The following is a 115,343-nucleotide window of genomic DNA, read 5'->3' as shown; positions in this document are numbered from 1 at the left end:
GGATGGTTCGCGCTCGGTCAGCCGCGCTGATCCCGGTCGTGACGCCCTCGGCCGCATCGATGGTCACCGTGTAGGCGGTGCGCAACGGGTCGCGGTTGTCGGCCACCATGAGCGGGAGCCCGAGCCGATCGGCGGTCGCCGCCGTCACCGGTGCGCAGACGTAGCCGCTGGTGTGGCGGATCGTCCAGGCGAGCCACTCGTCCGTGAGGGTCTGCGCAGCGAGGATCACGTCGCCCTCGTTCTCGCGGTCCGCGCTGTCGGTGACCAGCACCGGGCGGCCGTCGCGCAGCGCTGCGAGGGCCTGCTCGACGGTGGCCAGGCCGATCATGCCGAGACCTCACTCAGCTCGGGCGCCGGGTCGCGCTCCTCGCGAGAGGCCTTGAGCCACACGAAGAACCCGTAGATCACCAGGGCGCCGTAGACGACATAGAGGATCGCGGACGGGTAGAACTTCGAGTGCCACAGCAGCGGGACACCCACCAGGTCGACCGCGATCCAGGCGAGCCAGAAGTCGTTCCAGCCGCGCGCCATGGCATAGGTCGCCACGATCGAGCCGATGAAGATCCAGGCGTCGCACCAGAAGTACCACCGCGGCGCCTGCCAGAACGGGCCGCTGCCGATCGAGGCGAACACCCATTGCATGACGACGACGCCGGCCACCCAGAAGCCCACGTACTGCAGGCGTTCGGCTGCCGTCGCCCACCGCGGGGTGATGGCCGGGGCGTCGTCACCGGCGTGCCGGCGGGCCCTCACCTGGTTCCAGCGCCACCAGCCGTACACGCTGGTGATGATGAAGAAGATCTGCCGGCCGGCCTGCCCGTACAGCGTCTCCTGCTGCGGGTTGCTGAACGCGACGCCGAAGAACACCGTGAAGAGCAGCACGTTGCCGACGATGCCGACCGGCCAGGCCCACACCCGCCGCCGCATGCCACCGATCGCGGACGCGAAACCGAAGGCGTTGCCGACGATCTCACGCCACAGGATGTGGCTGCTGCCGAGGGTGAGCTCGGCCGAGAAGAGCTGTTCGAGCCAGTTCATGCGATGGTCTCCTTGGTGGTGATCAGGCGTTCGACGTACTTCGCCAGGACATCGACTTCGAGGTTGACGGTGTCGCCAACTCCCTTGTGTCCCAACGTGGTGAGGGCAAGCGTGGTGGGGATCAGCGAGACGCTGAAGGTGGCGGGGGTGCCGTCGGTGGGCTCGGTGAGGGCCGACACCGTGAGGCTCACACCGTCGACGGTGATCGAGCCCTTCTCGACCACGTAGCGGGACAGCGACTCCGGGAGGGTGAACTGCACGACCTCCCACCGGTCTCCGGGAGTGCGGCTGAGGATCTCGGCGGTGCCGTCGACGTGGCCCTGGACGATGTGTCCGCCGAACCGGCTCGTGGCCGACATCGCGCGCTCCAGGTTGACCCGGTCGCCCACCGCGAGGCCGCCGAGGCTGCTGCGGTCGAGGGTCTCGGCCATGACGTCGACGGTGAACTGCCCGTCGCCGTGCTCGACGACCGTCAGACAGACGCCGTTGACCGAGATCGACGCGCCGTGGGTCGCGTCGGACGTCACGAGCGGGCCGGCGACGGTGAGCCGGGCCGACGCGGCGCCGGGTTCGAGCGCGACGACGTGGCCGAGCTCCTCCACGATTCCGGTGAACATCAGGCGATCTCCTTCAAGGCTGCGGTGATCCGCACGTCGTGGCCGATCAGCGTGATGTCGGTGGGACGCAGGCGCAGCGCGTGGTCGATGGTGGTGATGCCGAGGTCGCTCACCGACGGGCGACCGCGGCCCAGCAGGACCGGGGCGACGTAGGCGACGATCTCGTCGACGAGGCCGCCCGCCATGAGGGCCGCGGCGACGGTGGGCCCGCCCTCCAGCCAGACGTGGTGGACACCGGCCTCGGCCAGCGCCGTCAGGACCTGCTTGGGGTCGCGGGTCCGCAGGTGCCAGGTCGGTGCGGCGTCGTCGAGCACCCGTGCCGTGGCGGGCAGGTCGCGCTCCCCCATCACCACCCGGATCGGCTGGTGCGGGTAGAGCGAGCCGTCGGGCTTGCGGGCGGTCAGCTGGGGGTCGTCGAGCAGGGCCGTCCCGGTGCCGACGAGGACCGCCCCGCACCGCGAGCGCTGTTCGTGCACGTCGGCCCGCGCCTCGTCACCCGTGATCCACTGGCTGGTGCCGTCGGCTGCCGCGCTGCGGCCGTCCAGGGTCGTCGCCAGCTTCCAGGTGACCCACGGCCGGCCGGTGGTGACCAGGTGCGTCCAGGTGGGGTTGAGCGCCAGCGCCTCCTCGGCGAGCACACCCGACTCCACGGCCACGCCCTTGCGGCGCAGCCAGGCCGCCCCACCCGCTGCGACCGGGTTGGGATCGGCCTGGGCGTAGACCACGCGGCTGACGCCCGCGGCATACAAGGCCTTCGCACAGGAGGGCGTGCGCCCAACGTGGTTGCACGGTTCGAGCGTCACGTATGCCGTGCTGCCCGCCGCGCGCTCCCCGGCCGCCTCGAGCGCGTCGGCCTCCGCGTGCGGGGTGCCGGCGCCGTGGTGCCAGCCTGCGGCCACGACCTCACCCTCGGGGTCGACGAGCACGCAGCCGACCCTGGGGTTGGCGTCGGCGTTCGGACCGTGGGCAGCCAGCGCCACGGCACGGCTCATCATCGCCGTGTCGCTGGTGGGTTGCTCTGCCACTGTCCTGCCCTCGCTCGAGACCGATGGTCGAGCTCCGGGGGGTCGTGCAGGGCGGGCCTGCTGGGCGAGATCAGTGACGCGGGGAGGCTGGTGCCTCACCGCGGACCCACTGGTCCCGCTGTCGCGTGCTGCCTACCATCCGGACTTTAACCGTCGGTCTGGGAGTTCCACCCAGTCAACCGGCCGCTGGCTGCGGTCGGGTCGCGGACTGTCACCGCCGGTTCGGAATTGCACCGACCCCGGAGCACGTCAGCTCCCAGTATGCCGCAGTGTCAGCGGGTCGGCGCCGACCGGTCCGCGTGATGGTGCTCACGACCGGTCGCTGGACCCCGGGTCCTTGGGCACGAACCGGTCGACCATGCGGTCGACGTCCAGCGCTGCTGCCCGGGCCGCCGGGGTGAAGCCGAGGACGACGGCCAGGAAGCGGGTCGAGAGCAGCGCGCGCAACCGCACGTCGGTGCGGGCCACGACGGTCGCGGTCCTCGGGGAGTCGCGCAGCAGGGCGATCTCCCCGAAGCCCTCACCCGGCCCGAGGGTGGTGACGAGCGCCCCGTCGCCCATGACCTCGACCTCGCCGGCCTCGATGACGTAGTAGCGGTCGCCCACGTCGCCCTGGCTGAACACGACCTGCCCGGCCGGGACGGCCACCGGCTCCAGCCCGCGAGCCAGCTGCTCGATGGACGGCAGCGGCAGGGTGCGCAGCATCGGCACCCGCTGGAGGAGCGCGACATCGACGTCGTGACCGCCCACCGACCGGTCCAGCTGTCGCAGCCGCGACCATGAAGCCACGGCCAGCACCGGACACACGAGGCCGATGGCGATCAACGCCGGGCGCGGGCCGAACTCGTCGACCACCCATGACGCGACCAGCGCGCCCACGCCGATCGACACCGCGACGATGCTCTCCAAGACCCCGAAGACCCTGGCCAGCACCTCGTCGGGAGCCATCCGCGCCAACAGCGTGAACCCTGCTACGTCGATCAGCGCGTTGCCGACACCGACGAGGGCGATGAGGCCGAGCGCCGCGCCCTCGTGCGGCACGACCCCGATGAGCGCGATCGGCAGCCCCCACAGGGCGACCCCGACCGCGAACCAGACCCCCAGACCTCTGGTGCCCACGAGGAGCGAGGCAGCCAGTGAGCCGAGCAGCGCACCCACCCCGACCGCGGTCATCAGCGCACCGGCCCCGGGCTCCCCGGTGCCGAGCAGCTCGATGGCGACGACGACTGACAGCACGGTCAGCGCGCCGCGGGTGAAGGACTGGACGGCCGCCAGGCCGATGATCAGGGCCAGTCCCCCGTGGCGGGCAACCGTCGTGAGGCCGTCGACGGCCTCACGGACCAAGCGGGGGCGGGTCGCTGCCGACGGGCGAGGCGGTGCGTCGTACCGCAGGCGGAGCAGCAGGAGGGCCGCCCACCACGACGCCGCGGCGGCCACCCAGAACACCGCGGACACGTCGGCGACCTCCAGGAGCACCGCGGCGAGCAGCGGCCCGACCAAGGTCGCCGCGGAGTCGAGCAACCCGCGCACCACGTTGGCGCTGGCGAGCTCGCTGCCCGTGTGGCACAAGGACGGGAGCAGCGCGGAGTGCGCGGGCCTGAACAGGGTGGCCGCGATGGTCGAGACCACGGCCAGGGCGTAGACGACGACCGTCGGCCCGGCCCCCGCGGCGACCACTGCGGCCCCGGCCGTCGCGGCCCCTCGTACGGTGGAGACCGCGACGAGGACTCGCTCGCGACGGCCACGGTCGGCCAGTGGCGAGAGCAGTGGGGCGCACACCGCCGCGGGGACCATGCGGAGCAGGCCCACGAGCCCGACGGCGGTCGCCCCGCCATCGCGGTAGGCGACGATCCCGAGCGCCACGGTGAACGCCCACTCCGCGGTCCAGGCCCCCAGGAAGCTCAGCTGCGCCCGCCGCAGCTGGGGGTTGCGGGCGTTGCTGGTGAACGCGACCGCGGCGTTGGCCAGCCGGCTGCGACTGCCCGCCTCCGCCATGAGCAGACTCTAGGCCCGCACCACGACACGACTCCAGACCTGCGGCCAGGGGCGCGGCGGCGGTCCCTGCGCTCAGTGCTGGTGGTTGGCCGCGAGCTCGCGCAGCTCGTCGACCGCTGCGGCGGCGTCCTCGGCCCCGTAGACGGCAGACCCCGCGACGAACACGTCAGCCCCGGCTTCGGCGCACTGCTCGATGGTGCTGGCCGACACTCCCCCGTCGACCTGCACCCAGATCTCCCCACCGTGCCGCCGGACCGCCTCGCGGACCTGGGCCACCTTGGGCATCTGGTCGGCCATGAACGACTGGCCCCCGAACCCGGGCTCGACCGTCATGACCAGGACCATGTCGAGGTCGGGCAGCAGCTCCTCGTACGGAGCGAACGACGTCCCGGGCTTGATCGCCATACCGGCGCGGGCGCCGAGCGCACGCAGGTTCCGCGCCAAGGCGCGCGGGTCGTGAGCGGCCTCGATGTGGAACGTCACCGACGAACCGCCGGCCTCGGCATACCTCGGCGCCCAACGGTCGGGGTCCTCGATCATGAGGTGGCAGTCGAGGGGGATCGGGCTGACCCGGGCCAACGCCTCGACCACGGGCAGGCCCAGGGTGAGGTTCGGCACGAAGTGGCCGTCCATCACGTCCACGTGCGCCCAGTCGGCGTTGGCGATGCGGCGGAGCTCGGCCTCGAGGTTGGCGAAGTCCGCGGAAAGGATGCTGGGCGAGATCTGCACGCGGCCACAGTAGTAGGGGGCCGTCCTAGTCCCAACGGACGGCCTCGCGCCGGATCCGCACGAGCTCGATCCCCCACCCGCCAGACTCGGAGCGTGACCCCGCTGATCACCGCAGTGCTCGGCTTTGCCCTGCTGGGCCTCCTGGTCGTCGCCGTCGTGCACTGGCGCGCCCGGCGCACCATCACGGCGATGACGACGCTGTTGATGGGCGGCGAGCACGAGCGCGTGCTCGCCCACCGTGCCCCACCGAAGGCCTACCGCCCCCTGGCCGACCGGCTCCGCGCCACGAGCGCGCTGCTGACCGGCCGGAACGAGCTCGCCCTGCGTCTGCTCGACAAGAGTGGAGTGCCCGCCTCGGTGACCGACCGGGTCGGCGACCTCGACCTGCACCTGCGAGCCGGAGCCCTCGTCGCGATGGGTCGCTACGCCGCCGCCGTGGCCGTGCTCGGCGACGACCCGAGCGGCGCCATCGTCCGCCACCAACGTGCCCAGGTGGCCATCGAGACCGGCGACGACGCCACCGCCCTGCGGCTGCTCGAGGTCCCGGAGACCGACCCGGACGAGGAGGCCGGTCGGCTGCGCATCCTCGGCGACCTGCACATCCGCAGGGGGCGGCTGGCGGAGGGCGAGGCGCTGGTCCGACAGGCTCGCGCCGCCTACACCGTCTCCCGCATGGCCGCTCGCGAGGTCGACACGGGGTACTGCCACCACCACCTCGGCGAGGCCGCCCTGGGGCGGGGCGACACGGCCGGTGCCCTGGCCCAGTTCACGACCGCCCTGGCGCTGTTGTCGGTCCGGCCGGACAACGCCCCCGGACTGGCCGCCGTCCATGCCCGGCTCGCCGAGGCCTACGCCCGGTCAGGGGACCCGCGCCTCGCGCAGGAGCACCTGGACGAGGCCCTGCAGCGCGGCGAAATCGTGGGATCGCCCAGCCTGACGACGTCGCTCGAACGCAGCCAAGGGGTGGTCGCGCTCCACCTCGGGCGGCTCGACGACGCTCGACGCCACCTGGCCAACGCCCGCGCCGGTCACCTCGAGCTGGGAGAGCTGCCCGCGGCCGCGGAGGTCGCCGAGCTGCTCGCCGACCTCGACGGCAGCACCTGACGGCACCACCCGACGGCAGCACCTGACGCCGCCGACTGGCGACCCCAGGGCTCAGGCGGCCTGCCGCCCGAAGGCCTCGGCCAGCAGGGCCAGGGTCGCCTCCCGAGCCGGGGCCCGTTCTGCCGGCGTGCCGACCAGCGCTCCCGCGACCGGGTGCACCATCACCTCGTCGACGTCGTGCTCGGCCGCCAGCGCAGCCACCCGCTCGGCGACCGAGTCGGGGGTGCCGACCACCCAGCGGCTGCGCATCTCGTCGGCGAGCACCCGGTGCGCGTCGGCGATCCCGGCCTCCTCGGCCTGCTCCACGAGCAGCTGGGGTGCCAGCAGCCCGCCGGTGCGCAGCGCCACCATCGAGGCCAGGTTGGGCAGCACCAGTCGATCCGCCTCCGCCTGGGTGGGCGCCACGACCACGTTGAGGGTGAGGAAGGTCCGCGGAACCGGGTGGCTCGCGGTGGGCGTGTACCCCGAGCGGTAGAGCTCGAGGGCAGCCGCGGTGCCCCGGCCCGAGAAGTGGTGGGCGAAGACGTAGGGCAGCCCACGCTCGGCCGCGAGGCGCGCCGAGTAGTCGGACGACCCGAGCAGCCAGACCTCGGGCACGGACTCCGCCCGAGGAGTGGCGTTCAGCGGGTGGACCTCCCCACCGACCCGGATGCCGACGCCCTCGGCCGACATCAGGGAGATGACGTCGTCGACGTACTGCGGGAACCGCGCCACCGCGTCGGCCTCCACTCCCCCGGCACCGTGCCGCAGGGCGTAGCTCGTGACCGGGTCGGTGCCCGGCGCCCGGCCGATGCCGAGGTCGATCCGTCCGGGGTGCGCCGCCTCGAGCAGCGCGAACTGCTCAGCCACCACGAGGGGTGCGTGGTTCGGCAGCATCACGCCTCCGGAGCCGACCCGGATCCGCTCCGTGGCTGCCGCGACCATGGCGATCAGCACGGGCGGGTTCGTCGCCGCGACTGCTGGCATGTTGTGGTGCTCGGCCAGCCAGTAGCGCCGGTAGCCGTGCCGGTCGGCGACCCGCGCCAGCGACCGGGTCGCGGCCAACGCCTGACCGGTGCTCTGGTCCTGACGGACGGGGACGAGGTCGAGGACGGACAGCGCGGGGGTGTTCACCTGTGGGCCAACCTGCCACCGGTGGCGGCTATTCCGGTCGCCGGACCAGCCGAGGATGCGCGTGGACCGGCCGGCGACCGGCCACTCCGGGTCAGCCCTTCTTGCGCAAGAGCGCCAGGAACATCCCGTCGGTGCCGTGCACGTGCGGCCACAGCTGCACGGTCGGCCCCGTTCCCGGCACGACGACCTGCCCGCCGTCGGCCCCTCGCACGAACTCGCGGGCGTCGAGGAGCTCGACGTCGGTGCGTCGCTTGGTCACGTCACCCACGACGAACGACGTCTCGGCCAGGTGCGGGCTGCAGGTCGCGTAGGCGATGACCCCGCCGTCAGCAGTGGCGTCGATCGCGGAAGCGAGCAGCTCGCGCTGGAGCTTGCCCAGGTCGGCGAGGTCGGCCGGCGTGCGCCGCCACCTCGCCTCCGGGCGACGACGCAGGGCACCGAGCCCGGTGCAGGGGGCGTCGACCAGCACCCGGTCGTAGCGGCCGGGGTCGTCCTCCCCCACCACCCGTCCGTCGCCGGTGCGCACGGTGACCGACCGGCCCTCGGTGCGCGCCCTGGCGATGGCGGGGCGCAGCGTCTGCCGGACCAGGTCGGCACGGTGCTCGCTGACCTCGTTGGCGGTCAGGTCGGCGCCCGCCTCGATCGCCAGGCCGGCCAGCAGGCCGGCCTTGCCACCGGGACCGGCGCAGAGGTCGAGCCACTGCTCGGGGTTCGCGGAGCGCGCGCCCGTGCGCGCCACCGGCACGGCCGCCAGGGCCAGCGCGACCAGCTGCGAGCCCTCGTCCTGCACCGCGGCGCGTCCCTCACGCACCGCGGGTATGCCGCCCGGGTCGCCTCCCTCGAGCACCGCACCGACCGGTGAGAGCGGCGAGGCGGATGCCCCGGCGTCGACCAGCTCACTGACCGTGGCCAGCCCCGGTCGGGCGACCAGCGAGACCTTGGCGGGCGCGTTGTCCGAGGTCACCAGGGCAGTGAGCTCGGCGTCGACGGTCGCGGCGGTCGCGGCGCCGTGGCCGAGCAGCGCGGCGCGCAGGGCCTTGACGATCCATTCCGGGTGCGACTGCTCGACGGCCAGCTGGGCGCTGAGCTCGCCCGACGGGACGACCTCCGCCAGCCAGGCGTCGAGGTCGCGTTCGCTGACCCGTCGCATGACGGCGTTGACGAACCCGGCCGCCCCCGCACCGTTCACCTTGCGCGCAAGACCGACGGTCTCGTCGACCGCCGCGTGGGTCGGCACGCGCATGCCCAGGAGCTGGTGGGCACCGAGCCGGAGCGTGTCGAGGACGTTGGGGTCGATCTTGTCGAGGGTCCGGCCGGCCGCCACGGCGATGATCGGGTCGTAGAGCCCGTGCATCCGGACCGCGCCGTAGACGAGCTCGGTCGTGAAGGCCGCATCGCGCCCCTGGATGCCCCGGTCGCGCAGCACCTTGGGGAGCTCGAGGTTGGCGTAGGCGCCGTCGGCGACGGCCCGCAGGACGGTGTAGGCCGCGAGCCGCTGCGGGTCACCGCCACGGTTCCGCTCGCTCGGCCGCTGAGCGGAGCGTTCCCGGCCACCGTGCGCGCGCTCGGGCCGCTGCCGACCCTTGGCGTTGCGCCGACCGCCGTCGCCGTCCCGTCGGGGGCCGCGTGGTCCCTGCTCACTCATGGCTGAACCGCTCTCCCACGTCGATCCGGACGCCACGGGCCCAGTCGGCCGCGGCCATCTCCTTCTTGCCGTGCGGCTGCACCGCCGAGAGACGCACCACTCCACTGGCGGTGCCGACGTGCACCTCATGCTTCCCGGCGGCAAGCTCCCCCGGAGCGAGGGGCGACCCGGCATACCCGGGCTCGAGGAGCACGGGAGCGAGCTTGACGCGGGTGTCACGGAAGGTCGACCACGCGCCGGGTGCCGGGGTGCACCCGCGCACCTGGCGGTCGACGGCCGCCGCCGGACGGTCCCAGCGCACCTGCGCGTCGGCGACCTCGATCTTGGGGGCGAGCGACACCCCGTCAGCAGCCTGTGGGACCGGCGTCAGGGAGCCGTCGGCGAGCCCGTCCATCGTGGCGAGCAGCAGTCCCGCACCCCCTTCGGCGAGCCGGCCGAGCAGGTCGCCCGCCGTGTCGCGGGGGCGGATGCGCTCGGTCATCACACCGAACACCGGACCGGTGTCGAGACCGGCCTCGATGAGGAACGTCGAGGCCCCGGTCACCTCGTCGCCCGCCATCACGGCGTGCTGCACCGGCGCGGCGCCGCGCCAGGCGGGCAGCAGCGAGAAGTGCAGGTTGACCCAGCCGTGCCGGGGTATGTCCAGCGCGACCTGCGGGATCAGCGCGCCGTAGGCGACCACCGGGCACGCGTCGGGCGCGAGCTCGCGCAGCCGGTCGAGGAAGTCGGGGTCACGGGGCCGGTCTGGGGTCAGCACCTCGATGCCGAGCTCCTCGGCTCGCTGGCGCACCGGGGACGTCACGACTCCGCGGCCCCGCCCGGCCCGGGCGTCAGGACGGGTGACGACGGCGACCACCTCGTGGGGCGAGGCGACCAGGGCGTCGAGCGACGGCACTGCCGCCGCGGGGGTGCCGGCGAAGACCAGCCGCATCACATGCCCCGGCCGAAGGTGGCGTGCGGGCTCACCTTGACCACGGGGGTCGTGCCACCACCCCAGTCGGCCTCGCGGATCGCCCGCATGGCCACCTTGCGCTGCTCCCGGTCCATCCGGTCGATGAAGAGGATCCCGTCGAGGTGGTCGGTCTCGTGCTGGAGGCAGCGGGCCAGCAGCTCGGACCCCTCGACCACCACCGGCTCACCGAACTGGTTGAAGCCCTTGGCCACCGTGCGCAGGGCCCGGGGCGTCTCGAACCGCAGTCCGGGGAAGGACAGGCAGCCCTCCTCGCCCTCCTGGAGCTCGGTCGACAGGTCGAGGTCCGGGTTGACCAGGTGACCCAGCTCGCCGTCGACCCAGTAGGTGAACACCCGCAGCCCGACGCCGATCTGCGGAGCAGCCAACCCCGCCCCCGGCGCGTCCACCATCGTCTCCGTCAGGTCCTTCACGAGCTGGCGCAGCTCCCGGTCGAAGTCCACGACGGGCGCCGCGGGCGTGCGGAGGACGGGATCGCCGAAGAGGCGGATGTTCTGGATCGACACGCGCAGCAGTCTAGGCGGGGCGTGGTGTGGGTCATCCTCAGGTGGCCGGGTCGCGCGGGTCCATCCGCACCTGGACCGAGGCCTTCTCCTTGCGGGCACTGCGGATCGACCGCATCGCCGCCAACGACTCGGCCAGGGCCGCCCGCTGGTCCAGGGGGCACCGCAGGAGCATCCGAACCGCGTCGTCGGCCACCTGGAGGGGGCCGAGGCGGTCGACTCCCTCAGGGAGCTGGGCCAGCCGCAGAGCCGCCTCGACGGCCCGGCGCTCACCGGTGACCGCAGCCAGGGCCACGGTCGGAGGCAGCGCGAGCTCGCGACGGTCGGCGAGCTCGCGGCCCGCGAACCACGCGGGATCCCAGCGGACCAGGGCCTCGACGACCGGCAGGGTCGTGTGGCTGGGGGCACCGCACAGGACCACCTGCCCACCGTCGAGGGCGCCACGCGTGAGGGCGGCCGCGGCGGTCCAGCGGCGCAGGGCCTCCTCGCCCGCGTCCAGGGTGGGCCGGTCGAGACTGGCCCAGGCGTCGAGCAGCAGGCACGCGGCATACCCGCCCTCGGCGACCGGCTCGGCACCCGGGGTGGCGATGACGAGGGCAGGTGTCGCCGCCACCCGCTCGAGCACCGCGCCGGCACCGGAGGTGTGCACCGGCACCCCGGGGAAGGCCCGGCCCAGCTCCTCGGCGGTGCGCCGGGCGCCGACGACCGACGAACGCAGCTCGCGACCCCCGCAGTGCCGGCACTCGAACCGACCCACGCCGCGACCGCACCAGCGGCAGGCCGGCTCGGCCTGGCGGGAGCCCAGCGCGACCGGGCCGCCGCAGTGGCCGCAGCGCACGGCGGTGCGGCAGGTCTGGCAGGACAGGGAGGGCACGTAGCCGCGGCGCGGCACCTGGACGAGCACCGGGCCGGACTCCAGGGCGGCCTTGGCCGTGCGCCACGCGATCGACGGCAGGTGGGCCGAGGCGGCCGCGGCATCGCGCTCGACCTCGACTCCCTCGCCGGCGACCTGGACCCGCGGGACCACCCCGCGCACGGAGGCGCCGGCGATGACGCGCAGGTCGCCGGTCTCGACAAGGCGCTGCACGGCCGCGGTGCGGGTGAAGCCACCGGAGAGCACCGCGGCGCCCTCCACCCTCGCCCGGGTCAGCAGCACGTCACGGACGTGCGGATAGGGCGCGCGGGGCTCGTCGAGCAGGTCGTCGCCGTCGTCCCACCACGCGACCAGGCCCAGGTCGCGCACGGGTGCGAAGGCCGCTGCCCGGGTGCCGACCACGACCGACACGTGGCCGCGCAGCACCTTGAGCCAGGCGGTGTAGCGGGCCTGCGGACCTTGGTCGGCGGTGAGGCGGACGTGGCGGCCCGGACCGAGGGCGGCGGTGAGCGCAGCGTCCACCCGGGCGACGTCGCGGTGGTCGGGGACGACCAGCACGCTGCCCCGGCCGGCGGCCAGGGTGGCGGCGGCAGCGGCGGCCAGCGCAGCCGGCCAGTCCTGCTCAGGAGACACGGTCGGCAGCGCCAGCCACGAGGCAGCCGGGGACTCCCCCGCCGCGAGCCGGGCCAGGTAGGCCGGCCCCGCGGCATACCTGCTCCAGGCCGGGCTGGCGACGGCTGGCGCCGGGAGGGGGTCGGGGGTGGGCGCCTCGAGGGCGAGGGCCTTCTCGGCCGCCGCGTGCCGCGGCGGGACGGCCAGTCGGAGCACGTCACCGAGGGTGCCCGCGCACGCCGCGGCGACCTCGGTGGCCACCTGCAGCTGCGTCGGCGTCAGCACCGGCTCGGCCGACACCACCCGACGGATGGGCGCGAGCCGTCCCTCGTGCTCGGCCTGTGGCTGCCGGCCGACCACGAACCCGTCGAGGTCCTGCCCGGCGAACCGCACCTTGACCCGGACGCCCGGCACGGCCGTCTCGGCCAGCGCCTCGGGCACGAGGTACTCGAAGGGACGAGCGAGGTGGGCCAGCCCGGTGTCGACCACGACCGAGGCCACCGGGTCGGTGGACGCGGTGGCCTGGTCGGTAGTGCGGGGCGGGCGGGCGGGCTTGGCCAGGGCAGAGCGGATCAGCGCCAGCTGTTCGCCGGCCTGCTCACCCGGTCCGCCCTGTCCACTCACGGGAGCGAACCTAGCGAACGGGTCCGACTAGCCCTTGACTGCCTTCTGCAGGTCCTCGACGCGGTCGGTCCGCTCCCAGGTGAAGGGGTTGTCGACGCCGGCGGCCACGGTGCGACCGAAGTGGCCGTACGCAGCGGTCGGCTTGTAGATCGGGCGCAGCAGGTCGAGGTCGTGGACCAGGGCGCCGGGGCGCAGGTCGAAGACCGACGAGATGGCGGCCTGGATCTTGTCGACCGGCACCGACTCGGTGCCGAAGGTCTCGACGTAGAGACCGACCGGCTGCGCCTTGCCGATGGCGTAGGCGACCTGGACCTCGCAGCGGCGGGCGAGCCCGGCGGCGACGACGTTCTTGGCGACCCAGCGCATGGCGTAGGCGGCCGAGCGGTCGACCTTCGACGGGTCCTTGCCGGAGAAGGCGCCGCCACCATGGCGGGACATGCCGCCGTAGGTGTCGACGATGATCTTGCGACCGGTGAGGCCGGCGTCACCCATCGGGCCACCGATGACGAAGTTGCCGGTGGGGTTGATCAGGGTGCGGTAGCTCGACACGTCGAGGTCGGTGCCCTCGTCGGCGAGCTCGGCCAGCACCGGCTTGATCACGTGCTCGATGATGTCGGGGGCGAGCAGGCCCTCGAGCGAGATGTCCTCGGCGTGCTGCGTGGACAGCACGACGGTGTCGAGCCGGACCGCCTTGTCGCCGTCGTAGCCGATGGTGACCTGGGTCTTGCCGTCGGGGCGCAGGTAGGCGACGTCGCCGCTCTGGCGGACCGCGGTGAGGCGCTCGGCCAGGCGGTGCGCGAGGTGGATCGGCAGCGGCATGAGCTCTGCGGTGTCCTCGCAGGCGTAGCCGAACATCAGGCCCTGGTCGCCGGCGCCCTGCTTGTCGAGCGGGTCCACGCCACCAGTGCGGTTCTCGTAGGCGGTGTCGACACCCTGCGCGATGTCGGGGCTCTGCTGCCCGATCGACACCTCGACGCCGCACGAGGCCCCGTCGAAGCCCTTGGTGGACGAGTCGTAGCCGATGCCCAGCACGGTGTCGCGGACGATCTTGGGGATCTCCACGTAGGCCTCGGTGGTGACCTCACCCGCGACGTGCACGAGACCGGTGGTCACCATGGTCTCGACCGCGACCCGGCTGCCCGGGTCCTGGCTCAGCATGGCATCGAGGATCGAGTCGGAGATCTGGTCGCAGATCTTGTCCGGGTGACCCTCGGTGACGGACTCGGACGTGAAGAGGCGTGCAGACACTCAAATCTCCTTCGGGGCGGCAATCGCTGTCGATGCTGGCTGTGCTGTCGGTACAGACGGTGCTGACAAGGGGCCGCACGACGGGCACGGCTGCGCGACCCCGAGAGTGTACCTAGGTCAGAGGATCTCCTGTACGGCGTCCCACACAGCGGCGGCGACGACCTCCTTGGAGGCCGGGCCGGCGTCGACGACGTGGCTCGACCCCTGGCGCAGGATGTGCACCGTGTTGTCGTCGAGCCCGAACGTCTTGTCGACGCCCACCTCGTTGACCACGAGCAGGTCGCACCCCTTGCGGGCCAGCTTGGCGCGGCCGTGCTCCAGCACCCCGCCCTGCTCGTCGCCGGTCTCGGCGGCGAACCCCACGATGACCGGCGTGGCCTCCTCGCCGCGCGCCTCGACCAGCCCGGCGAGGACGTCGGGGTTGCGCACCAGCGTGATGGTCGGAGCGGCGTCGGGGTCGGCCGGGTCGTGCGTCTTCTTGATCTTGGCGTCGGTGTAGTGCGCCGGGCGGAAGTCGGCCACGGCAGCAGCCATCACGACGACGTCGGCGTCCTTGGCGGCGCGCTCCACGGCAGCCTGGAGCTCGAGGGCGGTCGACACCGGCACGACGGTGACCCCGGGAGGCGCGACGAGGGAGGTGTTCGCGGCGACCAGGGTCACCGAGGCACCCCGGCTCGCGGCCACGGCAGCGAGGGCGTACCCCTGCTTGCCCGAGCTGCGGTTGCCGAGGTAGCGCACCGGGTCGAGTGGCTCACGCGTCCCGCCGGCGGACACGACGACGCTGCGACCGGCGAGCTCCGACGTGGTGGCCTCAGTCCGTGCCGAAATGTCCGGAGATCCGGGTGTTTCGCTTCCAACACCGGTGTGGGGGGCGGGATGGGCGAGGATCCGCTCGCACACGGCATACAGGGCCTCGGGCTCGGGGAGCCGCCCCGGACCGGTGTCGGCGCCGGTGAGGCGCCCCGACGCCGGCGGGATGATGTGTATGCCGCGTTCGGCCAGCGTGGAGACGTTCGCCTGGGTGGCCGCGTGCTCCCACATCTCGGTGTGCATCGCCGGGGCCATCACCACCGGGCAGCGGGCCGTCAGCAGGACGTTGGTCAGCAGGTCGCCGGCCAGCCCGTGGGCGGCCTTGGCGAGCAGGTCGGCGGTGGCGGGGGCGACGACCACGAGGTCGGCGGTCTGGCCCAGCCGGACGTGCGGCACCTCGTGCACGGAGTCCCAGACCCCCGTGTGCACGGGCTTGCCCGACAGTGCCTCCCACGTGGGGGCGCCGACGAACTGCAGCGCCGAGGCGGTGGGCACGACCGTGACGTCGTGCCCGGCCTCGGTGAACAGGCGCAACAGGGAGCAGGCCTTGTAGGCGGCGATGCCACCACTGACCCCGAGGACGATGCGCGCCATGGGGGTGGGGCTCAGCCCTCGATCGGCTCGGAGGTGACCAGACCCTCGTTGATCTCACGCAGCGCGATGGACATCGGCTTCTCGTGGACCTGGCTGTCGACCAGCGGGCCGACGTGCTCGAGCAGGCCCTCCTGGAGCTGGGAGTAGTAGGCGTTGATCTGGCGGGCGCGCTTGGCTGAGTAGATGACCAGGGCGTACTTGGAGTCGGCCTTGGTCAGCAGGTCGTCGATCGGCGGGTTGGTGATGCCGATCGGGTTGGCGACGGTTCCAGACACAGGGGTGCTCAATTCTCTTGGGGGTGACTCAGCTTCTAGACGGTTCACTCGGCTTCTGACCTCGGAGGTCAGTGCGATCGCATCAATGATACGAGTTCTTCGGCCGCACGACGAACGTCGTCGTTGACGATGGTCACGTCGAACTCGTCCTCGGCGGCCATTTCGACCTTCGCGGTCTCCAGCCGACGGGTGCGTTCCGCCTCGTCCTCGGTGCCGCGACCGACCAGCCGACGGACCAGCTCGTCCCAGCTGGGAGGAGCGAGGAAGACGAACAGGGCCTCCGGCATGGTGGCCCGCACCTGGCGCGCGCCCTGCAGGTCGATCTCCAGCAGCGCCATCCGGTGGTCGCGCAGCGCCTGCTCGACGGGGGCCCGCGGCGTGCCGTAGTGGTTGAACCCGTGCACGACGGCCGACTCGAGCAGCTCGCCGTCCCGCTCCATCCGAGCGAACTCGTCGGTGTCGACGAAGTGGTAGTGGGTGCCCTCGACCTCGCCGGGGCGGGGACTGCGGGTCGTGGCGCTCACGGAGAGCCAGACCTCGGGGAAGTGGTCGCGCACGTAGGCGGACAGGGTGCCTTTGCCCACCGCGGTGGGACCAGCGAGCACGACGAGCCGCCTCGGGCGGTCCTCGCCTGGGGGAACCGGCTGGCTCACGCCTCGTCGAAGCGCGTGAGCAGAGCGGAGATCTGGTTGGCGCCGAGACCACGGACGCGGCGGCTCTCGGAGATGCCGACCTCCTCCATGATCTGGCGGGCGCGGACCCGGCCGACGCCGGGCATCGACTCCAGCAGCGCGGAGACCTTCATCTTCCCGACGACCTCGTTGGCCTTGCCGTCGGTGATGACCTCCTTGAGAGAGCCTTGGGCGTACTTCAGCCGGTTCTTGACGGCCGCACGCTCACGGCGGGCTACTGCAGCCTTCTCGAGGGCCGCGGCACGCTGCTCCGGGGTCAACGGGGGAAGGGCCACGGTGGTACTCCTTGCAGGCAGATCGGCACGTACTTCGTGTCCGAGGTGTATCTCGGTGGTGCCTTCCGACAATAGCAACCGACCAGCGGGGTTTCGCGTCGAGGTCGTCCCGGCGCGCCCTCCCGAGGGCCGTCAGCGCAGCAAGGCGGCCAGCGAGGCGCTGGTCTGCAGGGCGCGGTCACGCAGGGCGGCGACCTCCGGTCCGGCAGTCAGGACTTCACGGCTGCTGGCCGGCAGGACGTTCGGGAGCGCGTCGCCGAAGACCCGGCGCAGGTCGTCCGTAGTGCCTCCTTGGGCACCGACACCGGGTGACAGCAGGGGTCCGTTGACCGCGGCGAGGTCGAGCTGGAGCTCCTGGACCGCCGACCCGACGGTGGCGCCGACGACGAGGCCGACGCTCCCCAGCTCTCCGCGGGCCGCCGCCGCGGCGTTCTCGGCGGCTGCCGACGTGACCATGCTCTCAGCGACGCTCGTGTCGCGCAGTCGGGCGTGTTGCACCGAGCGCCCCTCCGGGTTGGACGTGAGCGCGAGCACGAAGACCCCGCGGTGGGTCTGCGCCGCCAGGTCCAGGGCCGGCCGCAGCGACTCGAAGCCCAGGTACGGGCTGACCGTCAGGGCGTCTCCGGGGGCGACGGCGTCCTTGCCGAGGTAGGCCTCGGCGTAGGCCGCCATGGTCGAGCCGATGTCGCCGCGCTTGGCATCGAGGATGACCAGGGTGCCGGCCTCGCGCAGGGCGGCGATGGCGGCCTCGAGGATGGCGACGCCTCGCGACCCGAAGACCTCGAAGAACGCGGACTGCGGCTTCACGACGCCCACGTGGCCGGCGAAGGCCTCGACACAGGCGTCGGTGAACCGGGCCAAGCCGTCGAGGTCGTAGCCGAGGCCCCAGGACTCGACCAGCGCGCGATGCGGGTCGATGCCCGCACAGAGCGGGCCATGGGTGTCGGTGGTGGCGCGCAGCCGCTGCCCGAAGGTCAGTCCGGTCATGGTCGTGTCCGTGGTCGTGCCTGTGCTTGCACTCATGCTCGTGCCACCCTCCCGTGGGCCACACCGACGGCGTCGGTGAACCGCTCGAATCCCTTGTCCTCCAGGAGCCCGGCCAGCTCCCGGCCCACGCGCACCGGGGCGCTGGGGTCGTTGAAGGTCGCCGTGCCCACCTGGACGGCACTGGCTCCGGCGGCGACCAGCTCGAGGGCGTCGCGACCGGTGCGCACTCCCCCGACGCCGATGATCGGCACCGTGGGCAGCCGGCCCTCGAGCATCGCTGCCCGGGTCTGCCAGATCGCGCGGACCGCGACCGGCCGGACCGCCGGCCCGGAGAGACCGCCGGTGACCCCGGCCACCTGCGGCCGGAGCCGGTCGGTGTCGATGACCATGCCGAGCAGGGTGTTGATCATGGTGAGCCCGTCGGCGCCGGCCTTCACGCAGGCCTGCGCGACGCTGACGATGTCGGTCACGTCGGGGGTCAGCTTGGCGAAGATCGGCACGTCGCGCGGCAGCTGCTCGCGGACCAGGGCGACCACCTTGGCGCTGGCCATCGGGTCACAGGCGAAGACCAGCCCGCGATTGGCGACGTTGGGGCAGGAGATGTTCACCTCGACCCCCACCACGGCGTCGAAGGCGTCGCTGGCCCGCAGGGTCGCCGCCACGTCGGCGAACTCGCCGCTGGTGTTGCCGGCGATGGACACGAGGGTGCGCGCCCCGGCCTGCTTCAGCCAGGCGAGGTCCTGGTCGACGAACGCCGAGATGCCCGGCCCCTGGAGCCCGATGGAGTTCAGCATCCCCGACGGCGTCTCGGCCATCCGCGGGGTGCCGCGCCCGGAGCGCGGGTCGGCCATCACGGACTTGGTCACGAAGGCGCCGAGCTCACGGATGTCGAAGAACCGGGCCAGCTCGCGCCCGTTCGCCGCACAGCCGGAGGCGGTCATCATCGGGCTCGGCAGGGTCGCGGCGCCGAGCGGCACCGACATGTCGACCGGCATCAGTGACCACCCGCCCGAGGAGCACCGACAGCGTCGGCGGGGACGCGGCACAACCCGTCCGAGAACGCGTCCCAGCGCACCCGGTCGCCGCGGAAGACCGGGCCCTCGACGCACGAGCGCACCATGCGGGTCATCCCGTCCTTCCCGGTCACCGGCATCACGCAGGTCATGCAGACGCCCACCCCGCACGCCATCGACTCCTCGACCGCGACCTGCGCGACGGCACCTTCGGCCGTCGCGATGTCGGTGATCGACCTGAGCATCCCCATCGGCCCGCAGCCGTACACCACGGCCGCACCGGTCCGCCGGATGACCGTCGGGAGCACGTCGGACACCCAGCCCTTGTTGCCGGCCGTGCCGTCGTCGGTGGTGACGGTCACGCCGTCGGCGACCCGGCGGGCCTCGACGACGCCGAACAGCTTCGACTCCGTGGCAGCGCCGAGCACCATCTCGACGTGGCAGCCACGGTCGCGCAGCGCCCCCGCGAGCCAGAAGAGCGGCGCGCTGCCGTAGCCACCGCCGACCAGCACGCACGCCACCGGCTCGCTGGGCAGCGGGAACGGGCGGCCGAGCGGCCCGACGATGTCGACCTCGTCGTGGGCGCGCAGGGTGCTGAGCCACTCGGTCCCGGCGCCGACCGCGGAGATCACCACGTCGACCGTGCCGCCGTAGGTGCCGGACGGGCTCACCTTGTGGATCGAGAAGCACCGTCGCAGGAGGTTCGCGCTGGTCTCGCCACCGACTGCCAGGGCCACGAACTGGCCGGGGCGGGCCAGCTCGGCCAGCCCGGGGGCCACGAAGGTGAGGTGGTGGTAGGCGCCGGCCCGGCGGGTGGCGATCAGCTCACCGGTCACCTGGACGACGCCGGAGCCCTCGACCCGGGTATGCCGCGTGCTCGCCTCGCTCACGCGGCACCTCCTGCCGTGGCGACGGGCTGCCGGGGCGGTGCACCCACTCCGGTGCCGACCCCGTAGAGGTCGAGGTCGCGGGCGTGCTCCTGGAGCGGCTTCACGGTGAACTCGCCCTGCATCTGGGCCTCGATGCCCTGCACGGCGGCGGCCAGCTCCTGCACCGTGGTGACGATGGGCTTGTCCATCGAGGTCGTGGCCGCCCGGATGGCGTAGCCGTCGGCGCGGGCGTTGGGGCCGCTCGGCGTGTTGACCACCATGGCTATCTGGCCGTCGAGGATCAGGTCGACGATGCTGGAGTCGCCGTCCAGGCGCTCACTGTGCTTGTGGACGACCTCGGACGGGATCCCGTTGCGCCGCAACACATCTGCGGTGCCCGTGGTCGCGACGATGGTGAAGCCGAGGTCGGCGAGCCGCTTGACCGGGAAGATCATCGCCCGCTTGTCGCGGTTGGCCACCGAGACGAAGATCTTGCCCTCGCGCGGCAGACCGGAGCCGGCCGCGAGCATGCCCTTGGCGAAGGCCGTGCCGAAGTCCTGGTCGATGCCCATGACCTCGCCGGTGGAACGCATCTCGGGCCCCAGCAGGCTGTCGACGACCTGGCCGTCCTTGGTGCGGAACCGCTTGAACGGCAGGACCGCCTCCTTGACCGCGACCGGGGCGTGGCTCGGCATCGAGCCGCCATCGCCGTGCGGTGGCAGCAGGCCCTCCTCGCGCAGCTCCTTGATGGTGGCGCCGAGCATCACGCGGGCCGCCGCCTTGGAGACCGGCACCCCAGTGGCCTTGGCGACGAACGGCACGGTCCGAGACGCCCGGGGGTTGGCCTCCAGGACGTAGAGGATGTCCTGCGCGAGGGCGAACTGGACGTTCATCAGCCCGCGCACGCCGATCCCCTGCGCGAGCTTGAGCGTGGCCTCGCGGACCCGCTCGAGCTCGGCGACCCCGAGGGTCACGGGCGGCAGGGTGCAGGCCGAGTCACCGGAGTGGATGCCGGCCTCCTCGATGTGCTCCATGATCCCGCCGAGGTACATGTCGGTGCCGTCGTAGATCGCGTCGACGTCGATCTCGATCGCGTCGTCGAGGAAGCGGTCGACCAGCACCGGGTGCTCCGGGCTCGCGACGGTGGCCCGGGTGACGTAGGTGGCCAGCGTCTCGTCGTCGTAGACGATCTCCATGCCGCGTCCACCCAGCACGTAGGAGGGCCGCACCAGCACGGGGTAGCCGATCTCCCGCGCCACGTCGACCGCCTCGGCGGCGCTGTAGGCCGTGCCGTGCTTGGGCGCCGGCAGCTGGGCCTCGGCGAGCACCCGCCCGAAGGCCCCACGGTCCTCGGCGAGGTCGATCGCCTCAGGGCTGGTGCCCACGATCGGCACACCGGCCTCCTTGAGCGCCTTGGCGAGCCCGAGCGGCGTCTGGCCACCGAGCTGCACGATGACCCCGGCCACCGGGCCGGCCTGCTGCTCGGCGTGCACGACCTCGAGGACGTCCTCGAGGGTCAGCGGCTCGAAGTAGAGGCGGCTGCTCGTGTCGTAGTCGGTGGAGACGGTCTCGGGGTTGCAGTTCACCATCACCGTGTCGTAGCCGGCGTCGCGGAGGGCGAAGCTGGCGTGCACACAGGAGTAGTCGAACTCGACGCCCTGGCCGATCCGGTTGGGGCCGCTGCCGAGGATGAGGACCGCGGGCTTCTCGCGCGGCGCGACCTCGGTCTCCTCGTCGTACGCGCTGTAGTGGTACGGCGTGGTCGCGGCGAACTCGGCCGCGCAGGTGTCGACGGTCTTGTAGACCGGGCGCACCCCGAGGGCGTGCCGCACGCCGCGGACGACCGCCTCCGGCATACCCCTCAGGGAGGCGAGCTGGGCGTCGCTGAAGCCGTGCCTCTTGGCCAGCCGCAGCAGGGCCGGCGTGAGCTCGGGCGCCGCCGCGACGCGGTCGGCGATCGCGTTGATGAGGGCCATCTGGTCGAGGAACCACGGGTCGATGCCGGTGGCCTCGTGGACCTCCTCGACCGAGAGCCCACCGCGCATCGCCTGCTGCACGGTGACGATCCGGCCGTCGGTCGGCGTCCGCGCCGTGTGCAGGAAGGTGCGGGCCTGCTCCTCGCTGGGAGTCGGTCCCTCCCAGTGGAACGTGCTGCCCTTGCGCTCCAAGGAGCGCAGCGCCTTCTGGAGCGCCTCGGTGAAGTTGCGGCCGATGGCCATCGCCTCGCCGACGGACTTCATCGTCGTCGTGAGGGTCGGGTCGGCGGCGGGGAACTTCTCGAAGGCGAACCGCGGCACCTTGACCACGACGTAGTCGAGGCTCGGCTCGAACGACGCGGGGGTCTCGCGGGTGATGTCGTTGGGCACCTCGTCGAGCGTGTAGCCGATGGCCATCTTCGCGGCGATCTTGGCGATCGGGAAGCCGGTCGCCTTGGACGCCAGCGCCGAGCTGCGCGAGACCCGCGGGTTCATCTCGATGACGATGATCCGGCCGTCGACCGGGTTGACCGCGAACTGGATGTTGCAGCCACCGGTGTCGACGCCGACCTCGCGGATGACCGCGATGCCGATGTCACGCAGCCGCTGGTACTCGCGGTCGGTCAGGGTGAGTGCCGGGGCCACGGTGATCGAGTCGCCGGTGTGCACGCCCATCGGGTCGAGGTTCTCGATGGAGCAGACCACCACGACGTTGTCGGCGTGGTCGCGCATCACCTCGAGCTCGTACTCCTTCCACCCGGTGATCGACTCCTCGAGGAGCACCTCGGTCACGGGCGAGTACTGCAGGCCGGCACCGGCGATGCGGCGCAGGTCGGTCTCGTCGTAGGCGAAGCCGGACCCGAGGCCACCCATCGTGAACGACGGGCGGACGACCACCGGGTAGCCGAGCTGCGTTGCGGCGCTGAGGCATTCGTCCATGGAGTGGCAGATGACCGACTTGGCCGACTCGGCACCACAGCGCTCGACGACCCCCTTGAACTTCTCGCGGTCCTCGCCGAGCTGGATCGCCTCGACGTTGGCCCCGATGAGCGGGCAGTCGTACTTCTCCAGGACCCCGGACTCGTGCAGCGAGATCGCACAGTTGAGGGCGGTCTGGCCACCGAGGGTCGCCAGGACCGCGTCGGGACGCTCGCGCGCGATGATCGCCTCGACCACCTCCGGGGTGATCGGCTCGACGTAGGTGGCGTCGGCGAACTCCGGATCGGTCATGATCGTCGCCGGGTTGGAGTTCACCAGGATGACGCGGATGCCCTCCTCGCGCAGCACCCGGCAGGCCTGCGTGCCGGAGTAGTCGAACTCGCAGGCCTGACCGATGACGATCGGCCCCGACCCGATGACGAGCACGCTCTTGATGTCTTCCCGCTTCGGCATCAGGCGCCGCTTCCCTTCTCGTTGTTGCTCATCAGCTCTACGAACCGGTCGAAGAGGTAGGCCGCGTCGTGCGGACCGGCGGCCGCCTCCGGGTGGTACTGGACCGAGTAGGCCGGCAGGTCGAGGCACTCCAGGCCCTCGACCACGTCGTCGTTGAGGCACACGTGCGACACCTTCACCCGCCCGTATGCCGTGCCGTCGGCATCGGCGGGCGCCGTCACCTCGCGGTCGGTCGGGGCGTCGACGGCGAACCCGTGGTTGTGGGCGGTCACCTCGACCTTGCCGGTGGTCCGGTCCAGGACCGGCTGGTTGATGCCGCGGTGGCCGTACTTCAGCTTGTAGGTGCCGAAGCCCAGCGCCCGGCCGAGCAGCTGGTTGCCGAAGCAGATGCCGAAGAACGGGATCCGCGCGTCGAGCACCTGGCGCAGCACCGCGACCTCCGCGTCGGCGGTGGCCGGGTCGCCCGGGCCGTTGGAGAAGAAGACGCCGTCCGGGCCGTGCTCCCCCACTCCCCTGATGTCGTCGATGGTGGCGGTGGCCGGCAGGACGTGCACCTCGATGCCGTGCTGGGCCATGAGAGTGGGCGTCATCGCCTTGATGCCGAGGTCGAGGGCGGCGACGGTGAACCGCCGCTCCCCCACGGCCGGCACGACGTAGGCCTCGTCGGTGCTGACCTCGGCGGCCAGGGCCGCACCCTTCATGAGCGGCGCCTCCTGGACCGTCGCGACCAGCTCGGCCGCGGACCGCTCCGACTGCTTGCCGGAGAAGATGCCCACGCGCATCGCGCCGCGCTCGCGCAGGTGGCGGGTCAGCGCCCGGGTGTCGATCCCGCTGATGCCGACCACGCCCTGCTCGACCAGCGCGTCCTCGAGTGAGCGCTGCGAGCGCCAGTTGGAGGGACGCAGGGCCGGGTCACGCACGACGTAGCCGGCGACCCAGATCCGGCCGGACTCGTCGTCCTCGTCGTTCATGCCGGTGTTGCCCACGTGCGGTGCGGTCATCACGACGACCTGGCGGTGGTAGCTCGGGTCGGTCAGCGTCTCCTGGTAGCCGCTCATCCCCGTGTTGAACACGGCCTCCCCGACGGTCTGCCCGGTCGCCCCGTAGGCGTCCCCGCGGAAGGTGCGGCCGTCCTCGAGGACGAGCACGGCGGGGGCCCGGTCCAGGCCGAGGTCGAACCCAGTGGCAACGGCGCTCATGATGTCGTCTTTCCGGTGGTGTCGGGCTGTTCGTCGTCGGTGGTGTCGGGCTGTTCGTCGTCGGTGGTGTCGGTGCTGTCGGTGGCGTCGCCGGTGTGCCACCACAGGGCCGACTCGACCCGTTCGACGTCGGCCTTGTAGCGGGGCAGGAAGCCGGTCTCGTAGAGGTCGCCGTTCTCGGCCCGCCACTGGAGCACGACGAGGCGGTTGCCGCCGACGAACTTGCCGACCATGCCCCGCTCGCGCCGGGCCGAGCGCAGGCGGGCCGCGGGGATGACCACCGTCGCCTCGCCCTGTCGGTCGATGCGTACCAGCTCGTCGGCGTCGCCCCGGCTCACGACGAGGGTGGCCTTGGCGCGGTTGCCGAGCCCCTCCACCGTGACCCGCTCCAACCGGTTCTCGGCCGTGGTGGTGCTGACGTAGGTGCCCTCCACGATGACCTGGGCGGGCTTCTCCTTCAGGGCAGGCGCCTCGAGGGAGTGGTCGCGGGTCGTCCGGCTGCGCTCCGCGGCGATCGCCGCGGACTCGTGCTGGTGGCGCTTGCGCACCCACGCGGCATACAGGAGGGCGTAGATCAGCCCGAGGGCCACGAGCATGACGCCGACGGCTTGCAGACGGGTCACGCGATGGCTCCCTTCTGGGCGGTCACGCGGCCGCCGAAGACCGTGGCGTGCACGGCGCCCTGGAGGGTGCGGCCGTGCCAGGGGTTGTTGCGGGACAGCGAGAGCGAGGCGCTGCGGTCGACCGTCACCGTGGCGGTCGGGTCGACCAGCGTCAGGTGGGCCGGCGACCCCGCGGCGAGGGCCTGTCCGTGGGAGGTCAGCCCGGCGATCCGGGCGGGTGCCTGCGACATCACCCGAGCCACGCCCGCCCAGTCGAGCAGGCCACTGCCGACCATCACGTCGCTCACCACGGACAGCGCCGTCTCGAGCCCGAGCATGCCGAACGCCGCGTCGACGAACGCGTGCTCCTTGTCGTGCCGGGCGTGCGGCGCGTGGTCGGTGGCCACCGCGTCGATGGTGCCGTCGGCGAGCGCGGCGCGCAGGGCGTCGACGTCCTCCTGCGGCCGCAGCGGCGGGTTCACCTTGTAGGTGGGGTCGTAGCCGGTGAGCAGGTCGGTGGTGAGGACGAGGTGGTGCGGGGTGACCTCGGCGGTGACGGCGATCCCCTGGGCCTTGGCCCACCGGATGACCTCGACCGTACCCGCGGTCGACACGTGCGCGACGTGGACCCGGGAGCCGGTGTGCCGCGCGAGCATGACGTCGCGGGCCACGATCGACTCCTCGGCGATGCCCGGCCAGCCCGGCAGCCCGAGCCGGCCGGAGAGCTCGCCCTCGTGGGCGCAGGCGTGCGGGCCCGCGAGGTGAGGGTCCTGCGCGTGCTGCGAGACGACGCCGCCGAAGGCTCGGACGTACTCCAGCGCCCGGCGCATGACCCGCGAGTCGTGCACGCAGTGGCCGTCGTCGGAGAAGACCGTCACGCGCGCCCGCGAGCGGTGCATCAGCCCGAGCTCGGCGAGCTCCTCGCCGGCCAGGCCCTTGGTGACCGCACCGACCGGCACGACGTCGACCAGTCCGGCGTCCCGGCCCAGGTCGAGGATCCGCTCGGCCGCCTCCGCGGTGTCGGTGACCGGGCTGGTGTTGGCCATGGCGAGGATCGCGGTGAAGCCACCGACCGCGGCAGCAGCAGAACCGGACGCGATCGTCTCCGCGTCCTCCCGGCCGGGCTCGCGCAGGTGGGTGTGCAGGTCGACCAGCCCGGGCAGCGCCACCAGGCCGTCGGCGTCGAGGACGTCGGCGCCCTTGGCCGAGCGGATCGTGCCGACCTCGACGATCCGGCCGTCCTCGACGAGCAGGTCCTGGGCCCCCGCTCCCGCGAGATCCGCTCCGGTGACCAGCAGCGTGCTCATGCGGTGCCTTCCTCTGCTGTGCTTGCGCCGGCACTTCTCGGCGCTGCGGGCCTTGCTCGTCCCTCGCTCGTGTCCGCCCACGCGGAGCGTGGGACCCGCCGCTGGTCGTCGTTGCCGGAGAGCAGGTGGTAGAGGACGCTCATCCGCACCGCGACCCCGGCGCTGACCTGGTCGAGGATGAGCGACTGCGCGGCGTCTGCGGCGTCCGCGCCGATCTCGAGGCCACGGTTCATCGGACCCGGGTGGCAGATGACGACGTCGGGGTTCGCGGCGACGAGGGTGTCGAGCCGGGGCCTGGTCAGGCCGTAGCCGACGGTGTACTCGCGGGCGGTCGGGAAGAAGCCCCCGCTCATCCGCTCGCGCTGGACCCGGAGCATCATCACCGCGTCGGCGCTGGGCAGGACGGCGTCGAAGTCGTGGGTGAGGTCAAACCCCTCGGCCCGGGCCCACGCCGTGATCCCGCTGGGCATCAGGGTCGGCGGCGCGACGAGCGTGATGCGGGCGCCGAGGGTCTTGAGCGTGATCAGGTTGGAGCGCACGACCCGCGAGTGGGTGAGGTCGCCGACGATGAGGACGTGCCGCCCCTCGAGGCTGCCGAGCCGGCGCTCCATCGTGTAGGCGTCGAGCAGGGCCTGGGTCGGGTGCTCGTGCATGCCGTCACCGGCGTTGATGACGTGGGCGTCGACCCACTGGCTGACCTGGTGGGCCGCGCCGCTGGCGTGGTGCCGGATGACCAGGGCGTCGACGCCCATCGCGGCGACGGTCAGGACGGTGTCGCGCAGGGACTCGCCCTTGGAGGTGGAGGAGCCCTTGCCGCTGATGTTGATGACGTCGGCCGACAGCCACTTGCCGGCGATCTCGAACGAGCTGCGGGTGCGGGTGGAGTCCTCGAAGAAGAGGTTGACCACCGTGCGGCCGCGCAGCGTCGGGAGCTTCTTCACCTCGCGTCGCTGCACGCCGTGCATCTCCGCGGCGGTGTCGAGGATGGCCCGCACCTGGTCGAGCGAGAGGTCCGCGGAGGACAACAGGTGGCGGCGACCGCGGGGACCGTCCGCCGCAGCGAGCGGCGTGGCGGTGGGGCTGGTCGTGGTGGGGGCGGCAGCACTGGTGGTGGCGGCAGCGCTGGTGGTGGCTGTGCTGGTGGTGGCTGTGCTGGTGGTCATCGGGTCTCCCCTCCGGCGATGGTGACCTGGTCCTCGACGTGGTCGGGCTCGCTCAGCCGCACTCGGACCTTCTCGCTGCTCGAGGTCGGGAGGTTCTTGCCGACGTGGTCAGCGCGGATCGGTAGCTCACGGTGTCCGCGGTCGACCAGCACGGCGAGGCGCACGATCCTGGGGCGGCCGAGGTCGGAGAGGGCGTCGAGTGCGGCCCGGACGGTGCGGCCGGAGTAGAGCACGTCGTCCACCAGCACCACGACCTTGTCGTCGATCCCGGTCGGCGGGATGTCGGTGTGCATCGGGCTGCGGGTCGGCTGGCGACGCAGGTCGTCGCGGTGCATGGTCACGTCGAGCGCACCGACCGCGACCGGGGTGCCCTCGACCTCCTCGATCAGCGCGGCGAGCCGGCGCGCCAGCGCGACCCCGCGGGTCGGGATGCCGAGGACCACCAGGTCGGCTGCGCCCTTGTTGTGCTCGAGGATCTCGTGGGCGATCCGCCGCAGCACGCGGGCGATGTCGGACTCGGTCATCACCGAGCGGGAGTCGTCGGCGGGGACGGTTTCGGGGGCGGGAGCCGTGGGCTCGACCGCCGAGGGTGCAGCAAAGTCAGGACGCATCGCGTCAGGACCTCCTTCCCTGCCTCACAGGACAGGTCGTTAAAGGATGTCGTTCGCGGGCGACTCTACCTCGTGTCGTGGGCCCGCGGCATACCGGTCCACCGAAGTGGGGACGCAGCGAACCCCGCGCCGCACGGACCTAGGTCACGCGAGGGTGGGCTTGACCTCGGCCAGCCGGGCGAGCAGGCCGTTGACGAACTTCGGCGAGTCGTCGGTGGACAGGCTCTTGGCCAGCTCGACCGCCTCGGCGATGGCGACGCTCTCCGGCACCTCGGTCGCATAGAGCACCTCGAACGCCCCGAGCCGCAGGATGGCGCGGTCGACGCTGGGCATCCGCTCGAGCGTCCAGCCCTGCGAGTAGGTCGAGAGCAGCTCGTTGATGTCGTTCCAGTGGGCGACGACCCCCTCGACGAGGTCGGAGGTGTACTGGTTCAGGGGCACCTCGGTGACCGGCTTGGCCAGCCGCTCGGCGAGCAGGTCACGCGCGTTCATGCCGCGGTTCTCGGCCTCGAAGAGGAGGTCGATGGCCCGCTTGCGGGACTTGGTCCGTGCGCCCACTCAGTTCACTCGGCCGAGGTAGGAGCCGTCGCGGGTGTCGACCTTGACCTTGGTGCCCTGCTCGAGGAACAACGGCACGTTGATGGTCGCACCGGTCTCGAGGGTGGCTGGCTTGGTGCCACCGGTGGAGCGGTCACCCTGCAGGCCGGGCTCGGTGTAGGTGATCTCGAGGACGACCGAGGTCGGCAGCTCGACGTAGAGCACGGTGCCGTCGTGGGTCGCGACCTGGGCCATCTGGTTCTCGAGGAGGTAGTTGGCCACGTCGCCGACGGTGGCCTCGGGGATGTGGATCTGGTCGTAGGTGTCGCCGTCCATGAAGACGTAGTCGGACCCGTCCTTGTACAGGTACTGCATGTCGCGACGGTCGACGTTCGCGGTCTCGACCTTGACGCCCGCGTTGAAGGTCTTGTCGACGACCTTGCCGGACAGGACGTTCTTGAGCTTGGTCCGCACGAAGGCCGGGCCCTTGCCGGGCTTGACGTGCTGGAACTCCACGACGGTCCACAGCTGACCCTCGAGGTTGAGGACCAGGCCGTTCTTGAGGTCGTTGGTCGATGCCACGTGACTGTCTCTCTCTGTTCAGGTGCGCAGGCCGGTCAAAGGCCATCGGTGTGCCGCGGGCGTGCGAGCGCGCGGCAGTCCCGGAAAGGTGCGGGGTGGGAGTCGGCCGACAGTCTAGCCGTGCGGTCCACGCTCCCCCGAATCGCTGCCGGTGCCGCCCGCATGCGTCAGCTGCCACCCTGCCTAGGGTGAGGGCATGACTGCCACGCCTCCCGCCCCGGACATGACCTACCGACCGCTGGGGTCGAGCGGCCTGATGGTCAGCGTCGCGGGCGTCGGCTGCAACGCGTTCGGGCGACGCGTCGACCAGGACGGCGTCGCCTCGATCCTGACTGCGGCTCGCGACAGCGGGGTCACGCTGCTCGACACCGCCGACATCTACGGCGGCCACCCGGGCCAGAGCGAGTCGATGCTGGGCGAGGCCCTCAAGGGCCAGCGCGACCAGTTCGTGCTCGCCACCAAGTTCGGCATGGACATGCAGGGCGCCAACGGGCCCGACTTCGGCGCGCTGGGGTCGCGTCGCTACGTCCGCCGGGCCGTGGAGGCCAGCCTGCGGCGGTTGCAGACCGACCACATCGACCTCTACCAGCTGCACCGCCCCGACCCGTTCACCCCGCTCGAGGAGACCCTGGAGGCGCTGACCGACCTCGTGCGCGAGGGGAAGGTCCTCTACCTGGGGTGCTCCAACTTCGACGGCTGGCAGGTCGCCGACGCCTCCTGGACCTCCTCGACGGCGGGGCTGGCGTCCTTCGTGTCGGTGCAGAACGAGTACTCCCTGCTCGACCGCACGGTCGAGGACGAGGTGACGCCGGCGTGCGAGCGGTTCGGGCTCGGCATACTCCCGTTCTTCCCGCTGGCCCGCGGGCTGCTGACCGGGAAGTACCAGCGGGACGCCGCGGCGCCGGAGGGCTCGCGAGCGGCGCTCGAGGCGGACCGCGCCGGGTGGCTCGCGGAGGCCGACTGGGACCGGGTCGAGGCGCTCCAGGGCTTCGCCGACGAGCGTGGCGTCGAGCTGATCGACGTCGCGATCGGCGGGCTCGCGGCCCAGCCCGCGGTGGCCTCGGTCATCAGCGGCGCGACGTCGGCGGCGCAGGTCACCCGCAACGCGCGAGCGGCCCGCTGGGAGCCGGATGCCGCGGACCTCGCCGCGCTGGACGAGCTCTAGCCCACGCCGCCGCTCAGACGCCGACCGTCAGGTTGGCGACGTAGCCGTCGCTGGCGTTCCCGGTGACCGTGGCGAGCTGGTAGATGCCGCCGTCGTTGCCGAACACGTTGTCCGACGTCAATGACGTCTGCGCCAGGTTGCGCACGCTGGCCTCGTAGCCGGCCGTCGCGTAGGCCTCGGCGCAGGCGGCCTCGGGCAGGGCGATCTGGGAGGTCTTGACGATCTGTCCGCTGCTCGTGGCCTGCGCCAGGGACTGGTACACCTCGAAGTGGATGTGCGGCCAGCGGCCCGAGTATGCCGCGGGGAAGATGCTCGTGAACGTCGCCGTGCCGGAGGAGCTGGTCGCCTGCACCCCGCGCAGGTAGTTCTCGTCGGTGACCCCCTGGGAGTAGAGCGAGTACTGGCCGTCGCGGTCGCAGTGCCACAGGTAGACGGCGGCACCGGACAGGGCGGAGTAGCCGTTGCCCGCGTCCGTGACGGTGAGGTTGATCGTGAGCGGGACGCCCTGGGCCGTGGTCGTCGACGAGCCGAAGCTGCTGGTGATGTCGGACCGCACGATGCCCGAGTCGTCGAGGACGTTGGGCCCGTTGGAGCCGTCACCCGGGTAGGGGCCGCCGGTCTCGTCGGGGACCTCGGCCTGGGGCGTGCTCCCCGAGGCAGCGCTCGAGGAGGAGGTTGAGGACGTCGCGGAGGTCGCCGAGCTGGTGGAGGAGGACGACGAGGTCGAGCTGGTCGAGCCCGCGGAGTCGCCGTTTGCACCGCACGCGGCGAGCGCCGCCGTGGCCCCCAGGCCGCCGAACAGCCCGAGCACGCGACGCCGGTCGAAGAGCGTGGCGAGGTCGAACTCGAGCCCGCGGTCGTGCCGGTCGTCGTGTGGGGCACCGAGGTGGTCCGTGCCGTGGTCCGCTGGGGTCTGGTGTGTGCTCATGGCTCCACCATGGTCGCTCTCACCCTCCGCGGCGTGTGCCCTGGCTGTGCGGTCCCTGTGAGCGGTGGCCCCGGCTTCACCCCGGAACGTTGTGCTTCACCCCGGAACCGTTCCGGGGTGAAGCACAACCTTGTCCCAAGACCCGATAAAGCTGGGGCTGGTGGGGTGAAGGGTGTGGAGGGGCTACTCGCGGGAGACCTCGGCGTAGGCGGCCTGGAGCAGCGCCGGGTCGGGGCCCTCGAGCCGGGTGGGCCGACCCACGTCGGACAGCACCACGAACCGCAGCAACGAGCCCCGCGACTTCTTGTCGCGCTTCATCGCGTCGAGCAGCTGCGGCCACCGGTCGCCCCGGTAGGACACCGGCAGGCCCAGCGAGGTGAGGATGGCCCGGTGCCGGTCGACCAGCGCGTCGTCGAGCTTGCCGGTGAGGCGGGCGAGCTCGGCGACGTAGACCATGCCGATCGAGACGGCCGCGCCGTGGCGGAACGCGTAGCGCTCGACCTGTTCGACGGCGTGGCCGAAGGTGTGGCCGTAGTTGAGGATCTCGCGCAGGTCGGCCTCCTTGAGGTCCTGCGCCACGACCTCGGCCTTCACCCGGATCGCCCGTTCGATGAGCTCACGGACGTGCGGCCCGTCGGCGCGGGTGGCGCCCTCGGGGTCGGACTCGACGAGGTCGAGGATGACCGGGTCGGCGATGAAGCCGCACTTGACGACCTCGGCCAGCCCGGCCACGAAGTCGTGCTTGGGCAGGGTCTCCAGGGTCGCGAGGTCGCAGAGCACCCCGGCCGGCGGGTGGAACGACCCGACCAGGTTCTTGCCCTCCGCCGTGTTGATGCCGGTCTTGCCCCCGACCGCGGCGTCCACCATCGCCAGCAGGGTGGTCGGCACGTGGACCACCCGGATGCCGCGCAGCCAGGTGGCCGCCACGAAGCCGGCCAGGTCGGTGGTCGCCCCTCCCCCGACGCTAACGATGGCATCGGTGCGGGTGAAGCCGGCCTGCCCGAGGACACCCCACAGGAAGGCGGCGACCTGCGCGGTCTTGGCCTCTTCGGCGTCGGGCACCTCCGCGGCATACGCCTCGAAACCCTTGGCCACCAACGCCTCTCGCACGCCTTCACCGGTCGCTGCGAGAGCGCGCGGGTGGACGACGAGGACGCGCTGGGTCGCCGCTCCGAGGAGCTCGGGCAGCTCTCCCAGCAGACCGGTGCCCACGACGACGTCGTAGTCGCCTCCGACGCTGATGCGGGTGGTGCTCATGCGGTGGGTCCGTTCATGTGCTGTCTCCGGTCGGTGCGCCGAGGAACGCCAGGATCTCCTCGACCACGGCGGCCGGCTTGCGGCCCGCCGTGTCGACGCGCACGGTGGCGAGCCGCTCGTAGGTCGGGCGTCGCTCGTTCATCATCTTGGTCCAGCTGGCGCGGGGGTTGACCATCAGCAACGGACGGCTGGCGTCGAAGCCGATGCGTCGCGCGGCATCGGCGATGCCGACGTCGAGGAAGACCACGGTGTGCCCGGCCAGGGCGGCCTGCACCTCGGGGTCCATCGGGGCACCCCCACCGAGTGACACCACCCCCACCTCCTCGGCCAGCGCGCGCAGCACCTCGGCGCGCTCCAGCTCGCGGAAGTGCGCCTCGCCGTGGTCGACGAACAGGTCGGGGATCGACTGGCCGGCAGCCACCTCGACGGCCCGGTCGGTGTCGTGGGCGGGCAGGTCGAGCGCGCGGGCCAGCCGTCGCCCGATCGTGCTCTTGCCCACCCCGGGCGGTCCGATGAGCACCAGCCGGGGAGTCGTCGTGCCAGTCACCACGTGCGCATCGCCTCGGGGATGGCCGCGAGGTATGCCGCGTGGTTGCGCGACGTCTCGGCGACCGAGTCGCCGCCGAACTTCTCCACACAGGCCTGCGCCAGCACGAGCGCGACCATCGCCTCGGCCACGACCCCGGCCGCGGGGACCGCACACACGTCGGAGCGCTGGTGGATCGCCTTGGCGGCCTCGGCCCCGGTCGTGTCGACCGTGTCGAGGGCGCGCGGCACGGTGGAGATCGGCTTCATGGCGGCCCGCACGCGGAGCACGTCCCCGGTGGACATCCCGCCCTCGGTGCCTCCGGCCCGACCGGTGCGCCGGTGGATCACCCCGGCCGCATCCCGCTCCATCTCGTCGTGCGCGGCCGAACCCCGTCGTGCCGCGGTGCGGAAGCCGTCGCCGACCTCGACGCCCTTGATGGCCTGGATGCCCATGAGTGCCGCGGCGAGCTGGGCGTCGAGCCGGCGGTCCCAGTGCACGTGCGAGCCGAGGCCCGGGGGCAGCCCGTAGGCCACCACCTCGACCACGCCACCCAGCGTGTCGCCGTCCTTCTTGGCCGCCTCGACCTCGGCGACCATGGCCGCCGAGCCGGCGGCGTCGAGGGTGCGCACCGGGTCGGCGTCGATCTGCTCGACCTGGTCGGGGGTGGGCAGCGGGGCGTCCTCGGCGACGCCGGCCGCACCGATCGCCACGGTGTGCGAGACCAGCCGGATGCCGTAGGCCTGCTCGAGGAAGCGGGCGGCCACCTCACCGAGGGCCACGCGGGCGGCGGTCTCGCGGGCCGAGGCGCGCTCGAGCACCGGTCGCGCGTCGTCGAAGCCGTACTTCTGCATGCCCACGAGGTCGGCGTGCCCCGGGCGCGGTCGGGTCAGCGGCCGGTTGCGGGCGACCTCCTTCTCGGCGTTGACGTCGTCGGCCGCGGCATACGCTTCGTCGGAGACCGGGTCGGGCGACATCACGGTCTCCCACTTGGGCCACTCGGTGTTGCCGATCCGGATCGCCACCGGCGAACCCATCGTCACGCCGTGGCGCACTCCCCCGAGGAACTCGACCTCGTCCTGCTCGAACTTCATCCGGGCACCCCGACCGAACCCGAGCCGGCGTCGGGCCAGGGCGGCGGCGACGTCCTTGGTCGTCACCTCGACCCCGGCCGGCAGACCCTCGATCGTCGCGAGGAGGGCCGGGCCGTGGGACTCACCTGCGGTCAACCAACGGAGCATGGACCGATCCTCCCATGCAGGTCACCGACGTCTTCCGCTAGGCCACCACGTGGTACTGCACCAGGACGCCGACGAAGGCGCCGACCAGCATCGACGGCCCGAAGGCGATGTGTGAGCGCATCCCCACCCGGCGGCCGACGAGCATGACGAGGGCGATCAGGCCGCCCGCGAGGAAGCCGGCCATCAGGGCCACGACCGCCTCGCTGACCCCGAGCCATCCGAGCAGCAGGCCGATCAGCCCGGAGAGCTTCACGTCGCCGAAGCCCAGTGAGCTCGGCGACAGGAGCATCATCACGAAGTAGACGGCGTACATGGCGGCCAGGCAGGCCAGCGCCCGCACGAGGGCCCACCAGTCCCCCAGCCCCGCGGTCGCCACCACCACCAGCACGAGCAGCGCCGGGTAGGACGGCAGCACCAGCCCGTCGGGCAGCCGGTGCACGTCGGCGTCGATCCAGACCAGGCCCACGGTCAGCCAGCCGAAGTAGAGGAACGCCGGCAGGGCGGCCCAGCCGGCGAAGTCGCCGATCCGCCAGCCCAGCACCGCCCAGAGGGCGGCCAGCACCACCGCCGGCCACCACCAGTGCCGCGGCACGGCACCGGCCTGGTCGGACTCGACGCGGTAGCCACCGGTCGCGAGGGCTCGTCCGGTCAGCCCGCCCACCACAGCTCCCGCGAGCGCGAGCAGGACCAGCGCCCAGGGTGCGGTCCCGGCGCCGTCGGCCAGCTCGATCACCGGGCTCGTCCCTTGGTCGACCCGGAGTCCTTCATCGGCCCAGCGCCTGTCTCCCGGCGGCATACATCGCCTGGACGGGTGGCTGCTGGCCGGTGAAGAGCCGGAACTGCTCCGCGGCCTGGTAGACGAGCATGTCCAGCCCGGACACCACGTGCATGCCGGTCGCAGCCGCAGCCGTGGCGAGCGGGGTCGGCCAGTCGGCGTAGACGACGTCCATCAGGGTCCCGCGGCGCTTGCGCGTGCCGAGCGCCCGGGCAGCGAGCTCGCCGGCCGCCGGCGGCAGGGTGCTGACCACGAGCCCACCGGGGTGGGCCGACCCCCACGACGCCAGGGGCACGAGGTCGACCGCGATCCCGGCATGCACGGCGAGCCGCAGCGTCTCCGGGCGGGCGTCGCCGCGCACGACGAGCCGGATCCGCTGCACCCCGAGCGACCCGAGCGCCAGCACCGCCGACCGAGCCGTCGCCCCGCCCCCGAGCAGCGTGGCGGTGCCGTCGTGCTCGGCCTCGGCGAGCGCCGCCTCGAGCCCTCGGACGTCGGTGTTGTGGGCGTCCCAGCCGCCGTCCCGGCGCCGCACCAGCGTGTTGACCGAGCCGGTGACCCTGGCCGTCTCGGTGACGGTGGTGGCCACCGAGAACGCGGCCTCCTTGAGCGGCATGGTCAGGCTCAGGCCCCGCCAGGTGGCGTCCAGGCCCGCGACCCACCCGGGGAGCTCGGCCTCGGTCAGCTCCTGCGCCACGTAGGACCAGCCGGTCAGCCCCAGCGTGCGGTAGCCCGCCCGGTGCAGCACCGGGGACAGCGAGTGCGCCACTGGTGACCCGAGGACCGCCGCCCGGCGCGGCTCAGCCACCGCCCTCGCACTTCGGCTTGTTCTCCTCGCACCACGCCTGGCGCTGGGCGTTGTTGCGGTCGTGCTCGGCCTGGGTGGTCGCGAACAACGTCTCGCCGGTGTCGTAGTTGACCGTCACGAAGTAGAACCACGGGCCGTCGGCCGGGTTGGCCGCAGCCTCGATCGCGGCCGCACCCGGGCTGCTGATCGGGCCGGGCGGGAGGCCCTTGTGGGTGTACGTGTCGTAGGGGTTCGACTTGGCCGAGTCGTACTCGGCCTTGGTGAGGTTGCCCCGCTTCTTCAGCACGAAGTTCACCGTGGAGTCCATCTGGAGCAGCCCGACGGTCGGACCCGACGGGTTCTCCAGCCGGTTGTCGATCACCCGGGCGACCTTGCCCCGGTCGGCCACGCCGGCCTCGCCCTCGACGATCGAGGCCACGATGAGCGTCTTCTGGTAGTCGGCCTCCTCCACGCCGGCCTTCTGCAGCTCGTCGACGGCCTTGGCCACCATGATCTTGAGCTGCTGGGTCGCGGTCGACTTGGCGGGGAACTCGTAGGTCGCCGGGAAGAGGTAGCCCTCGACGTTGCCCTTCGCGACGGATGGCAGGCCGATCGCAGCCGGGTCCTTGATCGCCGCGGTGTACTCGGCGACGGGCACGCCGGTGCCCTTGGACAGCGCGGCGAAGACCTCCTTCTTCCACAGGCCCTCCCGCACCGTCACGCGGGGCACGGTGCGGTTCTTCGGGTCGAGCAAGATGGCCAGCGCACCCGCGCCGGACATCTGCTTCTTCATCGTGTACGTGCCCGGCTGGATCGCGGCCGCGCGCGAGTCACCTGCGGCGGCGTCGAGGTAGGCACTGGCGCTCTTGACCACGTCGGCCTTCTCGAGCGTCGCGCCGATGGCGCTGCCGGTGTCGCCGTCGTTGACGACGATCTGCACCTCACCGGTGCCGGGACCGGGGTAGTCGTTGCTCTCGAAGAAGCCGTCGACGACGGGCCGCAGGACCGTGTATGCCGCGAACGCCGCGACTGCGACGATCGCCAGGGCGATGGACAGGCATCCCATCCGCCGGCCCCTGCGCTTCTTCGGGCGGGCGTTGCGGTGGCGGTCCGCCCGGGTGCGGATCGGCTGCTCGGCCTCGTGCGTGCTCTCGAGCGCGTCCTCGTGCCCCCCGAAGATCGAGTGCTCCAGATGGGGCTCGGTCATCGCCGCCTGTCCTTCGTCCGGGGCTTGCGCCCACCTGTCCTGACCAGCTCGCCGGGCGGCCGCCCGGAACTACGCTCCGCGTCGAGCGCCGTCTGCAGGATGAGGACTGCAGCCGCCTGGTCGACCACCGAACGTTGCCGCCGGCCGTCGACCCCGCTCGCACGGAGGTTGCGGTGGGCATCGACCGTCGTGAGCCGCTCGTCGACCAGACGGACGGGCACGGGGGCGATGCGCTCCGACAGCCGCCCAGCATACGTGCGAGCGGCCTCCGCGGCGGCACCTTCGTCACCAGCGAGCGTCCTCGGGAGGCCCACGACCACCTCCACCGCCGCCAGCTCGACGACGAGGGCCGCGACCTCCTCGAGGTCGGTGGGGTGGGCGGCAGCGTCGTCGGGGTCCCGCGCGACGGTCCGCACGGGGGTGGCCAGCAGGGCCGACGGGTCGCTCGCGGCGACCCCGACCCGCACGCTGCCGACGTCGATGCCCACCCGCCGTCCGGGGCGGGTGGGCATCGAGGTGGGGGTGGGCTGGTTCACCCAGCGCCCTGGCTGGCGGCCTGCACGGCCCGGTCGACCTGGCCGAGGGCCTCACCAGTGCGGGTGGCGTCGGTGCCGCCGCCCTGGGCGAGGTCGTCCTTGCCGCCTCCGCCGCCCCCGAGGGTCTGCGCGGCGAGTCGCACGAGGGCGCCCGCCTTGATCCCCCGGTCGCGGGCGCCGGGGTTGGTGGCCACGACGATCGCCGGGCGACCGCCGGAGATCCCGGTCAGGGCGACCACGGACGGTGCCGCATCACCCAGGCGGTTGCGCAGGTCGAGCACCATGGTGCGCAGGTCGTCGGCGGTCGTGCCGTCGCCGGCGTCGTGGGTCAGGACCCGCACCCCGTCGACGTCGTGGGCGTACTCGACGAGCTTGCCGGTCGCGGCCTGCACCTGCTCGCGGCGCAGCTTCTCGAGCTCGCGCTCGGCGTCCCGGACGCGGGTCACCAGCGCGGCCACCCGCTCCTTGAGCTCGCCGGGCTGCACCTTGACGATGTCGGTGAGCTCGGCGACGAGCGCCCGCTCCTTCGCGAGGTAGTGCAATGCCTCCATGCCGACGAAGGCCTCGAGGCGACGCACGCCGGAGCCGACGCTGGACTCACCGGTGACCGTGAGGGCGCCGATCTGGCTGGAGTGGCCGACGTGGGTGCCACCGCAGAGCTCGCGCGACCAGGGGCCGCCGATCTCGATGACGCGGACCTGCTCGTCGTAGGTCTCGCCGAACAGCGCCAGGGCGCCGAACTCACGCGCCTCGGGCAGCGTCATGTACTGCGCCGAGACCGGGAGGTCCTGGCGCACCGCGAGGTTGGCCACCTCCTCGATCTCGCTGCGGGTCTCGGGCGACAGGCCCTGGCCCCAGGCGAAGTCGAGGCGCAGGTAGCCGGGCTTGTTGTAGGAGCCGGACTGCAGGGCCGTGGGGCCGAGCACCTGGCGGAGCGCGGCGTGGACCACGTGGGTGCCGGAGTGCGCCTGGCAGGCCGAGATACGCCAGTCGGCATCCACGGCGGCGGAGACGTCCTGCCCCACCCGCAGCGGGCCGGTGACGACCTCGACGGTGTGCGCGACCAGTCCCTTGACCGGACGCTGGACGTCCACCACCTTGAGGAGCGCCCCGTCGGCGGTGATCAGTCCCTCGTCGGCGACCTGGCCACCGGACTCGGCGTAGAACGGGGTGCGGTCGAGGACGACCTGACCCCGCTGGCCCGGCTCGAGCTCCTGGACGGCGGCGCCGTCGACGACGAGGCCGAGGACCTTGGCGTCGGAGGTCAGCTCCTGGTAGGCCCGCCAGTCGGTGGCACCGAGTGCGCGCAGCTCCTTCCAGACCTCGGTGTTCGCGTGCCCGCCCTTCTTGGCCTTCGCGTCGGCCTTGGCACGCTCCCGCTGCTCCTGCATCAGTCGCGTGAAGCCCTCGCGGTCGACCTCCAGCCCCTGCTCGGACGCCATCTCGAGGGTGAGGTCGATCGGGAAGCCGTAGGTGTCGTGCAGCGCGAACGCCTCGTCACCCGCGAGCGTGCTGCCCCCGGACGACTTGGTCCGCGCGACCGCGGTGTCGAGGATGGTCGTGCCCGAGGCGAGCGTGCGACGGAACGCCTCCTCCTCGGCGTAGGCGATCTGGGAGATGCGGTCGAAGCCGGCCTCGAGCTCGGGGTAGGAGTTCTTCATCCGCTCGACGGAGACCGGCAGCAGCAGCGGCAGGCTCGGCTCGTCGAACCCGAGCAGGCGCATCGAGCGCACCGCGCGGCGCAGCATCCGGCGCAGGACGTAGCCGCGACCCTCGTTGCCGGGGGTCACCCCGTCGCCGATGAGCATGAGGCTGGAGCGCACGTGGTCGGCCACCACCCGCAGCCGCACGTCGTCGGGGTGGGACTCGCTGGCCGCGTGGCCGGAGTGGGCGCCGTACTTCTTGCCGGTGAGGTCGGCCGCCCGCTCGAGGACGGGGTAGACCTCGTCGATCTCGTAGAGGTTGTCGACACCCTGGAGCAGGGTCGCCATCCGCTCCAGGCCCATGCCGGTGTCGATGTTCTTCTTCGGCAGCTCACCGGAGATGTCGAAGTCGTCCTTGGCGCGGACGGCGGACAGCTCGTACTGCATGAACACGAGGTTCCAGAACTCGAGGTAGCGGTCCTCGTCGACGGCCGGGCCGCCTTCGCGGCCGTACTCCGGGCCACGGTCGAGGTAGAGCTCGCTGCACGGCCCGCCCGGACCGGGCACGCCCATGTGCCAGTAGTTGTCGAGCTTGCCGCGGCGGGTGATCCGCTCCGCGGGCACGCCGATGGTCTTGTGCCACAGCTCGTAGGCCTCGTCGTCGTCCTCGTAGACGGTGGGCCAGATCTTGTCGGCGTCGAGGCCGTAGCCACCCTGCCCCTGCGGCGTGGTGATGAGCTCCCACGCGAACCGGATGGCGCCTTCCTTGAAGTAGTCGCCGAACGAGAAGTTCCCGTTCATCTGGAAGAAGGTGCCGTGGCGGGAGGTCTTGCCGACCTCCTCGATGTCACCGGTGCGCACGCACTTCTGCACCGACGTGGCGCGGTCCCAGAGCGGCTCCTGCTGGCCGAGGAAGTAGGGCTTGAACGGCACCATGCCGGCGTTGACGAACAGGAGGTTGGGGTCGTCGTACACCAGCGGTGACGACGGGACGATCGTGTGGCCCTTGCTCTCGTAGAACGAGAGGAAGCGGCGCCTGATCTCGGCGGTTTCCATGAAGTACTCAGTCCTTAGGCGCATGCGGGGCCACCGACGGGCCGGCATGACGAATCGTACGGGCAAACAACGGGGGTGTGCCGGGGCGGCGACGCGGGTGCGCCAGCGCCCCTACCGAGCTCGCGGGCCCGTGGGGTCGTCGAGGAGGGCGCGCGCCGACGCGGCGTCGAGCCGGGCCGCGCTCGCCTCGGGGTCGTCGGCCGTGCCGGCGTCGATGCCCAGCGCCAGGCGCAGCTCGCCCTCACGCTCGGCCATGCCCTCACGCACCGCGGCCGCGAGCTCGCGCAGGCCCTCGCCGAAGTCGGACAGGCCGTTCGCGACGCCGGCCGGCGTGTAGGCCTCGGCCGCCTTGCTGACCTTGCGCACGGCATACACACCGGCTGCGGCGCCCAGCGCCACCCAGAAGAGACGTGCCACGGTGATCAGCCCCTGCGGCGGCGACGGCCGCCTGCGTTCTTGGTGCCGCTGGCGCTCAGCGCCGAGCGGACTCCGTAGGTGAACGCCGCGACCTTCACGACGGGCGAGCCGAGGGTGGCCGCGAACAGCGAGGTGAGCGCGCTGGCGTTGGTCGTCATCGCCGACACGTTGGTGGTGATGCCGTCGACCCGCGCGAGCTGCTCGTTGGTCAGGCTGACGGTGTCGGTGAGCTTGAGCAGGGTCGGCTGCACGTTCTCCGTGGTGCTGCGCAGGCTGACCCTCGTCTCGTCGAGGATCTTGCCGGCCTTGCCGATGACGCTGCCCAGTCGGAAGACCAGGAACGCGAAGGCCAGCGCCGCGATCATGCCCGCGATGTCGCCCAAACTCACTGAATCCATGCGGGCACCCTACCCCGTGGCGCCGCAGGTCAGGAGCGGCGGATGCGCGCCTTGAGCCACTCCCAGCGCGGTCCGAGGCGCTCCTCGAACCCGCGGTCGGTCGGCCGGTAGTAGTCGGTCTTTCCCTGCAGGTCGTCCGGCAGGTAGTCCTGCTGGGCGACCCCGTCGGCCTGGTCGTGCGCGTAGACGTAGCCGTCACCGTGCCCGAGCCGGGTGGCGCCGGCATACCCGCTGCCGCGCAGGTGAGGGGGCACCAGGCCGCCCTTGCCGGCCCGCACGTCGGCGATCGCCTCGTTGATGCCGGTGTAGGCAGCGTTGCTCTTGGGTGCCAGTGCGTTGTGCACCACCGCCTGGGCGAGGATGATCCGCGCCTCGGGCATGCCGATCTGGGCGACCGCGTGCATGGCGGCGACCGCGGTCTGCAGGGCGGTGGGGTCGCCCATGCCGACGTCCTCGGACGCGGAGATGACGATGCGCCGGGCGATGAACCGTGGGTCCTCGCCGGCCTCGAGCATCCGGGCCAGGTAGTGCAGGGCGGCGTCGACGTCGGACCCGCGCATCGACTTGATCAGCGCCGAGGCCACGTCGTAGTGCTGGTCGCCGGTCTTGTCGTAGCGCACGCTCGCGAAGGCCACCGCCTGCTCGGTGTGCGCGAGCGTGATCTCCACGGGCCCCTCGTGCGAGGAGCCGGCCGGTATGCCGTCCTGCGCCACCCCGGCGGCGGCCTCCAGCGAGGTGAGGGCTCGCCGCGCGTCGCCGCCGGCGATGCGGACCAGGTGGTCGGTGGCGTCGTCGGCGAGGACGTACTCCCCGGCCAGCCCGCGCTCGTCGGTCACCGCGGAGGCCAGCACCTCGCGGACCTCCTCGTCGGAGAGCGGCGCGAGGGTGATCAGCATCGACCGGGAGAGCAGGGGGGCGATGATCGAGAACGACGGGTTCTCGGTGGTCGCCGCCACGAGGATCACCTGCCGGGTCTCGACACCGGGCAGCAACGCGTCCTGCTGGGCCTTGGTGAACCGGTGGATCTCGTCGAGGAACAGCACGGTCTGGCGGTCGTACAGGTCGCGGTCCCGCGCGGCCTGGTCCATGACCGCGCGGACGTCCTTGACCCCAGCGGTGACCGCGGACAGCTGGACGAACCGGCGGTCGGCCGCCGTCGCGACGAGGTGGGCGAGCGTGGTCTTGCCGGTGCCGGGCGGGCCCCAGATGATCGCCGACAACGGGCCGGCCGCTCCCGCGGACCCCTCGATCAGCCGCCGCAGTGGGCTGCCGGGCCGCAGGACGTCGGACTGCCCGCGGACCTCCTCGAGCGACCTGGGCCGCATGCGGACGGCGAGCGGTGGGAGGGAGGCACCCGTGGGCATGCCGTCCCCGTCCCTGGCAGCAGTGGCTGCCTCGAACAGGTCACCTCCGGCGTCGACTCCCACGACTGGCAGGCTATCCCCCGTGCCCGACGCCGCTGACCACACCGTCCAGCAGGAGGACGCCCCTGCTCACGGCGCACCCCACCCGGACCGGTCGCGCTCGGCGCTCAGTCACCTCGGCGCCGCGCTGGGCCGGCGCCCCGGGGTCGTGGTGGTCACGTGGGTGCTGCTGGTGCTGCTCGGCTTCGCCGCGGCGGGCGGGGCCTTCGGCAACGAGCGGCTGTTCGACCGGCTCACCGCGGGCGAGCCGACCGTCCCGGGCGAGAACGAGACCGGGCGCGACCTGATCGCCGACTCCGGGAGCTCGGGGTTCCAGACCATCACCGTGCGCGTCGACGGGGTGGACGTCTCCAGCCCTGCGGTCGGGCAGGCGGCGCAGCGCGCCGCCCAGCAGGTCGGCGAGCTGCCCGGGGTGACGCGGGTGGCCTCGCCGTTCGTCGTGCCGGGCGGGCTCAGGTCGCCGGCGGCAGCGACGATGCTCAAGGACGGTTCCGCCGCCTCCGACGGCTACGTCACCGTGGTGACGGTCGACAACCTGCCCGACGAGGCGGCCTTCCACGCGCTCGGGGACCAGGTCACCGCAACCGTCCGGACGGCCACGGCCGGCGAGGGGGCGACCGTGACGTCGGGGGGCGTCCGCGACCTCGTCGACGCGATCACCGGGCAGCTCGAGGTCGACCTCCGCACCGGTGAGGGCATCGCCCTGCCGGTGAGCTTCCTGGTGATGATCGTCGTGTTCGGTGGTTTCGTCGCCGCCGGCATGCCGATCTTCGGGGCGATCGCCTCCATCGCGGGAGCGCTCGCGTCGCTGCTGGGCTTCTCCTACCTCATCGACCTCGACACCACTGCCGTCAACGTGGTGACGGTCCTCGGGCTCGGCCTCTGCATCGACTACGGGCTGCTCGTCGTCAGCCGCTTCCGCGAGGAGCTGCGGGCCCGGGCGGCCGGCCTCCCGGTCGCGCAGATCCCCCGCTCGATGGTGGTGGACGCCGTGGCCCGCACCGTCGACTCGGCCGGCCGCACCGTGGTCTTCTCGGGCCTCACCGTGGCCATCTCGCTCGGTGGCCTGCTCGTCTTCCAGTCGCCGCTGATGAAGGGCATCGGCGCGGCCGGCGTCTCGGTCGTCGTCATCGCGGTCCTCGTCGCGCTCACCCTGGTGCCCGCCCTGTGCGTGCTCGGGGCCCGTCGGCTGCTGCGCCGCGGCACCGAGCAGGCGCCGGAGCACGGGGTCTTCTCGCGGCTGGCGCAGTGGGTCCACCGGTTCCCGGTCCCGATCATCGTCGTCGTCGCGACCGCCCTGCTGGCGCTCGCTGCTCCGGCGCTCGACCTGCGGCTCACCTCGTCGGGGGCGCAGCTGCTCCCCGTGTCGGCCCCCGAACGGGTCTTCTTCGACGGGTTGGCCGAGGACTACCCCGTGCTGGGTGGGGCCGACGTGACCGTCGTCGCCAAGGCGCCGCTCGCCCAGGCGCAGCGGTATGCCGCGGACCTGCGGCTCCCGGAGGGCGGCCGGGTCCTCGACGTCACGACGTTGCAGGGCCCCGGCCGCAGCGGGTCGGCCCCGAGCCTGGTCCGGATCGACGTGCCGGGTGGTCCTCTCGAGCAGCCGGCGCGCGACCTGGTCGACCAGCTCCGCGACCAGCGCCCGGCCTTCGACACCTACGTGGTCGGGCCGGCGTCCGGCCTCAAGGACTTCACCGACTCGATGTGGGATCGGGCGCCCTACGCCTTCGCCCTGGTCGCCCTCGCCACCCTGGTCCTGCTGTTCCTGATGACGGGGTCGGTCGTGATCCCCGTCAAGGCACTGCTGCTCAACGTGGTCTCCCTCGGGGCGTCGCTCGGCATCGTCGTGCTGGTCTTCCAGAAGGGCCACCTGGAGGGGCTGCTCGGGTTCGCCTCGGTGGGAGCCGTCGAGTCCACCATCCCGTTGCTGGTGCTGGCGTTCGGGTTCGGGCTCTCGATGGACTACGAGGTGTTCCTGCTGTCGCGCATCGTCGAGCTGCACGAGCGGGGCTACTCCAACGACGACGCCGTGGTCGTGGGGCTGCAGCGCTCGGGTCGCATCATCACCTCGGCCGCCCTGCTCGTGGTCATCGTGTTCTCCGGCTTCGTGGCCGGCCAGCTGCTCATCATCAAGGAGACCGGCGTCGGGCTGGCCACCGCCGTCGCCCTCGATGCCACCCTCGTGCGCATGCTGCTGGTGCCCGCCACCATGACTCTCCTCGGCGACTGGAACTGGTGGGCACCCACGCGGCTGCGCGGCCTGCACGCGCGGTTCGGGATCACCGAGTGACCGCGGCGCTGCGGCTGCTCCGGACCCACGAGGCGGCGCTCGAGGCGAGCGGCGGCAGCGCGTTCGTGCGCTACGACGTGCCCTCGCCGCTCGAGGGTGACGGCTTCGCCCTCGGCCGGGCCCTGGCCCTCCCCCGCCGCACCCGCACCCGACGCCTCGGGCTGCTCGTGCTCGGCCCGCCGGAGGACGTCGATCCCCTGGTCGGCGCCATCCTCGGACGAGACCTGCTCGACCCCGAGGTGCGGTCCGTCACCGTGCAGCGCGGGTTGCTCGACGCGGTCGCCCGCCACGTGCGGCTGCAGGAGGGCACCGAGTGGGAGTGGCTCTGCACCACCACTGCCCCGCCCGAGGTCGCGGCCGAGTCCCGGCTGCTGCCCCTGACCAGCGGCCACCAGCAGGAGATCGAAGCCCTGCTGGCCGCTGCCAACCCCCGCAGCGACGCCCGCCCGTTCCACGACCCCGGACAGCACTGGGTCGGGGTGCGCGACGACCACGGCCGGCTGGTCGCCTGCGGCGTCCGGGAGCGCAGCCTCGCCGGTCACCCGATGCTGTCCGGGATCACCGTCGACCCCGCGCAGCGGGGACTCGGGCTGGGGCTGGCCGTCACGGCACACCTCACCCGTCGGGCGGTCGAGGACGACGGCGTCTGCACGCTCGGCATGTACTCCCACAACGCCGTCGCGCGGCGGCTCTACCTCGGGCTGGGCTACGGCGACGTGCACGAGTGGTCGAGCCGCCGCTTCTCCGACTGAGGTCACGCGGGCGTGGCCCGGTGCGCCGGAGCCAGGTCACCCCGACCTGCGGGAACGGCCACGTTGTGCCTACATTCGTGCTGACCCACCAACACCGCTGACCCTGCACCCCCGGCGAGAGGACTGACATGCCCACCCTGTCCAACGGCGACGTCGAGATCCACTACGAGGACACCGGCGGCTCGGGCCGCCCCGTCGTCCTCGTCCACGGCTGGCCGCTCAGCGGTGCCTCGTGGAACCTGGTCGCCCCCGCGCTGACGGAGGCCGGCTACCGGACCATCACCTACGACCGGCGCGGCTTCGGGGAGTCGGACAAGCCCGGTGAGGCCTCCGGGTACGACTACGACACCCTCACCACAGACCTCGACGCCCTCCTGCGCGAGCTGGACCTCACCGACGTGACCCTGGTGGGCTTCTCGATGGGCGGCGGCGAGGTGGCCAGGTATGTCGGCACCCACGGCGAGGAGCGGGTGCACAGCGTGGTCTTCGCCGGCGCGATCCCGCCGTTCCTCCTCAAGGACGAGGACGAGAACCCCGGTGGTGGCCTCGACCGCGAGACGGCGGCCGGCTTCCAGGCGGCGCTCAGCCAGGACCGTGCCGGTTTCCTCGACGGGTTCATGACCAACTTCTTCTCCGCCGGGGGCGTGCTCAAGGTCACCGAGGAGCAACGCCAGGAGGCCCTGGGCCTCGCCGCCCAGGCCGACCTGCACGCGGCGGTGGCGTGCATCCAGTCATGGCTCACCGACTTCCGCGCTGACCTGGCCCGGATCACGGTGCCGACCCTCGTCATCCACGGCGACTCCGACGCCATCGTCCCCGTGGAGGTCTCCGGGCGGAAGACCCACGAGGAGGTCGACGGCAGCGAGCTGGTGATCGTCGCGGACGGTCCGCACGGCATCATCACCAGCCACCCCGAGGAGTTCAACGCGGCCCTCGTCGGCTTCTTGGCGAAGTAGCCCCACGTCGTCGCTCGGCTCAGGCGAAGGGTCGCTGTCCTGCTACGCCCGGAAGTCCTCCGGGGTGTAGCTGCTCTCCTCGACGAGCACCAGCCAGTTGCCGGAGTTGTCCCGGCACAGCGCCTCGGTTCCGTAGGGACGCTTGGACGGCGGCTGGATGAACTCGACGCCCTTGGCGCTGAGCTCCTCGTAGGTCTTCTGGCAGTCGTCGACGCTCAGGCCGAGGCCGTTCATGCCGCCCTCGTCCTGCGCGCGCCTGATGGCCTCGACCATCTCCGGGGCCAGGGGCGGACCGGGCACCGCGAGGTTGACGTTCAGCTCGGGCTGCTTCGGGTGCACGACGGTGCACCAGCGATAGCCGTCGCCGAGGGTGATGTCGTCCTTGGGCTCGAAGCCGAGGACGTCGGTGTAGAAGGCCAGGGCCTCGTCCTGGTCCTTCACGAACACGCTGACGATGGAGATGTTGGTGATCATGGGTCGACCCTAGGAGGGGGTCGGCTCGTCGTGCTTCTCCTCGATTGCGGGGTCCCGCTTCTCCGCCAGGCCCCACATGAACACGAAGCACCCGGGGATGTGCGGCGCCCCGGCGGCATACCGGCGCTGGAAGTCGCTCGGGCTCTCGCCGACCACCGCCCGGAACCGGCTGCTGAACGAGCCGAGGCTCGTGAACCCGACCGCGTGGCACACCTCGGTGACGGTGAGGTTGGTGGCGCGCAGCAGGTCCTGGGCGCGCTCGATCCGCCGCTGCGACAGGTACTCCCCCGGCGTCACGCCATAGGTGGCCTTGAACAGTCGCAGGAAGTGGTACTTGCTGAGCCCGGCCACGGCCGCCAGCGAGTCGACGTCGACCTGCTCGGCGTAGCACCGGTCGGCGTGGTCGCGCGCTCGGCGCAGGTGCACGAGCACGTCGCCCGGAGCCCGCAGTGCCTGGTCACCCACGAGCCCATTCTGCCGGTGGTGGACTGCGCCGTTTGCAGACTAGGCAGAACGCCGGATCTGCCCGGCCCGCCCGGCTCCTACGCTCGTCCTCACCCACCCAGTTGCTCGCAGGGGGCTCGAAAGGACGTCCGATGCGATCATCTGCCCGCCTGACCGTTGCAGCCGCGCTCACCCTCCCCCTTGCCGTCGTCTCCGTCGTGCCTGCCTCCGCAGCTCCGGCCCGGGCCGGGCTCGTCACCGTGCAGTGCGGGTCGACCCTCTACCAGACCTGGGTCAACGGAAACGGCGCGTTCACCCCTGCCCACGACCTCGGCAGCACCAGCACGCTCATCCCGTTGGCGTTCGGGCCCAGCACCTTCACGGTCACCGACCCGAACGGCGTCGTCGTCGACTCGGGGACCGACCCCGGAGCTGCGAAGGGGCAGTCCGCGAACGCAGCCGGAGCCCAGTGGTGCACCTTCTGGTTCAGTGACACCGATGAGGACGGCTTCACCTTCTCGGTGTCGGGCACGGTCCTCGGAAAGAAGACGCCGATCGGCTGACCAGAGCGAGCGCCGTTCCCTAGCGGACCGCGCCGGAGCGGGCGAGGGCCTCCTGCGCCGCGGCGAAGAAGGCGACGGCCCAGGGCTCGTGCGGCTGCGGGATGTCTGCGGCCAGCTGCTCGAGCCCGCCCGGCCGTCCCGGCACCGCGTAGCGCCGGGAGGTGAGGTCGTCGCGGTTGAGCTCCACCACGCGGTGCGCCACCGCGACGGGGTCGCGCTGGGTGATGGCGCCGCGCAGGTGCAGGCCCGACCACACCTCGTCGAAGTCCTGGAGGCCGTTGAAGAAGTTGCGGATCAGCACCCAGAAGACGAAGTCGATCGTCTCGTCGGTCCAGCCGTGCACCCGCACGATGCCCGGGACGGTCTCGCCGACGAAGGTGTACTCGTGCTCCCTGTCGACCACGCGGCCGTAGGCCATCAGGGTCGGCAGGGTGCTGGTGTCGAGCACCCCGAGCCAGCGCACCGCCCGCGACAGCAGGCCGACTCCCGCGGCGCTGTCCGAGTAGAGGAACGCGCTGCGGGCCATCGCGTCCGCGGCCGTCTCGACGAGGTGCCGCAGCGCCGGGAGGGCGGCCGGCAGCTCCAGTCCGACGCGGTCGAAGAACTCGCCCTCGGTCATCAGCCGGCCCTCGACCGCGAAGCGCAGCACGATCGCGGAGTCCTCCGCGCGCTCCGCGAGGTCAGGCGTCAGCTCGGCGGTGAGTGCGTGGATCGCCTCCGTCACGCCGGCGATGGTCCACGCGGGGACGGTGATGGTGATCAGGTTGCTGCGCTCGCCGGCCGATGGTCCGGCCGGACCGACCGGAGCGCCGGGGGCGAGCGGCGTGGCCTGGCTCGCCGGCACGCCCTGGCTCGCCGCCGCGCCGTGGGTCGCCGCCGCGCCCTGGGTCGCTGCCGGGCCGGGGACCCAGCAGTCGCGCTCGACCGGGACCATGGCGGGGTGCATCACCTCGACCGACGGTGCGCCGTCGAGGATCGCCGCGCCGTCGCCGAAGGTCTCGCGGGCCCGACGGTCCGGCAGGCCCTCGAGGTGGTGGGTGTACTCCGCGCACGGCACCCACGTGTTGGGCATCAGGCCCTTGCGCTCCAGCCACAGCCGGGGCGACGCGGACCCGTCGAGTCCCACACAGGTGTGGAACCCGTTGGTCCGCACCCAGAAGGCCTGGCCATCGGGTTGCCACGCCGCGAAGTCGGCCCAGCCGTCCGCCAAGGAGTCCAGGTCGTCCACCGCCGCACGGACCATCCGCTCGTCCCCCTGGAACCACGCGGGGTAGGCCGTGGGCGGCGGCCCGTCGTCCTCCGGACCACCGCCGTGCTCGAGGAGCGTGTAGGCGATCGCGTCCCAGTGCGCCTGCCGCTGGGCGACGGCGTACCGGCGGTCCGCGCCGCGGAAGTAGCCCATCGCGTCGGGCATGTCCTCGACCGACAGCCATGCCACCACCACCCGACCGAGGAACCTGGCCGGGTCGACCTCCCACAGCTGGTAGCACAGCCCGTAGCGACGCTCGACGGCGACGGGCGCGGTCTTCGCGCGACCGAGCAACCCCTTGGGCGCAGCACCGCCGGTGCCCAGGATCGGCACCTCGTCCACCGCCACCCGGGTGATGTCCTTGCGCACGGCATGGCGACCTTCGGGGCTCGGGATGAGGACAGGCGTCCGGACCATGCGCGGAGCCTAACTTTCGGGCGCCGGTCCTGGCGGCGGTTCCACCCAGTCCACCGTGGCTCGCCGCGAATTTCGGCCAATCGGCCGACTTCCGAGTGGTCACGAGCCTCCGCGTCCCGTGGTCTCGGGCAGTTGGCCGACTTCCCGGCCAACCAGAGATGGGTATGCCGCCCGCTCGGGCGAGCGGGCGGCATACCGATCGGGTGTGGTGGGGCTCAGGCCCCGGCGCCAACCTTCGCCTCGGCGGGCTCGGGCTCGGCGTCGACGCCGGCCTCCTTGCGCTGCTCGGGCGTGATCGCCGCGGGTGCCGCGGTCAGCGGGTCGTAGCCGCCACCGGACTTGGGGAAGGCGATGACGTCGCGGATCGACTCGGTGCCGGCGAGCAGCGAGACGATCCGGTCCCAGCCGAACGCGATGCCACCGTGCGGCGGCGCGCCGAAGGCGAAGGCGTCGAGCAGGAAGCCGAACTTCTCCTGCGCCTCCTCCTCGGACAGGCCCATCACCGCGAACACGCGCTCCTGCACGTCGCGGCGGTGGATACGGATCGACCCGCCACCGATCTCGTTGCCGTTGCAGACCATGTCGTAGGCGTACGCGAGCGCCGGACCCGGGTCGGTGTCGAAGCTGTCGAGGAACTCGGCCTTGGGCGAGGTGAACGCGTGGTGCACCGCGGTCCAGGCGCCGGCACCGACGGCCACGTCACCGGCGGCGACCGCCTCGGACGACGGCTCGAACAGCGGGGCGTCGAGCACCCAGAGGAACGACCAGGCGTCCTCGTCGATGAGCTCGCAGCGACGGCCGATCTCCAGCCGGGCCGCACCGAGCAGGGCGCGCGAGGACTTGGTGGGGCCGGCGCCGAAGAAGACGCAGTCGCCGGGCTGGGCACCGACGTGGCCGGCGAGGCCGTCGCGCTCGGCGTCACTGAGGTTCTTGGCGACCGGGCCACCGAGGGTGCCGTCCTCCTGGACCAGCACGTAGGCCAGGCCCTTGGCGCCGCGGCTCTTGGCCCAGTCCTGCCAGGCGTCGAGCTGCTTGCGCGGCTGCGAGGCCCCACCGGGCATGACGACGGCGCCGACGTACTCGGCCTGGAACACCCGGAACTGCGTGTCGGCGAAGTAGTCGGTGCACTCGACCAGCTCGTTCCCGAACCGCAGGTCGGGCTTGTCGGAGCCGAACCGGCGCATCGCGTCGGCATAGGTCATCTGGAGGAACGGCGTCTGCAGCTCGACCCCGATCAGCTTCCAGACCTCCTTGACGATCTCCTCGCCGAGCTCGAGCACGTCGGCCTGCTCGACGAACGACATCTCGATGTCGAGCTGGGTGAACTCGGGCTGGCGGTCGGCGCGGAAGTCCTCGTCGCGGTAGCAACGCGCGATCTGGTAGTAGCGCTCCATGCCGGCGACCATGAGCAGCTGCTTGAACAGCTGGGGGCTCTGCGGCAGGGCGTACCAGGAGCCGGGCGCCAGGCGTGCGGGCACGAGGAAGTCGCGGGCGCCCTCGGGCGTGGAGCGGGTCAGGGTCGGCGTCTCGATCTCGACGAAGTCACGCGCGCCGAGCACCGACCGAGCGGCCGCGTTGACCCGCGAGCGCAGCCGGATGGCCGCGCCCGCCGAGGAGGCCCCGGGGCGACGCAGGTCGAGGTAGCGGTGCTTGAGACGCGCCTCCTCGCCGACCGTCACCCGCTCGTCGATCTGGAACGGCAGCGGCGCCGAGGCGTTGAGGACCTCGATCGAGCTCGCGACGACCTCGACCTCACCGGTGGGCAGGTCGGGGTTGACGTTGTGCTCGCTGCGGGCGACGACCTCGCCGGTCGCCCGGATGCAGTACTCGTTGCGCAGGTCGTGGGCCGCACCGGTGAGGACCTCGTCCCGCGCCACGACCTGGACGATCCCGCTGGCATCGCGCACGTCGAGGAAGGCCACTCCGCCGTGATCGCGCCGACGAGCGACCCAGCCCGTGAGCGTGACGGTCTGACCGGCGTGGTCGGCACGCAGGGTGCCAGCCTCATGGGTGCGGAGCACGAGAGATCCTTCGTTTCAGTCGGGTGGTGAACCCGGCCATCCTACGGACCGGCCCACGCGGCATACGAATCGGTTGTCGGTGCGCTCAGGGCGTCAGCCCACGTCGCCATCCACATAGACCCAGCGCCCGGCTCGCTTCACGAACCGGCTCCGCTCGTGCAGCACGCCGTCGGCGTGGGCCGCCTCGAACTCCACCTCACCGACCGAGTCGCTGTCGCGGCCGTCCGCGGTCTCGAGCACGGTCAGTCGTTGCCAGGCCGGGCCGCCGGACGCGTCCAGCTCGCTCGGCCGGGTGCGCGGGTGCCACGTGCGCAGGAGGTATGCCGCGTCGTGGACGACGTAGGCGCTGTACCGGCTGCGCATCAGCCGCACCGCGGAGTCGGCGTGGGCCACGCCTTCGTGCAACGGACGGCAGCACGCCGCGTAGGTCAGGCCGGTGCCGCACGGGCAGGCGTCGGCGCAGGCGGGGTCGTGGGCGACCACCCCGAACGCGCTCACGACGAACTCGACGGGAGGAAGCAGAACTCGTTGCCGGAGGGGTCCTGGAGCGAGGTCCACGGCAGGTCGCCCCAGTCGTGGTCGATCCGCACGGCGCCGAGGGCCTCGACCCGCTCGAGCACGGCGGCCAGGTCGTCCCCGGCCTCGAGCCGCAGGTCGAGGTGGAGCTGGTTCTTGCCCGCCTTGGGCTCGTCGGCCACGAGGAACTCCAGGATCGGACCGCGGCCCGAGGGGTCACGCAGCGACTGGGGCGCCGTGCCGGCGTACTCCTGCCAGCCGGTGAGCCCCGCCCAGAAGGCCGCGTCGCGCGCCGGGTCGTCGCCCAGGACCGGGATCGCCGCGATCGGGCCGGTGTCCCGGTAGGCCTCGCGCTCCTCCATCACGCAGAACGGGTGGCCCTCGGGGTCGGCCAGCACCACCCAGGGCACGTCGCCCTGACCGATGTCGAGGGGGGTGGCGCCGAGGTCGAGCAGCCGCTGCACGGTGGCGGCCTGGTCACCACCGGCGTGCAGGTCGAGGTGGAGCCGGGGCGAGGGCAGCCGTGGGTCGGAGACCTGCTGGAAGCAGAGGTCGAGGGTCGGCCCGCCGTCCACCGACAGCCGGGTCTCGACGATGTCGGGCTCGTCGGTCAGGGTCTGCGTGCCCAGGGCCTGCTCCCAGAAGTGCCCCCGCACCTGGGGCTGGGCAGCATCGAAGACGAGGTTCTCGAGAAACATGCGACCGACCCTACGCGCGGTGGCCGGGCCAGGGCGCGTCCACCGGTCGCACGGTGGCCCAGTCCTGGTCCCGCGCCGCGAGGGCCGCGAGCACGGCGATGCCGAGGGTGGCGTTGTGCACCCGTCCGGCGAGGAACGCGTCGCGGGCCTCCTCGAGGCTCACCCAGCGCAGCGGCATACCCAGCTCCTCGCCGTCGCGCTCATGTCGATCGTGGTCGGGCACCGCGGTGAGGTCGCGGGCCAGGTAGATCCGCAGCACCTCGTCGAGGCCGCCGGGCGAGCTGACGTAGTCGGCGAGCACGTGCCACGTGCCGGCCACCAGGTCGGCCTCCTCGTGCAGCTCGCGAGCGGCGCCGACGTGCGGCGGCTCACCGTGGACGTCGAGCAGCCCGGCGGGGATCTCCCACTCGTACGCCCGCACGGGGTGGCGGTACTGCTGGATGAGGCAGATCCAGCCCTGGTCGTCGAGGGCCGCCACGGCCACCGCGCCGGTGTGCCGGACGTACTCACGGGTGACCTCGCCGGCTGCGCCGAGGTCGACGCGGTCGCGGACGACGTCCCAGACGAGGCCGTGCATCGCCACCTCGGAGTGCCGCACGGGGAGGTCGGCGTAGCGGTCGGCCAGCTCCTCCCCCTCGGACCCCTGCGTCACGCCGTGGCGTCCGCCGTGCTGCGCGGGCGCTCCACCTCGACGAGGCGCGCGGCGCGCTGGGCGTCGATCGCGGCCTCCACGAGGCCGGCGAAGAGCGGGTGGGCCCGGTGCGGGCGCGACTTGAACTCCGGGTGGGCCTGCGTCGAGACGTAGTAGGGGTGCACCTCGCGGGGCAGCTCGACGAACTCGACGAGGTTCTTGTCCGGGGACAGCCCGGAGAAGACCAGGCCGGCGGCCTCGAGCTCCTCGCGGTAGCTGTTGTTGACCTCGTAGCGGTGCCGGTGCCGCTCGTCGACGGCGACCGCGCCGTAGGCCTCGGCGACGACCGAGCCCTCGGTCAGCTTGGCCGGGTAGGAACCGAGCCGCATGGTGCCACCGAGGTCACCGGCCCCCTCGACGAAGGCCTTCTGCTCCTCCATGGTCGCGATGACCGGGGCCGGGGTGTTCGGGTCGAACTCGGTCGAGCTGGCGCCCTCGATGCCCGCGACGTTCCGGGCGTACTCGATGACCATGCACTGCAGGCCGAGGCAGATGCCGAGCGTGGGCACCTGCCTCTCGCGGGCCCACTTCAGGGCCCCGAGCTTGCCCTCGATGCCACGCACGCCGAACCCACCGGGCACCAGCACCGCATCGACCCCGCCGAGCGCCTTCTGTGCGCCGGACTCGGTCTGGCACTCGTCGCTGGCGACCCAGCGGATCGAGACCTTGGCGTCGTGGTGGAAGCCGCCGGCGCGCATCGCCTCGGTGACCGAGAGGTAGGCGTCGGGCAGGTCGATGTACTTGCCGACCAACGCGATCTCGACGGTGTGCTCCGGGCTGTGCACGCGACGCAGGAGCTCGTCCCAGTCGTGCCAGTTCACGTCGCGGAAGTTGAGGCCGAGCCGGCGGATCACGTAGGCGTCGAGGCCCTCCTTGTGCAGCACCTTCGGGATGTCGTAGATGCTCGGGGCGTCGACCGCCGCGGCGCAGGCCTCGGTGTCGACGTCGCACATCAGCGAGATCTTGCGCTTGATGCCGTCGGGGATCTCACGGTCGGCCCGCAGCACGAGGCCGTCGGGCTGGATGCCGACCTGGCGCAGCGCGGCCACCGAGTGCTGGGTGGGCTTGGTCTTCAGCTCGCCGCTCGGGGCGAGGTAGGGCACCAGCGAGACGTGCAGGAAGAACACGTTGTCCCGCCCGACGTCGTGGCGCACCTGCCGGGCTGCCTCGAGGAACGGCAGGGACTCGATGTCGCCGACCGTGCCGCCGATCTCGGTGATGATGATGTCGGGAGCCTCACTCGGCTTGACCCCGGGGCTGCCGGCGGCCTGCGCCCGCATCCGTTCCTTGATCTCGTTGGTGATGTGGGGGATGACCTGGACGGTGTCGCCGAGGTACTCCCCCCGCCGCTCCTTGGCGATGACCTGGTTGTAGATCTGCCCGGTCGTGACGTTCGCCTTGCCCACGAGGTTGCTGTCGAGGAACCGCTCGTAGTGACCGATGTCGAGGTCGGTCTCCGCACCGTCGTCGGTCACGAAGACCTCGCCGTGCTGGAAGGGGTTCATCGTGCCCGGATCCACATTGAGATAGGGATCGAGCTTCTGCATCGTGACCCGCAGACCGCGGGCCCGGAGCAGATGTCCGAGGCTTGAGGCCGTCAGGCCCTTGCCGAGTGAGGAGGCAACGCCCCCGGTTACGAAGATGTGTTTCGTCTGCTCCACCACGGGGTTCAAGCCTACGTCATTCCGAGCATGCCTGAGTACCACTCGTGCCAGCGACGCGCCGTCGCCGTGCCGTCGTCCCACGATGTGGCGCGTTCGCGCCCCTTCACCGAGGCGGTATGCCGCGCGGCCGGGTCGCGCAGGAACGCCTCGACCGCCTCGGCGAGCCGGGTCGGGTCGTTGACCGGCACCAGGGTCCCGATCCCGCGGACGAGGTCGGGCAGTCCCCCGGTGTCCGTCGCCACCACGGGTAGGCCGGCCGCCATCGCCTCCTGGACGACCAGGGCCCGCGCCTCCCAGCGACTCGGCAGGACGAAGACGTCGGCCGCGCGCAGCCACCGGGCAGGGTCGGGCTGGGGGCCGACGAGGTGCACGGGGAGTCCGTCGTCGCGGATCCGCCGCATCAGGGCTGCGCGGAGGTCCTCGTCGCCACCACCGACGACCACCCACACAGCCCCTCCTGCAGGTTTCTCACCCCATTGGAACGAAACCCGCGCCGCATCGACCAGGGTGTCGAGGTCCTTCTGCGGGGCGAGCCGGGCGATGGTCAGCACGAGCGGCATGTCGGAGGTCAACGGCCCGATCCCGTTCTCCTGCAACAGTTCTGCGACCAGCAAACGCCGCTCCGCGTCAGGCAGTGGCGTCGCGGTGAGCAGGTCGGGGACCCGCGGGGAGGGCACCTCGGCGAGGCGGGCATCGCGGGCGCCCAGCCGTCGCGCCTCGGCGACGAGGTCGCTGCTGGCCCCGGTGACGAAAGTGGCCTTGTGGGCGACCAGGCGCTGGACCAGGTCGAGGACGCGGCGTCGCGCCCCACCACCCAGGACGGCGTTGTGCTGGCTGACGACGACCGGCGTGCCCGTGCCCGCCGCAGCGACGACCGCGACGAGACCCGCCTGGTGGCCGTGGGCGTGCAGCACGTCCGCCCCACGCGCGAGTCCGCGCAGCCGACGCAGGTCCCGGAGCGAGCCGAGGACACCGGAGGCCCGGCTCGGCCACCACGGTCGCGCCCCGGGCAGGTCGAACCGGGCGGCGGTCGAGGCGTCGGTCACCACGGTGACGTCGTCGCCGAGGGCGCGCAGGTCGGCGGTGAGGTCGGCCACGTGGGTGCCGATCCCGCCCGCGCTGCGACCCAGCAGCATCACCACCCTCACGCCGAGGTCCCCCTGCGCCGGGCCCGGCCGCGCTCGCGCAGCGCCGTCATGGCCTTGCGGTCGGCGACCATCATCACGCCGAGGTAGGCCAGCAGGGTCACCAGCCCGACCAGGAGGCCACTGCCGAGCGCCGACCAGAGCGTGTCCGGCGAGAGGCCACGGGCGACCGTGTCACCCACGGCGAGCCCCACGGCGGCGGCGACGACGGCCGCACCGAGCGTGCGGCCCGACCCCTGGACTGCCTCCGGCCCCCAGGCACTGCGCACCAGCAGGGCGAGCACGGCGGCCGACACGGTCATCCCGACCGTCGACCCGACACCGAGGATGCCGAGCGTCGTGCCGGCGACCGAGCCCTCCGGGATCAGGGCCACGGGGATCAGGGCGGCCAGCGACCAGCCCGCCGCCACGGCCAGCGCGGCGTGGATCGGACGACCCCGCACGTAGAGAGCGCGGGTCAGCAGGGCGGCGACCGAGAACCCGACCAGGCCGGGGGCGTAGGCCGACAGGGCCCCGGGCAGGGCGGCCAGCGCCGCTCCCCCTCCGGAGCTGGCCGCGCTGTCGAACGAGGAGAAGAAGACCCCCACCGGCCGCGAGACCGCCATCAGCACGGTGGCCGCACCCGCGGTGAGCAGCAGGATCCCCCGCAGTGCTGCGGCCAGGGTGTCGCGCGCGGAGGTCCCGACCTGCTCCTTCAGCTCCTCGGCGGCGCTCGTGTGCGCCAGCGCCGGGAAGGCGGACGTCGCGATCGGGACGGCCAGCACGGCATACGGGAGCAGGTAGACGGCCTGGACGTAGGTGTAGACGTTGACGACGCCGGTGTCGACGGTGCGCGGGGCGTGGGTCAGCCACAGCGTGGCTGCGACGGCGGCCTGCTGCGCCACCAGCGCGATGACGCCCGCGCCTGCCAGCGAGCCGGCCCGGCGGGCCACCCCCTCGGGGAAGCTGAACGTGGGCCTCAGCCGGACCCCGGCCCGCACCGCCGGCACCAGCAGCGGCAGGCTCAGCACGACGACACCGAGGGTGGTGCCGCCGGCGAGCGCCCAGGTCGCGCTGGCGGAGATGTCGGCGGGCGACGTCCCCGGCTCCGCGACCAGCCGGTAGCCGACGTACGCGGCGATGACGACGAGGCTCGAGAGCAGCGGGGCCAGCGCTGCGGCGAGGAACCTGCGGTGCGCCTGGAGCACGCCGGCCAGCACGACGCCGACCCCGTAGAGGGCCACCTGCGGCGCGAAGACGAGGAGCATCGTCGTCCCGAGCTCGGCGGCTCCGGGGACGGTCGAGTCGCCGAGCAGTGCGTCGCTGAGCCACGGCGCGGTCAGCGCCAGCAGCACCGACAGCGGCACCAGGACGGCGACTGCCCAGGTGAGCAGGGCCGAGGCGGTCCGGTCGGCATCCGCACGGCGGCCCGCACCCAGCTGGCTCGCGATCAGCGGCACGGCCACGGCGGCGAGGGCGCCACCCGCGGCGACCTCGTAGACGACGTTGGGGAGCATGTTGACCGTCTGGTAGGTGTCACCCACCCCGCCCGCACCGACGGTGCGCGAGAACACGATGGTGCGCCCGAAGCCCGCGAGCCGGGCCAGCAGCGTCACGACGGCGATGAGTGCCGCGGCCTTGGCGACCGACGTGCCGACCGTCCTCGCGGTCATCGACGACACCGCACTACCGACGACACCGCGGTCATCGACGACCCAGGGCGTCGAGCTCGCGCAGGCCGGGAGTGGACTCGATGACATGGGTGAACGAGACCTTCTCCGAGGCGAGCGTCAGGGCGGTCAGGGCGGCCAGCGCGACCCATCGACCGCGCCGGCCGGTGCGCTGCACCAGGGCGGCGCCGAGCAGCGCGCCGGCGCTGTTCGCGCCGGTGTCGCCGAGCATGGCCTCCCCGGCCAGGTCGGGTCCGAGCAGGCCGGCCGCCGCACCCACGGCGGCGCCGGCGGCCGGTGCGCTCCGGGACGAGGTGGCGGTGAGGGCGCCGAGGACCATGGTCGCCTTGAGCGCGCGTCCGGGACGCAGGTCGAGCAGGTTGAGCAGGTTGGCCGACCCCGCGATGACCGCACCACCGACCAGCGTGTCCGCCGCGGTACGGCTGGGGTCCCGGCGGTCGATCAGGGCCGCGGACACCAGTCCGGTCACCCCGAGGCCGAGGATCTTGACCGCACCGGTCGTCACCTCACCGCGGGCCAGCGCGCCGAGGTGCCCCTTGAGGCCCTTGCTGCTCGAGTCGCCCCTGAGGTCGTCCAGCGCGCCGAACGCCGCAGACGACCCGGCCGCGACCACCGGCCCCGGCCCGGCACCCAGGAGCGCCGCGGCACCGGCGGCCCCCACGGCATACGCGGGACCCTCGAGGAGCGTGACCGTGCGACCCGCATGGTTGGTGCGGTCCCACGTGTCGGTGCCGCCCGGTGGGCGGTCCCGCAGCAGGCGCAGGGCGGAGGCGGCGAGCGCCCCGGCAACGGCACCGGACACGAGTGCGCGCACGGCGGCTACTTGGTCGCCAGCTGAGGGAAGGCCGCGGTCGCGTCGGAGGCGAGACCGTACTGCCCGGACTTGCCCGCCTCCTGCTCGAGCAGCCCGAACACCATGCTCGCCTGCCCCATCGGGAGCTCGGCGTTGTCGACGGTGGACAGCACCTTGGACTGGTCGCTGTCGTCGCGCGAGGTGGTGACGACGGACGTGGTGTTCGTGGCGCTGGGGCTGACGCTCGGGGCCACCAGGATCGCGCCCGCCCCGGCCTCGTCGAGCGCCCCCGCGAGGTGGCTCAGGCCGGTCGCGCGGTCCTCGCGCGCGGCGGCGTCCGAGCCGGTCACGGCCCCGGCCACGACCACGGCGATCGAGGCGACCTTGACGTTGTCGGGGGTGTAGCGGATCAGGTCACCGGTGCGCAGCGCCTCGAGCGCCGATGCGGCACCCGCGGCCGTGGACCCGGCCTTGGCGAGCACCGACCGGGCCAGCACGGCATCGACGACGTCGCTCCCGGTCTGGTCGATGGGGACCCCCACCTGGCTGGCCAGCTGCTGGCCGAGGGTGGCGCGGAAGGCTGCCTTCTCGGGGTCGACCCAGTTGTCCTGCACCGAGATCGTGGACCCCACCACCGCGCCTGCCGAGGCGAGCGTGCCCTGCGTGGACTTCACGAGGTTGGGGTCGGCGCCGGGGAGGACGACCAGGGTCACCGTGGTGTCCTTGAGCCGCTCCGCGAGCAGGCTCCGGTTGCTGGCCGAGGTGAACTCGTCGCGAGCCGCGGTCCCCTTCTCCGCGGCGTCGAGCTCGCTGCGCAGGGAGGCCTTGTCGGCGCGCAGGTTCTTCACCTCGGAGGTGAGGGTGTTGCCGATGTCCTCCTTGAGCGGACCGGCACCGAGCACGATCCCCACGGCGAGGGCCATGAAGATCGAGACGATGGAGACGAGGTGGTAACGAAAGTCGATCACGTGACGATTCCTACGACGAAGGACCAGAGGTCGTCCCACCGGGCGCCGAGCACCTGGAGGAACGCGCGCCCACCGGTGGTGGACCAGAGCGCCGCGAACAGTGCGCTCAGGCCCCCCAGCAGCATCAGCGTCAGGGCGAGGTTGGAGATGCGGGAGCGGTAGAGCCGGCTGACACCCTTGGCGTCGATGAGCTTGCCGCCCACGCGCAGCCGGGTGAGGAAGGTGCTGGCCATGCCGCTGCGGCCCTTGTCGAGGAACTCGACGAGCGTTGCGTGCGTGCCGACGGCCACGATCAGCTCGGCCCCCTTGTCGTCGGCCAGCAGCATCGCGACGTCCTCGCTCGTCCCGGTGGCCGGGAAGACGACCGGCTCGATCCCGAGCCGGTGGACGCGCTCCAGACCGGGGGCGTTGCCGTCGCGGTAGGCGTGCACCACGATCTCGGCACCACAGCGCAGGGTCGCGTCGGACACCGAGTCCATGTCGCCCACGACCATGTCGGGCTTGAGGCCGACCTCGAGAAGGGCGTCGGCACCGCCGTCGACCCCGATGAGCACCGGGCGGTACTCGCGGATGTAGCTGCGGAGCATGCGCAGGTCTTCCTTGTAGTGGTAGCCGCGCACCACGATCAGCGCGTGCCGACCGTCGATCTTGGTGGTGATGTCAGGGACGCCGACGCCGTCGAGCAGCAGCTCGCGCTCCCGGCGCAGGTACTCCATCGTGTTGGCCGCGAACGCCTCGAGCTGGACCGCGAGTCCGGCCCTGGCCTCGGTCATCGAGGACTGCACGAGCTCGTGGTCGAAGGCCTGTCCCTTGGCCACCACCTCGTCGCCGACCCAGATCTGGTCGCCGTCGATCCGCACGAGCTGGCCGTCGGCGAGGTCGTGCATGACGTCCTTGCCGACGTCGTCGATCAGCGGGATCCCCGCGTCGACGAGGATCTCGGGACCGAGGTTGGGGTAGCGACCCGAGATCGACGGAGCGGCGTTGATGACGGCGGCGGGTCGGCAGGCCAGCAGGGCCTCCGCGCTCACCTTGTCGATGTCCTGGTGGTCGATGACCGCGATCTCGCCGGGCTTGAGCCGCTTGGTGAGGTTCTTGGTGCGGGCGTCCACGCGCACCACACCGCGCACCCCCGGGGTCTCGGGGTCGCGGGCACGTTGGCGGGTGAACTTCAAAGGCATCCTGGCCATCCTCCCATGGGGCAAGGGGTGTGCCGCACGGCCCACGCGGGTGGGACCTGCGTCATGCGCGCACCCACCGGCGACGGGTGCGCACCGATCAGGTGTGGACCGCGGTGGCCCGCCGGGCCCTGGTCTCCTCGACGAGCTCGCGGGCGTGGTCAAGGGCAGTGCCCGAGTCGACCCCGGCCATCATGCGGGCGAGCTCGCGCAGCCGCTCCTCGCCGTCGAGCGCGTGCACCCCACTGGAGGTGATGTGCCCGTCGCTGGCCTTGCGGACGACCAGGTGGCGGTCGGCGTATGCCGCGACCTGGGGCAGGTGGGTGACGACGACGACCTGCGCGTGGCGGGCCAGCGCGGCCAGCCGCGCGCCGACGTCCAGGGCTGCCGCTCCCCCGACCCCGGCGTCGACCTCGTCGAAGACGAAAGTGGGGACGTCGCTGCCGCCGGCAGCACCGGTCACGACCTCGAGCGCCAGCATGACGCGGGACAGCTCACCGCCGGAGGCCGCCTTGGCGACCGTGCGGGCCGGGCTCCCGGGGTTGGCCGCGAGCAGGATCTCGACGTCGTCGCCGCCGTGCCGGGCCAGGCCGGCCGGCCGTGGGGTGACGGCGACGTCGACGGTCGCCTGCCCCATCGCCAGGTGGGCGAGCTCACCGGTCACCGCGGACGCGAGCCGCTTGGCCGCAGTGCGGCGGGCCTTGCCGAGGGCCTGCGCCGTGGTGCTGCGCTCGGCGTCGAGCCGGGCCACCTCGGGCTCGAGGGCCTCGATCCGGCTGTCGGAGTTGAGGAGGGCGTCGAGTCGCTGGGCCGACGCCTTGCCCCAGGCCAGCACGTCGTCGATGGTCTCGCCGTACTTGCGGGTCAGGGCGGTGAGGTCGGCCCGGCGCTGCTGGACCCAGGCCATCCGGGCCGGGTCGACCTCGATGTCGGACAGGTAGCTGCTCAGGTCGGCCGCGAGGTCCGCCGCCAGGTAGCCGAGATCCGCCATCCGGCGGTCCAGCTCGCGCAGCGCGGGGTCGTGGTCGACCTCGCCCGCGAGGGCCTGGCGGGCCGAGGCGATCAGCTCGACGACGCTGGGCGCCGGCTCCGCGGCATACTCCCCCGCCCCGGCGAGGTGGTCGTGCGCCAGTGCGGCGGCACCGCGCAGTCCCTCGGCATGGCCGAGCCGCTCGTCCTCGACGCGGAGCTCGGCATCCTCCCCCGACTGGGGGTCCACCTGCTCGAGCTGCTCGAGGCCGTGCTGGAGCACCTCGATCTCGCGAGCGCGGTCGCGGGCCTGCTCGCGCAGGTCGGCGAGCTCGGCGGCCGCGGCCTGGTGGGCGTCGTAGACGTCGGTGTGGGCCAGCAGGGCCTTCTGCAGGGGTGCTCCGCCGAACTGGTCGAGCACGGCGCGGTGCTGGTCGCTCTGGCGCAGGCGCCACTGGTCGGCCTGGCCGTGCACGGCCACGAGGTGCTCGCCGATCTCGCCGAGCACCCCCACCGGGGCGGAGCGGCCCCCGACGTGGGCGCGGGACCGGCCCTCGGCGCTGACCGAGCGCACGAGGACCAGCCCGTCTGTCACGTCGGCGCCCGCCTCGGCCGCGCGCAGGGCGGCGGGGTGGTCGCTGGCGACGTCGACGAGGCCCTCGACCACGGCACTACCGGCACCGGACCGCACCAGGCCGACGTCGGCCCGGGCACCCAGGAGCAGCCCCAGTCCGGTGACGACCATGGTCTTGCCTGCGCCGGTCTCGCCGGTGACGACGTTGAGCCCCGGGTGCAGGTCGAGCACGGCGTCGTCGATGACGCCGAGTCCCTGGATCCTCAGTTCGGACAGCACGGGCACAGCCTCTCACGCAGGGCCGACCGGGTCGGTCAGGCTGGCGGTGCGGCCGGCAGTGCGGCTGGCGGTCAGGCTGGCGGCGGGACCTCTGCGACGCGGGCCGCGTCCTCGCGACGGGCCTCACCGCGCCACCCGTGGATGGACAGGTCGAACTTGGCCACCAGCCGGTCGGTGAACGGTGAGGTGCTGAGCCGGGCCAGCCGCACCGGCGTCTGGGAGCGCACGACCTCGATCCGTGCGCCCGGGGGCAGGTCCACCGCGCGGCGACCGTCGCACCAGAGGGCGCCGGTGCCCAAGGTGTCGGGCACCACTTCGAGGGCGAGGTGCGAGCTGGGGCCGAGCACGAGCGGTCGGGCGAACAGGGCGTGCGCACTGATCGGCACCAGCAGGAGGGCCTCGACGTCCGGCCAGACGACCGGGCCACCGGCCGAGAAGGCGTAGGCGGTCGACCCGGTCGGGGTGGCGACCACGACGCCGTCGCAACCCCAGGTGGTCAGCGGTCGGCCGTCGATCTCCGCCACGACCTCGAGCATGCGTTCGCGGTTGGCCTTCTCGACGGTGACCTCGTTGAGGGCCCAGCTCGTGTAGACCGGGTCGCCGTTGACGTGCGCCGTGACCTCGAGGGTCATCCGCTCCTCGACCGAGTAGGTCTTGGCGACGATGTGCTCGACGGTGGCGTCGATGTCCTCGCGCTCGGCCTCGGCGAGGAAGCCCACGTGGCCCAGGTTCACGCCCAGCAGCGGGGCGCCGGTCCCCCGCGACACCTCGGCGCCGCGCAGGATGGTCCCGTCACCGCCGAGCACGCAGACCAGCTCACAGCCCTCCGCCGCAGCGTCCCCGTCGTCGACCAGCGTGACGCCCGGGTGCTCGGCCAGGTTGACGGCGGTGGCCTCGTCCCGCTGGACGACCACCTCGATGCCTGCGGCGTGCAGGCGCTCGACCACGGCGGTCGCCAGGTCCTGCGCCTCCTGGCGGCGCGGGTGCGCCACGAGCAGGATCCTGCGACCCGGCGTGCTGCTGCCCGGGTCGGTGCTCCCTGAACTCATGGTGTTCTCCCCACGGTCTGGTGTCCCTTCGAGGTCAGTCATGGCTCGGTCACGTCGTCGGCGGCCCTCACCAGAGCCTCCCATCCCATCGACTGCGCGTCGCGGGGGGTCAGCCAGAGCAGGTACTCCGCGTTGCCCTCGCCGCCCTCGATCGGGCTGCGGGCCAGGCCTTGGGGGTGCAGGCCGGCGGCCACCGCCGCACGGGCGACCTCAGTGACCGCCCACGCGCGGTCACCCTGCGCCCGGACGATGCCGCCCTTGCCCAGTCGGGTGCGGCCGACCTCGAACTGGGGTTTGACCAGCACCACGGCGTCACCCTCGTCGGTCAGCAGGCCTCGGAAGGTCTCGAGCACGAGTGTCAGAGAGATGAAGCTCAGGTCCGCGACGAGCAGGTCCACCGCTCCCCCGAGGTCACCGGCCCGCAGGTCGCGGACGGTGGTGCGCGACCGGTCGGTGACCCGCGGGTCGTCGGCCAGCGCGGGGACGAGCTGACCGTGCCCGACGTCGAGGGCGATGACGTGGGACGCCCCGTGGTGCAGCAGCACCTGGGTGAACCCACCGGTCGAGGCGCCCACGTCGAGGCAGCGCCTGCCGGTGACCACCAGTCCCCGGGGCCCGAACGTCTCCAGCGCCCCCAGCAGCTTGTATGCCGCGCGGCTCACCCAGCGCGGCCCCTCCTCGCGCACCTCGATGACCTGCCCGGGGGTGACGGGGAGCGAGGGCTTCGAGGCCGGCTTGCCGTCGACGGTGACGTCACCGGCGTCGACCAGCGCGCGAGCGTGGCCCCGCGACCGGGCCAGGCCGCGCCGGACGAGCTCGAGATCGAGCCGGACCGGGTCGCGCGGCGTCGAGTCGCGCGGCGTCGAGTCGTGCGGCGTCGAGTCGCGCGGTATGGAGTCGCGCGGCGTCGAGTCGCTCACTCGCCGCCGAGGTCGGACAGCCGGGCCTGGAGGGTCTGCTGCACGCGCTGACCTGCGTCGATCTGCGCATCGAGGTCGTCGGTGGGAGCGTCCTGCAGGTCCTGCAGGGCCGAATCGATGACGATGTCGCCGGTCGCCTGGTCACCCAGACCGGTGCCGAGCGACTCGGCCCGGTCGGTGGGGTTGTCGTGCCGGGAGGCGTGGGCGACGGCAGCACCCGACGACGGGGCGGCCTGCTCGTCCACGCCCTGCTCATCCACGGCGTCGTCGTCCACGGTGGGGTCGTCCACGGTGGGGTCGTCCACGGTGGGGTCGTTGGTCGGGTCTTCGTCGCTCACTGCGCTGCCTTCTTCGCCGTGGTCTTCGTGGCGGTGGTCTTCTTGGCCGCCCTCGTGGCTGCAGCCTTCTTCGCCGGCGCGGCCTTCTTCGCCGCTGTCTTCTTCGCGGGTGCAGCCTTCTTCGCCGGTGCAACCTTCTTCGCCGGTGCAACCTTCTTCGCCGGCGCGGCCTTCTTCGCCGCCGCCTTCTTCGCCGCCGCCTTGTTCGCCGCCGCCTTCTTCGCCGCCGCCTTGTTCGCCGCCGCCTTCTTCGCAGGGGCTGCCTTCGTGGCTGGTGCCGCCGGTGCGGCTGCGGGGGCGGAAGGCCGCACCCTGGTGGAGATCGCTCCGGAGCCGCCGACCGCCCGGCCGATCGAGCTGCGGGACGCGCCGGCCACGGCGGAGGCGCCGGTCGCCAGCAGGAGGGCTCGCAGCTCGGCGATCTCCTTGGTGACCGTGGTCAGGGCGGTGCGGGCCGCATCGACGTCCGCGGCGCGGGCGACGTCAGCCTTCTTGAGTGCCGACTCGACCTCGCTCTGGATGAGGGTCAGCAGGTTGGCCCGGTTGGCCCGGGCGGCTTCGAGGAGCTGGTCGGCGAGCGTCGAGGCCTGCACCGCCCGCCGGGTCACCTCGTCCGCGCCGGGGAGGGCCAGCAGGCCCTGCGCTGCGTCCATCGCCTTGGCCTTGGTCATCTCGCCCAGACCGCTGGCGAGCTGGATGTAGCTGCGCACGGATTCGAAAGCCACGGTAGGTCCTCCTCGATGAAGCGGCGGGGGGTCGCTCGCGCCCCTCACGCTACTGCCATGCGTCGATCTCGGGAACGAGCCGCTGCACCGCGTCGTCGTCCAGGTCGCCGAGGTCCAGGGCCTCGTGGAGGCACGCCACGCCAGCGCGGGCGGCCTCGATGGCGGTCCCCTTCGACGCCACCTCCCAGGATCCGTCGACGACGCGCCGCCGGTCCTGCCCGCAGACCCACCAGGAGTAGTCGGTCTCGGCGGGGACGTATGCGGCGGACAGCGACCGCAGGTCCTCGAGCAGGTAGGTGGGTCGCATCGCTGCCGGCGCGGACACCAGCGTGGTCACCGAGTCGATGCCGGTCAGCACGAGCGCCGAGTCCATGCCTGCTGCCACCGCCCCGGCGATGTCGGTGTCGAGCCGGTCTCCCACGGCCAGCACCCGGGCCGGGGCTTCCTCAAGCCGGGCGGCACACAGCTCGTAGAGGGGGGCGTACGGCTTCCCGACGACTCTCGGCTCCTGCCCGGTGGCCCGCTGGACCGCGGCCACCAGGGTGCCGTTGCCCGGAGCGGTGCCCCGGTGGGTCGGCAGGGTCGCGTCGGTGTTCGTGGCGACCCAGACGGCGCCGGCCGCCACGGCATACGCCGCTTCGGACAGGTCAGCGGCGGTGACGGCCGCGCCATACCCCTGGAGCACGCCGGCCACGACGTGGTCGAGCGCCTCGCGCGTCTGCTCGGGGGTGGCGACGTCGAACCCTTGGTGCTGCAACGCTTCCCGCACCCCGATCCCCCCGATCGCGAGGATCTTCGAGCCCGCCGGCACGAGGTCGCGCAGGACCGCCGCGCCGGCCTGCGAGCTGGTCGCGACATCGCGCGCCCGCACGTGCAACCCGAGGTCGGTGAGGTGTCCAGCGACCTCGTCCGGCGGTCGCGAGGCGTTGTTGGTGGCGTAGACGATCGGGACGGTCAGGGCGGCCAGGGCCGAGACGGCATGGTCCACCGCGTCCGGACCCCGGTAGACCACGCCATCGAGGTCACACACGACCGCGGCATACCGGTCGACCAGGTGTGGCCCGCTAGCGGGCATCGCCACCGGGCGCGGCGCCCTGGGCCGGGGCGACGTCGCCCTCGTCGTCGTCCTCCTCGCCGTCGAGCAGGTCGGTGAGGATCACCCCGTCGAGCTCGGCCAGTCGCTCCGCGGCGTCGGTCTCCAGCTCGTCGTCGGCGTCCGCGGCGCGCGCGAACCAGTCGCGCGCGTCGTCGTCGTGCCCGAGCGCCAGCAGGGCCTCGGCGTAGGCGTAGGACAACCGGGCCGACCACGGCTTGCGGGCCGAACCCTTGAGCTGCGGGATCTGCAAGGCCTGCTGGGAGGCCTCGAGCTGCCCGAGGTCACGACGGATGCCGGAGATGACGATGGCCAGCTCGACGCGGTCCTCGACGGCCAGCGTCTTGGCCTCGGGCGACATCGCGAGCTCGAGGGCTCGCTCCTGACGGCCCAGGCCACGCTCGCAGTCGACCATCAGCGCCAGCAGGTGCGAGGAACCGCTCAGCCGGCGCGCGGTGCGGAACTCGCTGAGCGCCCGGGCCCACTCGCCCTTGCGGTAGGCGACCAGACCGAGGGCCTCGCGGGCTGCGGGCACCCGACCGGCCCGACGGACCGCCGTCTCGGCGTGCGCCTCGGCGCTCTCCAGGTCGTCGACCTCGAGCAGCGCCGCGACCATGACCAGGTGCTGGGCCACCCCCTCGGCGTTCTCCTTGCTCAGGGTGCGCAGCTGCTGGTGGACCGAGCGGTCCAGCTCCTTGCCGGTCACGCCGTCGGCGATCCGCGGCTCGGGGAGCTTGGGCTTCTTGGGCGCCAGCCGCGGACCGGTCGTCCTGCCGTCGGCGCCGCCGCCGGCTGCGCCGTCGCGCCGGTCGCCGCGGCCGGCGCCACCGCGCTCCGGTCTACCACCCGAGCCACCGCGACCGCCACGCGACGGGCCGTCACCGCGGCCGCTCGCGCCACCGTCTCGACGGGGACCGGAGGAGCGCCCACCACCTGCACCGGGAGGACGACCACCACCCGATGCGGGTCGACGGTTCTGGCCACCTCGGCCTGGCTGGTTCTCGGGCACGTTTGCTCCTCGCTGTGCAGTAATCGTGTGCAGTCTACGGACTGTGGCTGTGCCGGGACACCGTGGTCCGCGCCGGCCGGCACCACGGCACGACCGCGGCACTGTCTTTCCGACACTTTCATTTCGACAGTGCCTGGCAAAAGACAATGCCTGGCAAAAGACAATGCCTGGCAAAAGACAATGCAAAAGGGCCATCCCGAGTGGGATGGCCCTTTTGAAAGTATGTCCGGCTGCGTCCTACTCTCCCACACCGTCACCAGTGCAGTACCATCGGCGCTGAAGGGCTTAGCTTCCGGGTTCGGAATGGAGCCGGGCGTTTCCCCTTCGCTATGACAGCCGAAACTCTATGGAGATTTCAATCGATTTCCCGACCGTATCTCGGGAACCACACAGTGGACGCGTAACATCTTTGTTAGTCAAGTTATCGGCTTATTAGTACCAGTCAGCTACATGCGTTACCGCACTTCCACGTCTGGCCTATCAACCCAGTAGTCTAGCTGGGAGCCTCTCGGACCGAAGTCCATGGAAACCTCATCTTGAAGCACGCTTCCCGCTTAGATGCTTTCAGCGGTTATCGTTTCCGAACGTAGCTAATCAGCCGTGCTCTTGGCAGAACAACTGACACACCAGAGGTTCGTCCATCCCGGTCCTCTCGTACTAGGGATAGCCCTTCTCAAGTTTCCTACGCGCACAGCGGATAGGGACCGAACTGTCTCACGACGTTCTAAACCCAGCTCGCGTACCGCTTTAATGGGCGAACAGCCCAACCCTTGGGACCTACTCCAGCCCCAGGATGCGACGAGCCGACATCGAGGTGCCAAACCATGCCGTCGATATGGACTCTTGGGCAAGATCAGCCTGTTATCCCCGGGGTACCTTTTATCCGTTGAGCGACGGCGCTTCCACAAGCCACCGCCGGATCACTAGTCCCGACTTTCGTCCCTGCTCGAGATGCCTCTCTCACAGTCAAGCTCCCTTGTGCACTTACACTCAAAACCTGATTGCCAACCAGGCTGAGGGAACCTTTGGGCGCCTCCGTTACCTTTTAGGAGGCAACCGCCCCAGTTAAACTACCCACCAGGCACTGTCCCTGATCCGGATCACGGACCGAGGTTAGATATCCAGAACGACCAGAGTGGTATTTCAACGTTGACTCCACCGACACTGGCGTGCCGGCTTCAAAGTCTCCCACCTATCCTACACAAGCCGTACCGAACACCAATACCAAGCTGTAGTAAAGGTCCCGGGGTCTTTCCGTCCTGCTGCGCGTAACGAGCATCTTTACTCGTAGTGCAATTTCGCCGAGTTCATGGTTGAGACAGTGGAGAAGTCGTTACGCCATTCGTGCAGGTCGGAACTTACCCGACAAGGAATTTCGCTACCTTAGGATGGTTATAGTTACCACCGCCGTTTACTGGGGCTTAAATTCTCAGCTTCGCTCCGAAGAACTAACCGGTCCTCTTAACCTTCCAGCACCGGGCAGGCGTCAGTCCGTATACATCGTCTTGCGACTTCGCACGGACCTGTGTTTTTAGTAAACAGTCGCTTCTCCCTGGTCTCTGCGGCCGATCACGCTCGGGCAGCAAGTGCCGTCACGATCAGGGCCCCCCTTCTCCCGAAGTTACGGGGGTATTTTGCCGAATTCCTTAACCATGATTCACTCGATCGCCTTGGTATTCTCTACCTAACCACCTGAGTCGGTTTGGGGTACGGGCGGCTCGAACCTCGCTAGAAGATTTTCTAGGCAGCATAGGATCACCCTCTTCCCGCATACGCGGTCACTATCAGGTCTCAGGATATGTGTGAGGCGGATTTGCCTACCTCACTCCCTACACCCTTGGACGTGGACTACCATCGCCACGCGGAGGCTACCTTCCTGCGTCTCTCCATTGCTTGACTAGTACTAGATCGGGTCGCGCGCTCCACTCGAATCAGTCCGAAGACGTCATCGAGCTTCAGGCGCTTAGCATCACTAGGTTCGTCATGGGCGGTTCTTCGCCGGTTCCGGAATATCAACCGGATGTCCATCGACTACGCCTGTCGGCCTCGCCTTAGGTCCCGACTTACCCAGGGCAGATTAGCTTGACCCTGGAACCCTTGGTTATTCGGCGGACGGGTTTCTCGCCCGTCATTCGCTACTCATGCCTGCATTCTCACTCGTGTGGCCTCCACGGCTGGATCACTCCGCCGCTTCCCTGGCCACACGACGCTCCCCTACCCATCAACACGCTTGGACCGTGGATCCTCAGATGTCACGGCCGGGCAAAGTGTCAATGCCACAGCTTCGGTGGTGTGCTTGAGCCCCGCTACATTGTCGGCGCGGAATCACTTGACCAGTGAGCTATTACGCACTCTTTAAAGGGTGGCTGCTTCTAAGCCAACCTCCTGGTTGTCAATGCAACTCCACATCCTTTCCCACTTAGCACACGCTTAGGGACCTTAGATGGTGGTCTGGGCTGTTTCCCTCTCGACTACGGAGCTTATCCCCCGCAGTCTCACTGCCACGCTCTCACTTACCGGCATTCGGAGTTTGGCTAACGTCAGTAACCTGGTGAGGCCCATTAGCTATCCAGTAGCTCTACCTCCGGTAAGAAACACGTGACGCTGCACCTAAATGCATTTCGGGGAGAACCAGCTATCACGGAGTTTGATTGGCCTTTCACCCCTACCCACAGCTCATCCCCTCAGTTTTCAACCTAAGTGGGTTCGGTCCTCCACGACGTCTTACCGTCGCTTCAACCTGGCCATGGGTAGATCACTCCGCTTCGGGTCTAGACCCAGCGACTAAATCGCCCTATTCGGACTCGCTTTCGCTACGGCTTCCCCACACGGGTTAACCTCGCCACTGAGCACTAACTCGCAGGCTCATTCTTCAAAAGGCACGCTGTCACCCCACAAGGAGGCTCCAACGGATTGTAGGCAAACGGTTTCAGGATCTATTTCACTCCCCTCCCGGGGTACTTTTCACCTTTCCCTCACGGTACTTGTCCGCTATCGGTCACCAGGGAATATTTAGGCTTAGCGGGTGGTCCCGCCAGATTCACACGGGATTTCTCGGGCCCCGTGCTACTTGGGATACTTCTCTGGAGTTCGCGTCATTTCGTCTACGGGGGTCGCACCCTCTGTGCCGGGCCTTTCAATGCCCTTCGACTATAACGCGAATTTTTGACTCCATGTCAGGATGTCAGTCCTGACCGAAAAGTCCCACGACCCCGACCATGCAACGCCTGACAGCTATCACACATGATCGGTTTAGCCTCTTCCGCTTTCGCTCGCCACTACTCACGGAATCGCGGTTGCTTTCTCTTCCTGTGGGTACTGAGATGTTTCACTTCCCCACGTTCCCTCTACCCGCCCTATGTGTTCAGGCGGGAGTGACTGGACTTGCCTCCAGCCGGGTTTCCCCATTCGGAAATCCTCGGATCACAGTCTGGTTATCGACTCCCCGAGGCTTATCGCAGATTCCTACGTCCTTCTTCGGTTCCTGGTGCCAAGGCATCCACCGTTTGCCCTTATAAACTTGAGTTTACAAAGATGCTCGCGTCCACTGTGTAGTTCTCAAGGTACGGGCGGCCCCTCCCCGGTGTCGGTGCCTACCGCTGGTCGCTGTACAACAGCACCGTGCGGCGGTTCATCCGTGGGGAGGGTCCTGGCCGATCTACCGGCCTGAGGTTCAAGCTTTCGCCCGAAGCCCTCAGGACCCAACAACGTGTCAGGCGCCGGCACCCTCTCGATTGCGTTCCACTGCCAGGTCCGAGGACCTGACTTGTACTTGCGACACGAGTCGGTGTCAGCGCCAAATAATCGATGTTCCACCCTTGAGCTCCTGGTGTAGGACGTACGCCTACAGACCAGGCTCTGGATCGCTTTCGCGACCAGTGCTCCTTAGAAAGGAGGTGATCCAGCCGCACCTTCCGGTACGGCTACCTTGTTACGACTTAGTCCCAATCGCCAGTCCCACCTTCGACGGCTCCCCCTCAAAGAGTTGGGCCACCGGCTTCGGGTGTTACCGACTTTCGTGACTTGACGGGCGGTGTGTACAAGGCCCGGGAACGTATTCACCGCAGCGTTGCTGATCTGCGATTACTAGCGACTCCGACTTCATGGGGTCGAGTTGCAGACCCCAATCCGAACTGAGACCGGTTTTTTGGGATTCGCTCCACCTCGCGGTTTCGCAGCCCTTTGTACCGGCCATTGTAGCATGCGTGAAGCCCAAGACATAAGGGGCATGATGATTTGACGTCATCCCCACCTTCCTCCGAGTTGACCCCGGCAGTCTCCTATGAGTCCCCACCATTACGTGCTGGCAACATAGAACGAGGGTTGCGCTCGTTGCGGGACTTAACCCAACATCTCACGACACGAGCTGACGACAACCATGCACCACCTGTATGCGAGTGTCCAAAGAGTTCTGCATCTCTGCAGCGTTCTCGCATATGTCAAGCCTTGGTAAGGTTCTTCGCGTTGCATCGAATTAATCCGCATGCTCCGCCGCTTGTGCGGGCCCCCGTCAATTCCTTTGAGTTTTAGCCTTGCGGCCGTACTCCCCAGGCGGGGAACTTAATGCGTTAGCTGCGGCACGGATCTCGTGGAATGAGACCCACACCTAGTTCCCAACGTTTACGGCATGGACTACCAGGGTATCTAATCCTGTTCGCTCCCCATGCTTTCGCTTCTCAGCGTCAGTAGTGGCCCAGAGACCTGCCTTCGCCATCGGTGTTCCTCCTGATATCTGCGCATTTCACCGCTACACCAGGAATTCCAGTCTCCCCTACCACACTCTAGTCTGCCCGTACCCACCGCAAGTCCGAGGTTGAGCCTCGGATTTTCACGGCAGACGCGACAAACCGCCTACAAGCTCTTTACGCCCAATAATTCCGGACAACGCTCGCACCCTACGTATTACCGCGGCTGCTGGCACGTAGTTAGCCGGTGCTTCTTCTGCAGGTACCGTCACTTTCGCTTCTTCCCTGCTGAAAGAGGTTTACAACCCGAAGGCCGTCATCCCTCACGCGGCGTCGCTGCATCAGGCTTTCGCCCATTGTGCAATATTCCCCACTGCTGCCTCCCGTAGGAGTCTGGGCCGTGTCTCAGTCCCAGTGTGGCCGGTCGCCCTCTCAGGCCGGCTACCCGTCGTCGCCTTGGTGAGCCATTACCTCACCAACAAGCTGATAGGCCGCGAGTCCATCCCAGACCGAAAAACTTTCCAGACGATAGCCATGCAGCTTCGTCTCGTATCCGGTATTAGCTCCGGTTTCCCGGGGTTATTCCAGAGTCTGGGGCAGGTTACTCACGTGTTACTCACCCGTTCGCCACTGATCCGGTAGGAGCAAGCTCCCACCTTCACCGTTCGACTTGCATGTGTTAAGCACGCCGCCAGCGTTCGTCCTGAGCCAGGATCAAACTCTCCATTGATGTTTAGCTCGTGATCCGAGGACCACGAAACTGCTACCCAAGAAGGGTTGTTTCACTGACTGAGCAAGAACAACTAGCTATTGCTAGAAATTCATTGTCAACCAAAGGATTTTCGTTCGACGTGACGGCATCCCCAGACCTTTGGCCTGGTTCGCTGCCACCTCGAGACGAGGTAATTGGCATCGATTTTTGACACGCTGTTGAGTTCTCAAGGTTCGGACGCGCACCATCCGCTGACCTTCCGGCCGGCGTTCGGGGCAACCCTTCAAAGTTACTCGCTTCGCTCTTGGGCGTCAAATCCTTGCGCTTCCTGCTGGAAGCGGTGGATTGAGCGCGCTTGGCTCTCCGCGAGGTGTTCCACTGTAGCAGGCTGACGGTGTTCCAAAAACTCAGCGTTTCCAGAACTCGCTAGCCGGCGTCCAGCAGCCCTTCCGGGCCGCTCAGATGCCCTCCGGCGAACCGGATGCTTTTCTGTGGAGCGCCCACTGTAGCAGCCTCTCGGCCCGCCTCTGACCACCCTTGCGGGCGCTCCGGAGCGTCTGGTTCCCCAGGTGCTTTTCGGTGGGGTCTGCCCCGGGACCGGCCTACTTCGCGCGAACTTTCGTTCACCGCGGTGGTGTCCGTTCCTCCCTGTCGGGCTGACGTCGAGAACATTAGACGGGCCTCCCCGCAAAACACAAATCCGCAGGTCAGCGACCTGCGGGGTCAGCTGGCGCGGCGGCCCGCGGCCAGCGACTTGCGGCCCCGACGCAGCAGCGCGACCCGTCCGTGCAGGAAGTCGGCCTCCTCGAGCGCCTGCTCGGGGTCGGTCAGCTTCGCGTTGTTGAGCGAGGCGCCGCCGTCACCGATCACCCGACGGGCGGCGTTGCGCGAGTCGACCAGGCCCACCGCCACGAGGGCGTCGGTCACAGACATCCCCACCGAGACCTCTCCCCCGGGCAGCTCCGCCGTGGCGTCGCCCAAGGTGCCTGCGTCGAGGGCGGTGACGTCACCCTTGCCGAAGAGCGCCTCGGAGGCGGCCTGCACCGCGGCGGTGGCCGCCGGCCCGTGCACGAGCGTGGTGACGTCGGCCGCCAGGGCCTTCTGGCACTCCCGCAGGAAGGGCTTCTCGGCCAGGGACTGCTCCAGCGCCGCGATCTCGTCGGCGGTGCGGTCGGTGAAGACCTTCAGCAGCGTCACCACCGACGCGTCCTCGGTGTTGATCCAGTACTGGTAGAAGGCGTAGGGACTGGTCATCTCCGGCGACAGCCAGATCGCGTTGCCCTCGCTCTTGCCGAACTTGTTGCCGGCCGCGTCGGTGAGCAGCGGTGTGGTGAGCAGGTGGACCGACTTTCCTTCCACCCGGTGGATCAGGTCCGAGCCGGCCGTCAGGTTGCCCCACTGGTCCTGCCCACCCGTCTGCAGCGTGCAACCGTAGTCGCGGAACAGCTGGAGGTAGTCGAGCCCCTGCAGCAGCTGGTAGCTGAACTCGGTGTAGGAGATGCCCTCCTCCGAGTTGAGCCGCGCGGCGACCGCGTCCTTCTTGACCATCTGGTTGACGCGGAAGTGCTTGCCGATGTCGCGCAGGAAGTCCAGGGCGGACAGCGGCTCCGTCCAGTCGAGGTTGTTGACGAAGACCGCGGGGTTGTCGCCCTCCACCGACAGGAACGGCCGCACCTGTCGCTCGATGTTCGCGACCCACTCGGCGGTCTGTTCCTTGGTCTTGAGGACCCGTTCCGACGACGGTCGTGGGTCGCCGATGAGACCGGTCGAGCCACCCACCAGGCAGATCACCCGGTGGCCGGCTCGCTGCAGGTGGCGCAGCACCACCAGCTGCACGAGGTTGCCGAAGTGCAGGGACGGAGCGGTGGGGTCGAAGCCGCAGTACGCCGTGATCGGCCCGTCGGCGAGGGCGTCGCGCAGCGCGGACTCGTCGGTGGTCTGGGCCACCAGTCCTCGCCACTTCAGCTCGTCGAGGATGTTGCTCACGGTGGGTCGCTCCTTCGCGTCGCACGACGTGCCGCGCTGTCGCGGCACGTCCACAGCCTGCCTCATGCCGGGTGCCTGCGTGCACGGGGTTTTGCCGGTCGGTACACCGACACCGTCGGCTCGCCGTCCAGCCAGAACCGCCACGGGTATGCCGCCGCCTCGCCGCCGGCTCCCGACACCCCCACGCGCGGGCCGGTGCGGATGGCCCGGGCCGGGATGGCGTGCGGGGCCGCGTGCAGCGCGACCGGTCCGCCCCGTGCGCAGGCGTCGAGGCCGGTCTGCTCACCGCGCAGTCCGAGGGTGGTCGCGAGCCGGGCCGGTCCCCGCGCCCAGTCGCGCCGCACCACCCCGGTCCGACGGGCGGCGGCGACGTCCTCCCCCGCGACGACCTCCCCTGCGCGCAGGAGCACGGCGCTGGCCTCACCCTCAGGGCCGCACACGAGGTTGGCGCACCAGTGCATGCCGTAGGTGAAGTAGACGTAGAGGCGGCCTGCCGCGCCGAACATCACCTCGGTGCGCGGCGTCGGGCCGCGAAAGGCGTGCGACCCCGGGTCGGCCGTGCCGGCATACGCCTCGACCTCGGTGAGCCGGAGCGTGACGCCCGCGTGCGAGATGGTCGCCCCGAGCAGTGCCGGGGCGACGTCGAGGACGTCCTCCGAGAAGAAGTCGCGCTCGAGCCGGTGGCCTAGCTCGAGCGGCGACGGATCTTGTTGCCCAGCCACACGACGGGATCGTAGTGACGGTCGACGACGCGTTCCTTCAGGGGGATCAGCGCGTTGTCGGTGATCTTGATGTGCTCGGGGCAGACCTCGGTGCAGCACTTGGTGATGTTGCAGTAGCCCAGCCCGTGCTCCTCCTTGGCCGCCTGGCGGCGGTCCGCGGTGTCGAGTGGGTGCATGTCGAGCTCGGCGACCCGCATGAGGAAGCGGGGCCCGGCGAAGCTGGTCTTGTTGTCCTCGTGGTCACGGACGACGTGGCAGACGTCCTGGCAGAGGAAGCACTCGATGCACTTGCGGAACTCCTGGCTGCGCTCCACGTCGACCTGCTGCATGCGGTAGTCACCCGGCTGGAGGTCGGCCGGCGGGCTGAACGCCTGCACCTCGCGCGCCTTCTGGTAGTTGAAGGACACGTCCGTCACCAGGTCGCGCATCACGGGGAAGGTGCGCAGCGGCGTCACCGTGATGACCTGCTCCTCGGTGAAGGTGCTCATCCGCGTCATGCAGAGCAGCCGTGGCTTGCCGTTGATCTCGGCACTGCACGAGCCGCACTTGCCGGCCTTGCAGTTCCAGCGCACCGCGAGGTCGGGCGCCTGGGTCGCCTGCAACCGGTGGATGATGTCGAGGACGACCTCACCCTCGTTGACCTCCACGGTGTAGTCCTGCAGGACTCCTCCGGCGGCGTCGCCGCGCCACACCTTGAACCTGGCGTCGTAGCTCATGAGCGGTCACTCCCGTCGGCGCTGCCCTGCTGGGTCGAGGAGCCACCCGCGTCGAGGCGGGCCAGCTCTGGTGCGGTGAGGTACTTGGACAGCTCGGTCCGCTCGAAGAGCTCGAGCAGGTCCTGCCGGATCTCGGGGACCGGCTGGCGCCTGAGCTGGACGGCGTCGGACCCGTCGAGCGTGCAGATCAGGTTGACTCCCCGCCACTCCGGGTCCATGCCCGGGAAGTCCTCTCGGGTGTGCCCACCGCGCGACTCGGTGCGCTCGAGGGCAGCCAACGCGACGCAGCGGCACACGGCGAGCATGTTGCGCAGGTCGAGGGCCAGGTGCCAGCCGGGGTTGAACTGCCGATGTCCTTCCACCCCAACGGATTTCGCGCGTTCGTCGAGGTCGTCGAGCATGTCGAGCGCCTCGCGGACCTCGCCCTCGCGGCGGATGATCCCGACCAGGTCGTTCATCTTCTGCTGGAGCTCCTGGTGGAGCGAGTAGGGGTTCTCCGAGGCGTCGCGGAACGGCGCCAGGGCAACCTCCGCCGCCCGGTCGACGTCTGCGTCCTGGATCGCCGGTCGTGAGTCACCAAGCGCCGCAATGTATTCCGAGGCACCGACGCCGGCGCGACGGCCGAAGACCAGCAGGTCCGAGAGGCTGTTGCCGCCGAGCCGGTTGGAGCCGTGCATGCCGCCCGCGACCTCACCCGCCGCATACAGGCCCGGCACGGAGGTGGCCGCGGTGTCGGCGTCGACCTCGACGCCACCCATCACGTAGTGGCAGGTGGGACCGACCTCCATCGGCTCCGCCGTGATGTCGACGTCGGCCAGCTCCTTGAACTGGTGGTGCATCGACGGCAGCCGACGTCTGATCTCCTCGGCCGGGAGCCGCGTCGAGACGTCGAGGAAGACGCCACCGTGCGGTGAGCTGCGCCCCTCCTTGACCTCGTTGTTGATGGCGCGGGCGACCTCGTCCCGCGGCAGGAGCTCAGGGGGTCGCTTGTTGTTCTCGGGGTCCTTGTACCAGCGGTCCGCCTCCTCCTCGGTGTCTGCGTACTGGCCACGGAAGACGTCGGGGACGTAGTCGAACATGAAGCGCTTGCCCTCGGAGTTGCGCAGCACACCCCCGTCGCCGCGCACCGACTCGGTGACGAGGATGCCCTTCACCGACGGTGGCCACACCATGCCGGTGGGGTGGAACTGGATGAACTCCATGTTGACGAGGGAAGCGCCCGCGCGCAGCGCCAGGGCGTGGCCGTCGCCGGTGTACTCCCAGGAGTTGCTGGTGACCTTGAACGACTTGCCGATGCCACCGGTGGCCAGGATGACGGCCGGTGCGGAGAAGAGCACGAACCGGCCCGACTCACGCCAGTAGCCGAACGCCCCGGCCACGGCGCCGTCGGCCTTGAGGATGTCGGTGACGGTCAGCTCGGCGAACACCCTGAGCCGGCTCTCGTAGTCGCCCGTCTCGCGGTGGTCCTCCTGCTGCAGGCTCACGATCTTCTGCTGGAGGGTGCGGATCAGCTCCAGGCCGGTGCGGTCACCGACGTGGGCGAGCCTGGGGTACTCGTGGCCACCGAAGTTGCGCTGGCTGATGCGGCCGTCGGGTGTGCGGTCGAAGAGCGCGCCGTAGGTCTCGAGCTCCCACACCCGCATCGGCGCTTCCTTGGCGTGCAGCTCGGCCATCCGCGGGTTGTTGAGGAACTTGCCCCCGCGCATGGTGTCGCGGAAGTGGGTCTGCCAGTTGTCCTTCTCGTTGGCGTTGCCCATCGACGCGGCGATGCCACCCTCGGCCATCACGGTGTGGGCCTTGCCGAAGAGGCTCTTGCAGATGATCGCCGTCCGCAGACCCTGCTCCCTCGCCTCGATCGCGGCACGCAGCCCGGCACCACCCGCCCCGATGACGATGACGTCGTAGTCGTGCCTCTCGAGGTCGGTCACTCGCACTCCTTGGGTCTGCCGTGGCCCGTGGGCCGGTCACGTGGGCTGGGCTGGTGGGCTGGTGGGCTAGTTGATGATGCGGAAGTCGCCGATCGTGCCCGCCGAGACGAGGGCGATGTAGGCGTCGGTCACCACGAGGCTGCCGAGGGTCACCCACGCGAACAGCATGTGGCGGGCGTTGAGCTTGCCCACCAGGCCCCACGCCTTGTAGCGCAGCGGGTGCTTGCTGAAGTGGTTGAGGCGACCACCGACGATGTTGCGGCAGGAGTGGCAGCCGAGCGTGTAGCACCAGAGCAGCACGACGTTGGCCAGCAGGATGAGCGTGCCGAGGCCGAGCCCGAAACCACCGTCCCTGCCGCGGAACGCGTGCAGCACGTCGTAGGTGTTGATCAGGCTGATGACCACGGCGGCGTAGAAGAAGTAGCGGTGCAGGTTCTGCATGATGAGCGGGAAGCGGGTCTCACCGGAGTACTCCCGGTGCGCCTCGGGCACCGCGCAGGCCGGCGGCGAGTTCCAGAACGAGCGGTAGTAGGCCTTGCGGTAGTAATAGCAGGTGAGCCGGAACAGCAGCAGGAACGGCAGCGTCAGCGCCGCGAACGGGATGAGTGCCGGCCACTCGCCGAACGGCGTGCCGAAGTGCGTCGAGCCCGGCACGCAGGAGGTCGACAGGCACGGGGAGTAGAACGGCGTGAGGTAGCCGTAGTCGGCCACGAAGTAGTCCCGCTGCAGGCTGGCGCGCACGAGGCCGTAGAGCAGCCAGGCCGAGAAGCAGACGAACGTGACGAAGGGCTGGAGCCACCAGCGGTCCTCGCGGAGGGTGCGCGCGGCGATGCGGGCCCGACCGGGGGCATGGACGCCTCCGCTGAAGGGGACGTTCGACACCTCAGTGGCCCCGGGAGGGGCCGACGCCCTCGTCCTCGGCATCGGACCACAGCGAGGGGTCGTACTCCTCGTCGGTGATGAAGACGATCTCGCCCGGCGCACCGGCCCGGTCCTGGGAGCCGACCCCGGCTCCCCGCGCCACGAGGTCGACGTCGTCCGCGAGCCGCACGACATCGTCGCGCAGTCGTTGCACGTCGATGGTGTTGCCGAGCTCCTTCGAGAGCGCGGTCACCGCCCGTCGCAGCCCGGCCACGTGACCTGCAGCCGCTGTGAGGTCGTCGCTGACGCCCATGACACCGTCCCTTCGCAAGGCGGATGCGGGTCGTCAGTGACCCGCATCACGAACCTATCGCGTGCTTCCCGAGATTTCTCGGAAGCGGACGGACGGGTATGCCGTCAGCGCACCCGGATCGGTGCACCCGCCCAGGCGCGGGCCTCGGAGACCGCCGCGGCCACGCGGTCGCGCTGCTCCGCGACGCGATCCGGGGCGGTGCCGCCCCGGGCGTTGCGGGACGCCAGCGAGCCCTCGACGCTGAGGACGTCGCGGACCCCGGGCGTGAGGTGCTCGGAGATGCCGGCGAGGTCGGCGTCGTTGAGGTCCCACAGCTCGATCCCCCGCTCCTCGCACGCCCGCACGCAGGCGCCGGCGACCTCGTGGGCCACGCGGAACGGCACTCCTTCGCGGACCAGCCACTCGGCGATGTCGGTCGCCAGCGAGAAGCCCTGGGGGGCGAGCGAGGCCAGCCGCTCGGTGTCGAAGACCATCGTGGCCACCATGCCGCTGAACGCCGGCAGCAGGACCTCGAGGGTGTCGACGGCGTCGAAGACCGGCTCCTTGTCCTCCTGGAGGTCGCGGTTGTAGGCCAGCGGCAGGGCCTTGAGGGTCGTGAGGAGACCGGTGAGGTCGCCGACCAGGCGGCCCGCCTTGCCCCGCGCGAGCTCGGCGACGTCGGGGTTCTTCTTCTGCGGCATGATGCTCGACCCGGTCGAGTAGGCGTCGTCGAGCGTGACGAACGAGAACTCCTTGGTCGCCCAGAGGACCACCTCCTCGGCGAGCCGGGAGATGTCGATCGCCGTCATGGCCGCGATGAAGGCGAACTCGGCCACGAAGTCCCGGGACGCCGTGCCGTCGATGGAGTTCTCGACCGACGTGGTGAACCCCAGGTCGGCGGCCACCGCCTCGGGGTCGAGCCCGAGCGACGAGCCCGCGAGGGCGCCCGACCCGTAGGGAGAGACCGCCGCCCGGACGTCCCAGTCCTGCAGCCGCTGGACATCGCGCAGGAGCGGCCAGGCGTGGGCGAGCAGGTGGTGGGCCAGCAGCACCGGCTGGGCGTGCTGGAGGTGGGTGCGGCCGGGCATCGGCACGTCGGCGTGCCGGGTGGCCTGGTCGACCAGGGAGTCGACCACGTCGAGCACGAGCCCTGCGACCGAGCGGGCGTGGTCCCGCAGGTACATGCGGAAGAGCGTGGCGATCTGGTCGTTCCGTGAGCGGCCGGCCCGCAGCCGTCCACCGACGTCGGACCCGGCCCGCTCGATCAGGCCGCGCTCCAGCGCGGTGTGCACGTCCTCGTCGTCGTCACCGGGCCGGAACGCCCCGGAGGCGACGTCCTCGGCGAGGGTCGCCAGGCCGGCCAGCATCGCGGCGAGGTTCGCGTCGTCGAGCAACCCGGCCGCGTGGAGCACCCGGGCGTGGGCCCGTGACCCGGCGATGTCGTACTGCGCGAGCCGCCAGTCGAAGTGGGTCGACTTGCTCAGGGCGGCGAGCGCGTCCGCCGGCCCGCCCGCGAAGCGTCCGCCCCACAGGCTGACCTTCGCCTGGCTCAGGTCTGGTTCCACAGCGGGGCTCACTCGTTCTCCTCGGTAGTCGTGCTGGCGCGGCCGAGCAGGTCGCCGGCGACCTTGCGGCTGGCGGCTGCGCCGGTGGTGATGACCATGATGGTGTCGTCGCCCGCGATGGTGCCGAGCACCCCGGTCAGGGCGGCGTGGTCGATGGCCGAGGCCAGGTAGTTCGCCGCTCCCGGTGGCGTGCGCAGCACGACCAGGTTGTGCGAGGGCTCGGCGGTGACCAGCAGCTCCTCGCAGACCCGGCGGAGCCGCGCGGTGAGCTGCGTGCCGTCCGGCGCGGGGCGGGCGGTGCGGTCACCGCCCTCTCCCGGCACGGCATACACGAGGGTGCGCCCCGAGCGGACCTTGACGGCACCGATCTCGAGGAGGTCCCTCGACAGGGTCGCCTGGGTGACGTCGATGCCGTCGTCGGCGAGCAGGTCGAGCAGCTCGTTCTGCGAGCGCACCTCGGTGCGCCCGAGGATCGCGACGATCCGTTGCTGGCGACCGGTCCGGGTGGCGGCGAGGCTCATCGGCTCAGGCCCCCTCGAGGAGGAAGGAGAGCAGCGCCTTCTGCGCGTGCAGCCGGTTCTCGGCCTCGTCCCACACCACCGACTGGGGGCCGTCGATCACCTCGGCCTCGACCTCGTAGCCGCGGTAGGCCGGCAGGCAGTGCAGGAAGATCGCGTCGGGGGACGCCTTCGCCATGAGGGACTGGGTCACGGCGAACGGCACGAAGGGGCTCTCCGCTCCCTGCCGGTCGCCCTTCTCCCCCTCCATGCCCATCGACACCCAGGTGTCGGTGACCACCACGTCGATCCCCTCGACCGCGGCGACCGGGTCGTCCGTGACGAGGACCGAGCCGCCCTGTGCCGCTGCGAGCTCCTCGGCCCTGGCGAGGATCGCCGGAGCCGGCTGGTGGGCCGCGGGGGTGCCGATGCGCACGTGCATCCCGGCCAGTGCGCACCCCAACAGGTAGGAGTGCGCCATGTTGTTGGCGCCGTCGCCGACGTAGCCGAGGGTGAGACCGGCCAGGGTCCCCTTGTGCTCGAGGACCGTGAGCAGGTCGGCGAGGATCTGGCAGGGGTGGAAGTCGTCGGTCAGGGCGTTCACGACCGGGACTCCCCCGTGGGCGGCCATCTCCTCGATCCGGTCCTGCCCGTAGGTGCGCCAGACGACCGCGGCCGACTGGGGGCCGAGGATGCGGGCGGTGTCAGCGACCGACTCGCGGGTGCCGATCTGCGCGAGGTTGCCGTCGACGACCAGCGGGTAGCCGCCCAGGCCGGTGATGGCCCCCGCGAAGGAGACCTGGGTGCGCAGCGTCGGCTTGTCGAACACGACGGCCACGGTGCGCGGGCCCTCGAGCGGGCGGCGCGAGAAGGGCGCAGCCTTGAGCTCGACGGCACGCCGCAGGACCAGGGCCTGCTCCTCGGCCGTCAGGTCGTCGTCGCGCAGGAAGTGTCGCAGGGTCATGACGCGTCCTCGGGGGTTGGCTCGTGGGGGGTGGCGGAGGTCGTGGCCGGGGTCGGGGCGTCGGGAACGGCGGCGGCCGACGCGGCGTCGAGCAGGGCGGGCAGGGCGTGCACGAAGGAGTCGAGCTCGTCGGTGGTGACGACCAGCGGCGGGGCGAGCCGGAGCGCGTCGGGAGCCACCGGGTTGACGATGAAGCCCGCTTCCCGGGCCAGCGCGGCGACCTGGGCGGCGACGGGCTGGGTCAGGACGATGGCGCGGAGCAGCCCGGCTCCCCTCACCTCCGCCACCAGCGGGTGCCCCAGGGCGGTCACCGAGTCGACCAGGTGCTGACCGGCCTCGGCAGCGTGGGCGAGCAGCCCCTGCTCCTCGATGGTGTCGAGCACCGCGAGACCCGCTGCGGCGGCGAGCGGGTTGCCGCCGAACGTGCTGCCGTGCTGGCCCGCGGTGAGCAGGCCGGCGACCTCGGGGCCGAAGGCGACCAGCGCGCCGATCGGCACTCCCCCGCCGAGCCCCTTGGCGAGCGTGATGGCGTCGGGCAGCACCCCGGCCTGCTGGAAGGCGAACCAGCTGCCGGTGCGGCCGATGCCGGTCTGGATCTCGTCGAGGACGAGCAGGGCACCGTGCTGGTGCGTGAGCTCACGGGCGAGCCGCAGGTATGCCGTGCCCGGGCTGAGCACGCCGGCCTCACCTTGCACGGGTTCGAGGACCACCGCGGCCGTGTCGGAGGTGACGGCGGCGCGCAGGGCGGCCTCGTCGCCGAACGGGACGTGGGTGACGCCGGGGATGAGGGGCTCGAAGGGCTCGCGGTAGGCGAGCTTGTGGGTCAGCGCGAGGGCTCCGGTGGTGCGGCCGTGGAAGGCGCCCTCGGCCGCGACGATCCCGCTGCGGCCGGTGCGACGACTCAGCTTGATGGCGGCCTCGATGGCCTCGGCGCCGGAGTTGGCGAAGAACACCGCCGAGCCCTCGGGGGCCCCGGCCAGCGCCACCAGCCGCTCGGCCAGCGCGATCTGGCCCTCGGAGGTGAACAGGTTCGAGACGTGGATCGCCTCACCGGCCTGCTTGCTGATCGCGGCGACCAGGGCCGGGTGGCCGTGGCCGAGCGCGTTCACCGCGATGCCGCCGACCAGGTCGAGGTAGCGGTTGCCGTCGACGTCCCAGACGTGGCACCCGCTGCCGTGCGACAGCACGAGAGGTGGCAATCCGAAGACCCCCATCACCGAACGCTGGTAGCGCTCGAGCAGCTCGTCGTTGCGCGCTCCCATCAGGACTCCTCGTCCGCGACGATCATGGTGCCGATCCCCTCGGACGTGAAGACCTCCAGGAGCAGCGAGTGGGGCTGTCGGCCGTCGATGACGTGGGCCTGCGGCACCCCGCCCCGGACCGCCCGGATGCACGCCTCGAGCTTGGGGATCATGCCGGCGTCGACCCGCTGCAGCAGCTCCTGGGCGCCCGAGACCGTCAGCGACGACAGCAGCGAGTCCCGGTCCGGCCAGTCGGCGTAGACCCCCTCGACATCGGTCAGCATGACTAGCTTGTGCGCCTTGAGGGCCACCGCGAGCGCCGCGGCAGCGGTGTCGGCGTTGATGTTGAGGACCTGGCCGTCCACGTCGAGGTCGGGGGCCACCGTCGACACGACGGGGATCCGCCCGGCGTCGAGGATGTCCTGGACGGCTCCGGGGTTGACCGTCTCGACGTCACCGACCAGGCCGAGGTCGACCTCCTCGCCGTCGACGTGGGTGCCGCGACGACGGGCCCCGAAGAGCGCGGCGTCCTCCCCCGACAACCCCACGGCGACGGGTCCGTGCTGGTTGAGCAGGCCGACGAGCTCGCGGCCCACCTGGCCGGTCAGCACCATCCGGACCACGTCCATCACCTCGGGGGTGGTCACCCGCAGGCCACCACGGAACTCGCTGTGCAGCCCGAGCCGGTCGAGCATGGTGGCGATCTGCGGCCCGCCACCGTGCACGACGACGGGGCGCAGGCCGGCATACCGGAGGAAGGCGACGTCCTGGGCGAAGGCGGCCTTGAGGCCGTCGTCGACCATGGCGTTGCCGCCGTACTTGACCACGACGAGCGCGCCACGGAACTGCTCAAGCCACGGCAGCGCCTCGACGAGGGTCTGGGCCTTGCCCTGGGCGACCCGCAGCGCCGCCGCGCCGATGTGCCCGCGGACGGTGTTGGTCGACCGTCGCGCGGGTGCGGCGGGGGTGGTGGTGTCGATGGCGCCGGACGGGGTGGCTGGAGTGCTCATGAGGAGTAGGCCGAGTTCTCGTGGACGTAGTCGTGGGTGAGGTCGTTGGTCCAGATCGTCGCTGCCTCGCCGCCGGCGTGCAGGTCGACGACGACGTGCACCTCGCGCGCGGTCAGGTCGACCAGGCTCCGGTCCGCGCCGACTCCCCCGGCCCGGCAGACCTCGACTCCGTTGATGGAGACATCGAGGGCGTGCGGGTCGAACTCGGCGCCGGTCGTGCCGACCGCGGCCAGCACCCGGCCCCAGTTGGGGTCGTTGCCGAAGACCGCGCACTTGAACAGGTTGTTGCGCGCGATCGACCGGGCGACCTCGAGGGCGTCGGCCTCCGAGGCGGCGGTGCGCACCTCGATCGCGATGTCGTGGTGGGCGCCCTCCGCGTCGGCGATGAGCTGGCGGGCCAGGCTCGCGCAGACCTCCGTGACGGCGTCGGTCAGCTGGTCGGCATCGACCGGCACCCCCGAGGCGCCGGACGCCAGCAGGACCACCGTGTCGTTGGTGGACTGGCAGCCGTCGGAGTCGATCCGGTCGAAGGTCGTCGCCGTGGCGGAGCGCAGGCTGTCGCCGAGCTGGTCGGCGGTCACCACCGCATCCGTGGTGACGACCACGAGCATCGTGGCCAGCGCGGGCGCGAGCATGCCCGCGCCCTTGGCCATGCCCCCGACCGACCAGCCGGCGCGCTCGGCGACGGCGACCTTGTGGACGGTGTCGGTCGTCTTGATCGCGATGGCCGCGTCGGGCCCACCCTCCGTGGAGAGCGCGGTGGCCGCGGACTCCACACCGGCGAGCACCTTGTCCATCGGGAGCAGCTCGCCGATCAGCCCGGTCGAGCAGACCACCACGTCGTGGGAGGAGAGTCCGAGGACCTCGGCGACCTTCTCCGCCGTCGCGTGGGTGTCGGCGAAACCCTGCGCGCCGGTGCACGCGTTGGCCCCACCCGAGTTGAGGACGACGGCGTCGACCCGTCCGTCGAGCGACGACTGCCGCGACCAGGTGACGGGCGCCGCCTCGACCCGGTTGCTGGTGAAGACGGCGGCGGCGTGGTGGTCGGGTCCGTCGTTGACCACCAGGGCGAGGTCGGGGGTGCCGCTGGCCTTGATGCCTGCGGTGACCCCGGAGGCGCGGAAGCCGCGGGGCGTGGTCACGCTCATGGGGTCGCCCCACCGAGTCGGGCCGGCGCGGCGGTGTTGCCGTCGCGCTTCCAGATCGTCATGGCCTCATCGGCGCGGTCGGCCTCGATGAGGATCCAGTCGGTGTCGTAGGTCGACAGGGCGAGGATGCTGATGCCCTGCTTGGCCAGTGGCTCGAGCAGGCCCGAGAGCACCCCGACGGTGGAGAAGTCGAGGGGTCCGGCGATCTCGAAGGCCACCAGCGGACCCTGCACCTTGGTGCCCGACGGCACCGACTCGTGGGCGCACACGATCGAGGTCTCGCTGTCGGTGTACGTGATCGAGGCGAGCGGCCCGGTCCGCCAGTCCCAGGACGGCTCCTCACCGGCGGGCAGGCGGGCGAACCCGACCTCGACCGCGTGCCGCATCAGGTGCAGTGGCAGGCTCATGGCGCCACCCCTGCCACCGGAAGTCCGGTCGTCTCGGCCAGACCGAGCGCGAGGTTCATGCACTGCACCGCAGCACCTGCCGTTCCCTTGGTGAGGTTGTCGACCGCAGCCACCGCGACCAGGCGCCCAGCGCGTTCGTCGATGGTGACCTGGACGTGGACGCTGTTGCTGCCCAGCACGCTCGCCGTCGACGGCCACTGGCCCTCGGGGAGCAGGTGGACGAAGGCTTCGTCGGCATAGGACTTCTCCCACGCCTCCCGTATGCCGCGTGCGTCGACCGGTGCGTCGCCGGCCTCCGAGGACGCGCGCAGCCGGGCGGTGCAGGTCGCGAGGATGCCCCGCGGCATGGGCGCCAGGGTCGGCGTGAACGACACCTGCACGCCGGGTCCGCCCGGACCCGCGGCCGCGGTGAGGTTCTGCTCGATCTCGGGGGTGTGCCGGTGCGTGCCGCCTACTCCGTAGGGGGACATCGCGCCCATCACCTCGGCGCCGAGCAGGTGCGGCTTCAGTGACTTCCCGGCGCCCGAGGTCCCGGACGCCGCCACGACCACGACGTCGTGCGGGTCCAGCAGACCGGCGGCGAAGCCGGGCGCGAGGGCGAGCGAGACGGCGGTCGGGTAGCACCCGGGCACGGCGACCCTCCGGGTCCCCAGCAGCGCCTCGCGCTGGCGGCCACCACCCACGGGCAGCTCGGGCAGACCGTAGGCCCAGGCACCGGCATACGGGGTGTCGTAGAAGGTGGTCCACGCCTGCTCGTCCCGGAGCCGGAAGTCGGCGCCGCAGTCGATGACGGTCACCGAGTCGGGCAGCTGGGCGGCCAGCGCGGCGGAGTGTCCGTGCGGGAGCGCGAGGAAGACGACGTCGTGACCGGCGAGGACCTCGAGGGTGGTGTCCTCGACCACGCGCTCCGCGAGCGGGGTGAGGTGCGGGTGCAGGTCACCGAGGCGGCGCCCCGCGCTCGACCCCGCCGTCAACGCCCCGATCTCGACGTCGGGGTGGCCGAGCAGGAGCCGCAGGAGCTCCCCTCCGGCGTACCCGCTCGCTCCAGCGACTGCTGCCTTGACCATGTGCATAAACATACACGATCGTGCAGAGTCATGCACGCTGCGGTGCGGTCAGCCCACCACGGCGGGCTAGGGCTCGATGCGTCGCGCCAGCCAGCGCCGGCCCCGCCGCACGAAGGTCGGGCTGCCCGAGGCCGTGACGACCCGGTCCCCCGTCCGGACGAACCGCGCCATCTTCTGTCCGGCCGGGTGGCCCCAGTCGCCGAGGTAGTGGTACTCCCACGGCCCGAACCTCGCGGCCCACGCGAGGTCGTCCGAGTAGTGCCAGAAGACGTTCTTCTCGTTGAAGAACGGCTTGCCCTTCTTGGAGGGGATGACCAGGTCGATGGGGGTCGACGCCGGGCGCATGAAGAAGGTGGCATAGAAGGAGCCGCCCTCGCGCATCGCCGGCGCGAGGCGGTGCAGGCACAGCCGGATGTGGTTGAGGGACACGTGGGTGAACACCGACTGGGCGATGGCGTAGTCGAACCGCACCCCGAAGTCGACGTCGAACCGGTCGTTGGCGCGCAGGTTGGCCACCGGCAGCCGGGCGCGCTGGTCGGCACTGAGCTCCACGTCGTAGCCGGCCTGGATCAGGCTGTGGTTCGCCTCGACGGCGTAGTAGTGGCCGGGGTCGAGGTAGTCGATGAAGTGCCGGCCTGCGCGGAACGGGCCGCAGCCGATGTCGACCAGGCGGTGCTGCGGCAGCAGGCCCTGGCTGCGCAGGTAGGTCAGCTGGCGCTCGCCGTGGGTGCCCCAGATGCCGCCGATGAAGGCCCTGTGCGCACCTGCCTCGATCTCCTCGGGCGTGAACTCACGCCCCGAGTAGTCCGGCTGCTCGCCAGCGGTCTCCACGCGGTGCTCGATGGTGTTCACGGCGCCTCCTCGTCCGCCGCCACCCTAGTGGCGAGGAGACCTTCCGGGAGGCCCAACGCCAACCGAGCACGGCGGGATCAGGTCAGCGGGTCGTCGTCGCCCCAGCGCAGGAGGCCGAGCGTCCGGTCGGACTCGGCCAGGCCCTGGGCCGCTCGCGCCTTCAAGGACTCCGGGGTGTCGATCCCGGCCCGGACCATCCGGCCGTTCCAGTCGTCGAGCTCGCCGCGGGCGATGGCCAGCAGCAGGTCGGTCACCACGGCGGGCTCGGTCCACTCGGTGCGGTCGCGGTACGCGTCCATCGCCTGGGTCATGTCGGTGCGCACCACCCCCGGTGCGAGGTCGAAGGCGCGGACCCCGCGGTCGGCGTTGAGGCCCGTGGCGGCGGTCAGCCTGGCCAGTGCCCCCTTGCCCACGTTGTAGGCCGTCGCGATGTCGTAGTTGCGGTAGGCCGCGCCGGAGTTGATGTTGACGATCCGCCCCGCACCGGCAGCCACCATGTGCGGCAGCACGGCGCGCGTCATGAGGTAAGGACCGCGGAGGTTGACCTCGATCGTCTCCCACCACTGCTCGGGGTCGCTGTCCAGCAGCCCGACCTCGCGGTCGATCACCCCGGCGTTGTTGACCAACAGGTCGACCCGACCGTGGCGACCGATGATCTCCCCCACCCAGCGCTCGACCGCCACCGGGTCGGTGACGGGGGCGACGGCGCGCGAACCCCGCTCGACGGCATACCCGGCGTCCTCGAGGGCCGCGGCGAGGTGGTGACCGATGCCCCTGGAGGCACCCGTCACGACCGCAACCGGATCGGTCACCGCTGGCTCGCGCCGGTGCGGGTCGCGGCTTCCGCGACGGCGCGGTCACGCAAGGCACTCACCTCGTCGGTGGTGAGGGTCCGGTCGGCGGCCCGGAAGGTGAGGCGGTAGGCGAGCGACTTGCGGCCCTCCCCCACCTGCTCACCGCGGTAGACGTCGAACAGCACCACGGACTCGAGGCTCTCGCCGGCTCCGGCGCGCAGCGCGCTCTCCACGTCGCCCGCCGCGACCTGCTCGTCGACGACGAGGGCCACGTCGGTGTGGGCCAGCGGGTAGGTCGACAGGGCCCGCGCATCGAGCGGGACACCGGTGGCGGCCACGAGGACGTCGACGTCGAGCTCGCCCACGACGGTGCGGGGCGGCAGCTCGAGCGCGCTGGTCACCTTGGGGTGCAGCTCGCCGGCGTGGCCGACCACCGTCCCGTCGGCCAGAGCCAGCTGGGCGCACCGACCGGGGTGCCAGGGCGCCCGGTCGGTCGCACTGACCACCAGCTCGAGCCCGACCGAGCGACCCACGGCCAGGGCCCACGCGACGGCGTCGGCGGCCTCGGCCTGCCGACTGGGCCCCCACGGACCGCCGCGCTCCAGCTCACCAGCAGCCGCGTATGCCGCGTGGCGCGGCTGCGCAGGCACGGCACCGAGGATGGCGGCCAGGGTGGCGTCGTCCGGTCGGGCTTCGATGCCGGGGACGGGAGCGCTGGTGGGTGCGCTGCTGGCCCGGGTGACCAGACCGATCTCGTAGACCGCGACGTCGCGCGACCCGCGCGCCACGTTGCGACGCAAGGTGTCGAGCAGGGTGTCGAGCACCGACGTCCGCATCAGTGGCGCCTCGTCGGAGAGCGGGTTGACCAGCCGCACCGCGGCGCGACGCTCGTCGTCGGCCGGCAACGCGAGCCGGTCGAAGAGCGAGGGCGCGACGAACGGGTAGCTCAGCACCTCCACGAGGCCCTGGTGGGCCAGCGTCGTGGCGACGACCCGGCGAATCCGCTGGCCGTGGGTCAGCCCGCGCCCGGCCGCCTTGGGCTGCGGGAGCACCGACGGGATCTGGTCGTAGCCGCGCACCCGCGCGACCTCCTCGACCAGCTCGGGGCCGTCGGTCAGGTCAGGTCGCCACGAGGGCGGCAGCACGGCGACGTGGGTGTCCCCGGCTCCGTCCCCGGCGGGCTCCACGACCTCGCACCCGATGGCGCGCAGGGTCGTGAGGACCTCGGCCCGCGGGTAGTCCAGCCCGATGTAGCGGGTGGGCAGCGTCGTGTCGAAGTCGAACGGCTCGGCCGCGACCCTCAGGTCGACGTCCGTGACGCCCTCGTCGGCGGTGCCGCCACCGTGGCCGACCAGCAGGTCCACCGCGAGCTGCGCCGCGGCGGCCGTCACGGCGTGGTCGACCCCGCGCTCGAACCGCTTGGACGCCTCGGTGGTGAGGCGGTGGCGACGCGACGAGCGGGCCACCGTGATCGGGTCGAAGTGGGCCGCCTCGATCAGGACGTTGGTCGTCGTGCCGGTGACCTCCGAGGTCGCACCGCCCATCACGCCGGCGATGGCGAGGGGGGTGTCGGCGCCGTCGACGATCAGCAGGTCCTCGGGGTCGAGGAGCCGCTCGACGTCGTCGAGGGTCGTGAGCTTCTCCCCCGCCCGCGCCCTCCGGGTCCCGACCGACCCGGACAGGGTGTCGAGGTCGAACGCGTGCAGTGGCTGGCCGAGCAGCATCATCACGTAGTTGGTGACGTCGACGGCCAGCGAGATCGGGCGCATGCCCACCTGGGTCAGCCGCTTCCGCATCCAGGCCGGGCTGGCGGCCGTGACGTCGACACCCCGGACCACCCTCGCCACGTAGCGGTCGCACCCGGCCCGCCCACCCAGCGGGGCGTCGTCGGTGAGGTGCACGGCATACCCGTGGTCGTTGGCCTGGGGGACGACGAGGTCGGGGGCCTCGGCCGGGTCGTGGAAGGCCGCCCCCGTCGACAGCGCGTACTCGCGCGCGATGCCGCGCAACGAGAAGCAGTAGCCGCGGTCGGGCGTGACGTTGACCTCGACGACCTCGTCGGCGAGGTCGAGCAGCGCGATGGCGTCGTCACCCGGCTTCAGGTCTGCGGCGGCGTCCGCACCGAGCAGCTCGGTCAGCACGATGATCCCCGAGTGGTCGTCACCCAGGCCGAGCTCGGCCTGGCTGCAGATCATGCCGTTGGAGACGTGCCCGTAGGTCTTGCGCGCGGAGATCTCGAAGCCCCCGGGCAGCACCCCACCGGGCAGGACGCAGACGACGAGGTCGCCCACGCCGAAGTTGTGCGCGCCGCAGACGATCTCCTGCGGCTTGCCCTCGGTGAGCCGCTGGCCGTGCTCGCCGACGTCGACGGTGCACCAGTTGATGGTCTTGCCGTTCTTCTGCGGTTCGGGCTCGACGGACAGGACCCGCCCGACGACGAGGGGTCCAGAGATGTCGCCACCGTGCAGCCCCTCTTCCTCGAGGCCGACCCGCACGAGGGCGGCGGCGATGTCCTCACCGGTGGCGTCCGCGGGGACGTCGGCGAGCTCGCGCAGCCAGGACACGGGCGCGTGCATCAGATCTCCATTCCGAACTGCTGGGAGAAGCGGACGTCTCCCTCGACGATGTCGTGCATGTCCCCGACGTTGTGGCGCAGCATGAGCGAGCGCTCGATGCCCAGGCCGAACGCGAAACCGGTGTAGCGGTCGGTGTCGACACCGGCCGCGCGCAGCACGCGCTGGTTGACCATGCCGGAGCCGCCCAGCTCGATCCAGCCGGTGCCACCGCAGGTGCGGCACTTCTCGCCGTCGAGCGAGCCCGAGCCGCCACAGACCCAGCACCGGCAGTCGATCTCGGCGCTGGGCTCGGTGAAGGGGAAGTAGTTGGGCCGGAGCCGGGTCACGATGCCCTCACCGAACAGCCGCTGGACGAACGCGTCGAGCGTGCCCTTGAGGTGGGCCATGGTGATGCCCTCGTCGACGACCAGGCCCTCGAACTGGTGGAACACCGGCGTGTGCGTGGCGTCGAGGTCGTCGGTGCGGAACACCTTGCCCGGGCACAGCACGTAGATCGGCGGCTCGTGGTCGAGCATGGTGCGGACCTGCACCGGGGAGGTGTGGGTGCGCAGGACCAGCCCGGAGCCGGCCGGCTCGACGAAGAAGGTGTCCTGCTCCTGTCGGGCGGGGTGGTCGGCCGGGATGTTCAGGGCGTCGAAGGTCAGCCACTCCGACTCGACCTCGGGGCCCTCGGCGATCTCCCAGCCCATCGAGACGAAGATGTCCTCGACCCGCTCGGAGACCAGGCTGATCGGGTGCCTCGCCCCCAGCGGCCGTCGCGGGACGCGCACCGTGAGGTCGACGGTCTCCTCGACGAGGATGCGGCGGTCGCGGTCGGCCTCGAGCTCGGCCTGGCGGGCGGCCAGCGCCTGCGACACCTGCCCCCGAGCCTGCCCCACACGCTTGCCGGCCTCGGCCTTGGCGCTCGGCGGAAGGGCCCCGATCTCGCGGTTGGCCAGCGCGAGCGGACTCTTCTCCCCCTGGTGCGCCAGGCGGGCGGCCTTGAGCTCGTCGAGGGTGCCCGCCGCTGCGATCGCCTGCCGGGCGTCCGCCACGGCCTGTTCGACCTCGGCCGGGTCGAGTGCGGCCACCTCGACGGGGTCGTACTGCTTGTTGGGTCCTGACATCTCTTCCACTCTGCTCGTCAGCTCGTCGGCTCGGCACACTGGCGGTGCCGCAGACGGGCCCACCGTAGGCGGTGCGCCGAAAGTCTATGGGCCGCACGGATGCGGCCCGGGGTCCGGGTTCAGCCTTCGGGGCGAGTGCTGGGTGCAGGAGGTGTGCCGCGTGGGCGGCGTGGTGACGCAGGCAGAGGCGTCGCCGGGTGTGCCCTCAGTGCAGCGGTGCGACCGCGCCCGAAGGCACGGTAAATCGCTCCAGCTCGCTGCTCACCTCGCCAGCCTGACCCGGCCCACCGGGGCGGCGCAACCCGGTTTCACCGGATGGGCGGCTCGGGCGAGGCAGCCCGGCCGCTCAGGCGAGGTAGTCGGGCGGTTCGGACGGCAGGCTGATCCGGAACTGCGCGCCACCTGCGTGCCCGTCCTCGACCTGGACCCGTCCGCCGTGCGCCTCGACGAGTCCCTTGACGACGTAGAGCCCGAGCCCGGTGCTGCCGCGCCCGGAGCCGTGCCAGAACCGGCTGAACACCAGGTGGCGGTGGTCGGAGGCGATGCCCTTGCCCTGGTCGGCGACCAGCAGGTCGACGCCCGCGGCGTGGTGACCCCTGGCCTCGAGCGCGGCCTGCCCGTCGTCGGAGGAGCGCTGGGCGGCGAGGGTCACGACTCCCTCGCCGTGGCGGAAGGCGTTCTCGATGAGGTTCGACAGGATCTGGTCGAGCCGGTCCGGGTCGGCCCACACCTCGGGCAGCTCGTCGGAGACCTCGATCGCGAAGCGGTCTCGGTCGAGCCCACTGGCCACCGCCCGCTCGACGTGCCGTTGGAAGACGGCGGAGACGTCGATCGGCAGGGGGCGGATCTGGAGCCGACCGGAGTCGATCCGCGAGACGTCGAGCAGCTCGGTGATCAACCGGGTGACGCGGTCGGCGTCGGCCTCGATGGTCTCGAGCATCAGCCGTTTCTGGTCGTCGCTGAAGCGGTCCCACCGGCGCAGCAGCGTGGACGAAAAACCCTTGACCGAGGTGAGCGGCGAACGCAGCTCGTGGGCGACCGTCGAGATGACGGCAGCGTTCTCGGCCTCGGCCCGGCGACGGTACAACGCGTCGCGCATGAGGATGTTGACCTGGTTCACCGGCTGGTTGCGCCCGGGTCGCAGGTACTTGGCGGTCACCAGCACCTCACGTCCGTTGTGCCGGAGCATGAGGAGCTTCTCGCGGTGACCGGTGCGGATCCGCAGCCCACCCCACGGGTTGGTGACGGTCCACCAGGACGAGCCGTCGCTGTCCTGCAGGTCGACCGCCTCGCGGATGTCGGCGCCGACGAGCTCCTCCCGCGGACGACCGAGGATGCGGGTCGCGCGGGTGTTGAGGAAGAGGATCCGACCGTCGGCGTCCGCGGCCACCAGGCCGTCCGGGATCAGCTCGGCGGCAGTGCCAGCGGACTGGGTGTCCATCAGCATGCCGGGCTGGAAGTCCATGCCGCCGACCTTAACGGTTGTGTGCGGCTGCAGACGCGTAGAGGCACACCGTGGCGGCCATGGCGAGGTTGAGTGACTCGGCCCGGCCGTAGATCGGGACGCGGACGACCTCGTCGCACAGGTCGCGCACCTCGGGCGCCAGACCCCAGGCCTCGTTGCCCATCACCCACGCATGGGGCGGGGCCAGGTCGACCTGCGGCAACAGGACGTCTCCGGCTCCGTCGGCCGCGAGGACCCTGATCCCGGCGGCTCGGAGCCGACCCACGGTCTCCTCGATCGGCAGCCCGGTGACCAGCGGCAGGTGGAACAACGAGCCCGCCGTGGACCGCACCACCTTGGGCGAGTGCACGTCGACCGACGCGTCGCTCACCAGCACCGCGTCGGCGCCGGCGGCGTCGGCACCGCGGATGACCGTGCCCGCGTTGCCCGGGTCGCGCACGTTGGTGAGCAGCACCAGCAGGCGGGGCACGGACGCGAGCACCTCGTCGAGGGTCGCGGTCGTCGTCGTGCAGACCGCAGCGAGCCCTTGCGGGGTGGGCGTGTCGCACATGGCGGCGAGCACCTCGTCACTGACCTCGTGCAGGTAGCGCCCGGCCTCGGTCGCCGCCTCGACGACGTCGGCGTGGCGGGTCCGGGCCTGCGCCGTGAGGTAGAGGTCGACCACCTGCTCCGGGTGGTGGACCACGGCCTCACGCACCGACTGCGGCCCCTCCGCGAGGAACCGTCCGGTGCGCAGACGCACTGAGCGCCGGGACAGTGCCTTCACCGACTTCACGCGCTCGGCCCCTGGGTTGGTCATCACAGGTGGCTCGCGGTGGGTCGGCGGGGGCATGTCCCGGCGCTCGGAGGTGCTTGGTCGATCAGGCCGACGCAGCCGCGGTCTCCGTGGTCGCCGGCACGTTCGCGCGGGCGATCTCGACGAGGGCGGTGAAGGCGACCTCGTCGCTGACGGCGAGCTCGGCCAGCATGCGACGGTCGACCTCGATCTCCGCGGCCTTGAGGCCCTGGATGAACCGGTTGTAGGTCATGCCGTTCGCGCGGGCGCCGGCGTTGATGCGCTGGATCCAGAGGCGACGGAAGTCACCCTTGCGGGCGCGACGGTCACGGTAGGCGTACCCGAGGGAGTGGGTGACCTGCTCCTTGGCCTTCCGGTAGAGCCGCGAACGCTGCCCGCGGTAACCGCTGGCGCGCTCGAGGACGACCCGGCGCTTCTTCTGGGCGTTGACCGCCCGCTTCACGCGTGCCACGTGAGTTCTCCTTGCTGTGTAGGTCTAGCGTCCGGAACTGCTGTGCTGAGCCCGGCTGTGCTGGTGGGGGTGGGCTCGGCTCAGCGGCCGAGAAGCTTCTTGACCTTCTTGGCGTCCGGCTTGGACACCTCGACGTCGTTCGCGATCGAGCGGGTGTACTTCGAGGACTTGTGCTCGAGGTAGTGGCGGCCGTTGGTCTGCTCGCGCATGACCTTGCCCGTGCCGGTGATCTTGAACCGCTTCTTGGCACCGGAGTGCGTCTTCATCTTCGGCATGGCTGCCGATCTCCTTGCTGTCGATGCGCTCGCCTCATGAGGCGACCGACTGTTCGGTGGTTCGTGCGTCGTTCGGTCGTGCAGGTCGTGCTCAGGCCTGGTCGGCCGTGGCCTCCGCTGCCGCGGGGGCTGCGTCAGGGGTGGTCTGCTCGGGGCTGGTCTGCTCGGGGCTGGTCTGCTCGGGGCTCTGCTCCGGGGCCTGCTCAGCGTCCTGCTCAGGGGCGGCGGACTGCTCCGCACCGCTGGCCGGCTCGTGCGAGGTCCGGGCGCGGCGCTGCTCTGCCATCGCCTCGGACTTCTTCTTGGTCGGGGCCAGCACCATGATCATGTTGCGGCCGTCCTGCTTGGGGGCCGACTCGACGGTGCCCAGCTCCAGCACGTCCTCCGCGAGGCGCTGCAGGAGGCGGAACCCGAGCTCGGGGCGCGACTGCTCGCGTCCGCGGAACATGATCGTCACCTTGACCTTGTCGCCACCCTTGAGGAACCGCTCGACGTGGCCCTTCTTGGTGCCGTAGTCATGCGGGTCGATCTTCGGGCGGAGCTTGATCTCCTTGATGACCGTGTTGACCTGGTTCTTGCGCGCTTCGCGTGCCTTGAGTGCCGCTTCGTACTTGAACTTGCCGAAGTCCATGAGCTTGGCGACCGGAGGCTTGGCCATCGGGGCGACCTCGACGAGGTCGAGGTCAGCCTCGGCAGCCAGACGCAGTGCGTCTTCGACGCGCACGATGCCGACCTGTTCTCCGTTGGGGCCAACCAACCGCACTTCGGGTACCCGAATGCGGTCGTTGATGCGAGGTTCGCTGATGTTGGTGCTCCTCTGTTGGAAGTTCACTGCCGTGAAGGTGCTGCTGTTGATGTCACGAGGGCGGCCGCTGCAACGAAGAAAGGCTCCCCGTCGCCGTTGCGCGGGAAGCCTCACCTGTCCGTCACTCGCCCCCGAGGGGAGGTATGCCGCGTGGCTCGCGCCCGCGGCATACGCCTCGGTGACTCCGTGGACCCGGCAACCGTGCGGTTGACGCGGGTGGAAGCAGGTGCTGCTTCACTTGCACACCGGGCCCGCTGCTGGGCGACCCTCTCAGGTCACCCGACGATGGACACGGCCGGTCGATCTGAAAGGCTACCAGCGTGAGCACCGAATCTCCCAATCCCGCCGCTGCCGACCACGACGGCGAAGCCGCAGGTCACGAGCAGGCCACGCGGGACATCGCGGAGGTGCCGGCGGTGGAGGTCATCACCACCGCCGCGATCCACCTGATGAGCGCCGCGGCGGTCAAGTGCGGGCTCGCCGAGGGGCCCGATGCGGCCGAGCACCTCGACCTCGACGAGGCACGGCGGCTGATCTCGGCGCTGGCGGGGCTGGTGACGGCCAGCGCCCCCGACCTGGGCAGCCAGCACGCCGCTCCCCTGCGCGACGGGCTGAAGTCCTTGCAGCTGGCGTTCCGGGAGGCCTCGGTCATCCAGGACCCGCCCGGGCAGGGCCCCGGCGAGAAGCTCACCGGCTCCGTCGTCTGACCAGACGTCACCCAGCTCTCGGCATCGCCAGGGCCCCGGCGAGAAGCTCACCGGCTCGGTCGTCTGACCAGATGTCACCGTCGTCGCCGACGTCAGTCCAGGTCGCGCACCGTCGTCGTCGACCGGGGGCCACGGCCGTCGGCGTACTGCGCCGCGCCCGACTCGTAGGTCTGGACCAGCTGGTTGCCGTGCAGCGCGATGCCCTCGGCCATCGTCGACGGGATCTCGATCGACTCCCGCTCCCCCGTGGCCCGGTCGATCCGGGTGAGGGTGCTGTGCTCCGCGTCGCGGCCCTCGGACTGCGAGACGTAGACGTAGTCGTCGTTGACCGCGATGCCCTGCATCTCCTGCTCGCCACCCATGACCGAGCTCGGGATGGCCGAGACGCTGCCGTCCGCGCCCACGTCGTAGGTGTAGATCCGGTCGCTCCCGTGCCCGTTGAACTGCGCGGTCCAGAGCTGGCCGTCGTGGTAGGTCACGGTGCTGTAGCCGTCGACCGGGAAGCTGTCGTGCACCGGCGCCGTGCTGCCGTTGTCGGCCGCGCGCAGCTCGGACAGTGAGTAGAGCTGGACCTGCCCGGCTCCGGACACCCACACGTGGTCACCGTGCACGGCCACCCCGCCGTAGTGGTCGATCCCGGCGAGCCGGACGGTGTTGAGGACTTCACCGGTGGCGGCGTCCTGGATGACGAGCAGCCCGTCGGCGGTGTCGTGCGCGTTGTAGAGCGTGGTGAGGAGGAGGCCGCCGCCGGCGTCGATGGCCAGGCCCTGTGGGGTCCACGGGGAGTCGGCACCGAACAGCGCCCACAGGAGGTCCTGGGGTCGCACCGGCAGCTCGGGGTCGAGGGGGATGTCGGGGCCGTCCTGCTCGGTGGTCTGGTCGAGCGGCACCGACGGACCGTCTCCGTGCCCGTCCGAGACGGCACTGGCCTCGACCTGGGCCTGCAGCTCGGCGAAGAGCTCGGCCGAGAGCTGGCGGACCCCGGCGGCGGCCGACTCGACGTCGTGGACCATCGCTCCGGATCGGCGCACGAAGGCCGCCGCGTCGGGGCCGGTCCACACCGGCCGCAGGGTGGCCACGGCCTTCTGGACGTCGGCGGTCGCCTCGTCCAACCACCGCGCGTGCGTCCTGAGGCGCGCGGCGATGTCACGCACGCGGTCCTCGCGCATGCCCTTCCGGTCGTCCACGCTGCCCCCAGTCGGCCGTTGCCTGTGTCGCCGCAGGCTATCCGCAGGACCGCCGTCCCGACATGGGCAGCACTCCCCGCCCGGGGTCGCTCAGGCGTCGGCGGTGGCGCGCAGGCGGTGCGCGGCCCGACGCTCGGTCGCCCGCCCCGACGTGGCCAGCGCGCCCACCAGGGCGACCAGGAGCCCCACGGCGGCGACGAGCAGGAACCCGGCCTGCCAGCCCCGGTGGTCGATCGCGAAGCCGGCGAGCGGCGCGCCGAGCGCCATGCCGCCGGTCATGAACGAGCCGTGCCAGCCCATCGCCTCGCCGCGGGCGGCGCCCGGCACGACCCGGCTGACCTGGTCGACGGTGGCCGTGATGGTGGGGGCGCAGAAGAGGCCGGCCACGAACGACAGCGCCGCCAGCGACCCGACGCCGAGCGCCAGGGCCATGGGTGCACTGACCAGCGCCAGCCCACCGAGCAGCCAGAAGGCAGACACCGACTTGTGCAACCCGCCGTAGACCAGCCCACCCAGCAGCGAGCCGAAGCCCCAGACGGCCAGGACCCACCCGATCGACGGCTGGGCGTCGAAGTCGCGCAGGGCCGCGACGATCGCGATGTCGGTCCCCCCGAGGACGAGGGTGGTCGCCGCTGCGGCGAGGCAGATGACGAGGAAGCGGGCCTTGAACCACTGCGAGCGCACGACTCGCGGCACCTCGACACTGACCCCCTCGTCGTCCACCGCGGCCTCGGCCTCGTCGTGCAGCACCGGGTTGGCGAACCACAGGAGCACCCCGGCCAGCACGCCCAGCATCTCGATGGCGAACAGGACCCACTGGGTGGGCCACACGGTCGCGGCCCAGACCCCGGCGGCCGGTCCGACCATGAAGGACAGCTCGACCGCGACGGAGTCGAGTGAGATCGCGGTGCGCCGGTCGTCCTCGTCGACGGCGGCGATGACGGCCTGGCGGATGATCGAGAACGACGGGATCACGAACAGCCCCGCCAGCGCGGCGAGCGCGAGCAGCCACCAGTACGAGACGAACGGGGCGATCGACCAGCAGACCGCCGCCACGACGATCGAGGGCACGACCACCCGGCGCAGGCCCCGCCGGTCGAGCAGCTTGCCGCGCCACGGACCGCTCACCGCGATGGCGATGGTCGCCGCGGCCGACACCAGCCCGGCCGCGGCATAGGGCCGACCGAGGTGGCTGACGACGTGGAGGGTCAGCACCACCCCACCGGCGAAGATCGGCATGCGCACCAGGAAGCCCAGCACCAGCGCCTGCCGCAGCGCGGCACTGGCGAGGACGCGACGGTAGCGGGCGTTGGCGAGCAGCACCCCCCTACTCTCGCACCAGCCACCGACACCGGCCAAACGACTTTTGCTCCTGTCAGTGGACACCGTGGTCAGGTCACGGTGCTCCTGTCAGCCGCGCGGTAGTTTCGCCGCGTGACGATCTACCACCTGGCCGAGCCCACGCACTGGGAGGACGCCGTCGCCACCGGCTCCTACGCGCAGTCCACCCGCGGTCGGACGATGCAGGAGGAGGGCTTCATCCACTGCTCGTCGGACCAGCAGTGGCCGGTGGTGCGCCGGGCCTACTACGGCGACCTCGCCGGCCCGTTGCTGCTGCTCGAGATCGACGAGGCCCGGCTCACCGAGCCTCCCGTCGTCGAGGTCGGCAACCCGCAGACCGGGGAGACCTTCCCGCACCTGTATGCCGCCCTGCCGGTCGATGCCGTCGTGCGCGTCACCGAGCTGCCGCCGCCCCATGGCGACTGAGCCCCGCGGGCCGGCGTCAGGAGATCGCGAAGGCCAGTCCGTCGATCCGGGCCCGGATCTCGCCGTCGGTCGCCAGCCGCTCGCCCACCGCGGTGGCGACGGCCTGGACCGCGGCCGCGTCCAGACCGGGCCGCAGGGTCAGCGAGATCCGCAGGACCCCTTCGCCCGGGGCGCCGGGGCCGACCTCGTGTGACAGCACCGCGTCCTGCTCACGCACGGCCGTGGCCACCGAGCGCCGGACCACCTCGTCCTCGTGCGCCGGCAACCACTCGCGCTGCTGGGCCAGGGCCCAGACCATGCTCGGTCGCAGGGCGACCGTGGCCGGTCCGGCGACGTCGACGACGATGACGTCGCACCGCTCGCTGACCGCGGCCTGACCCGCGCGCGCCGCGGTGACCGGCACCGGCCTGGCCCGGGGGTCCCACGCCGCGATGGCGGCCATCGAGGAGAAGACGGGCAGGGCGCGGGTGCCATCCGGTGCCACGAGGGTCACGGCGGCCAGGTCGGTCTGCTTCTCCACGGTGAGGCCCCCGGTGGAGTGCTCACCGGAGGTGTCGACCGAGACCGGCTCGGCCACGATCGGCACGAGCAGCCGGGCGGCGCCGAGCGCGGCCATCAGGCCGACCTCGTCGCCGGGGTCGCCGAGCGCGCCGGCCAACGCGGGGTCGGCCGCACCGGTGTCGTCGTCGAAGCCGGTGCTGCTGAGCTCCCGGCCCCCGAACGGGGTGCCGGCCGAGTCGCGCGGACCGCTCTGGCTCACGGCCGGCCCGCCACGTCGAGCGCGTCGGGGAGGGTGAACGCGCCGCGGTAGAGCGCGGACCCGACGATCGCCCCTTCGACACCCTCCGGCACCAACCCGCGGATCGCCTCGATGTCGTCGAGCGTCGACACTCCCCCGGACGCCACGACCGGTCGGTCGGTCCGGGCACACACGTCGCGGAGCAGGTCGAGGTTCGGGCCCTTGAGCATGCCGTCCTTGTTGACGTCGGTGACGACGTAGCGGGCGCAGCCCTCCCGGTCCAGCCGGTCGAGGGTCTCCCACAGGTCTCCGCCGTCCTTGGTCCACCCACGCGCGGCGAGGGTGGTACCCCGCACGTCGAGCCCGACCGCGACGCGGTCACCGTGCTCGGCGATGGCACGGGCAGTCCACTCCGGGTCCTCGAGCGCCGCCGTGCCGAGGTTGACCCGGCGGCACCCGGTGGCCAGCGCGGCGTCGAGGGATGCGGCGTCCCGGATCCCGCCGCTCATCTCCACCCGGATGTCGAGCCGGCCCACGATGTCGGCGAGCAGCTCCCGGTTGGAGCCCCGGCCGAAGGCCGCGTCCAGGTCGACGAGGTGCAGCCACTCCGCGCCCTGCTCCTGCCACGCGAGCGCGGCCTCCCACGGGTCGCCGAACTCACCCCCGCTGCCCGCCACCCCCTGGACCAGCTGGACGGCGCGACCGCCCTGGACGTCGACGGCGGGCAGGAGCTCGAGCCGGGGGGCGCTCATGGGGTGTCCTCCGTGGGTGGGGTGGATGAGGTCGGGGGCTCGGTCGCGTCGTGGCGGCGGCCCTGCAGGTAGAGGTAGCCGCCGACGAGCAGCAGGGCGAGCAGCACCAGGCCGATCCGCACGGGCCAGGACGCGTCGAGCAGCAAGGTGACCACGAGGGTCCCGAGGGCGGCGCCGACCGTCGTCGCGACCTTCGGCCGGGTGCGCCGCGTCGTGGTCGTGGTGCGACGCCGTCGGGTCGAGCTCGTGGCCCTCCGTGTCGTCGCCTTGCGGGTCGTCGACTTCCTGGTGGACTTCCTGGTGGCACTCACAGCGATCGCACCCAGTTCTCGAGGAGGGACAGGCCGGCATCCCCGGACTTCTCGGGGTGGAACTGCGTCGCGCACAGCGGGCCGTTCTCGACCGCCGCGACGAAGCGGCCGCCATGGTCGGCCCAGGTGACCTTGGGTGCGACGGCGGCGAAGGCGCCGGTAGGCTCCTCCAGCGTCCAGGCCTGCACGGCATACGAGTGCACGAAGTAGAAGCGCTCGGACTCGACGCCCGCGAAGAGGGTGGAGCCGGCGGCGACGTCGACGTCGGACCAGCCCATGTGGGGCACCACCTCCGCCTTCAGGCGGCACACCGACCCCGGCCACTCCCCCAGCCCCTCCTGGGGGGAGCCGCTCGGCTCGTCGGAGCCGTCGAAGAGCACCTGCATGCCGACGCAGACGCCGAGCACCGGTCGGCCCCCCGAGAGCCGCAGGTCGATCACGGCGGGACCGTCGGCGGCGCGCAGTCCGGCCATGCAGGCGTGGAAGTTGCCGACCCCGGGCACGAACAGCCCGTCGGCCGCGAGCGCGGTCGACCGGTCGCCGGTCAGCTCGACGTCGGCGCCGACGTGCTCGAGCGCGCGGACCGCGGACCTGACGTTGCCACTGCCGTAGTCGAAGACGACCACCCGGCTCATGAGTTCTCCTCCAGCTCGGAACGATGACGGGCCTGTTCGGCCATCCGGGCGTCGAACCGGGCCACCGACTGGGCGGTCGGGGCCACCACCTGGCCACGCAGCCCGACCTTGGGCCCGACCAGGTCGGAGCCCGGTAGACCCAGCACGGAGAGCAGGTCGGTGAGGACCACGTCGGCCCGCCCGTCGCGGCTTCCCACGATGTCGGTCACCGCGCGAGGATCACCCTTGCGGCCGGCCGCAGCCAGCAGGTCCGCGGGTCGGGCCAGCTCGAGGCCGGGCGCCCGGACCAGCCCGGCGCCGGGCTCCCAGACCAGCCACCGGACCCCGGTGCGCCAGCCGGGACCCTGGACGGTCACGACGGCACGTCCGTCGATCGTGAAGAAACCCAGGGCGCTGCGCAGGCGACGGGGCACGGGTCGCGCCGCGAGCACCGTGACGGCGTCGTCGTAGGGCGGCTCGGCGCGCGACGACGACTCGGTCGGCACCACGGCGGTCCACGACCCGAGCGGGATGACCTGGCAGGCCACCAACCCTCGGCGCACCCACGTCGACACCGGCCCGGTCTCGCCGCTCACCAGGAGCAGTCCGCGCGCTTCCTGCGCGGGCTGCCACGGCGCGCTCACGTGGAGAGGCTGCCCTTCGCGCTGGGTATGCCGCTGACCCGGGGGTCGCGCGCGACGGCGGCGCGCAGGGCCCGCGCCACCGCCTTGAACTGGGCCTCGACGATGTGGTGGGGGTCGCGCCCGGACAGCACCCGCACGTGCAGCGCGATCCCGGCCCGGCCGGCGAAGGACTCCCAGACGTGGCGGGTCAAGGAGCCGACGTAGGAGCCGCCGATCACGACGTAGGCCTGGCCCTCGGGCTCGCCCGTGTGCACGACGTAGGGGCGACCGGCGACGTCGACGACCGCCTGCACCAGGGCCTCGTCGAGCGGGACGGTCGCGTCGCCGAAGCGGGAGATGCCGCGCTTGTCGCCCAGCGCCTCGCGCAGGGCGTCGCCGAGCACGATGGCGACGTCCTCGACCGTGTGGTGGGCGTCGACGTGCACGTCGCCGCTGGCCTTGACCCGGAGGTCGATGAGCGAGTGCTTGGCGAGCGACGCGAGCATGTGGTCGTAGAAGGGGACACCGGTGGAGATGTCGGACTGCCCCGTGCCGTCGAGGTTGAGCTCCAGCTCGACGCTGGACTCGGACGTGGAGCGGCTCAGCGAGACGGTGCGGTCACCGGCCACGCTGTCGAAGGTTCCGTTGTCCTGCGTCACGGGGCGCTCCTGTCCTGCTCAGCTCGGGCGACCTGCGCCATGGCGGCGAGGAACGCACCGGTCTCGGCCGGGGTCCCGGCCGTGACACGAAGATAGTGGGGGATCCCCACGTCGCGGACCAGTACTCCCCGGTCCAGCAGCGCCCGCCAGGTCTGCGCGGCGTCGTCGAGACCGCCGAACAGGACGAAGTTGGCGTCACTGGCGACCGGGTCGAGCCCGAGCCGGGCGAGCTCTGCGACGATCCGGTCGCGCTGCTCCTTGATGACCTCGACGGTCGCGAGCATCTCGGGCGCGTGCCGCAGCGCGGCCAGCGCGATCGCCTGGGTGGGGGCGGACAGGTGGTAGGGCAGCCGCACGAGTCGGAGGGCGTCGACCAGGGCAGGGTCGGCGGCGAGGTAGCCGAGCCGCCCTCCCGCGAACGCGAACGCCTTGCTCATCGTCCGCGTGACGACGAGCCTGGGACGGCCCTCGAGCAGGGTCAGGGCACTCGGCGTGCCGGGGCGGGCGAACTCCTCGTAGGCCTCGTCGACGACGACGACGGCACGCTCCGCCGCGGCATACACGGCCTCGACGACCTCGAGCCCCAGGGCAGTGCCGGTGGGGTTGTTCGGTGAGCAGAGGAAGACGACGTGGGGGTCGTGGGCGCGGACCTGGGCGACCGCGGACTCGACGGTCAGGTCGAAGGGCGTGCCACCCGCTCCGCGCAGCCCGTTGACCCACGTGCTGCCGACCGAGCCGCTGATGATCGGGTGCATCGAGTAGGCGGGGGTGAAGCCCAGGGCCGTGCGACCGGGGCCGCCGAAGGCGAGCACCACGTGTTGCAGCACCTCGTTGGAGCCGTTGCCGGCCCAGACCTGCGCCGGGTCGACGGAGGTTCCCGACGACGACAGGTATGCCGCGAGGGCAGTCCGCAGCTCGGTGAACTCACGGTCGGGGTAGCGGTTCAGGTCGGCCGCCACCGCGGCGACCGCGGCGGTGATCTCGGCCACGACGGACGGCGGGACGGGGTAGGAGTTCTCGTTGGTGTTGAGTCGGACGGGCACGTCGAGCTGCGGTGCGCCGTAAGGCTTTTCACCGCGAAGGTCGTCACGGAGCAGCGCGGTGATGCCACCGTCGTCGGGGGTCTGGGTCATGGTCGGGTCAGCCCTGCCCGAACCGGACCTGGACCGCCTCGCCGTGGGCCGGGAGGTCCTCGGCCTGCGCCAGGGTGACCACGTGGTGGGCCACCTCCTCCAGCGCCGCCCGGGAGTAGGTGACGACGTGCACGCCACGCAGGAACGACTGCACCGACAGCCCGCTGCTGTGGCAGGCGCAGCCGCCGGTGGGCAGCACGTGGTTGGACCCCGCGACGTAGTCGCCCAGGCTGACCGGCGAGTGTGGTCCGACGAAGATCGCGCCGGCGTTGCGGACCCGCTCGCTGACGGCGGCGGCGTCGGCCACCTGCAGCTCGAGGTGCTCCGCGGCGTAGGCGTTGACCACCGCGAGGCCGGCGTCGAGGTCGTCGACCAGCACGATGCCCGACTGCGGCCCGGTGAGCGCCTCGCGGACCCGTTCGGAGTGCTTGGTGTTCGCCACCCGGTCCTCGAGGTCGGCGCGCACCGCGTCGGCGAGCGCCACCGAGTCGGTGACGAGCACCGAGGCGGCCTGCGGGTCGTGCTCGGCCTGGGACACCAGGTCGGCCGAGACGTGGGCGGGCACCGCCGTGTCGTCGGCGAGGATCGCGATCTCGGTCGGTCCGGCCTCGGAGTCGATGCCGATGACGCCCTTGAGGTAGCGCTTGGCCGCGGCCACGTAGATGTTGCCCGGTCCGGTGACGAGGCTGACCGGCTCGCAGACCACGGCGGCACCGCTCGCACCGGACTCGTCCTCGAACCCGAAGGCGAAGGCCGCGACCGCCTGGGCGCCGCCCACGGCATACACCTCGTCGACGCCCAGCAACGCGCAGGCGGCGAGGACGGTCGGGTGGGGGTAGCCGGTGAAGACCCCGGAGTTGTCGCGCTGCGGCGGGCTGGCCACGGCCAGCGAGCCGACGCCGGCGATCTGGGCCGGCACGACGTTCATGACGACGCTGGAGGGGTAGACCGCGCGACCGCCCGGGACATAGAGACCGACCCGGTCGACCGGCACCCAGCGTTCGCTGACCTCCCCACCCGGCACGACGGTGGTGGTCGTGGTGGTGCGTCGCTGGTCCTCGTGCACGAGGCGCACGCGTCGGATCGCCTCGTCGAGCGCGGCGCGGACCTGCGGGTCGAGCTCCGCGAGGGCGGCCTGCAGCACCTCGGCGGGCACCCGCAGGGCGGTCGGGCGGACGCCGTCGAACCGCTCCCCCAGTTGGTAGAGGGCCTGGGCGCCTCGATGACGGACGTCCTCACAGATCGGCCGGACCGTCTCGACCGCCGCGGCGACGTCGAACTCGGCGCGGGGCAGCAGGTGGCGCAGCTCGCGGACGCCCAGCTCCCGTCCGCGCAGGTCGATCGTGGAGAGCATGCGGCAAGTCTAGGTGGGGCGCGTGGGGCGTCCCGGTGCGGTCTCAGCCCCCGGTCTCGCGCTCCCTGGCAGCACGTCCTGGGGCCACTTGGCGGCCAGCAGGACGAGGACGCCCAAGGTCACGACGGCGCAGATGCCAACGGTGGCGGCAGGGGTGGTCCGCTCGCAGATCCAGCCCGCGACGACGAAGCCCGCCCCGGTCACGACCACCGACAGGACGCCAGCCAGCCCGAGGACCCCGCCGCGCCCGGCCGTGGGGGCGAGTCCGGCGAAGGCGGACTCCAGCGGCCGGAGGTGGCACTGAAGGGCACCGCAGCCGAACCACGCGAGCCAGACCACCGGCGGTGGTGGTTCGAGGATCGTGACGAGGAGCGGCAGCGGGGTCAGCAGCGCGAGGCGGAGCACGAGCGAGGCCTGGCGCTCCGCGGGGAGCCGCCCGATGAGCAGCAGGCCGACCACGGCACCGAGGATCGGCGCGGCCATCAGCAGGCCTCCCCAGGTCGACGACGTGTCCTGCTGCGCGGCATACGGCAGGGCCACGGCCGCCGGCGCGGCGATGGCCAGGGCGTTCGCCACCAACAGCCCCAGCACGGCGGTCAGGGCCCGGCTGCCGCGGACCTGGTGCCAGCCGCGGCGGAGGTCGGCGAGCCGGCTGGGCAGCGGGGCTGCGCCGGGCCCGACCGTGGGCTGGGGAGGCTTCACCGTGATCAGGACCACCGCACCCACGACGAACGTCAGCAGGTCGAGCACGAGGGCCTTGGTGCCACCGATCAGGCTCATGGCGGCTCCACCGACGGCCAGCCCGATGGCCTGGTTCACCTGCACCGCAAGGGTGCTCAGCCCGGCGGCGTGGGTGTGGAGGCGCCGGTCGGGGACGATGGCGGTGAGCAGCAGCCGGCTGCTGGGGACCGCGGGGCCTGCGACGAACCCGATCAGGGCCACCAGCGTCAGGACCAGCAGGACGGACCGGCTGGTGGCGACCACGACCATGAGGACACCGACCAGCAGCGCTGCGATCAGGTGACTGCCGATGAGGCAGGCGCGGGGGGTCAACCGGCCCCGGATCGGCGCGAGCAGCGTCCTTCCCAGCGGGCTGGCCACCAGCGCGACCGCGAACGTCGCGGCCGTGGCGAGCGCCGATCCGGTCCAGCTGAACACCACTGCCGCGGCGGTGATGCGAGCGATGTGGTCGCCCCACGTCGACAGCATCGCCGCCGCGAGGACCGGGCGGGCGAGCGGGGCGCGGAGCACCTCGGCGAACGAGGCCACGGTGACCGTGTCGTCCGTCCCGCTGGCCATGCGCCCGACCGTACCTTCCTAGGCGGAGCCGTAGAAGTTGAGCTCCATCACGGTCCGCGCATGGCGGGCTGCGCGTCGGTAGTTCTCCGCGAGGTCTGCCCCGCTCCCGGGCTCTCCCCCGAGGATCCGACTCACCCCGTCGGCCACCCGCAGGTCCGACGGCACACTGTCCACCGGCCGGCCCCGGTAGAGCACCGAGGCGTTGCGCAGGCGCGACGCGAACGACCACGCGTCGCGCAGCGCCGAGGCCTGGTCGACCTCGATCAGCCCGGCCTCCTCCGCAGCGTCCAGCGCCGGAAGGGTGCTCGTGGTCCGGAGGGCCGGGACCGCGTGAGCGTGTCGCATCTGGATGAGCTGCACGGTCCACTCGACGTCGGACAGCCCACCGCGCCCGAGCTTGAAGTGGCTCTTGGGGTCGGCGCCCCGGGGCAGCCGCTCCGCCTCCATCCGTGCCTTGAGGGTCCTGATCTCCCTGACCTGCGGCCCGGTGAGCCCCTCGCGGGGCCAGCGCAGCGGGTCGATCAGCTCGACGAAGCGCTCTCCCAGCTCGAGGTCACCGGCCAGCGGGGTGGCGCGCAGCAGCGCCTGCGACTCCCAGGTGAGCGACCAGCGACCGTAGTAGGCGCGATAGCTGGGCAGGCTGCGGACGAGGGGTCCGTTCTTCCCCTCCGGTCGCAGGTCGGCGTCCAGACCCAGCTGCGGGTCGGGACCGGCCGAGGAGAGGAGGCGACGCAGCTCCTGCACGGTCTCGAGGGCCTGCTCCTGCGCGGCTGCGTCGTTCGCGCCCTCGTGGGGGTCGTGCACGAAGAGGACGTCCGCATCGGAGCCGTAGGCCATCTCGCCGCCCCCGAGCCGGCCCATGCCGACCACGAGGACGTCGGTGACGAGCTGGCCGTGCTTGGACTCGACGGTCTGGATCGCGACCTGCAGGGCGGTCTCGACGAGGGCGGCCGTCAGGTCGGTGAGGGCAGTCCCGACCCCGTCCAGGTCGAGGCTGCCGGACAGGTCGGCCACCGCGATGCGGAAGAGCTCCTGCCGCCGGATGCTGCGCGCGGCCCGCACCGCCTTGTCGGGGTCGGACTGCCGCCCGGCCGCGGCCCGCATCCGGCGGATGAGGTCCTCGCGGGAGATCGGGGTGAGGCCGCCGGCGTCGCCGAGGATGGCCACCGACTCCGGTGCGCCGACGAGGAGGTCCGCGGCATACCGGCTGCGCGCGAGGGTGTGGGCGAGCCGCTCCGCGGCCGACCCTTCGTCGCGCAGCAGGCGCAGGTACCAGTGCGTCGAGCCGAGCTCCTCGCTCACCTTGCGGAACGCCAGCAGTCCCCCGTCGGGGTCGGCCTCGTCGGCGAACCAGCCCAGCATCACCGGGAGCAGGGTGCGCTGGATCGCCGCGCGGCGGCTCACCCCCGCGGTCAGCACCTCGAGGTGGCGCATGGCGCCCGCGGGATCGCGGAAGCCGAGGGCGGCGAGCCGCTCCCGGGCGGCCTCGGGAGCCAGCCGGGCGTCGCTCGAGCTGAGCCGGGCCACGGCGGCCAGGAGCGGTCGGTAGAAGAGTCGCTCGTGGATCCGCCTGACCTCGCGGGCCTGCTGCTGCCACTGCGCGACGACCGCCTTGGCGGCGTCGGAGCGGTGGCCGAGCGCCCGTCCGAGGCGGCGCAGGTCGCTGTCGGCGGTCGGCATGAGGTGGGTGCGCCGGAGGCGGAACAGCTGGATCCGGTGCTCCAGGGTCCGCAACAACCGGTACGAGGCGTCGAGGGTGGCCGCGTCCTCGCGCCCCACGTAGCCGCCGCGGGCGAGGGCGTCGAGCGCCTCCAACGTGGTGCCCGAGCGGAGCGAGTCGTCGGACCGACCGTGCACGAGCTGGAGGAGCTGGACGCTGAACTCGACGTCGCGCAGCCCACCGGGCCCCAGCTTGAGCTGACGGGCGGCCTCCCCCGACGGCACGTGCTGCTCGACGCGGCGGCGCATGGCCTGGACGTCCTCGACGAAGTTGTCGCGCGACGCCGCGCGCCAGACCAGCGGGTTGACGGCCGCGATGTAGGCCGCGCCGAGCTCGCGGTCACCGGCCACCGGGCGGGCCTTGAGCAGCGCCTGGAACTCCCAGGTCTTGGCCCAGCGCTCGTAGTAGGTGCGGTGGCTGTCGATGGTCCGCACCAGGGGGCCGTTCTTGCCCTCCGGGCGCAGGGCCGCGTCGACCGGCCACAGGGTGCCCTGACCCGTGCTGGTCGAGCAGGCCCGCATCAGGTGGGTCGCCAGGCCGGTCGCGGCGGCGATGGCGCTGGCCTCGTCGACGCCCTCGCGGGGCTCGGCCACGAAGATGACGTCGACGTCGCTGACGTAGTTGAGCTCGCGGCCGCCGGTCTTGCCCATCCCGATGACGGCGAAGTCGCACAGGTCGGCCTGCTCCCCCACCTCGGTGCGGGCGATGACCAGCGCCGCCTCCAGCGCCGCCTCGGCGAGGTCGGCCAGCGCGGCGGCCGCCTCGGGCAGGGCCCGCTCGGGCTCCCCCGACGTCAGGTCGAGGGCCGCGATCGCGAGCAGCTGCCGTCGATAGCCGATCCGCAGCGCGTCGTATGCCGTGTGCGCACCGGGTGCGCTCACCGCGGCGACGAGCTCCTCGACGCGTTCGGTCGGCGTCAGTGGCCGGGCTTGGGCGACGCTGCTCCAGTGCTCGGGGTGGGCCACGAGGTGGTCGCCGAGGGCGGTCGAGGCGCCCAGCACCGCCAGGAGCCGGTCGCGCGCGGGTCCGCGGTGGCGCAGGGCCGCGACCAGACCGGACACCTGGGCGCCGACGCCGGACTCGTCGTCGCGGCGACGGGGTGCGGACGCACGCAGCGACTCCATCAGCCGGACCAGGCTGAGGAGCGCGAGGTCGGGGTCGGCGACGACGCCGAGGGCGTCGGGCAGGCCGTCGCTGAAGAGGTCGTCGAGCGGGTCGACCAGACCGGCGAGGGCAGGGTCCCCGAGCAGCTGGACGGCGCGCGGCGGGTCGGCGAACCCGAGGCGGGCCAAGGTGGCCGTCTGCGAGACAAGGCGGCCGGAGGTCACCGGGTCAGCCTAGTTGCTGGTCGGCATGGCACTCGGGCCGGTGGCACTCGGGCCGGTGGCTGCGGTGTCCGGGCGTCAGAGCCCGGGCAGGTAGCGCTCGAGCTCGAACCGGGTGATCTCGCCGCGGTAGTCGTCCCACTCGGCTCGCTTGTTGCGCAGGAAGAAGTCGAAGACGTGCTCGCCCAGGGTGTCGGCGACGAGCTCGCTCTTCTCCATGACGCGGATGGCCTCGTAGAGCGACGTGGGCAGCGGTTCGATGCCCATCGCCTGGCGCTCGGAGGAGGTCAGGCCCCAGACGTCGTCCTCGGTCTCGGCGGGCAGGTCGTAGTCCTCCTCGATGCCCTTGAGCCCGGCCGACAGCATCAGCGCGAAGGCGAGGTAGGGGTTGCAGGCCGCGTCGAGGGTGCGGACCTCCACCCGGCTGCTCTGGCCCTTGGCCGGCTTGTACATCGGGACCCGCACCATCGCCGATCGGTTGTTGTGGCCCCAGGTCAGGTGGGCCGGTGCCTCACCGCCACCCCAGAGCCGCTTGTAGGAGTTGACCCACTGGTTGGTCACGGCGGTGATCTCCGCGCCGTGCCGCAGGAGACCGGCGATGAACTGCCGACCGACCTTGCTCAGCTGGTAGGGCGCGCCGGCCTCGTAGAAGGCGTTGCTGTCGCCGTCGAACAGCGACATGTGGGTGTGCATCCCCGAACCCGGGTGCTCCGCGAACGGCTTGGGCATGAAGGAGGCGAAGATGCCCTGCTCGAGGGCCACCTCCTTGATGACGGTGCGGAAGGTCATGATGTTGTCGGCCGTGGACAGCGCGTCGGCGTAGCGCAGGTCGATCTCGTTCTGGCCGGGGCCACCCTCGTGGTGGCTGAACTCGACGGAGATCCCCATCGACTCGAGCATGGTGATCGCCGCGCGCCGGAAGTCGTGGCCGGTGCCGTGCGGGACGTGGTCGAAGTAGCCCGCCTGGTCGACCGGCTCGGGGTTGTCGCCCGGCTTGAACCCGGCCTTGAGCAGGTAGAACTCGATCTCGGGGTGGGTGTAGAAGGTGAAGCCCAGGTCGCTGGCCCGGCTCAGCGCCCGCTGCAGCACGTGCCGCGGGTCGGCGTGGCTCGGTGAACCGTCGGGCAGGGTGATGTCGCAGAACATCCGCGCGGTCCCCGGGTTCTCACCGCGCCACGGGAGCACCTGGAACGTCGCCGGGTCGGGCTTGGCCAGCATGTCCGCCTCGTAGACGCGGGCGAAGCCCTCGATGGCCGAGCCGTCGAAGCCGATGCCCTCGGCGAAGGCCCCCTCGAGCTCGGCGGGGGCGACGGCGACGGACTTGAGGGTCCCGAGCACATCGGTGAACCACAACCGCACGAAGCGGATGTCGCGCTCCTCGATGGTGCGAAGGACGAACTCCTGCTGACGATCCATGTGTCGGATCTTGCCCTAGTTGTGTTTCCCCGGCGTTACGTGCCACGCGGGTTGGCTGCGTCGATGACGGTATGCCGCGGGCCTCGGTTCTGCCGGCACCCGCGCTGACAGCGACATGAGCGGGCGAGACGACGCTCAGGCGGGAGAAGGCCCATCGAAGACGAACCGTTCATCCGCGACTCGACGCAGTCCGCTGCGGCCCACCCGGAGCCCTGCTACCGTCCGAGCATCGCCCCGGACCCCGGCGGGTCCTGCACCGACCCCGCCCGTGAAAGGTCCCCCCGATGACCGCACCTGTCGACACCGCGCCGACGGTCCCGCTCGACCTCACCACCGTCGCCTTCACCGTGCCCCCGCTGCTCGACCTCGACCTCATGGCTGCCATCGCCGAGGACGCCGGACGCGCCGCCGCCTCCGGGTCCGAGGCATCCCCGTTCGACGCGTCACCCGCCATGCGCACCGTCTGCATAACCCCCGACGGTGGGCGCATGGTCACCGCCGCCCGCCTCTACCGGGCCGCATACCGCGGCGCCCTCGACCCTGGAATGGACTGACCCCGCCATGACCTCGACCTCGACCGCAAACACGCCTCCGAGGCCAGGCAAGGGCGGCGGCGAGGCCGGGTCGAGACGGCTCCCCTCAGGACGGCCTGCGCCTTGGTGAGCAGTTGCTGCGCACGAGCCAACACTGGCCCTCACCAAGCAGGTGACTGGACTGGTTCTCGCGCTTCGACTACCTCAGGACGAGCGCTAATCAGCGCTGAGGGAAGACGTCTACGGTCTCGCGATGGAGTGCCGATCTCACAAGATTCGCGAAGGCACCGGACGCCCGATTGCCGCCGTCCTCGGTGGTCAGCGCGCTGTCCGGCGCGGTCTCGGCGGCACCCGCACAGCGGCGAGTGAGTGCGTTTCGCATCCAGCTTGGGCTAGTCGGATTCCGGATGCATGAATGCGCGGCAGATCGTCCCCTCAAAGTCTTCTAGCCCGGCCTCGTCGAAGCCGACTTTCTCCAGCACTCTGGCGCTGGCGTCGTTGCCGACCGCGACGATGGCCCGGAGCGGGACACCAACGGTGTGCGACAGGTGCCAGCCGACGAGGGCTTCGGCGATTTCAGTGGCCAGCCCGAGTCCCCACCGACTTCGCCGGATGAGATAGCTCAGTCCCCGGCTCTCGGAAGTTCCACCGAAGCCTGCCCTACCAACCAACTGGTCATCGAAGTCCGCTAGGCGCCACTTGGTCCACCCACGCGCGGCGTGCTCCGCGATGTATTGATCGACCAACTGCTCGACCTCCGGTCGCGATTCAGGACGTCCATTGCGGACGAATTCCATCGTCTGTGGATCGGAGTGCACCTCGTGCAATGACTCAACGTCGTCGACTCGCCATGAGGTTAGGCTCAATCGCGGCGTCCTTAGGACGACCTCGCGCTGAACGTCGATCCGGCTGGCCTCATGCCTCATAACGCTCATGCTTGCAGGCCGCGACGCTGTGATCGCTCATCGGCATGATCGACCGTCCGCTCCGCGGCATGAGCGGGCGTTGGAGAGACATACGTCGAGCATGGCCAAGTACATCCAGCGTCGGAACAAGGGACCCGTCCTCAAGCAGTGTGTCTAGGCCCGCTCAGCGACACAGAGAAGCCGAGCCCGTCCTCGAACTACACGTTGTACTGACGCTTCATCGCTCGGGAAGAAGAGCCGCGGTCGGTTTCCCGCGGACCTCTGGGCTTGCGTCATGGCGGCAGATAGAGCGTTCAAAGCCGGTGACCGGGACGCAGTGTTCGAGTGGCCGACCAGCTACCGACGGGATTCGGCTCCTAGACCACCAGACACTTCTGGATGATTTGCAGCGTCCGCTCATCGGCCGAGTGCGCGAACAGCCGCATGAGCGGAGATTGAAGTGCACGCTGAGGACGTGAACGAACGACGGGCACGCGAGGACGCGAGTCCGACCGAGTCCGCGGTGACGAAGCCGTGGAAGCGCATCACGAACCTCGCTCTCCTAATCTCCGGCCTCGGCGGACTTGGCGTCGGCCTCGTCCTGGGATTCACGCGGCCAGTTGGGGAACGCCTGCAAGGGCCACTCGGCCTGCTCTTCATAGTGCTGGTCGCAACAACGGGCACGCTAAGCGTCGTGACTACGGTCGGAGACAAGCGCTCCTGATCCCCCTCGATCCGCGAGCGGGTTGCGGCGTGAGAGTGCGTTGCGTGCAAGGCTTAGCCGGTGCCGAGTCGATGGTTCAAACGCCTTTGGGAGGAGTCGCGCGGCGATAGTTTCGATTCTTGGGGGGCAGCGACGTACTACTTCGAGGTCGTTGGCCACTCCTTCCAGAGCCAAAGCCAGATGACCGATCAGCCTTTGCTCCTGGGTCTGGCTCACGGGAGCATCTCTCCTGTTGGCGCGGCAGCCGCCCGTGCTCGATCGGAATGCGGCATGTGCGGATGGCTCAACGGGGGGTGTCAGGTCCCGACGGCTTCGCCGAGAAGGACCTTCTGTGGCCCTCTGCGCTTTCAACTACGAGGCTCCTCGAGCCTCGGTCAACCCAGTAGCACTCGCCCTCTTGAACGAACACCGGCTGTTCTAGCTCGAACCACTCCACGCGCGAGATGAGTGTCAGGCGGTCCGCCACGGTCTTGTCGTCGGTGGACGGCACCGCGGTCGCCATCCCCTCGTCATCCTGGCCCACGCTTCGCAGCGTAGTGCGCGCTCATCGGCATGAGCGGACGTCGCGGCGATCCGACTCGCGGCGGAGTGACGCACACCTCGGATCACTTCGCCTCGTTCGACCAGAACGCTCTTCGCAGGTGGCTGGCTGGACGTGTGGAGTCAGTTCAAGCCCGGACGTGGCACGAGATCGGTGAGCGCCTGGCACGAATGGGTTATTGGGAGTTCGAGGACTATCGGGCCTGACACGTCGATCGGTCCTCAGTAGGTCCGAGCGAATCGCGGCATGATCGGGCGGTTCGTGCAGTCCTCGCGTGCCGGGTCGTCGAACCGGACGGCTGGTGCCGTCGAGACCGGCGGCTTCAGA

General features: G+C 71.3%; 107 protein-coding genes, 3 rRNA genes and 1 riboswitch (1 of these 111 cut by a window edge). Of the genes, 10 read left to right on the top strand and 100 right to left on the bottom strand.

Translation table 11 applies throughout. From position 1 onward, the window contains the following. The 6 genes from ASG95_RS09585 to rpe all read right to left on the bottom strand — a co-directional run. Positions 1-328: the beginning of a bifunctional 3,4-dihydroxy-2-butanone-4-phosphate synthase/GTP cyclohydrolase II gene (locus ASG95_RS09585; protein ID WP_200961897.1), read on the bottom strand. Its footprint begins 899 nt before the window's first position; only the first 328 of its 1,227 coding nucleotides appear in the window; it begins with the start codon at positions 326-328; its stop codon lies beyond the left edge, outside the window. Beyond that, positions 325-1,038 carry a nicotinamide riboside transporter PnuC gene (gene pnuC, locus ASG95_RS09580; RefSeq protein ID WP_057377292.1) on the bottom strand — a complete coding sequence of 238 codons (714 nt, stop codon included), beginning with the start codon at positions 1,036-1,038 and terminating at the stop codon, positions 325-327. Before pnuC ends, ASG95_RS09585 begins: the two co-directional genes overlap by 4 nt. After that, positions 1,035-1,655 carry a riboflavin synthase gene (locus tag ASG95_RS09575; protein ID WP_057377291.1) on the bottom strand — a complete coding sequence of 207 codons (621 nt, stop codon included), beginning with the start codon at positions 1,653-1,655 and terminating at the stop codon, positions 1,035-1,037. The genes pnuC and ASG95_RS09575 overlap by 4 nt, the downstream gene beginning before the upstream one ends. Next, the gene (gene ribD, locus ASG95_RS09570) at positions 1,655-2,680 is read right to left on the bottom strand and encodes a bifunctional diaminohydroxyphosphoribosylaminopyrimidine deaminase/5-amino-6-(5-phosphoribosylamino)uracil reductase RibD (RefSeq protein WP_235543677.1); all 1,026 of its coding nucleotides are present in this window, start codon (positions 2,678-2,680) and stop codon (positions 1,655-1,657) included. Before ribD ends, ASG95_RS09575 begins: the two co-directional genes overlap by 1 nt. A gap of 121 nt (positions 2,681-2,801) precedes the next feature. Further along, positions 2,802-2,932: riboswitch (FMN riboswitch) on the bottom strand. A gap of 57 nt (positions 2,933-2,989) precedes the next feature. After that, positions 2,990-4,675, bottom strand: coding sequence for an MFS transporter (locus tag ASG95_RS09565; protein ID WP_056923327.1), 1,686 nt, complete (start codon positions 4,673-4,675; stop codon positions 2,990-2,992). A 72-nt stretch (positions 4,676-4,747) separates the two neighbouring features. Further along, complete coding sequence (rpe, locus tag ASG95_RS09560) at positions 4,748-5,404, bottom strand: ribulose-phosphate 3-epimerase (RefSeq protein WP_057377289.1); 657 nt, start codon at positions 5,402-5,404, stop codon at positions 4,748-4,750. 93 nt (positions 5,405-5,497) lie between these two features. Here rpe and ASG95_RS09555 point away from each other — a divergent pair, with 93 nt between their 5' ends. Beyond that, the gene (locus ASG95_RS09555; protein ID WP_057377288.1) at positions 5,498-6,508 is read left to right on the top strand and encodes a lipopolysaccharide assembly protein LapB; all 1,011 of its coding nucleotides are present in this window, start codon (positions 5,498-5,500) and stop codon (positions 6,506-6,508) included. Between the two features lie 51 nt (positions 6,509-6,559). Here ASG95_RS09555 and ASG95_RS09550 read toward each other — a convergent pair whose 3' ends face one another. The 21 genes from ASG95_RS09550 to efp all read right to left on the bottom strand — a co-directional run bounded on the left by ASG95_RS09550 (position 6,560) and on the right by efp (position 28,981). Beyond that, positions 6,560-7,621: an LLM class flavin-dependent oxidoreductase gene (locus tag ASG95_RS09550; RefSeq protein WP_200961896.1), complete on the bottom strand. Its 1,062-nt coding sequence runs from the start codon at positions 7,619-7,621 to the stop codon at positions 6,560-6,562. A gap of 91 nt (positions 7,622-7,712) precedes the next feature. Beyond that, positions 7,713-9,266, bottom strand: coding sequence for an RsmB/NOP family class I SAM-dependent RNA methyltransferase (locus ASG95_RS09545; protein WP_057377287.1), 1,554 nt, complete (start codon positions 9,264-9,266; stop codon positions 7,713-7,715). Beyond that, a complete protein-coding gene (gene fmt / locus ASG95_RS09540; protein ID WP_057377286.1) occupies positions 9,259-10,197 on the bottom strand; it encodes a methionyl-tRNA formyltransferase in 939 nt (312 codons plus the stop codon). Before fmt ends, ASG95_RS09545 begins: the two co-directional genes overlap by 8 nt. Further along, positions 10,197-10,742: a peptide deformylase gene (def, locus tag ASG95_RS09535; protein ID WP_056923332.1), complete on the bottom strand. Its 546-nt coding sequence runs from the start codon at positions 10,740-10,742 to the stop codon at positions 10,197-10,199. The genes fmt and def overlap by 1 nt, the downstream gene beginning before the upstream one ends. A gap of 37 nt (positions 10,743-10,779) precedes the next feature. Next, positions 10,780-12,849, bottom strand: coding sequence for a primosomal protein N' (locus tag ASG95_RS09530; protein ID WP_082592459.1), 2,070 nt, complete (start codon positions 12,847-12,849; stop codon positions 10,780-10,782). 27 nt (positions 12,850-12,876) lie between these two features. Next, positions 12,877-14,097, bottom strand: a complete 1,221-nt coding sequence (gene metK, locus ASG95_RS09525) for a methionine adenosyltransferase (RefSeq protein ID WP_056923333.1) — start codon at positions 14,095-14,097, stop codon at positions 12,877-12,879. A 117-nt stretch (positions 14,098-14,214) separates the two neighbouring features. Further along, the gene (locus tag ASG95_RS09520) at positions 14,215-15,501 is read right to left on the bottom strand and encodes a phosphopantothenate--cysteine ligase family flavoprotein (protein ID WP_057377285.1); all 1,287 of its coding nucleotides are present in this window, start codon (positions 15,499-15,501) and stop codon (positions 14,215-14,217) included. Positions 15,502-15,512: 11 nt separating this feature from the next. After that, entirely contained in the window at positions 15,513-15,776 is a 264-nt protein-coding gene (gene rpoZ, locus ASG95_RS09515; protein ID WP_056923335.1) for a DNA-directed RNA polymerase subunit omega, read from the bottom strand. 68 nt (positions 15,777-15,844) lie between these two features. Further along, on the bottom strand, positions 15,845-16,381 hold the full coding sequence (gene gmk, locus ASG95_RS09510) for a guanylate kinase (protein WP_235543675.1): 537 nt from the start codon (positions 16,379-16,381) through the stop codon (positions 15,845-15,847). A gap of 44 nt (positions 16,382-16,425) precedes the next feature. Continuing rightward, the gene (gene mihF, locus ASG95_RS09505) at positions 16,426-16,743 is read right to left on the bottom strand and encodes an integration host factor, actinobacterial type (protein WP_056923337.1); all 318 of its coding nucleotides are present in this window, start codon (positions 16,741-16,743) and stop codon (positions 16,426-16,428) included. Positions 16,744-16,875: 132 nt separating this feature from the next. After that, complete coding sequence (gene pyrF / locus ASG95_RS09500; protein WP_369820370.1) at positions 16,876-17,766, bottom strand: orotidine-5'-phosphate decarboxylase; 891 nt, start codon at positions 17,764-17,766, stop codon at positions 16,876-16,878. Next, positions 17,763-18,725, bottom strand: coding sequence for a dihydroorotate dehydrogenase (locus ASG95_RS09495; RefSeq protein WP_056923339.1), 963 nt, complete (start codon positions 18,723-18,725; stop codon positions 17,763-17,765). Before ASG95_RS09495 ends, pyrF begins: the two co-directional genes overlap by 4 nt. Further along, positions 18,725-19,633, bottom strand: a complete 909-nt coding sequence (locus tag ASG95_RS09490; RefSeq protein ID WP_057377283.1) for a dihydroorotate dehydrogenase electron transfer subunit — start codon at positions 19,631-19,633, stop codon at positions 18,725-18,727. The genes ASG95_RS09495 and ASG95_RS09490 overlap by 1 nt, the downstream gene beginning before the upstream one ends. Then, positions 19,630-22,980: a carbamoyl-phosphate synthase large subunit gene (carB, locus tag ASG95_RS09485; RefSeq protein ID WP_057377282.1), complete on the bottom strand. Its 3,351-nt coding sequence runs from the start codon at positions 22,978-22,980 to the stop codon at positions 19,630-19,632. The genes ASG95_RS09490 and carB overlap by 4 nt, the downstream gene beginning before the upstream one ends. Further along, positions 22,980-24,179, bottom strand: coding sequence for a glutamine-hydrolyzing carbamoyl-phosphate synthase small subunit (gene carA, locus ASG95_RS09480; RefSeq protein ID WP_057377281.1), 1,200 nt, complete (start codon positions 24,177-24,179; stop codon positions 22,980-22,982). Before carA ends, carB begins: the two co-directional genes overlap by 1 nt. Further along, entirely contained in the window at positions 24,176-24,802 is a 627-nt protein-coding gene (locus tag ASG95_RS09475; protein WP_057377280.1) for a hypothetical protein, read from the bottom strand. The genes carA and ASG95_RS09475 overlap by 4 nt, the downstream gene beginning before the upstream one ends. Next, on the bottom strand, positions 24,799-26,088 hold the full coding sequence (locus tag ASG95_RS09470) for a dihydroorotase (RefSeq protein WP_057377279.1): 1,290 nt from the start codon (positions 26,086-26,088) through the stop codon (positions 24,799-24,801). The genes ASG95_RS09475 and ASG95_RS09470 overlap by 4 nt, the downstream gene beginning before the upstream one ends. Next, positions 26,085-27,251 carry an aspartate carbamoyltransferase catalytic subunit gene (locus tag ASG95_RS09465; protein ID WP_082592458.1) on the bottom strand — a complete coding sequence of 389 codons (1,167 nt, stop codon included), beginning with the start codon at positions 27,249-27,251 and terminating at the stop codon, positions 26,085-26,087. Before ASG95_RS09465 ends, ASG95_RS09470 begins: the two co-directional genes overlap by 4 nt. Then, positions 27,248-27,862, bottom strand: coding sequence for a bifunctional pyr operon transcriptional regulator/uracil phosphoribosyltransferase PyrR (pyrR, locus tag ASG95_RS09460; protein WP_082592457.1), 615 nt, complete (start codon positions 27,860-27,862; stop codon positions 27,248-27,250). The genes ASG95_RS09465 and pyrR overlap by 4 nt, the downstream gene beginning before the upstream one ends. 144 nt (positions 27,863-28,006) lie before the next feature. After that, on the bottom strand, positions 28,007-28,420 hold the full coding sequence (gene nusB, locus ASG95_RS09455; RefSeq protein WP_056923344.1) for a transcription antitermination factor NusB: 414 nt from the start codon (positions 28,418-28,420) through the stop codon (positions 28,007-28,009). Beyond that, positions 28,421-28,981, bottom strand: coding sequence for an elongation factor P (gene efp / locus ASG95_RS09450; protein ID WP_056923345.1), 561 nt, complete (start codon positions 28,979-28,981; stop codon positions 28,421-28,423). A gap of 196 nt (positions 28,982-29,177) precedes the next feature. Between efp and ASG95_RS09445 the strand changes: the two genes are divergently transcribed. Next, on the top strand, positions 29,178-30,146 hold the full coding sequence (locus tag ASG95_RS09445; protein ID WP_369820369.1) for an aldo/keto reductase: 969 nt from the start codon (positions 29,178-29,180) through the stop codon (positions 30,144-30,146). Positions 30,147-30,159: 13 nt separating this feature from the next. Here ASG95_RS09445 and ASG95_RS09440 read toward each other — a convergent pair whose 3' ends face one another. From ASG95_RS09440 to ASG95_RS09385, 12 genes are all read right to left on the bottom strand, one after another. Beyond that, positions 30,160-31,074 carry a 3,4-dioxygenase subunit beta gene (locus ASG95_RS09440; protein WP_056923347.1) on the bottom strand — a complete coding sequence of 305 codons (915 nt, stop codon included), beginning with the start codon at positions 31,072-31,074 and terminating at the stop codon, positions 30,160-30,162. 183 nt (positions 31,075-31,257) lie between these two features. Beyond that, complete coding sequence (gene aroB / locus ASG95_RS09435) at positions 31,258-32,331, bottom strand: 3-dehydroquinate synthase (RefSeq protein WP_056923348.1); 1,074 nt, start codon at positions 32,329-32,331, stop codon at positions 31,258-31,260. A 13-nt stretch (positions 32,332-32,344) separates the two neighbouring features. Further along, positions 32,345-32,878, bottom strand: coding sequence for a shikimate kinase (locus tag ASG95_RS09430; RefSeq protein ID WP_082593114.1), 534 nt, complete (start codon positions 32,876-32,878; stop codon positions 32,345-32,347). Next, positions 32,875-34,098: a chorismate synthase gene (gene aroC / locus ASG95_RS09425; protein WP_057377277.1), complete on the bottom strand. Its 1,224-nt coding sequence runs from the start codon at positions 34,096-34,098 to the stop codon at positions 32,875-32,877. Before aroC ends, ASG95_RS09430 begins: the two co-directional genes overlap by 4 nt. Positions 34,099-34,135: 37 nt before the next feature. Then, positions 34,136-34,831, bottom strand: a complete 696-nt coding sequence (locus ASG95_RS09420; protein ID WP_057377276.1) for an A24 family peptidase — start codon at positions 34,829-34,831, stop codon at positions 34,136-34,138. A 31-nt stretch (positions 34,832-34,862) separates the two neighbouring features. Continuing rightward, positions 34,863-35,681, bottom strand: coding sequence for a shikimate dehydrogenase (locus tag ASG95_RS09415; protein WP_056923351.1), 819 nt, complete (start codon positions 35,679-35,681; stop codon positions 34,863-34,865). Continuing rightward, complete coding sequence (gene mltG, locus ASG95_RS09410) at positions 35,674-36,867, bottom strand: endolytic transglycosylase MltG (protein WP_057377275.1); 1,194 nt, start codon at positions 36,865-36,867, stop codon at positions 35,674-35,676. The genes ASG95_RS09415 and mltG overlap by 8 nt, the downstream gene beginning before the upstream one ends. Beyond that, the gene (ruvX, locus tag ASG95_RS09405; protein ID WP_057378834.1) at positions 36,864-37,379 is read right to left on the bottom strand and encodes a Holliday junction resolvase RuvX; all 516 of its coding nucleotides are present in this window, start codon (positions 37,377-37,379) and stop codon (positions 36,864-36,866) included. The genes mltG and ruvX overlap by 4 nt, the downstream gene beginning before the upstream one ends. A 20-nt stretch (positions 37,380-37,399) precedes the next feature. Continuing rightward, the gene (alaS, locus tag ASG95_RS09400; protein ID WP_057377274.1) at positions 37,400-40,102 is read right to left on the bottom strand and encodes an alanine--tRNA ligase; all 2,703 of its coding nucleotides are present in this window, start codon (positions 40,100-40,102) and stop codon (positions 37,400-37,402) included. 111 nt (positions 40,103-40,213) lie between these two features. Continuing rightward, positions 40,214-40,519, bottom strand: a complete 306-nt coding sequence (locus ASG95_RS09395) for a DUF6167 family protein (protein ID WP_057377273.1) — start codon at positions 40,517-40,519, stop codon at positions 40,214-40,216. Positions 40,520-40,524: 5 nt separating this feature from the next. Beyond that, positions 40,525-40,908 carry a DUF948 domain-containing protein gene (locus tag ASG95_RS09390; protein WP_056923355.1) on the bottom strand — a complete coding sequence of 128 codons (384 nt, stop codon included), beginning with the start codon at positions 40,906-40,908 and terminating at the stop codon, positions 40,525-40,527. Between the two features lie 38 nt (positions 40,909-40,946). After that, positions 40,947-42,281, bottom strand: a complete 1,335-nt coding sequence (locus tag ASG95_RS09385; RefSeq protein WP_056923768.1) for a replication-associated recombination protein A — start codon at positions 42,279-42,281, stop codon at positions 40,947-40,949. An 82-nt stretch (positions 42,282-42,363) separates the two neighbouring features. Between ASG95_RS09385 and ASG95_RS09380 the strand changes: the two genes are divergently transcribed. The 3 genes from ASG95_RS09380 to ASG95_RS09370 all read left to right on the top strand — a co-directional run bounded on the left by ASG95_RS09380 (position 42,364) and on the right by ASG95_RS09370 (position 46,339). Further along, on the top strand, positions 42,364-44,631 hold the full coding sequence (locus ASG95_RS09380; RefSeq protein ID WP_235543673.1) for an MMPL family transporter: 2,268 nt from the start codon (positions 42,364-42,366) through the stop codon (positions 44,629-44,631). Continuing rightward, on the top strand, positions 44,628-45,383 hold the full coding sequence (locus ASG95_RS21590) for a GNAT family N-acetyltransferase (protein WP_056923356.1): 756 nt from the start codon (positions 44,628-44,630) through the stop codon (positions 45,381-45,383). The genes ASG95_RS09380 and ASG95_RS21590 overlap by 4 nt, the downstream gene beginning before the upstream one ends. A 128-nt stretch (positions 45,384-45,511) precedes the next feature. After that, positions 45,512-46,339, top strand: a complete 828-nt coding sequence (locus ASG95_RS09370; protein ID WP_056923357.1) for an alpha/beta fold hydrolase — start codon at positions 45,512-45,514, stop codon at positions 46,337-46,339. Between the two features lie 42 nt (positions 46,340-46,381). On the opposite strand, the gene ASG95_RS09365 is transcribed toward ASG95_RS09370, so the two are convergent. Both ASG95_RS09365 and ASG95_RS09360 read right to left on the bottom strand, forming a co-directional pair. Continuing rightward, the gene (locus ASG95_RS09365) at positions 46,382-46,813 is read right to left on the bottom strand and encodes a VOC family protein (RefSeq protein WP_056923358.1); all 432 of its coding nucleotides are present in this window, start codon (positions 46,811-46,813) and stop codon (positions 46,382-46,384) included. 9 nt (positions 46,814-46,822) lie between these two features. Beyond that, positions 46,823-47,278 carry a helix-turn-helix domain-containing protein gene (locus tag ASG95_RS09360; protein ID WP_056923359.1) on the bottom strand — a complete coding sequence of 152 codons (456 nt, stop codon included), beginning with the start codon at positions 47,276-47,278 and terminating at the stop codon, positions 46,823-46,825. 131 nt (positions 47,279-47,409) lie between these two features. On the opposite strand from ASG95_RS09360, the gene ASG95_RS09355 reads away from it, so the two are divergent. Further along, the gene (locus ASG95_RS09355) at positions 47,410-47,820 is read left to right on the top strand and encodes a hypothetical protein (protein ID WP_056923360.1); all 411 of its coding nucleotides are present in this window, start codon (positions 47,410-47,412) and stop codon (positions 47,818-47,820) included. 19 nt (positions 47,821-47,839) lie between these two features. Here the strand turns inward: ASG95_RS09355 and ASG95_RS09350 are convergent, their stop codons facing one another. The 44 genes from ASG95_RS09350 to infC form a co-directional block, all read right to left on the bottom strand. Next, a complete protein-coding gene (locus tag ASG95_RS09350; protein WP_157581886.1) occupies positions 47,840-49,486 on the bottom strand; it encodes a hypothetical protein in 1,647 nt (548 codons plus the stop codon). 215 nt (positions 49,487-49,701) lie between these two features. After that, on the bottom strand, positions 49,702-51,507 hold the full coding sequence (gene aspS, locus ASG95_RS09345) for an aspartate--tRNA ligase (protein ID WP_057377272.1): 1,806 nt from the start codon (positions 51,505-51,507) through the stop codon (positions 49,702-49,704). A 93-nt stretch (positions 51,508-51,600) separates the two neighbouring features. After that, complete coding sequence (locus tag ASG95_RS09340) at positions 51,601-52,005, bottom strand: YchJ family protein (RefSeq protein WP_235543671.1); 405 nt, start codon at positions 52,003-52,005, stop codon at positions 51,601-51,603. Further along, positions 52,002-52,721: a VOC family protein gene (locus tag ASG95_RS09335; RefSeq protein WP_057377271.1), complete on the bottom strand. Its 720-nt coding sequence runs from the start codon at positions 52,719-52,721 to the stop codon at positions 52,002-52,004. Before ASG95_RS09335 ends, ASG95_RS09340 begins: the two co-directional genes overlap by 4 nt. Before the next feature lie 10 nt (positions 52,722-52,731). Further along, positions 52,732-53,373 carry an NUDIX hydrolase gene (locus ASG95_RS09330; protein WP_057377270.1) on the bottom strand — a complete coding sequence of 214 codons (642 nt, stop codon included), beginning with the start codon at positions 53,371-53,373 and terminating at the stop codon, positions 52,732-52,734. Continuing rightward, positions 53,370-55,076 carry a CTP synthase gene (locus tag ASG95_RS09325; RefSeq protein WP_056923771.1) on the bottom strand — a complete coding sequence of 569 codons (1,707 nt, stop codon included), beginning with the start codon at positions 55,074-55,076 and terminating at the stop codon, positions 53,370-53,372. The genes ASG95_RS09330 and ASG95_RS09325 overlap by 4 nt, the downstream gene beginning before the upstream one ends. An 11-nt stretch (positions 55,077-55,087) precedes the next feature. Then, positions 55,088-56,224, bottom strand: coding sequence for a glycosyltransferase family 4 protein (locus ASG95_RS09320; protein WP_235543668.1), 1,137 nt, complete (start codon positions 56,222-56,224; stop codon positions 55,088-55,090). Then, positions 56,221-57,873, bottom strand: coding sequence for a murein biosynthesis integral membrane protein MurJ (gene murJ, locus ASG95_RS09315; protein ID WP_162259381.1), 1,653 nt, complete (start codon positions 57,871-57,873; stop codon positions 56,221-56,223). The genes ASG95_RS09320 and murJ overlap by 4 nt, the downstream gene beginning before the upstream one ends. A 31-nt stretch (positions 57,874-57,904) precedes the next feature. After that, the gene (locus tag ASG95_RS09310; protein WP_056923367.1) at positions 57,905-58,705 is read right to left on the bottom strand and encodes a hypothetical protein; all 801 of its coding nucleotides are present in this window, start codon (positions 58,703-58,705) and stop codon (positions 57,905-57,907) included. A gap of 5 nt (positions 58,706-58,710) precedes the next feature. Continuing rightward, positions 58,711-59,652 carry a copper transporter gene (locus ASG95_RS09305; protein ID WP_057377267.1) on the bottom strand — a complete coding sequence of 314 codons (942 nt, stop codon included), beginning with the start codon at positions 59,650-59,652 and terminating at the stop codon, positions 58,711-58,713. Then, positions 59,649-60,833, bottom strand: a complete 1,185-nt coding sequence (gene steA / locus ASG95_RS09300; RefSeq protein WP_056923369.1) for a putative cytokinetic ring protein SteA — start codon at positions 60,831-60,833, stop codon at positions 59,649-59,651. Before steA ends, ASG95_RS09305 begins: the two co-directional genes overlap by 4 nt. 97 nt (positions 60,834-60,930) lie before the next feature. After that, the gene (recN, locus tag ASG95_RS09295; RefSeq protein ID WP_056923772.1) at positions 60,931-62,652 is read right to left on the bottom strand and encodes a DNA repair protein RecN; all 1,722 of its coding nucleotides are present in this window, start codon (positions 62,650-62,652) and stop codon (positions 60,931-60,933) included. A 71-nt stretch (positions 62,653-62,723) separates the two neighbouring features. Then, entirely contained in the window at positions 62,724-63,701 is a 978-nt protein-coding gene (locus tag ASG95_RS09290; RefSeq protein ID WP_056923370.1) for an NAD kinase, read from the bottom strand. Between the two features lie 38 nt (positions 63,702-63,739). Continuing rightward, complete coding sequence (locus ASG95_RS09285; RefSeq protein WP_235543666.1) at positions 63,740-64,621, bottom strand: TlyA family RNA methyltransferase; 882 nt, start codon at positions 64,619-64,621, stop codon at positions 63,740-63,742. After that, positions 64,618-64,959 (bottom strand): hypothetical protein, encoded by a 342-nt coding sequence (locus ASG95_RS09280; protein ID WP_057377266.1) that lies wholly within the window; start codon positions 64,957-64,959, stop codon positions 64,618-64,620. Before ASG95_RS09280 ends, ASG95_RS09285 begins: the two co-directional genes overlap by 4 nt. Then, complete coding sequence (locus ASG95_RS21790; RefSeq protein ID WP_200961895.1) at positions 64,956-65,684, bottom strand: hypothetical protein; 729 nt, start codon at positions 65,682-65,684, stop codon at positions 64,956-64,958. The genes ASG95_RS09280 and ASG95_RS21790 overlap by 4 nt, the downstream gene beginning before the upstream one ends. A 49-nt stretch (positions 65,685-65,733) precedes the next feature. Next, on the bottom strand, positions 65,734-66,759 hold the full coding sequence (locus ASG95_RS09270) for an HAD-IIA family hydrolase (RefSeq protein WP_057378830.1): 1,026 nt from the start codon (positions 66,757-66,759) through the stop codon (positions 65,734-65,736). Beyond that, on the bottom strand, positions 66,749-67,786 hold the full coding sequence (locus ASG95_RS21785; protein WP_235543664.1) for a lipopolysaccharide assembly protein LapB: 1,038 nt from the start codon (positions 67,784-67,786) through the stop codon (positions 66,749-66,751). The genes ASG95_RS09270 and ASG95_RS21785 overlap by 11 nt, the downstream gene beginning before the upstream one ends. Before the next feature lie 224 nt (positions 67,787-68,010). Next, a 5S ribosomal RNA gene (gene rrf, locus ASG95_RS09260) occupies positions 68,011-68,127 on the bottom strand. Between the two features lie 71 nt (positions 68,128-68,198). Next, positions 68,199-71,312 (bottom strand): 23S ribosomal RNA (locus ASG95_RS09255). Positions 71,313-71,675: 363 nt separating this feature from the next. Beyond that, positions 71,676-73,201 (bottom strand): 16S ribosomal RNA (locus ASG95_RS09250). The 16S, 23S and 5S rRNA genes sit together here, the layout of an rRNA operon. A 705-nt stretch (positions 73,202-73,906) precedes the next feature. Further along, complete coding sequence (gene tyrS / locus ASG95_RS09245; protein WP_057378829.1) at positions 73,907-75,169, bottom strand: tyrosine--tRNA ligase; 1,263 nt, start codon at positions 75,167-75,169, stop codon at positions 73,907-73,909. Between the two features lie 62 nt (positions 75,170-75,231). Then, a complete protein-coding gene (locus ASG95_RS09240; RefSeq protein ID WP_057377265.1) occupies positions 75,232-75,891 on the bottom strand; it encodes a DNA-3-methyladenine glycosylase in 660 nt (219 codons plus the stop codon). Continuing rightward, entirely contained in the window at positions 75,855-76,607 is a 753-nt protein-coding gene (locus ASG95_RS09235; RefSeq protein WP_056923374.1) for a succinate dehydrogenase/fumarate reductase iron-sulfur subunit, read from the bottom strand. Before ASG95_RS09235 ends, ASG95_RS09240 begins: the two co-directional genes overlap by 37 nt. Then, on the bottom strand, positions 76,604-78,535 hold the full coding sequence (locus tag ASG95_RS09230; RefSeq protein ID WP_056923375.1) for a fumarate reductase/succinate dehydrogenase flavoprotein subunit: 1,932 nt from the start codon (positions 78,533-78,535) through the stop codon (positions 76,604-76,606). Before ASG95_RS09230 ends, ASG95_RS09235 begins: the two co-directional genes overlap by 4 nt. 66 nt (positions 78,536-78,601) lie before the next feature. Next, positions 78,602-79,417 carry a hypothetical protein gene (locus ASG95_RS09225; RefSeq protein ID WP_157581879.1) on the bottom strand — a complete coding sequence of 272 codons (816 nt, stop codon included), beginning with the start codon at positions 79,415-79,417 and terminating at the stop codon, positions 78,602-78,604. Position 79,418: 1 nt separating this feature from the next. Continuing rightward, positions 79,419-79,709, bottom strand: a complete 291-nt coding sequence (locus ASG95_RS09220) for a hypothetical protein (protein WP_056923377.1) — start codon at positions 79,707-79,709, stop codon at positions 79,419-79,421. 104 nt (positions 79,710-79,813) lie between these two features. Beyond that, entirely contained in the window at positions 79,814-81,265 is a 1,452-nt protein-coding gene (argH, locus tag ASG95_RS09215) for an argininosuccinate lyase (RefSeq protein ID WP_235543662.1), read from the bottom strand. Further along, positions 81,262-81,774: an arginine repressor gene (locus ASG95_RS09210; RefSeq protein ID WP_056923379.1), complete on the bottom strand. Its 513-nt coding sequence runs from the start codon at positions 81,772-81,774 to the stop codon at positions 81,262-81,264. Before ASG95_RS09210 ends, argH begins: the two co-directional genes overlap by 4 nt. 4 nt (positions 81,775-81,778) lie before the next feature. After that, on the bottom strand, positions 81,779-82,714 hold the full coding sequence (gene argF, locus ASG95_RS09205) for an ornithine carbamoyltransferase (RefSeq protein WP_057377264.1): 936 nt from the start codon (positions 82,712-82,714) through the stop codon (positions 81,779-81,781). After that, entirely contained in the window at positions 82,711-83,976 is a 1,266-nt protein-coding gene (locus ASG95_RS09200) for an acetylornithine transaminase (protein ID WP_056923381.1), read from the bottom strand. Before ASG95_RS09200 ends, argF begins: the two co-directional genes overlap by 4 nt. After that, entirely contained in the window at positions 83,976-84,965 is a 990-nt protein-coding gene (gene argB, locus ASG95_RS09195; protein ID WP_082592452.1) for an acetylglutamate kinase, read from the bottom strand. The genes ASG95_RS09200 and argB overlap by 1 nt, the downstream gene beginning before the upstream one ends. Beyond that, the gene (gene argJ / locus ASG95_RS09190; RefSeq protein WP_056923382.1) at positions 84,962-86,113 is read right to left on the bottom strand and encodes a bifunctional glutamate N-acetyltransferase/amino-acid acetyltransferase ArgJ; all 1,152 of its coding nucleotides are present in this window, start codon (positions 86,111-86,113) and stop codon (positions 84,962-84,964) included. The genes argB and argJ overlap by 4 nt, the downstream gene beginning before the upstream one ends. After that, on the bottom strand, positions 86,110-86,520 hold the full coding sequence (locus ASG95_RS09185; protein ID WP_157581876.1) for an ACT domain-containing protein: 411 nt from the start codon (positions 86,518-86,520) through the stop codon (positions 86,110-86,112). The genes argJ and ASG95_RS09185 overlap by 4 nt, the downstream gene beginning before the upstream one ends. After that, positions 86,517-87,587, bottom strand: coding sequence for an N-acetyl-gamma-glutamyl-phosphate reductase (gene argC, locus ASG95_RS09180; RefSeq protein ID WP_056923778.1), 1,071 nt, complete (start codon positions 87,585-87,587; stop codon positions 86,517-86,519). Before argC ends, ASG95_RS09185 begins: the two co-directional genes overlap by 4 nt. A gap of 66 nt (positions 87,588-87,653) precedes the next feature. Continuing rightward, positions 87,654-88,439 carry a trans-aconitate 2-methyltransferase gene (locus ASG95_RS09175; protein WP_057377263.1) on the bottom strand — a complete coding sequence of 262 codons (786 nt, stop codon included), beginning with the start codon at positions 88,437-88,439 and terminating at the stop codon, positions 87,654-87,656. 77 nt (positions 88,440-88,516) lie between these two features. Beyond that, positions 88,517-89,230 (bottom strand): SDR family NAD(P)-dependent oxidoreductase, encoded by a 714-nt coding sequence (locus ASG95_RS09170; RefSeq protein WP_235543660.1) that lies wholly within the window; start codon positions 89,228-89,230, stop codon positions 88,517-88,519. A gap of 17 nt (positions 89,231-89,247) precedes the next feature. Beyond that, positions 89,248-91,809, bottom strand: coding sequence for a phenylalanine--tRNA ligase subunit beta (gene pheT, locus ASG95_RS09165; RefSeq protein ID WP_057377261.1), 2,562 nt, complete (start codon positions 91,807-91,809; stop codon positions 89,248-89,250). Beyond that, positions 91,809-92,915 carry a phenylalanine--tRNA ligase subunit alpha gene (gene pheS / locus ASG95_RS09160; protein ID WP_057377260.1) on the bottom strand — a complete coding sequence of 369 codons (1,107 nt, stop codon included), beginning with the start codon at positions 92,913-92,915 and terminating at the stop codon, positions 91,809-91,811. The genes pheT and pheS overlap by 1 nt, the downstream gene beginning before the upstream one ends. A 346-nt stretch (positions 92,916-93,261) precedes the next feature. Further along, on the bottom strand, positions 93,262-94,380 hold the full coding sequence (locus ASG95_RS09155) for an ATP-binding protein (protein ID WP_235543658.1): 1,119 nt from the start codon (positions 94,378-94,380) through the stop codon (positions 93,262-93,264). A 10-nt stretch (positions 94,381-94,390) separates the two neighbouring features. Continuing rightward, complete coding sequence (locus ASG95_RS09150; RefSeq protein ID WP_157582462.1) at positions 94,391-95,182, bottom strand: RNA methyltransferase; 792 nt, start codon at positions 95,180-95,182, stop codon at positions 94,391-94,393. Between the two features lie 58 nt (positions 95,183-95,240). Beyond that, positions 95,241-95,627 carry a 50S ribosomal protein L20 gene (gene rplT, locus ASG95_RS09145; RefSeq protein ID WP_056923389.1) on the bottom strand — a complete coding sequence of 129 codons (387 nt, stop codon included), beginning with the start codon at positions 95,625-95,627 and terminating at the stop codon, positions 95,241-95,243. 80 nt (positions 95,628-95,707) lie between these two features. Continuing rightward, entirely contained in the window at positions 95,708-95,902 is a 195-nt protein-coding gene (gene rpmI, locus ASG95_RS09140; RefSeq protein WP_056923390.1) for a 50S ribosomal protein L35, read from the bottom strand. 91 nt (positions 95,903-95,993) lie between these two features. Beyond that, a complete protein-coding gene (gene infC / locus ASG95_RS09135; protein ID WP_057377258.1) occupies positions 95,994-96,665 on the bottom strand; it encodes a translation initiation factor IF-3 in 672 nt (223 codons plus the stop codon). 362 nt (positions 96,666-97,027) lie between these two features. Between infC and ASG95_RS09130 the strand changes: the two genes are divergently transcribed. Next, a complete protein-coding gene (locus ASG95_RS09130) occupies positions 97,028-97,414 on the top strand; it encodes a DUF1844 domain-containing protein (protein ID WP_057377257.1) in 387 nt (128 codons plus the stop codon). A gap of 92 nt (positions 97,415-97,506) precedes the next feature. Here ASG95_RS09130 and ASG95_RS09125 read toward each other — a convergent pair whose 3' ends face one another. Together ASG95_RS09125 and ASG95_RS09120 are read right to left on the bottom strand one after the other, a co-directional pair. Beyond that, the gene (locus ASG95_RS09125; protein WP_157581870.1) at positions 97,507-98,601 is read right to left on the bottom strand and encodes a hypothetical protein; all 1,095 of its coding nucleotides are present in this window, start codon (positions 98,599-98,601) and stop codon (positions 97,507-97,509) included. A gap of 90 nt (positions 98,602-98,691) precedes the next feature. Then, positions 98,692-99,924, bottom strand: coding sequence for an MFS transporter (locus ASG95_RS09120; protein WP_235543656.1), 1,233 nt, complete (start codon positions 99,922-99,924; stop codon positions 98,692-98,694). A gap of 111 nt (positions 99,925-100,035) precedes the next feature. Between ASG95_RS09120 and ASG95_RS09115 the strand changes: the two genes are divergently transcribed. Beyond that, positions 100,036-100,368 carry a DUF952 domain-containing protein gene (locus tag ASG95_RS09115; RefSeq protein ID WP_056923394.1) on the top strand — a complete coding sequence of 111 codons (333 nt, stop codon included), beginning with the start codon at positions 100,036-100,038 and terminating at the stop codon, positions 100,366-100,368. Between the two features lie 16 nt (positions 100,369-100,384). Here ASG95_RS09115 and ASG95_RS09110 read toward each other — a convergent pair whose 3' ends face one another. The 11 genes from ASG95_RS09110 to glnA all read right to left on the bottom strand — a co-directional run bounded on the left by ASG95_RS09110 (position 100,385) and on the right by glnA (position 112,313). After that, positions 100,385-101,128: an SseB family protein gene (locus ASG95_RS09110; protein ID WP_056923395.1), complete on the bottom strand. Its 744-nt coding sequence runs from the start codon at positions 101,126-101,128 to the stop codon at positions 100,385-100,387. Continuing rightward, entirely contained in the window at positions 101,125-101,859 is a 735-nt protein-coding gene (gene priA, locus ASG95_RS09105; protein WP_056923396.1) for a bifunctional 1-(5-phosphoribosyl)-5-((5-phosphoribosylamino)methylideneamino)imidazole-4-carboxamide isomerase/phosphoribosylanthranilate isomerase PriA, read from the bottom strand. The genes ASG95_RS09110 and priA overlap by 4 nt, the downstream gene beginning before the upstream one ends. Then, entirely contained in the window at positions 101,856-102,170 is a 315-nt protein-coding gene (locus ASG95_RS09100; RefSeq protein ID WP_057377255.1) for a hypothetical protein, read from the bottom strand. The genes priA and ASG95_RS09100 overlap by 4 nt, the downstream gene beginning before the upstream one ends. Then, positions 102,167-102,805 (bottom strand): imidazole glycerol phosphate synthase subunit HisH, encoded by a 639-nt coding sequence (gene hisH / locus ASG95_RS09095; protein ID WP_057377254.1) that lies wholly within the window; start codon positions 102,803-102,805, stop codon positions 102,167-102,169. Before hisH ends, ASG95_RS09100 begins: the two co-directional genes overlap by 4 nt. Next, the gene (locus ASG95_RS21285; protein WP_157581868.1) at positions 102,802-103,428 is read right to left on the bottom strand and encodes a hypothetical protein; all 627 of its coding nucleotides are present in this window, start codon (positions 103,426-103,428) and stop codon (positions 102,802-102,804) included. Before ASG95_RS21285 ends, hisH begins: the two co-directional genes overlap by 4 nt. Continuing rightward, a complete protein-coding gene (gene hisB, locus ASG95_RS09085; RefSeq protein WP_235543654.1) occupies positions 103,425-104,066 on the bottom strand; it encodes an imidazoleglycerol-phosphate dehydratase HisB in 642 nt (213 codons plus the stop codon). Before hisB ends, ASG95_RS21285 begins: the two co-directional genes overlap by 4 nt. Continuing rightward, the gene (locus ASG95_RS09080; RefSeq protein ID WP_057377253.1) at positions 104,063-105,199 is read right to left on the bottom strand and encodes a histidinol-phosphate transaminase; all 1,137 of its coding nucleotides are present in this window, start codon (positions 105,197-105,199) and stop codon (positions 104,063-104,065) included. The genes hisB and ASG95_RS09080 overlap by 4 nt, the downstream gene beginning before the upstream one ends. A 7-nt stretch (positions 105,200-105,206) precedes the next feature. Then, positions 105,207-106,553 (bottom strand): histidinol dehydrogenase, encoded by a 1,347-nt coding sequence (hisD, locus tag ASG95_RS09075; RefSeq protein WP_057377252.1) that lies wholly within the window; start codon positions 106,551-106,553, stop codon positions 105,207-105,209. A 9-nt stretch (positions 106,554-106,562) separates the two neighbouring features. Then, positions 106,563-107,852 (bottom strand): MFS transporter, encoded by a 1,290-nt coding sequence (locus tag ASG95_RS09070; protein ID WP_057377251.1) that lies wholly within the window; start codon positions 107,850-107,852, stop codon positions 106,563-106,565. 18 nt (positions 107,853-107,870) lie between these two features. Beyond that, positions 107,871-110,900, bottom strand: coding sequence for a bifunctional [glutamine synthetase] adenylyltransferase/[glutamine synthetase]-adenylyl-L-tyrosine phosphorylase (locus ASG95_RS09065; RefSeq protein ID WP_057377250.1), 3,030 nt, complete (start codon positions 110,898-110,900; stop codon positions 107,871-107,873). Positions 110,901-110,975: 75 nt separating this feature from the next. Next, entirely contained in the window at positions 110,976-112,313 is a 1,338-nt protein-coding gene (glnA, locus tag ASG95_RS09060) for a type I glutamate--ammonia ligase (protein ID WP_056923404.1), read from the bottom strand. A 284-nt stretch (positions 112,314-112,597) separates the two neighbouring features. Between glnA and ASG95_RS09055 the strand changes: the two genes are divergently transcribed. Continuing rightward, positions 112,598-112,867, top strand: a complete 270-nt coding sequence (locus tag ASG95_RS09055; RefSeq protein ID WP_056923405.1) for a hypothetical protein — start codon at positions 112,598-112,600, stop codon at positions 112,865-112,867. 371 nt (positions 112,868-113,238) lie between these two features. Here the strand turns inward: ASG95_RS09055 and ASG95_RS09050 are convergent, their stop codons facing one another. Together ASG95_RS09050 and ASG95_RS09040 are read right to left on the bottom strand one after the other, a co-directional pair. Continuing rightward, entirely contained in the window at positions 113,239-113,772 is a 534-nt protein-coding gene (locus ASG95_RS09050; protein WP_057377249.1) for a GNAT family N-acetyltransferase, read from the bottom strand. Positions 113,773-114,758: 986 nt separating this feature from the next. Beyond that, positions 114,759-114,998, bottom strand: coding sequence for a hypothetical protein (locus tag ASG95_RS09040; RefSeq protein ID WP_057377247.1), 240 nt, complete (start codon positions 114,996-114,998; stop codon positions 114,759-114,761). 29 nt (positions 114,999-115,027) lie between these two features. Between ASG95_RS09040 and ASG95_RS22380 the strand changes: the two genes are divergently transcribed. Further along, positions 115,028-115,222, top strand: coding sequence for an Imm8 family immunity protein (locus ASG95_RS22380; RefSeq protein WP_157581866.1), 195 nt, complete (start codon positions 115,028-115,030; stop codon positions 115,220-115,222). The last annotated feature ends 121 nt before the right edge of the window (positions 115,223-115,343 follow it).

Source organism: Phycicoccus sp. Soil803, assembly GCF_001429685.1.
Lineage (GTDB): Bacteria > Actinomycetota > Actinomycetes > Actinomycetales > Dermatophilaceae > Pedococcus.
Note: the sequence above shows the minus strand (reverse complement) of the source record. Positions and strands in the feature narration are given on the sequence as shown.

Coding starts and splice junctions, on each gene's coding strand:
- ASG95_RS09270 (WP_057378830.1), bottom strand. CDS start 66,759: ATGCCCGCTAGCGGGCCACACCTGGTCGACCGGTATGCCGCGGTCGTG.
- ASG95_RS09355 (WP_056923360.1), top strand. CDS start 47,410: ATGCGATCATCTGCCCGCCTGACCGTTGCAGCCGCGCTCACCCTCCCC.
- ruvX (WP_057378834.1), bottom strand. CDS start 37,379: ATGCCCACCCGCCCCGGACGGCGGGTGGGCATCGACGTCGGCAGCGTG.
- ASG95_RS09220 (WP_056923377.1), bottom strand. CDS start 79,709: ATGGGCGTCAGCGACGACCTCACAGCGGCTGCAGGTCACGTGGCCGGG.
- ASG95_RS09235 (WP_056923374.1), bottom strand. CDS start 76,607: ATGAGCTACGACGCCAGGTTCAAGGTGTGGCGCGGCGACGCCGCCGGA.
- ASG95_RS09365 (WP_056923358.1), bottom strand. CDS start 46,813: ATGATCACCAACATCTCCATCGTCAGCGTGTTCGTGAAGGACCAGGAC.
- fmt (WP_057377286.1), bottom strand. CDS start 10,197: ATGCGGCTGGTCTTCGCCGGCACCCCCGCGGCGGCAGTGCCGTCGCTC.
- ASG95_RS09080 (WP_057377253.1), bottom strand. CDS start 105,199: ATGACCCAGACCCCCGACGACGGTGGCATCACCGCGCTGCTCCGTGAC.
- pyrR (WP_082592457.1), bottom strand. CDS start 27,862: ATGCGTCCTGACTTTGCTGCACCCTCGGCGGTCGAGCCCACGGCTCCC.
- ASG95_RS09335 (WP_057377271.1), bottom strand. CDS start 52,721: ATGTTTCTCGAGAACCTCGTCTTCGATGCTGCCCAGCCCCAGGTGCGG.
- ASG95_RS09440 (WP_056923347.1), bottom strand. CDS start 31,074: ATGAGCACACACCAGACCCCAGCGGACCACGGCACGGACCACCTCGGT.
- ASG95_RS22380 (WP_157581866.1), top strand. CDS start 115,028: ATGAGCGGACGTCGCGGCGATCCGACTCGCGGCGGAGTGACGCACACC.
- aroB (WP_056923348.1), bottom strand. CDS start 32,331: ATGAGCACCACCCGCATCAGCGTCGGAGGCGACTACGACGTCGTCGTG.
- mltG (WP_057377275.1), bottom strand. CDS start 36,867: ATGACCGAGCCCCATCTGGAGCACTCGATCTTCGGGGGGCACGAGGAC.
- ASG95_RS09185 (WP_157581876.1), bottom strand. CDS start 86,520: ATGAGCCTGCCACTGCACCTGATGCGGCACGCGGTCGAGGTCGGGTTC.
- pnuC (WP_057377292.1), bottom strand. CDS start 1,038: ATGAACTGGCTCGAACAGCTCTTCTCGGCCGAGCTCACCCTCGGCAGC.
- ASG95_RS09155 (WP_235543658.1), bottom strand. CDS start 94,380: ATGGACTTCCAGCCCGGCATGCTGATGGACACCCAGTCCGCTGGCACT.
- alaS (WP_057377274.1), bottom strand. CDS start 40,102: ATGGAAACCGCCGAGATCAGGCGCCGCTTCCTCTCGTTCTACGAGAGC.
- ASG95_RS09070 (WP_057377251.1), bottom strand. CDS start 107,852: ATGGCCAGCGGGACGGACGACACGGTCACCGTGGCCTCGTTCGCCGAG.
- priA (WP_056923396.1), bottom strand. CDS start 101,859: ATGAGCGCCCCCCGGCTCGAGCTCCTGCCCGCCGTCGACGTCCAGGGC.
- murJ (WP_162259381.1), bottom strand. CDS start 57,873: ATGACCGCGAGGACGGTCGGCACGTCGGTCGCCAAGGCCGCGGCACTC.
- pheT (WP_057377261.1), bottom strand. CDS start 91,809: ATGCACGCGCCCGTGTCCTGGCTGCGCGAGCTCGCCGACGTCCCCGCG.
- ASG95_RS09350 (WP_157581886.1), bottom strand. CDS start 49,486: ATGGTCCGGACGCCTGTCCTCATCCCGAGCCCCGAAGGTCGCCATGCC.
- ASG95_RS09050 (WP_057377249.1), bottom strand. CDS start 113,772: ATGAGGCATGAGGCCAGCCGGATCGACGTTCAGCGCGAGGTCGTCCTA.
- ASG95_RS09565 (WP_056923327.1), bottom strand. CDS start 4,675: ATGGCGGAGGCGGGCAGTCGCAGCCGGCTGGCCAACGCCGCGGTCGCG.
- argB (WP_082592452.1), bottom strand. CDS start 84,965: ATGAGCACTCCAGCCACCCCGTCCGGCGCCATCGACACCACCACCCCC.
- rpmI (WP_056923390.1), bottom strand. CDS start 95,902: ATGCCGAAGATGAAGACGCACTCCGGTGCCAAGAAGCGGTTCAAGATC.
- glnA (WP_056923404.1), bottom strand. CDS start 112,313: ATGGATCGTCAGCAGGAGTTCGTCCTTCGCACCATCGAGGAGCGCGAC.
- ASG95_RS09465 (WP_082592458.1), bottom strand. CDS start 27,251: ATGACCACCAGCACAGCCACCACCAGCACAGCCACCACCAGCGCTGCC.
- ASG95_RS09210 (WP_056923379.1), bottom strand. CDS start 81,774: ATGAGCCTCGCCGCCACCCGGACCGGTCGCCAGCAACGGATCGTCGCG.
- argF (WP_057377264.1), bottom strand. CDS start 82,714: ATGACCCTGCGACACTTCCTGCGCGACGACGACCTGACGGCCGAGGAG.
- steA (WP_056923369.1), bottom strand. CDS start 60,833: ATGCCTTTGAAGTTCACCCGCCAACGTGCCCGCGACCCCGAGACCCCG.
- ASG95_RS09055 (WP_056923405.1), top strand. CDS start 112,598: ATGACCGCACCTGTCGACACCGCGCCGACGGTCCCGCTCGACCTCACC.
- ASG95_RS09370 (WP_056923357.1), top strand. CDS start 45,512: ATGCCCACCCTGTCCAACGGCGACGTCGAGATCCACTACGAGGACACC.
- ASG95_RS09200 (WP_056923381.1), bottom strand. CDS start 83,976: ATGGGAGCGCGCAACGACGAGCTGCTCGAGCGCTACCAGCGTTCGGTG.
- ASG95_RS09385 (WP_056923768.1), bottom strand. CDS start 42,281: ATGCCCACGGGTGCCTCCCTCCCACCGCTCGCCGTCCGCATGCGGCCC.
- argJ (WP_056923382.1), bottom strand. CDS start 86,113: ATGAGCGTGACCACGCCCCGCGGCTTCCGCGCCTCCGGGGTCACCGCA.
- carA (WP_057377281.1), bottom strand. CDS start 24,179: ATGAGCGCCGTTGCCACTGGGTTCGACCTCGGCCTGGACCGGGCCCCC.
- hisH (WP_057377254.1), bottom strand. CDS start 102,805: ATGAGCCGGGTGGTCGTCTTCGACTACGGCAGTGGCAACGTCAGGTCC.
- aroC (WP_057377277.1), bottom strand. CDS start 34,098: ATGCTCCGTTGGTTGACCGCAGGTGAGTCCCACGGCCCGGCCCTCCTC.
- ASG95_RS09520 (WP_057377285.1), bottom strand. CDS start 15,501: ATGGCGCGCATCGTCCTCGGGGTCAGTGGTGGCATCGCCGCCTACAAG.
- pheS (WP_057377260.1), bottom strand. CDS start 92,915: ATGTCAGGACCCAACAAGCAGTACGACCCCGTCGAGGTGGCCGCACTC.
- pyrF (WP_369820370.1), bottom strand. CDS start 17,766: ATGAGTGCAAGCACAGGCACGACCACGGACACGACCATGACCGGACTG.
- ASG95_RS09495 (WP_056923339.1), bottom strand. CDS start 18,725: ATGCCGGTCGACATGTCGGTGCCGCTCGGCGCCGCGACCCTGCCGAGC.
- ASG95_RS09290 (WP_056923370.1), bottom strand. CDS start 63,701: ATGAGTTCAGGGAGCACCGACCCGGGCAGCAGCACGCCGGGTCGCAGG.
- ASG95_RS09545 (WP_057377287.1), bottom strand. CDS start 9,266: ATGAGTGAGCAGGGACCACGCGGCCCCCGACGGGACGGCGACGGCGGT.
- hisD (WP_057377252.1), bottom strand. CDS start 106,553: ATGCTCTCCACGATCGACCTGCGCGGACGGGAGCTGGGCGTCCGCGAG.
- argC (WP_056923778.1), bottom strand. CDS start 87,587: ATGGTCAAGGCAGCAGTCGCTGGAGCGAGCGGGTACGCCGGAGGGGAG.
- ASG95_RS09470 (WP_057377279.1), bottom strand. CDS start 26,088: ATGAGCACGCTGCTGGTCACCGGAGCGGATCTCGCGGGAGCGGGGGCC.
- ASG95_RS09575 (WP_057377291.1), bottom strand. CDS start 1,655: ATGTTCACCGGAATCGTGGAGGAGCTCGGCCACGTCGTCGCGCTCGAA.
- ASG95_RS09445 (WP_369820369.1), top strand. CDS start 29,178: ATGACTGCCACGCCTCCCGCCCCGGACATGACCTACCGACCGCTGGGG.
- carB (WP_057377282.1), bottom strand. CDS start 22,980: ATGCCGAAGCGGGAAGACATCAAGAGCGTGCTCGTCATCGGGTCGGGG.